108 protein-coding genes, 2 tRNA genes and 2 pseudogenes (1 of these 112 running past the window's edge) are annotated in these 115,343 nt (G+C 54.2%); 73 read left to right on the top strand and 39 right to left on the bottom strand.

The features are described 5' to 3' along the window. The 3 genes in view from WG891_RS02230 to WG891_RS02220 are tightly spaced (at most 1 nt apart) and all read left to right on the top strand, a layout consistent with a single transcriptional unit that may run on beyond the window. Positions 1-758 carry the 3' portion of a PFL_4669 family integrating conjugative element protein gene (locus WG891_RS02230; protein ID WP_337261498.1) on the top strand. It extends 19 nt beyond the left edge of the window, so 758 of the gene's 777 nt are visible here — the last part of the coding sequence; its start codon lies beyond the left edge, outside the window; the stop codon is at positions 756-758. Then, positions 755-1,273 (top strand): DUF3158 family protein, encoded by a 519-nt coding sequence (locus WG891_RS02225; protein ID WP_337261499.1) that lies wholly within the window; start codon positions 755-757, stop codon positions 1,271-1,273. The genes WG891_RS02230 and WG891_RS02225 overlap by 4 nt, the downstream gene beginning before the upstream one ends. A gap of 1 nt (position 1,274) precedes the next feature. Next, positions 1,275-1,676: a single-stranded DNA-binding protein gene (locus tag WG891_RS02220; protein ID WP_337261500.1), complete on the top strand. Its 402-nt coding sequence runs from the start codon at positions 1,275-1,277 to the stop codon at positions 1,674-1,676. Positions 1,677-1,839: 163 nt separating this feature from the next. Here the strand turns inward: WG891_RS02220 and WG891_RS02215 are convergent, their stop codons facing one another. Together WG891_RS02215 and WG891_RS02210 are read right to left on the bottom strand one after the other, a co-directional pair. Then, complete coding sequence (locus tag WG891_RS02215; RefSeq protein WP_337261501.1) at positions 1,840-2,031, bottom strand: DeoR family transcriptional regulator; 192 nt, start codon at positions 2,029-2,031, stop codon at positions 1,840-1,842. After that, the gene (locus WG891_RS02210; protein ID WP_337261502.1) at positions 2,028-2,963 is read right to left on the bottom strand and encodes a Fic family protein; all 936 of its coding nucleotides are present in this window, start codon (positions 2,961-2,963) and stop codon (positions 2,028-2,030) included. Before WG891_RS02210 ends, WG891_RS02215 begins: the two co-directional genes overlap by 4 nt. A gap of 210 nt (positions 2,964-3,173) precedes the next feature. Here WG891_RS02210 and WG891_RS02205 point away from each other — a divergent pair, with 210 nt between their 5' ends. Further along, a complete protein-coding gene (locus WG891_RS02205) occupies positions 3,174-4,202 on the top strand; it encodes an IS110 family transposase (protein ID WP_337261503.1) in 1,029 nt (342 codons plus the stop codon). 937 nt (positions 4,203-5,139) lie between these two features. Beyond that, positions 5,140-7,131, top strand: a complete 1,992-nt coding sequence (locus WG891_RS02200) for a DNA topoisomerase III (RefSeq protein WP_337261504.1) — start codon at positions 5,140-5,142, stop codon at positions 7,129-7,131. 625 nt (positions 7,132-7,756) lie between these two features. Here WG891_RS02200 and WG891_RS02195 read toward each other — a convergent pair. Then, positions 7,757-8,311: a hypothetical protein gene (locus WG891_RS02195; protein ID WP_337261505.1), complete on the bottom strand. Its 555-nt coding sequence runs from the start codon at positions 8,309-8,311 to the stop codon at positions 7,757-7,759. Between the two features lie 529 nt (positions 8,312-8,840). Between WG891_RS02195 and WG891_RS02190 the strand changes: the two genes are divergently transcribed. The 16 genes from WG891_RS02190 to WG891_RS02120 all read left to right on the top strand — a co-directional run bounded on the left by WG891_RS02190 (position 8,841) and on the right by WG891_RS02120 (position 19,811). Further along, positions 8,841-9,242, top strand: a complete 402-nt coding sequence (locus WG891_RS02190) for a hypothetical protein (RefSeq protein WP_037404598.1) — start codon at positions 8,841-8,843, stop codon at positions 9,240-9,242. 79 nt (positions 9,243-9,321) lie between these two features. Continuing rightward, positions 9,322-9,828 (top strand): hypothetical protein, encoded by a 507-nt coding sequence (locus WG891_RS02185; RefSeq protein ID WP_337261506.1) that lies wholly within the window; start codon positions 9,322-9,324, stop codon positions 9,826-9,828. A gap of 12 nt (positions 9,829-9,840) precedes the next feature. Beyond that, the gene (locus WG891_RS26990; protein WP_443006023.1) at positions 9,841-10,014 is read left to right on the top strand and encodes a DUF5983 family protein; all 174 of its coding nucleotides are present in this window, start codon (positions 9,841-9,843) and stop codon (positions 10,012-10,014) included. Positions 10,015-10,169: 155 nt separating this feature from the next. After that, entirely contained in the window at positions 10,170-10,448 is a 279-nt protein-coding gene (locus WG891_RS02180; RefSeq protein WP_337261507.1) for a type II toxin-antitoxin system RelE/ParE family toxin, read from the top strand. 11 nt (positions 10,449-10,459) lie between these two features. Next, on the top strand, positions 10,460-10,744 hold the full coding sequence (locus WG891_RS02175) for a HigA family addiction module antitoxin (protein ID WP_337261508.1): 285 nt from the start codon (positions 10,460-10,462) through the stop codon (positions 10,742-10,744). A 211-nt stretch (positions 10,745-10,955) separates the two neighbouring features. Then, a complete protein-coding gene (locus WG891_RS02170) occupies positions 10,956-11,447 on the top strand; it encodes a DUF3085 domain-containing protein (protein WP_337261509.1) in 492 nt (163 codons plus the stop codon). A 227-nt stretch (positions 11,448-11,674) separates the two neighbouring features. Then, positions 11,675-12,475: a GTPase gene (locus tag WG891_RS02165; RefSeq protein ID WP_337261510.1), complete on the top strand. Its 801-nt coding sequence runs from the start codon at positions 11,675-11,677 to the stop codon at positions 12,473-12,475. A gap of 107 nt (positions 12,476-12,582) precedes the next feature. Then, a complete protein-coding gene (locus WG891_RS02160; protein ID WP_337261511.1) occupies positions 12,583-12,795 on the top strand; it encodes a hypothetical protein in 213 nt (70 codons plus the stop codon). 32 nt (positions 12,796-12,827) lie between these two features. Then, positions 12,828-13,181, top strand: coding sequence for a DUF3085 domain-containing protein (locus WG891_RS02155; protein WP_337261512.1), 354 nt, complete (start codon positions 12,828-12,830; stop codon positions 13,179-13,181). A gap of 370 nt (positions 13,182-13,551) precedes the next feature. After that, on the top strand, positions 13,552-14,016 hold the full coding sequence (locus tag WG891_RS02150; protein ID WP_337261513.1) for an STY4534 family ICE replication protein: 465 nt from the start codon (positions 13,552-13,554) through the stop codon (positions 14,014-14,016). A gap of 62 nt (positions 14,017-14,078) precedes the next feature. Further along, positions 14,079-14,669, top strand: a complete 591-nt coding sequence (locus WG891_RS02145) for a DUF3275 family protein (RefSeq protein WP_337261514.1) — start codon at positions 14,079-14,081, stop codon at positions 14,667-14,669. 77 nt (positions 14,670-14,746) lie between these two features. Further along, positions 14,747-15,112, top strand: a complete 366-nt coding sequence (locus WG891_RS02140; protein ID WP_337261515.1) for a hypothetical protein — start codon at positions 14,747-14,749, stop codon at positions 15,110-15,112. Positions 15,113-15,192: 80 nt separating this feature from the next. Further along, the gene (locus tag WG891_RS02135) at positions 15,193-15,843 is read left to right on the top strand and encodes a hypothetical protein (RefSeq protein WP_337261516.1); all 651 of its coding nucleotides are present in this window, start codon (positions 15,193-15,195) and stop codon (positions 15,841-15,843) included. Positions 15,844-15,916: 73 nt separating this feature from the next. After that, positions 15,917-17,026 carry a DUF6094 domain-containing protein gene (locus WG891_RS02130; RefSeq protein ID WP_337261517.1) on the top strand — a complete coding sequence of 370 codons (1,110 nt, stop codon included), beginning with the start codon at positions 15,917-15,919 and terminating at the stop codon, positions 17,024-17,026. A 146-nt stretch (positions 17,027-17,172) separates the two neighbouring features. Further along, the gene (locus tag WG891_RS02125) at positions 17,173-17,415 is read left to right on the top strand and encodes a plasmid related protein (protein WP_443006016.1); all 243 of its coding nucleotides are present in this window, start codon (positions 17,173-17,175) and stop codon (positions 17,413-17,415) included. An 86-nt stretch (positions 17,416-17,501) separates the two neighbouring features. Beyond that, positions 17,502-19,811, top strand: a complete 2,310-nt coding sequence (locus tag WG891_RS02120; protein WP_443006015.1) for a DEAD/DEAH box helicase family protein — start codon at positions 17,502-17,504, stop codon at positions 19,809-19,811. A gap of 337 nt (positions 19,812-20,148) precedes the next feature. Here the strand turns inward: WG891_RS02120 and WG891_RS02115 are convergent, their stop codons facing one another. Further along, on the bottom strand, positions 20,149-21,192 hold the full coding sequence (locus WG891_RS02115; protein WP_337261519.1) for a hypothetical protein: 1,044 nt from the start codon (positions 21,190-21,192) through the stop codon (positions 20,149-20,151). Between the two features lie 504 nt (positions 21,193-21,696). Between WG891_RS02115 and pilL2 the strand changes: the two genes are divergently transcribed. From pilL2 to WG891_RS02080, 7 genes are read left to right on the top strand one after another with little or no spacing between them, the layout of a single operon-like run. Then, on the top strand, positions 21,697-22,209 hold the full coding sequence (gene pilL2, locus WG891_RS02110; RefSeq protein WP_337261520.1) for a PFGI-1 class ICE element type IV pilus protein PilL2: 513 nt from the start codon (positions 21,697-21,699) through the stop codon (positions 22,207-22,209). After that, entirely contained in the window at positions 22,206-22,841 is a 636-nt protein-coding gene (locus WG891_RS02105) for a hypothetical protein (protein WP_337261521.1), read from the top strand. Before pilL2 ends, WG891_RS02105 begins: the two co-directional genes overlap by 4 nt. A 17-nt stretch (positions 22,842-22,858) precedes the next feature. After that, entirely contained in the window at positions 22,859-23,599 is a 741-nt protein-coding gene (locus WG891_RS02100; protein WP_337261522.1) for a TIGR03759 family integrating conjugative element protein, read from the top strand. A 7-nt stretch (positions 23,600-23,606) separates the two neighbouring features. Beyond that, entirely contained in the window at positions 23,607-24,155 is a 549-nt protein-coding gene (locus tag WG891_RS02095) for a transglycosylase SLT domain-containing protein (RefSeq protein WP_337261523.1), read from the top strand. Between the two features lie 6 nt (positions 24,156-24,161). After that, positions 24,162-24,692, top strand: coding sequence for an integrating conjugative element protein (locus WG891_RS02090; RefSeq protein ID WP_337261524.1), 531 nt, complete (start codon positions 24,162-24,164; stop codon positions 24,690-24,692). Positions 24,693-24,698: 6 nt separating this feature from the next. Next, a complete protein-coding gene (traD, locus tag WG891_RS02085; RefSeq protein ID WP_337261525.1) occupies positions 24,699-26,852 on the top strand; it encodes a type IV conjugative transfer system coupling protein TraD in 2,154 nt (717 codons plus the stop codon). Then, positions 26,849-27,604 carry a TIGR03747 family integrating conjugative element membrane protein gene (locus WG891_RS02080; protein ID WP_337261526.1) on the top strand — a complete coding sequence of 252 codons (756 nt, stop codon included), beginning with the start codon at positions 26,849-26,851 and terminating at the stop codon, positions 27,602-27,604. Before traD ends, WG891_RS02080 begins: the two co-directional genes overlap by 4 nt. A gap of 16 nt (positions 27,605-27,620) precedes the next feature. Here WG891_RS02080 and WG891_RS02075 read toward each other — a convergent pair whose 3' ends face one another. After that, positions 27,621-28,736 carry a hypothetical protein gene (locus WG891_RS02075; protein WP_337261527.1) on the bottom strand — a complete coding sequence of 372 codons (1,116 nt, stop codon included), beginning with the start codon at positions 28,734-28,736 and terminating at the stop codon, positions 27,621-27,623. Positions 28,737-28,979: 243 nt separating this feature from the next. On the opposite strand from WG891_RS02075, the gene WG891_RS02070 reads away from it, so the two are divergent. The 13 genes from WG891_RS02070 to WG891_RS02010 all read left to right on the top strand — a co-directional run bounded on the left by WG891_RS02070 (position 28,980) and on the right by WG891_RS02010 (position 39,680). Further along, entirely contained in the window at positions 28,980-29,318 is a 339-nt protein-coding gene (locus WG891_RS02070; RefSeq protein WP_337261528.1) for an integrative conjugative element protein, RAQPRD family, read from the top strand. Next, on the top strand, positions 29,315-29,548 hold the full coding sequence (locus tag WG891_RS02065; protein WP_337261529.1) for a TIGR03758 family integrating conjugative element protein: 234 nt from the start codon (positions 29,315-29,317) through the stop codon (positions 29,546-29,548). Before WG891_RS02070 ends, WG891_RS02065 begins: the two co-directional genes overlap by 4 nt. A 14-nt stretch (positions 29,549-29,562) precedes the next feature. Next, a complete protein-coding gene (locus WG891_RS02060) occupies positions 29,563-29,907 on the top strand; it encodes a TIGR03745 family integrating conjugative element membrane protein (RefSeq protein ID WP_337261530.1) in 345 nt (114 codons plus the stop codon). Further along, the gene (locus WG891_RS02055; RefSeq protein WP_337261531.1) at positions 29,907-30,308 is read left to right on the top strand and encodes a TIGR03750 family conjugal transfer protein; all 402 of its coding nucleotides are present in this window, start codon (positions 29,907-29,909) and stop codon (positions 30,306-30,308) included. The genes WG891_RS02060 and WG891_RS02055 overlap by 1 nt, the downstream gene beginning before the upstream one ends. Beyond that, entirely contained in the window at positions 30,305-30,964 is a 660-nt protein-coding gene (locus WG891_RS02050) for a PFL_4703 family integrating conjugative element protein (protein ID WP_337261532.1), read from the top strand. Before WG891_RS02055 ends, WG891_RS02050 begins: the two co-directional genes overlap by 4 nt. Next, positions 30,961-31,830 carry a TIGR03749 family integrating conjugative element protein gene (locus tag WG891_RS02045; RefSeq protein WP_337261533.1) on the top strand — a complete coding sequence of 290 codons (870 nt, stop codon included), beginning with the start codon at positions 30,961-30,963 and terminating at the stop codon, positions 31,828-31,830. The genes WG891_RS02050 and WG891_RS02045 overlap by 4 nt, the downstream gene beginning before the upstream one ends. Next, positions 31,820-33,253 carry a TIGR03752 family integrating conjugative element protein gene (locus WG891_RS02040; protein WP_337261534.1) on the top strand — a complete coding sequence of 478 codons (1,434 nt, stop codon included), beginning with the start codon at positions 31,820-31,822 and terminating at the stop codon, positions 33,251-33,253. The genes WG891_RS02045 and WG891_RS02040 overlap by 11 nt, the downstream gene beginning before the upstream one ends. Next, the gene (locus WG891_RS02035) at positions 33,234-33,668 is read left to right on the top strand and encodes a TIGR03751 family conjugal transfer lipoprotein (protein ID WP_337261535.1); all 435 of its coding nucleotides are present in this window, start codon (positions 33,234-33,236) and stop codon (positions 33,666-33,668) included. Before WG891_RS02040 ends, WG891_RS02035 begins: the two co-directional genes overlap by 20 nt. After that, on the top strand, positions 33,668-36,568 hold the full coding sequence (locus WG891_RS02030) for a conjugative transfer ATPase (protein ID WP_337261536.1): 2,901 nt from the start codon (positions 33,668-33,670) through the stop codon (positions 36,566-36,568). Before WG891_RS02035 ends, WG891_RS02030 begins: the two co-directional genes overlap by 1 nt. After that, on the top strand, positions 36,565-37,392 hold the full coding sequence (locus WG891_RS02025) for a hypothetical protein (RefSeq protein ID WP_337261537.1): 828 nt from the start codon (positions 36,565-36,567) through the stop codon (positions 37,390-37,392). The genes WG891_RS02030 and WG891_RS02025 overlap by 4 nt, the downstream gene beginning before the upstream one ends. Before the next feature lie 205 nt (positions 37,393-37,597). Then, complete coding sequence (locus WG891_RS02020; protein WP_337261538.1) at positions 37,598-38,149, top strand: hypothetical protein; 552 nt, start codon at positions 37,598-37,600, stop codon at positions 38,147-38,149. Between the two features lie 79 nt (positions 38,150-38,228). Beyond that, the gene (locus tag WG891_RS02015; protein WP_337261539.1) at positions 38,229-38,750 is read left to right on the top strand and encodes a JAB domain-containing protein; all 522 of its coding nucleotides are present in this window, start codon (positions 38,229-38,231) and stop codon (positions 38,748-38,750) included. A gap of 384 nt (positions 38,751-39,134) precedes the next feature. Beyond that, positions 39,135-39,680, top strand: coding sequence for a 3'-5' exonuclease (locus WG891_RS02010; protein ID WP_337261540.1), 546 nt, complete (start codon positions 39,135-39,137; stop codon positions 39,678-39,680). Positions 39,681-39,699: 19 nt separating this feature from the next. Here the strand turns inward: WG891_RS02010 and WG891_RS02005 are convergent, their stop codons facing one another. From WG891_RS02005 to WG891_RS01990, 4 genes are read right to left on the bottom strand one after another with little or no spacing between them, the layout of a single operon-like run. Further along, the gene (locus WG891_RS02005; RefSeq protein ID WP_337261541.1) at positions 39,700-40,188 is read right to left on the bottom strand and encodes a Mov34/MPN/PAD-1 family protein; all 489 of its coding nucleotides are present in this window, start codon (positions 40,186-40,188) and stop codon (positions 39,700-39,702) included. Next, a complete protein-coding gene (locus tag WG891_RS02000) occupies positions 40,185-41,960 on the bottom strand; it encodes a ThiF family adenylyltransferase (protein WP_337261542.1) in 1,776 nt (591 codons plus the stop codon). The genes WG891_RS02005 and WG891_RS02000 overlap by 4 nt, the downstream gene beginning before the upstream one ends. Further along, on the bottom strand, positions 41,953-43,197 hold the full coding sequence (locus tag WG891_RS01995) for a nucleotidyltransferase domain-containing protein (RefSeq protein ID WP_337261600.1): 1,245 nt from the start codon (positions 43,195-43,197) through the stop codon (positions 41,953-41,955). Before WG891_RS01995 ends, WG891_RS02000 begins: the two co-directional genes overlap by 8 nt. 8 nt (positions 43,198-43,205) lie before the next feature. Continuing rightward, on the bottom strand, positions 43,206-44,378 hold the full coding sequence (locus tag WG891_RS01990; protein WP_337261543.1) for an SAVED domain-containing protein: 1,173 nt from the start codon (positions 44,376-44,378) through the stop codon (positions 43,206-43,208). Positions 44,379-44,710: 332 nt separating this feature from the next. Between WG891_RS01990 and WG891_RS01985 the strand changes: the two genes are divergently transcribed. The 5 genes from WG891_RS01985 to WG891_RS01965 are packed head-to-tail and all read left to right on the top strand — an operon-like array spanning position 44,711 to position 49,316. Beyond that, positions 44,711-45,127, top strand: a complete 417-nt coding sequence (locus WG891_RS01985; protein WP_337261544.1) for a TIGR03757 family integrating conjugative element protein — start codon at positions 44,711-44,713, stop codon at positions 45,125-45,127. After that, positions 45,124-46,059: a TIGR03756 family integrating conjugative element protein gene (locus tag WG891_RS01980; RefSeq protein WP_337261545.1), complete on the top strand. Its 936-nt coding sequence runs from the start codon at positions 45,124-45,126 to the stop codon at positions 46,057-46,059. Before WG891_RS01985 ends, WG891_RS01980 begins: the two co-directional genes overlap by 4 nt. A gap of 11 nt (positions 46,060-46,070) precedes the next feature. Then, the gene (locus WG891_RS01975) at positions 46,071-47,441 is read left to right on the top strand and encodes an integrating conjugative element protein (protein ID WP_337261546.1); all 1,371 of its coding nucleotides are present in this window, start codon (positions 46,071-46,073) and stop codon (positions 47,439-47,441) included. Next, on the top strand, positions 47,438-47,773 hold the full coding sequence (locus WG891_RS01970; protein WP_337261547.1) for a hypothetical protein: 336 nt from the start codon (positions 47,438-47,440) through the stop codon (positions 47,771-47,773). Before WG891_RS01975 ends, WG891_RS01970 begins: the two co-directional genes overlap by 4 nt. 4 nt (positions 47,774-47,777) lie before the next feature. Beyond that, on the top strand, positions 47,778-49,316 hold the full coding sequence (locus WG891_RS01965; RefSeq protein WP_337261548.1) for a conjugal transfer protein TraG N-terminal domain-containing protein: 1,539 nt from the start codon (positions 47,778-47,780) through the stop codon (positions 49,314-49,316). Positions 49,317-49,332: 16 nt separating this feature from the next. On the opposite strand, the gene WG891_RS01960 is transcribed toward WG891_RS01965, so the two are convergent. After that, a complete protein-coding gene (locus tag WG891_RS01960) occupies positions 49,333-49,725 on the bottom strand; it encodes a DUF3742 family protein (RefSeq protein WP_337261549.1) in 393 nt (130 codons plus the stop codon). A 184-nt stretch (positions 49,726-49,909) separates the two neighbouring features. Here WG891_RS01960 and WG891_RS01955 point away from each other — a divergent pair, with 184 nt between their 5' ends. After that, entirely contained in the window at positions 49,910-50,398 is a 489-nt protein-coding gene (locus tag WG891_RS01955; protein WP_337261550.1) for a ProQ/FinO family protein, read from the top strand. A gap of 86 nt (positions 50,399-50,484) precedes the next feature. Here WG891_RS01955 and WG891_RS01950 read toward each other — a convergent pair whose 3' ends face one another. Beyond that, the gene (locus tag WG891_RS01950; protein WP_337261551.1) at positions 50,485-50,826 is read right to left on the bottom strand and encodes a hypothetical protein; all 342 of its coding nucleotides are present in this window, start codon (positions 50,824-50,826) and stop codon (positions 50,485-50,487) included. Positions 50,827-50,962: 136 nt separating this feature from the next. Between WG891_RS01950 and mobH the strand changes: the two genes are divergently transcribed. The 6 genes and pseudogenes from mobH to WG891_RS01920 form a co-directional block, all read left to right on the top strand. Next, positions 50,963-52,723 carry a MobH family relaxase gene (mobH, locus tag WG891_RS01945; protein ID WP_337261552.1) on the top strand — a complete coding sequence of 587 codons (1,761 nt, stop codon included), beginning with the start codon at positions 50,963-50,965 and terminating at the stop codon, positions 52,721-52,723. A 357-nt stretch (positions 52,724-53,080) separates the two neighbouring features. Beyond that, positions 53,081-53,953 carry a glycosyltransferase family 32 protein gene (locus WG891_RS01940; protein WP_337261553.1) on the top strand — a complete coding sequence of 291 codons (873 nt, stop codon included), beginning with the start codon at positions 53,081-53,083 and terminating at the stop codon, positions 53,951-53,953. A gap of 74 nt (positions 53,954-54,027) precedes the next feature. Beyond that, positions 54,028-56,205: a family 16 glycosylhydrolase gene (locus WG891_RS01935; RefSeq protein ID WP_337261554.1), complete on the top strand. Its 2,178-nt coding sequence runs from the start codon at positions 54,028-54,030 to the stop codon at positions 56,203-56,205. Further along, the gene (locus WG891_RS01930) at positions 56,174-57,778 is read left to right on the top strand and encodes a carbamoyltransferase C-terminal domain-containing protein (protein WP_337261555.1); all 1,605 of its coding nucleotides are present in this window, start codon (positions 56,174-56,176) and stop codon (positions 57,776-57,778) included. The genes WG891_RS01935 and WG891_RS01930 overlap by 32 nt, the downstream gene beginning before the upstream one ends. A 351-nt stretch (positions 57,779-58,129) precedes the next feature. Beyond that, positions 58,130-58,439: pseudogene (locus WG891_RS01925) on the top strand (DDE-type integrase/transposase/recombinase); the annotation flags it as partial. Further along, positions 58,439-58,663: pseudogene (locus WG891_RS01920) on the top strand (SDR family oxidoreductase); the annotation flags it as partial. The pseudogenes WG891_RS01925 and WG891_RS01920, both read left to right, overlap by 1 nt. Before the next feature lie 114 nt (positions 58,664-58,777). On the opposite strand, the gene WG891_RS01915 reads toward WG891_RS01920, so the two are convergent. The 4 genes from WG891_RS01915 to orn form a co-directional block, all read right to left on the bottom strand. Then, the gene (locus WG891_RS01915; protein WP_337261556.1) at positions 58,778-58,948 is read right to left on the bottom strand and encodes a hypothetical protein; all 171 of its coding nucleotides are present in this window, start codon (positions 58,946-58,948) and stop codon (positions 58,778-58,780) included. A 267-nt stretch (positions 58,949-59,215) separates the two neighbouring features. Beyond that, on the bottom strand, positions 59,216-61,003 hold the full coding sequence (locus WG891_RS01910; protein WP_337261557.1) for a tyrosine-type recombinase/integrase: 1,788 nt from the start codon (positions 61,001-61,003) through the stop codon (positions 59,216-59,218). 226 nt (positions 61,004-61,229) lie between these two features. Beyond that, positions 61,230-61,305 (bottom strand) — tRNA-Gly (locus tag WG891_RS01905). A gap of 181 nt (positions 61,306-61,486) precedes the next feature. Further along, positions 61,487-62,032, bottom strand: coding sequence for an oligoribonuclease (gene orn, locus WG891_RS01900; RefSeq protein WP_337261558.1), 546 nt, complete (start codon positions 62,030-62,032; stop codon positions 61,487-61,489). A gap of 150 nt (positions 62,033-62,182) precedes the next feature. Between orn and rsgA the strand changes: the two genes are divergently transcribed. From rsgA to mscM, 3 genes are all read left to right on the top strand, one after another. Then, the gene (gene rsgA / locus WG891_RS01895) at positions 62,183-63,232 is read left to right on the top strand and encodes a small ribosomal subunit biogenesis GTPase RsgA (RefSeq protein ID WP_076943069.1); all 1,050 of its coding nucleotides are present in this window, start codon (positions 62,183-62,185) and stop codon (positions 63,230-63,232) included. A gap of 86 nt (positions 63,233-63,318) precedes the next feature. Further along, the gene (asd, locus tag WG891_RS01890; protein WP_337261559.1) at positions 63,319-64,206 is read left to right on the top strand and encodes an archaetidylserine decarboxylase; all 888 of its coding nucleotides are present in this window, start codon (positions 63,319-63,321) and stop codon (positions 64,204-64,206) included. 19 nt (positions 64,207-64,225) lie between these two features. Continuing rightward, entirely contained in the window at positions 64,226-67,579 is a 3,354-nt protein-coding gene (mscM, locus tag WG891_RS01885) for a miniconductance mechanosensitive channel MscM (protein ID WP_337261560.1), read from the top strand. Between the two features lie 50 nt (positions 67,580-67,629). On the opposite strand, the gene epmA is transcribed toward mscM, so the two are convergent. Next, positions 67,630-68,607: an elongation factor P--(R)-beta-lysine ligase gene (gene epmA / locus WG891_RS01880; RefSeq protein ID WP_337261561.1), complete on the bottom strand. Its 978-nt coding sequence runs from the start codon at positions 68,605-68,607 to the stop codon at positions 67,630-67,632. Positions 68,608-69,012: 405 nt separating this feature from the next. On the opposite strand from epmA, the gene frdA reads away from it, so the two are divergent. The 5 genes from frdA (at position 69,013) to blc (ending at position 72,937) form a co-directional block, all read left to right on the top strand. Next, the gene (gene frdA, locus WG891_RS01875) at positions 69,013-70,809 is read left to right on the top strand and encodes a fumarate reductase (quinol) flavoprotein subunit (protein WP_337261562.1); all 1,797 of its coding nucleotides are present in this window, start codon (positions 69,013-69,015) and stop codon (positions 70,807-70,809) included. Then, positions 70,802-71,536 carry a succinate dehydrogenase/fumarate reductase iron-sulfur subunit gene (locus tag WG891_RS01870; RefSeq protein ID WP_337261563.1) on the top strand — a complete coding sequence of 245 codons (735 nt, stop codon included), beginning with the start codon at positions 70,802-70,804 and terminating at the stop codon, positions 71,534-71,536. The genes frdA and WG891_RS01870 overlap by 8 nt, the downstream gene beginning before the upstream one ends. Before the next feature lie 16 nt (positions 71,537-71,552). Further along, on the top strand, positions 71,553-71,945 hold the full coding sequence (gene frdC, locus WG891_RS01865) for a fumarate reductase subunit FrdC (RefSeq protein WP_076943075.1): 393 nt from the start codon (positions 71,553-71,555) through the stop codon (positions 71,943-71,945). A 12-nt stretch (positions 71,946-71,957) separates the two neighbouring features. Beyond that, positions 71,958-72,317 carry a fumarate reductase subunit FrdD gene (gene frdD / locus WG891_RS01860; RefSeq protein WP_076943076.1) on the top strand — a complete coding sequence of 120 codons (360 nt, stop codon included), beginning with the start codon at positions 71,958-71,960 and terminating at the stop codon, positions 72,315-72,317. A gap of 86 nt (positions 72,318-72,403) precedes the next feature. Beyond that, positions 72,404-72,937 carry an outer membrane lipoprotein Blc gene (gene blc / locus WG891_RS01855; RefSeq protein WP_337261564.1) on the top strand — a complete coding sequence of 178 codons (534 nt, stop codon included), beginning with the start codon at positions 72,404-72,406 and terminating at the stop codon, positions 72,935-72,937. On the opposite strand, the gene sugE is transcribed toward blc, so the two are convergent. Further along, entirely contained in the window at positions 72,931-73,248 is a 318-nt protein-coding gene (gene sugE / locus WG891_RS01850) for a quaternary ammonium compound efflux SMR transporter SugE (RefSeq protein ID WP_076943078.1), read from the bottom strand. The genes blc and sugE overlap by 7 nt on opposite strands. Before the next feature lie 200 nt (positions 73,249-73,448). After that, positions 73,449-74,015: an elongation factor P gene (gene efp / locus WG891_RS01845; RefSeq protein ID WP_076943079.1), complete on the bottom strand. Its 567-nt coding sequence runs from the start codon at positions 74,013-74,015 to the stop codon at positions 73,449-73,451. 41 nt (positions 74,016-74,056) lie between these two features. Between efp and epmB the strand changes: the two genes are divergently transcribed. After that, positions 74,057-75,085: an EF-P beta-lysylation protein EpmB gene (gene epmB, locus WG891_RS01840; RefSeq protein WP_337261565.1), complete on the top strand. Its 1,029-nt coding sequence runs from the start codon at positions 74,057-74,059 to the stop codon at positions 75,083-75,085. Positions 75,086-75,141: 56 nt separating this feature from the next. Here epmB and WG891_RS01835 read toward each other — a convergent pair whose 3' ends face one another. The 5 genes from WG891_RS01835 to WG891_RS01815 form a co-directional block, all read right to left on the bottom strand. Then, positions 75,142-75,486: a DUF4156 domain-containing protein gene (locus tag WG891_RS01835; RefSeq protein ID WP_337261566.1), complete on the bottom strand. Its 345-nt coding sequence runs from the start codon at positions 75,484-75,486 to the stop codon at positions 75,142-75,144. A 242-nt stretch (positions 75,487-75,728) separates the two neighbouring features. Then, on the bottom strand, positions 75,729-77,360 hold the full coding sequence (locus tag WG891_RS01830) for a methyl-accepting chemotaxis protein (protein ID WP_337261567.1): 1,632 nt from the start codon (positions 77,358-77,360) through the stop codon (positions 75,729-75,731). Between the two features lie 207 nt (positions 77,361-77,567). Then, positions 77,568-79,211 (bottom strand): chaperonin GroEL, encoded by a 1,644-nt coding sequence (gene groL, locus WG891_RS01825; protein WP_337261568.1) that lies wholly within the window; start codon positions 79,209-79,211, stop codon positions 77,568-77,570. A gap of 44 nt (positions 79,212-79,255) precedes the next feature. Next, the gene (locus WG891_RS01820) at positions 79,256-79,552 is read right to left on the bottom strand and encodes a co-chaperone GroES (RefSeq protein WP_076943083.1); all 297 of its coding nucleotides are present in this window, start codon (positions 79,550-79,552) and stop codon (positions 79,256-79,258) included. A 198-nt stretch (positions 79,553-79,750) separates the two neighbouring features. Beyond that, complete coding sequence (locus WG891_RS01815) at positions 79,751-80,242, bottom strand: FxsA family protein (protein ID WP_337261569.1); 492 nt, start codon at positions 80,240-80,242, stop codon at positions 79,751-79,753. A gap of 348 nt (positions 80,243-80,590) precedes the next feature. On the opposite strand from WG891_RS01815, the gene aspA reads away from it, so the two are divergent. The 11 genes from aspA (at position 80,591) to WG891_RS01760 (ending at position 92,175) form a co-directional block, all read left to right on the top strand. Then, positions 80,591-82,027, top strand: a complete 1,437-nt coding sequence (aspA, locus tag WG891_RS01810) for an aspartate ammonia-lyase (protein WP_337261570.1) — start codon at positions 80,591-80,593, stop codon at positions 82,025-82,027. A 249-nt stretch (positions 82,028-82,276) separates the two neighbouring features. Next, on the top strand, positions 82,277-83,578 hold the full coding sequence (locus WG891_RS01805) for an anaerobic C4-dicarboxylate transporter (protein WP_337261571.1): 1,302 nt from the start codon (positions 82,277-82,279) through the stop codon (positions 83,576-83,578). 126 nt (positions 83,579-83,704) lie between these two features. Then, entirely contained in the window at positions 83,705-84,028 is a 324-nt protein-coding gene (gene cutA, locus WG891_RS01800; RefSeq protein ID WP_076943087.1) for a divalent cation tolerance protein CutA, read from the top strand. Continuing rightward, complete coding sequence (locus tag WG891_RS01795) at positions 84,004-85,713, top strand: protein-disulfide reductase DsbD (RefSeq protein ID WP_337261572.1); 1,710 nt, start codon at positions 84,004-84,006, stop codon at positions 85,711-85,713. Before cutA ends, WG891_RS01795 begins: the two co-directional genes overlap by 25 nt. A gap of 60 nt (positions 85,714-85,773) precedes the next feature. Next, complete coding sequence (locus WG891_RS01790; RefSeq protein ID WP_337261573.1) at positions 85,774-86,349, top strand: transcriptional regulator; 576 nt, start codon at positions 85,774-85,776, stop codon at positions 86,347-86,349. Positions 86,350-86,491: 142 nt separating this feature from the next. Then, positions 86,492-86,567, top strand: a tRNA-Phe gene (locus tag WG891_RS01785). A 129-nt stretch (positions 86,568-86,696) separates the two neighbouring features. Further along, positions 86,697-88,316, top strand: a complete 1,620-nt coding sequence (locus WG891_RS01780) for a site-specific integrase (protein ID WP_337261574.1) — start codon at positions 86,697-86,699, stop codon at positions 88,314-88,316. Continuing rightward, positions 88,316-89,212, top strand: coding sequence for a hypothetical protein (locus WG891_RS01775; RefSeq protein ID WP_337261575.1), 897 nt, complete (start codon positions 88,316-88,318; stop codon positions 89,210-89,212). Before WG891_RS01780 ends, WG891_RS01775 begins: the two co-directional genes overlap by 1 nt. Before the next feature lie 335 nt (positions 89,213-89,547). Then, positions 89,548-90,003, top strand: a complete 456-nt coding sequence (gene radC / locus WG891_RS01770) for a RadC family protein (RefSeq protein WP_337261576.1) — start codon at positions 89,548-89,550, stop codon at positions 90,001-90,003. 289 nt (positions 90,004-90,292) lie between these two features. After that, positions 90,293-90,856: a recombinase family protein gene (locus WG891_RS01765; RefSeq protein ID WP_337261577.1), complete on the top strand. Its 564-nt coding sequence runs from the start codon at positions 90,293-90,295 to the stop codon at positions 90,854-90,856. Positions 90,857-90,891: 35 nt separating this feature from the next. Continuing rightward, entirely contained in the window at positions 90,892-92,175 is a 1,284-nt protein-coding gene (locus WG891_RS01760) for a lysozyme inhibitor LprI family protein (RefSeq protein WP_337261578.1), read from the top strand. A 386-nt stretch (positions 92,176-92,561) separates the two neighbouring features. On the opposite strand, the gene tssE is transcribed toward WG891_RS01760, so the two are convergent. The 16 genes from tssE to tssC all read right to left on the bottom strand — a co-directional run. Then, complete coding sequence (gene tssE, locus WG891_RS01755; RefSeq protein WP_076941466.1) at positions 92,562-92,996, bottom strand: type VI secretion system baseplate subunit TssE; 435 nt, start codon at positions 92,994-92,996, stop codon at positions 92,562-92,564. A gap of 3 nt (positions 92,997-92,999) precedes the next feature. After that, positions 93,000-93,530, bottom strand: a complete 531-nt coding sequence (gene tssJ / locus WG891_RS01750) for a type VI secretion system lipoprotein TssJ (protein ID WP_337261579.1) — start codon at positions 93,528-93,530, stop codon at positions 93,000-93,002. Beyond that, entirely contained in the window at positions 93,511-94,605 is a 1,095-nt protein-coding gene (tssG, locus tag WG891_RS01745; RefSeq protein ID WP_337261580.1) for a type VI secretion system baseplate subunit TssG, read from the bottom strand. Before tssG ends, tssJ begins: the two co-directional genes overlap by 20 nt. Next, positions 94,569-96,332 (bottom strand): type VI secretion system baseplate subunit TssF, encoded by a 1,764-nt coding sequence (tssF, locus tag WG891_RS01740; RefSeq protein ID WP_337261581.1) that lies wholly within the window; start codon positions 96,330-96,332, stop codon positions 94,569-94,571. The genes tssG and tssF overlap by 37 nt, the downstream gene beginning before the upstream one ends. A gap of 94 nt (positions 96,333-96,426) precedes the next feature. Beyond that, positions 96,427-99,825, bottom strand: coding sequence for an ImcF-related family protein (locus tag WG891_RS01735; protein ID WP_443006012.1), 3,399 nt, complete (start codon positions 99,823-99,825; stop codon positions 96,427-96,429). 1 nt (position 99,826) lies between these two features. After that, the gene (locus WG891_RS01730; protein ID WP_337261583.1) at positions 99,827-101,047 is read right to left on the bottom strand and encodes a hypothetical protein; all 1,221 of its coding nucleotides are present in this window, start codon (positions 101,045-101,047) and stop codon (positions 99,827-99,829) included. Between the two features lie 4 nt (positions 101,048-101,051). Continuing rightward, positions 101,052-101,309 (bottom strand): PAAR domain-containing protein, encoded by a 258-nt coding sequence (locus WG891_RS01725; protein WP_337261584.1) that lies wholly within the window; start codon positions 101,307-101,309, stop codon positions 101,052-101,054. 145 nt (positions 101,310-101,454) lie between these two features. Beyond that, entirely contained in the window at positions 101,455-102,255 is an 801-nt protein-coding gene (locus WG891_RS01720) for a hypothetical protein (RefSeq protein WP_337261585.1), read from the bottom strand. An 11-nt stretch (positions 102,256-102,266) separates the two neighbouring features. Then, on the bottom strand, positions 102,267-104,384 hold the full coding sequence (locus tag WG891_RS01715; protein WP_337261586.1) for a LysM peptidoglycan-binding domain-containing M23 family metallopeptidase: 2,118 nt from the start codon (positions 104,382-104,384) through the stop codon (positions 102,267-102,269). Positions 104,385-104,386: 2 nt separating this feature from the next. Further along, the gene (locus WG891_RS01710) at positions 104,387-107,032 is read right to left on the bottom strand and encodes a type VI secretion system Vgr family protein (protein ID WP_337261587.1); all 2,646 of its coding nucleotides are present in this window, start codon (positions 107,030-107,032) and stop codon (positions 104,387-104,389) included. Beyond that, the gene (tssH, locus tag WG891_RS01705) at positions 107,004-109,658 is read right to left on the bottom strand and encodes a type VI secretion system ATPase TssH (protein WP_337274573.1); all 2,655 of its coding nucleotides are present in this window, start codon (positions 109,656-109,658) and stop codon (positions 107,004-107,006) included. The genes WG891_RS01710 and tssH overlap by 29 nt, the downstream gene beginning before the upstream one ends. A 354-nt stretch (positions 109,659-110,012) precedes the next feature. Then, complete coding sequence (locus WG891_RS01700) at positions 110,013-110,504, bottom strand: Hcp family type VI secretion system effector (protein WP_337265056.1); 492 nt, start codon at positions 110,502-110,504, stop codon at positions 110,013-110,015. Positions 110,505-110,516: 12 nt separating this feature from the next. Continuing rightward, positions 110,517-112,208 carry an OmpA family protein gene (locus tag WG891_RS01695; protein WP_337265055.1) on the bottom strand — a complete coding sequence of 564 codons (1,692 nt, stop codon included), beginning with the start codon at positions 112,206-112,208 and terminating at the stop codon, positions 110,517-110,519. Between the two features lie 10 nt (positions 112,209-112,218). After that, a complete protein-coding gene (gene tssL, locus WG891_RS01690) occupies positions 112,219-112,863 on the bottom strand; it encodes a type VI secretion system protein TssL, short form (protein ID WP_337265054.1) in 645 nt (214 codons plus the stop codon). Continuing rightward, positions 112,860-114,197, bottom strand: coding sequence for a type VI secretion system baseplate subunit TssK (gene tssK / locus WG891_RS01685; protein WP_337265053.1), 1,338 nt, complete (start codon positions 114,195-114,197; stop codon positions 112,860-112,862). The genes tssL and tssK overlap by 4 nt, the downstream gene beginning before the upstream one ends. 83 nt (positions 114,198-114,280) lie before the next feature. Further along, a partial coding sequence (gene tssC / locus WG891_RS01680) for a type VI secretion system contractile sheath large subunit (RefSeq protein ID WP_337265052.1) occupies positions 114,281-115,343 on the bottom strand: 1,063 nt, incomplete at its 5' end.

Here is a 115,343-nt window from a genome sequence, read left to right as displayed (position 1 = left end):
TCAACCTCGGTGCGCTGCGCAGCGCCATGTCACTGACCCTGCACACGCATCATGCCTCCCGCATCTGGCATGGTCGTGCCGCCGCCGAAGGACGTCCCGGCATCATTGGCCTCAATGGCTTTTTAACCCTGATGAACCGCATGAAACGCGGTGCCGAACAGGATGACCCTTATTCAGACTGGTGGATGCTGCGCATCGAGGAAAAGCTGGCGGATACCAAAGTTTGTCTGCTGGCATTACGCGAACAGGTAGACCAGATCCTGACCGATGTGCCTCCGGCCCTGAGCCTTGGCGAAAACCTCAACGTCCAGCCCATCAAACTGCCTCTGTTCGTCAATGCCCAGCTTGGCTTTATGGCTGTCTATCTGCTGGCCGACTATGACGATCTGGCAAGGCGTCTGATCCTGGCGCATCACACCGCGCTGATTGACCGCAGCACGCTGGAACGCTGGCTCTATGAGGGCGCACATGCCCTGCGCAGTCTGTTCTCTTTGGCGCAGCAGTACCGTTTTTCCGGGACAACCCGGGAGGATTTTGCCGCCAATAACGCCGCCGCCCGTGCAGCGGTGGATAAATTTGGCATGCTGCCGCAGGAGGTGCTGGAGGGCACCCTCCGCTCCCGTTTCTCCCCTGCGCCAGTCAGGCGAAGCGAGGGGCGCGATGCGGCAACCGACACCGCTGCAGCATCCTCCGAGACGGTGGATACAACAGCGCCAGGCGAAGCGGCTGATACATTCGATGAGGATATTCCTCAGTGAGCGGCCCCTTCCACCACATCCGCTTCATTCCGCTGGAACAGACTGACTTCCAGCGGCTGGAACAGGCAGCCTACCTAAAAGGCCTTTTAAAACCTTTTAAAGGTAAGGGGGGATTGGAACACTGGGCCAACGAATGCAGCACGCTGCGAGACGACCTGATCCAGTTATCCACGCACAGGATACTGGCGCAGGCCCGGCGCTACCCGTTCAATCTGCTCAGTATTCAACTGGCCCAACAGAGCACTGGCGCAGGGACAACCTTTCTGCGCTGGCGCAATCTGGACCGCTCCCGCATGGGGGTTGAACTGTGGGAAACGCTGATACGTGAGGCCTCTCCCCGCATGCCCCCCAGCGTGCTGAATGATCTGTACACCATGGAGTTGCAGCGCATCGTCATCAACATGCAGATCAGTCTGACCCACACTCTGGCCCGTCAGGCCGCTGACTGCGCCAGCAAGATGGCTCAGGCCGAAACCATTTACCAACAGTGCGTCAATCGACGCCAGGAGTCCTGATATGAGTACGTATTTTGTCGGTGAAGGCAATATTGGCTCTGCGCCAGAGGTGCGCGAGTTTGCCAAAGGCAACGAAGAACCCCGCCTGTTACTGAAATTAAACGTGTATTTTGATAATCCGGTTCCCACCAAAGAGGGCTTTGATGATCGCGGGGGATTCTGGGCTCCCGTACAGCTCTGGCACCGTGATGCCCAGCACTGGAGCACCCTCTACCAGCGCGGAATGCGTGTCATGGTTGAGGGGCGCACGGTGCGGGAAGAATGGGAAGACAAGGAGGGTCATCCCCAGGTGACATTTGCCATTGAAGCACGCCGGATTGGCATTCTGCCGTACCGCCTTGAGCGGATTACGCTCAATCCTAAATCTCCAGCACCTGAATCAGCGCCCCCTGCAGAAAGCTGAGTCCCCTGCCTGCTCGCGGCGGTTGCCGTCAGACCGCCGCCACCCTCTTTGATAAACGCTCAATAACACTTACTCGGGAAATTATCCCCCGGGGATAACACCGCTGTGTTCCATCAGGCTCCAGATGTCTGCCAATCCAGAGGGCGTCACCTGACGTATTTTTCTATTGCGGCACTTCGTTCAACACATAGCAGGTACTGCGCCCACCCGCATCGGCTTTGCGCAACACGCCATGATTGAGCAGTTCATTGATATCGCGCAGCGCAGTGTCCTGGGAGCATTTGGCAATCGCTGCCCATTTGCTGGTCGTGAGTTTGCCATCAAAGCCGTCCAGTAACCGGTTCAGCAGTTTCACCTGCCTTGCGTTAAGCGGTGTTGTTCCCCAATGCTGCCAGAACCGGGCCTTGGCAAGTACGGTATTGAGCGAAATCGCGCCTGATCGATGGCACGATGCAGTGCCCCCAAAAACCAGAGCAGCCACTCGGTCACGTCCATCGATCCTTTCTGTGTGCGCTCCAGAATCGCGTAGTAGGCTTTACGCTCACGCTGGATCTGTGCCGACAGGCTGTAGAAGCGCTGAGGGCTGCCATCGGCACGGGCCAACAGCAAATCACCGATGGCACGCGCAATACGTCCATTGCCATCATCGAACGGATGTAGGGTCACAAACCACAAATGACCAAGACCGGCTTTAAGCAGGAGGGGCTCATCTGTCTGCCGGTTAACCCACTCTAAAAACCGGGAGGTTTCCGCCTCCAGATGCTCTGCAGGAGGGGCTTCGTAATGCACCCGCTGACGCCCTATCGGACCCGAGACAACCTGCATCGGGCCACTGGCATCGTCACGCCAGTTTCCCACCCTGATTTTTGACAGTCCGGAATACCCTGTTGGAAATAACGCTGCGTGCCAGCCAAACAGCCGTTCCTGCGTAACAGGCGCGGTCGCATTGGTGGTCGCATCCAGGATCATATCGACGACACCTTCAGCATGGCGATCTACCGGAGCCAGGGCACCAATATCGACCCCCAGGCGTCGAGCGATACTCGAACGCACCGATTCGACATTCAGTGCCTCCCCTTCGATTTCGCTGGTTTTGACGACATCTTCCGTCAGCGCGGCCAGACTGGCCTGATCACGTAACGCCATTCCCACATCCGCCAATCGCCCCAGTAACATGCCCTGGGCACGACTGACCTCCGCCATCGGATTTGCCAATGCCGTCAAGTCAAAATGCCATGTCGGCCATTCACTGGCCTGCCATATATAAACATAATCACCGCTATTCATGCGGAGATTATGGACGTAATTCGCCGCACAGGCAAATTAATCACCGCATAATTTGCGGCGATAATCACCTGAATTCTCCGCACACGAGATAACAACATGGCAGTGCATCGCCAAATTATCCCCAATGGAATGGACGCCTCCACCCACAGTGGCACCGCTATGCCAAAGTGGAGGTATTGATCAACCACTCGCAGCAGGAGAGCGTCCACCATGAAGATCACAACTGTTGGTATCGATCTGGCAAAGAACGTATTTCAGCTCCATGGCATCAATGAACACGGCAAGGCCGTGCTGAAGAAACAGTACAGACGTGCCCAGATGCTACCCTTCTTCATCAACTTACCCCCGTGCCTGATCGGGATGGAGGCATGCGCCAGCGCACATCACTGGGCGCGCAAACTGCAGGCGATGGGTCACACGGTACGCCTGATGGCACCACAGTTCGTCAAACCTTATGTCAAGAGCAATAAAAACGATGCGGCAGATGCTGAAGCCATCTGCGAAGCTGTGACACGGCCAAACATGCGGTTTGTGCCTATCAAGACGATCGAACAGCAATCTGTCCTGGCAGTGCACCGTGCCCGTCAGGGCTTTGTGAAAGCGCGTACGGCACAGGCCAATCAGATCCGGGGACTGCTCGGCGAGTTTGGACTCATTATCCCGCAGGGCATCACCAGCATCGCCAAACGTGTCCCCGCACTGCTCGAAGAGGCCGCCGGTGAGCTGACCGGCCCCTTCCGGCAACTCATACAGCGACTGCTGGCGCATCTGAAAGAACTCGACAAACAGGTGGATGAGCTGGAAAAACAAATCAGACTCTGGCATCGAACCAGTGAGACCAGCAGCAAACTTGAGCAGATCCCCGGAATCGGCCCGATTACAGCCAGTGCGCTGGTCGCGACAATTGGGGATGCAAAAAGCTTCGACAATGGACGGCAGGTTGCCGCCTGGCTGGGACTGGTTCCCCGGCAGCATTCCAGTGGCGGTAAAAACGTCCTGCTGGGAATCAGCAAACGGGGTGATTCATACCTGAGGACAATGCTGATCCATGGCGCACGGGCGGTGATCTTCAGAGCGAAACAGGCGGCAGACAAGAACAGCTGGCTCTACAAACTGCTGCAGCGACGCAACCCTAACGTGGCAGCAATCGCACTGGCCAACAAGAATGCACGGATCGTCTGGGCACTGCTGACCCATGACAGAACCTTCCAGTCTGACTATATGCCTGCGCGTATATAACCAGGCAAATCAGAGTAAATTAAACTCACAAAATATAACCGGAGAATTGTTCCTATCCTACCGATTGCTCAGGCAGTCATGAAATGATGGCAAAACAGGTCAGACCGTGGTTGGCAAAGCCCGTTATCCCCCCGGCACACAAAGTGCGCATCCCCTATTGAGGCGCCAACCAGCACAATCCATTAGGGACAGCAGCAACGGCTGCACGTAAAGTCCGGATGTACGGGTGCAATCTTTACCTTTATGCCGTCAAGAATTGAATGCTTGGCAAACTGGAGGCGTCCATGTACCGGGGGATAATACCGCCCGATTCCACCCCGTTCCGAATGATCGCGAGACAGAGCGGTATTTCGGTGCTGTTCATCCGCCAGCATTTGAACGGCATCTACCCAACGCCAAAATCTGGCAACAGGTGATTCGTCCACCCGCTTTTTGGCCCCATTTCACCAAATTATCCCCCGGGGGATAGTACCGCCCGATTCCATCCCGTTCCGAATGATCGCGAGACAGGACGGTATTTCGGTGCTGTTCATCCGTCAGCATTTGAATGGCATCTACCCAACGCCAAAATCTGGTAACAGGTGGTTCGTCCACCCGCTTTTTGGCCCCATTTCGCCAAATTATCCCCCGGGGGATAGTACCGCCCGATTCCACCCCGTTCCGAATGACCGCGAGACAGAGCGGTATTTCGGTGCTGTTCGTCTGCCATTCTTGCAGCACGTTGATGAGCGGCTGTCCCAACCGTCAGACGCTCACCCTGTAGCAAACCGTCTCCCTCTCCCGTCCCTGCACCCAATTATCTCACCGGTCAGCGTAACGTTCTGCCACTACCCCGACCAAAGCCGGAGTGCCGCAGATCCCGTTTTATTGCTGTTTCTGTCTGACTGTATCGCCATGCTCATGGGGAACGATAACTTTATGCAGCAAGGAAATACTCATGCGTGTCTATTTATGCGAAAAACCCTCCCAGGGGAAGGATATCGCCCGGGTGCTGGGGGCCCGTCAATCCGGCGAAGGCTGCTACAGTGGCCCCGGTATCGTAGTCACCTGGTGCATCGGTCACCTGCTGGAAGCCGCACAGCCGGAAGCCTACGGGGAGCAGTACAAACGCTGGTCGCTGGAACAGTTGCCGATCCTGCCCAACCCCTGGCGGGTGGAAATCAAACCGAGTACGGAACGGCAGTTTCGCGCGGTTAAAAAATGGGTCAATGCAGCGACCGAATTAATCATTGCAACAGACGCGGATCGTGAAGGTGAAATGATTGCGCGGGAAATCCTTGATCTGTGCAATTACCGGGGGCCGATTCAACGCCTGTGGCTGTCGGCGCTGAACGATGCCTCCATTCGCAAGGCACTGGGTCAGTTGAAGCCCTCTGCCGAAACCCTGCCGCTCTACTATTCCGCGCTGGCACGCTCCCGAGCAGACTGGCTGATCGGCATGAATCTCAGCCGGTTATTTACCCTGCTGGGGCGACAGGCCGGGTACGATGGCGTCCTGTCGGTGGGACGGGTGCAGACCCCAACGCTGCGGCTGGTCGTGGATCGTGACCGTGAGATCGCCCGGTTTGTTTCTGTGCCCTACTGGAAAATCGAACTTTCCCTGACCCAGTCCGGACACACTTTCGCGGCGCACTGGCTTTCGCCCAAAGCGGCAGCCGATGAGGCTGGTCGCTGCATTCAGGCGTCTGTCGCACAACATGCATTGCAACAGATGCAGGCGGCACGCGAAGCCCAGGTCGCCGCTGTTGAAACCGAGCGTATCCGGGAAGCCGCACCGCTGCCGTTTGACCTGGGAACCTTGCAGGAAGTGTGCTCGCGCAAATTTGGCTTGGATGTACAGGAAACGCTCGATATTGCCCAGGCATTGTATGAGACGCACAAAGCGACAACCTATCCTCGTTCCGACTGCGGCTACCTGCCGGAGAGCATGCTCGCCGAAGTCCCTGCGGTACTTGATGCGCTGCAGGAAACCGACCGCAGTTTGCGGCCCATACTGAAAACGCTGGATCGCTCACAGCGCTCCCGTGCCTGGAATGACGGCAAAGTCACCGCCCACCACGGTATTATCCCAACCCTGGAACCTGCCAATCTGTGGGCCATGAACGAGAAGGAACTGGCAGTCTACCGACTGATCCGCTCGCACTATCTGGCTCAGTTTCTGCCGCACCATGAGTACGACAGAACGGTCGCGCACTTGACCTGCGCCGGTCAGACGCTGGAAGCGGTAGGCAAGCAGATTGTCACCCCCGGCTGGCACACGGTGATTGACGAAGAAAACGGGGATGACACCGCACGCAGCCAGGTCCTGCCAACGCTGGCAGTCGGTGGGCGCTGTGGCATTGCCCAGGCCGAATTAAAGGCGCTCAAAACACTGCCCCCGAAGCCTTACACCCAGGGGGATTTGATCAAGGCCATGAAAAACGTGGCGAAAATGGTGGCAGACCCGCAGTTGCAACAGAAGCTAAAGGAGACCACCGGGATTGGCACCGAGGCCACCCGCGCCGGTATTATCGGCAGCCTGCTCAAACGCGGCTATCTGCAGAAAAAAGGCCGGGCCATCCGGGCCTCAGATGCGGCCTGCACGCTGATTGATGCCGTACCGGCGGCGATTGCTGATCCCGGCACCACGGCACTCTGGGAGCAGGCGCTCGACATGATCGAAAGCGGCCAGATGACACTCGACACGTTTATCCAGAAGCAGTCCGCCTGGATCAGTCAGTTGGTGCAGCAGTATGGGGGCACCCGTCTGGCCGTCACACTGCCCGAATCCCCCGCCTGCCCCCGCTGCGCGTCACCCATGCGTCAGCGTTCAGGCAAAAAAGGGCCATTCTGGTCCTGCACCCGTTACCCGGAATGTGAAGGCACACTGCCGCTCAAACCGGCCAAAAAACCACGTTCGGCTCCCCGCAAACGCCGGGCCGGTGCGTGATCTTCTGCACTTTCCCCCCTGCTTGCGCAACGGCGTCAGCAGGGTTTCCCCAGCACACCGGTCTTCGTCTTATCGTGTGCGCATTTCGCCACTTGGGCGGAATGAGAAGACACTCTCCTGACACACTTTAGTGCGCTTTTTTGCAGTGCGCTGCGCTTGCAGGATCTCCTGATGGTCTGCGTTATCGGTCCATCAGCAGATCCTGCGGATCAGCAGTATTCCGTACCGGTGCCCGCCGGTGAAAAAACGGGTTCCTTTTGTGTGCGGATGTGCGCCATAAGCTACCGGCCCCAGCCACGATACGGGCCGGGTGAGACATAACCTGCCAGTGAGGGGTTTAACGCACGAGCCAATCACTGCAGCCGTCCATGGTGGTATTCGTTTTCCGGGCCGGGGGTGACAACACCTTCGGCACCCTGTTCGCCTGCTTTTCAACTTGGCGTTCTAACACTCATGGAATATTAGTCTGAACATACACACATTTGAAGATGTGGGATAACGAACCTACCACTTGTCATCCCACATTGAAATTAAGCGAAAAGACGAGTTTCAGCACTTCTTCGTCTAACACGCTCGCACAGATAAACGAAGAATAATGCTTTTATGGTGCAACTCATTACTCAGCCTAATAACCCTCTTGTGCCGCCCAGTCACGATCCTGATCAGACTCACCATTGATGATTTCCAGGCCATCCTCAGCAAATTCCCACTTGTTATTACGCCGAACCAGCCTAACGATGGTATCCAGATAGAAAGCAGACCCTGCATAAACGCGATCGGGATGTTGATCACCAAGATACGTCAGAGACACTTTCAACGTTAGCATCCCCGTAGATTCGTCGTACTCATGTTCAGTAATCTCTTCATCACCGTCCATTGAGAAATTATCAGCATTAGTATCTGCAATTGCACCAGAGAGTTGTTCCTCAAGCGCCTGATCAAGCTCAACATAGATATTGTCTTCGTAAAGCGCTTCACTCAGGTCAGACACACCAAGGGCTGCGACCATCAAGCGATTTTCTAACGGATCTTTCTTCGCCACTACCGAGAGCTCATGGAAGTGAGAAAAACCAGCCTGCTTGGCTATCCGTTCCTGAGCTTCAGACAACATTATACCGTGAGCTCGCTTAAGCTCTTTAGCGTTGGATTTGAGGATTTCATAACAGGAAAATTTTGACATGACTTGTTCTCCAAACAAATGACGCTTTGGATACTGATAGCCTGTTAACCATGTAACCGTGCAGCGTCGAGAGTTGGCGTGCCAGTGTCAAATGTATAGAGATAAGAATGGGCTATTGCTTCGCGAAACAGGCGCCAGGCGACCATCACCGCCTACCGCCATAGTAGATCCGCAACCAAAACAGGTCAAGCATCTGTCATCGCAGATAGTCGTACCGTATCTCGCCTGGCTGGGCAAACGCCTGCTGGAGGCGCTCGGTGAAACCGGAGAGCAGACAGCACCTTTTTATGCACGACAGGAACCCCGCTGCACGCCATGCTGATCCCCGTATGCCGCTGATGTTATCAGCATCATGCCCTGGCAGTCCGAGGCTTCAAGACTGTTGCGCGGTTTGACTGCGCCGCCTCTCCCGTTCGCTCCGCACCGCTTTTGCGAACACGCGCCTTTCTGGCACGGGTGCTGATGTCTCTCTTCTTTCATTCCCCCTGGCGGTTTCCCGCCGGATCTCATTGTTCCCAGGAGTTTTTCCATGAACGCTTCATTGTCCGTAGACCAGGCTCTGCCTGGATTTACGCAGGATCTACTGCATGTTGAGCACGCTCCCGCGCTCTTTCTGTCTGCCTGGAAACGGGCGGTATCACTGGTAGGCCGGGAACTGTTCGGATGGGGGCATACCCCTGTCAGTCTTGAACAGATTGACAGCAAAACCGAACTGCGTCCCAACCTCTTTCGCATTCATGACGCCCTGCCTGATCTCGCTCCCAGTGAGCAGGTGTTTCTAGCCGCGCTCGTCAGCTTTTATGACGTTGAGGAAGGGCAAACGTTATGCAAACGGGCGGGGGTGGAAGGTCTGGCGGATCTGAGTCGTCTGGATCTGCCCTATCGCCGGATCCTTGCCGACCTGCTGCTCCACGACACCGGCTGGGCCTAACGCTCCGTCATCCCTGCACGCCGCCTGCACTGAAAAGCGGCGTGCCTCACTCCCCCACACTTTTAACAGGAAATATCCCATGTCCAAGCCTCTTTCTGCTGACACCCCTTTTACACGCGGCTATCAGCATCTGCAGATCAACCGTCTGCTGCTGGTCCTGCCGATAGACGGGTCTTCCCCGCGCTATCTGCCGCTTCATCCTTCCCAGCACCAACTGCATGACCTTCAAATCCGGCTGTATCGCTGTGTCTTTAATGATGAGTTTGCACTCATTACCGAGGGCCAAAGCGTGGATGAAGCACTGCGCGCACGCTGCCCTCATACGGGGAGCGCAGGCACGGTGATACAACCGGTGCATGTCGGTGACACCTACTCGCAGGAAGACGCCAATACCGTGGTTCATCGTCTGCACTTTGAAACAGGGTTTTATAGCCGGTGCTGGGAAATCAGTTCGGCACACCTTTCTTCCACCGCCAGGCTGTATCTGGAATCCCAGGCCACCACCGAATCCACGGGTGAATTGCTGTTCGACTGTTTTGAAATGCCGCACCACTGCCTGGGGGTCAAGCTGATTGGCACCCCCTAGACAGCGGGGTATCTGGAACGTGTTCACGGCAGCAGTACCGAAGCACTGCACCAGCTACACCGTGACAGCGGCATGCCCGGCTCGTTGCTGCAACTGCTGCATCAGGCCGCTCTGGCAGACACCCGCCTACTGATCTTCGATCCGGATGCACCGGTTCTGCAGGGGTTGCCCGTCTTTGATGACTGATCTTTCTTCACCCATGAGCCTCGTTTCTGAGGCTCTTTTTCATCCATCCTGATAAGGAAACCCAACGATGACTACTCAACAACGTGTGCGGGAGGCCTGAATATGGTGATCCTCACGCTTGAGAAGTGTAAGGACATACCTTACACTTTATCATCATGATCCGGAGTTTCCGGCACAAGGGGCTGCGTATGCTGCACCGTTATGGCGACACCTCCGGTGTGCGTCCTGACCATGTGGCTCGCCTGCGTCGTGTGCTGGCCTCTCTCGATGTCGCTACCCACCCTGCTGACATGGACAGACCCGGCAACCGGCTGCATCCCCTTAAGGGAACGTTTGACGGTTTTTGGGCAGTCAGTATCTCGGGTAACTGGCGCGTTATTTTTCGTTTCACTGGCTCAGATGTCGAACTGGTCGATTATCTGGATTATCACTAGGAGGTTTCACCATGCCTATGCACAACCCTCCTCACCCGGGAGAAGCCTTGCGCGAAGACGTGATGCCAGCACTCGGTATCAGCGTCACCGCACTGGCAAAACATCTGGGTTATTCACGCGGCCAGCTATCAACCGTGCTGAATGGTCATGCGGCCATTTCTGCTGATCTCGCCCACCGGCTGGAGTTAGCCGGTCTGGGTACGGCGCGTCAGTACCTGGCCGAGCAGGCTGCTTACGATCTGTGGCAGGCTGAACACCGGCCACACCCACCGATTGCGCGGCTGCGCTTCGCCTGACAGCTTTCCCCACATCATCTTCTGCCTCGCTTCACGCGGGGCTTTTTATTTCTTCCCCCTCCCGTCAGTGGTCGGTCACTTGCAGCATCCGTGACGCAGTTCATCGAAAAACTGCCGTCACCACCGCTGTTTTTTTCCAGTTTCCTGTCTAACGTTTCGTGGGTCATTTTTATCCCATGAGGGATCAAAACGGCTCGCCAAGGAGTGTCTTATGCCCCCTTTCTATCACGGTGATCTTCCCCGCCAGGCCTGGATTTCTTCCGGTTTTCTACCCGAACCTTCGTCCGTAAAAGCGAAGGAACAACACCCTTTTTATCCCCATGGAGATTCGATCATGCTGCGATTTACCGCCGCCGATCTGATCCCGGTACTGTCTGAAGCACGGGCCAATCAATGCGCCGTGCTGCTCGTCAAGGATCAGAGTCTTTACCTGATGTCCGCAGTGGGTGAGTATTTTGAAAGTGGCCGCCGCCGCCATGTTGCCTACGCCGCCGGTTGTCAGGATGAACAGGATATCCAGGCAGAATGGGTAATGAGCCGGGCGGGACTCAGTGAAGGCGACTTCACCGAAGTCCTCGATGCCGATTACCCGGTGTTTGACCGCGTGCTGGAGACCGGCTGCGATCTCGATCTGCTGGTCATGCCTGATGCACTGCATTTTTTCACGGCCCTGTCGCCGCAAGCCCCGAACCGCAAGAAATAAGGTGCGCTTCAAAAACGGATTTTTGCGGTACTTCATCGCTGCCTGCTGCCATGCTTCAGCCATGTTCCACTGCTGTGTCAGTGACATGCCCAGCTGATCAAGGCCTTCAAGATCAGGGCGCGCAAGCGCTGGTTCAGAGCGGCGTCTGTTACGCCATTTTTCATTACCCATCAGGGATCTCTTTCCCGGATGGGGCAGAGATCCCTCATCATCTCAAGAGGTGTCTCATGGACCGTAATTTACTCAAATCCCAGCTACCCACGCTGTTAAGTCCCCATATTCCCAAAAATGTTCGGCGCTACACAGGCTTATTTTTTGATGGCACGTTTCCGAGAGGAGTATTTGGACATTATGTCGACCCGCAACCCTTTGAAGGCAAAATCGTGGTGAAAACGGAAGACGCATTAATCATCAAGGTCAAACCTTCCTTTTTTAATATTGTCGACCGGCAACTGGCCACTAACGATTTTCCCGAAGGTATACGGGTAAAAGTCACCCCGTATGCACGTCGCCGTTTCGATGGTCTGCGTGCAGATACCCCTGAAGAAAGAATTGAACAGTACTCAGATGGGACGCAATTTCTCATTAAAACCCATGTCCTGGGCTCGGCCCCCGCCCCCTTGCCCGTTCCCAAGCCACGTTGTCCTGAGCTTGCCGCAATGATCGAATGTATCGAGACGATGCCCGCACCTGATGGTGCTCGTCATATATCGCATTTGCTCGTTGATGCAGGCGCACGGGATTTTTCCTGCGTTGATCCGGATCCAGTGGATATCTTCAAAACGCCCCCCGCGCTGCGTTTCTCCGTCACCACAGAGAAATTTATCGGTGAGGTGGTCGTGCTCTACAACCGTGGTCCTGATCTCTATGCCGTCGAACTATATCAGGCTGGCGAGCAGGTCGAGGTTGTCGATGAGGTCTATTTCGACATGCTGGGTGAGACGCTCGAACGCCTGATTGACGATGGTAAATGGCGTCGGATCCAGGTTGAAGCCCTGTTAAAAACTGGTCTGCGTCAATCAGCCTGAGTGCTTTCAGTGTTCCTCTCCATCGGGAGGGACACTGTTTTTCCTCTTCCAACCGTTCAATCCGCCCAGTCGGTGCGGATTCCCCCTTTTGTTTTAAGGAATAGCTCATGACCCAGACTGTTTCTTCCGGCCCACTGGCCCGGGAATATGTCGGTATCTCACTGCCGCTGGAAATTCTGCGCAGTGCCGCAGGCTACTACATCGGAACATCAGATGCAGAAGGCCCGGTCTCCCGTGAATCCCTTGAGTATTTCGAGGATGCCGCAGCTGCCCAGCGGGCGCTCGACACCGGGTGCTGGACCCAGCGCAGGTATCCGTAACGTTTCTGAAATCACTTTTCAAAGGAAATGTAATGTCATTACTGTTCAAAAGCGGTGACCTGAAACCGGTTATCGAAGAAGCCCTCGCCAATCAATGCCAACTTATCCTGGTGAAAGACCAGGGCGTCTATTGGCTCTCCCAAAAGGGCGAACGCCTCCCCAGCGGTCGCCAGAAGCACATCGCCTATGCGGTCGGCTGCAACCCCGATGTTGATCCCTTCGACAACTGGTGGGAAGTAGCTGGAGCCGAATTTGGGGGAGATGATTTTGGCGAATGGTTTGATTCAACAGACGCTTTATTCAAACGCATCCTCCACGATGGATGGGATCTGGAAGTATCCGCCACATCAACAGAGATTACGCTCAGCGCAGTCAAAATCTCTTAACCCTCGCCCCGAAGCACTGGACAACCGTCCCGCTTCGGGGTTTTTCATGGTCGTCGGAAATGCGGAACCGCGCAGTTATCAATTTTCCCTCGCTGTTTTCCCCCTCGCCGCACTACGCTTACCTCATGTTCTGCTGATGTACTCAGCAACATGCCCAGGTAGTCCAGGTCTTTGAGACTACGTGCGGTGTCAGCCGCATGACCTGCCCGTTCGCCCAGCATCCTTTTGCGAACATCCATCAGCCTTTCCCGGTGGTGGCGATGCCTGTCTTTTTATTCCGGATTTTATTATCCATTCACCCACGCGGGGTTGCACTCTCCCGCCAGGGTCAGGGTGTTTCTCCGCCTTTATGCTTATCTGGAGATTCATCATGACGACCGCTTACTTCAACCTCAATACCACCGGTTTGGGTTATCTGAACGATATTCGTACCGTCACCCCAAAGAAAGGTGACCCCTTTCAGGCCTGCCGTATTGCTGCGCTAAACGGCCCGACAGACAACCCGGAGTATTGCTATTTCGATGTCCGCGTTTATGGCAGTGAGGCACAACACCTGATCAACCGCTGCCAGGATGCGGTTACCAATAAACACAAGGTGCTTATCGGTTTCCGTCTGGGCGATTTGTGGTCAGATATTTTTACCTACACACGCGGCAAACGTGAAGGCCAACAGGCGGTGAGCCTCAAAGCCCGTCTGCTGTTTATCCACTGGATCAAGATTGACGGCAAGCTGGTCTATCGGGCTGAGCCTAAAACATCACCGGAGAACGCCAGCCCTGTGGCAAATGAACACGTCACAGTACACGAGGCGTTTCCGGCTGAAGCAACTGCCTGATCCCCCGTCACTCAAGGCCCCGCTGTTTGGGGCCTTTTCTTTTTCGATGGAGAGCACTTCCCATGATCACGATCCCCGGCCAGTTGGCCATCCGTACCATTCATGGCAGAAATGGCCCCTTTAATGTAGGCCGTCTGGCAACCAGCATCGGTGAGTTTGTCATCAAGAATGCCGAGCTGGATCAGTACGACGAAGGAAAGTATGACGGTGAATTTATCATCACGGAAATACGCCCTTCCACTTACAACACCAGTGGCCGGATGGTCATTGAAATCCGCGCCCATCTGGGGGGCATGACCTTATCGTCGACAGAGCAGTTGAGCGAAAACGAAGCCTCACAGTTCAGTCCCCAGGAGGTCGATCCACTGGATGAGGAGCCGTCAGCACCCGCGATGCCTCCCCAGCCTACGGATTTACCGGTTGTCTCAACAGATCCGCTGATCGACACGACACCGTTTGGCGTACCTGATGCCTCACCAGGTGGTGAAGGCGATGAAACGCTGTTTGGTGCCCTGTGGCCGCTAACTGCTGTCGTCAAGCTCGACACCACCGTTGATCGTCGTTGCCTGCGGGCTCAAGGTCAGCGGCTGAGAGCACTCGGCTATACCTTCGATGAAATCGCCCAGGAATGGCGTCTTGCCGTTACCGCCTGAGTGATCTTTTAACTCTTTTCTCACCCACCGGGGCTGACTCCCCACTGGGGACAGCCCGTTATAGAAGGAGTATTCCAATGGGCTGGTATTTTTCCCGACAATCCCGCCGTGAGCTGATCGCTGAACTGACGAAACGCAGTGAATCAGAGCAATACCGGCGTGAAACCCTCACCTACGCCATCCGGGGCAACGTGCTCTGGTCTGTTATCCAACTCACCCCCAAAGATCCGACAGGGGACATCCATACCTTTATCGGTTGTGACCTGCTGCAAGGATCGAAAGGGGAATGGGGATATAAACCAATGAGTGAGTCGGTCCATCCTTATTATTACAGTTGTCCCAAACGTTATCTGACGATGGCTCCGGTGCAATGCCCGGAGTGGCGCGAAAAGGTACTGGCACACCATGCCCGTCGCCGTTTCGCCTCATCCGTGCCGCGCTGAAAGACATTCCTGTTCAACCCTTGAGGGGCACACCCGGCCCCGCAAGGCTGGCCTGCCCCTTTTTCACTGAGGATTCTGGCATGCCAACCTTATCTCATGCGTTATACCCGATTGACGAATGTCCAGAGCTGATGGCGGACGCCTGCGTCTGCGATAGCAACGGCACGCTGATCTTTCTGTCTCTGTGGGGACGTGATACTGCAATTCAGACCTTTCTCGCACGACTCACACTGGAGCGCGACGAACAGGGGCTAAATCAGTTTCATCTGCTGACGGAAAAAGCTTCCGTTCCGGTGGTTGTTGGCAATGTGGAGCGGCTGGAGAAGTGCAGCACCCGCCAGTACCGGCGCACGCTGTTTGGCTCTCTGGTCAATCTGTGGCTCTTTGACAAGCGTTGTGCGAAGCCCGACAAGGCCAATGCAAAAGCGCTTGCTCTGCTGCATAAAACAACCCCCAGTCATACGGATCGTTTATGGGCGCTGGTCAGGGAAACCTGTCCGTTGCCCCTGCTTGATCACTGGCGCGATGTACTGATGCCGCTGCTGCTGTCGCAGTCGATGCTGACCCGCCTGCCACTGGCACTCGGGGCGCTCGATGGCTATGAGCTGCGGCTCGATGTCCCCGTGCTCACGCAACTTCTGGGCGACATGATCCGCCAGCGCATCCTCACCGTCTCGCCAGACACCGCTGTCCGCCAGCACACCTCCCCAGGGCTGCGTCGCGTGGCATAACGTTTTATTCCTTGGGCGCACCCACTGCGCCCGTCACTTTTTTTAGACCACTTTTCAGGAGAAGGAGCAGGTTATGGCACTGATGTTTCCCCGCCTTGCACGCAATTTTTTGAAGCAGGGCTATTATCCCAGCGATGAACCCACGCTGGAACGGGTTCTGTCTGCACTGGCCCCCGCATCGGGGCCCATGTGCATTATCGACCCTTGTGCCGGTGAAGGTGTCGCAATTGCCGAAGCCGCGCATGCCCTCGGGCGTGATGCGGTGACAGCCTACGCCGTCGAGTATGACGCCGAACGCGCTGAACATGCCCGAACGCTGGTTGATCACTGCATTCAGGGTGACCTGATGGATACCATCATCGCACGTCAGGCCTTTGGTCTGCTGTGGTTGAATCCACCGTATGGGGATTTGAGCCGGGATGCCAACGGCAATATCGGCTACCCGGGCGAAGGCCGCGCACGATTGGAAAAGCTCTTTTATCAACGCTGCCTGCCGCTGCTGCAGTACAACGGTATTCTGGTCTTTATTCTGCCTTCCTACGTGCTAGACAAGGAAATGGTCGGCTGGCTCACCCGCCACTTTGCCGATTTACGCCCTTATCAGGCGGTGGAGCGACAGTTTCAGCAGGTGGTGATTTTTGGACGACGCATTCGCCAGCGGGAAATGGTGTCTGAACAGATAAAAACGGTACGCCAGCAGCTACTGCAGATTGGTGCCGGTGATATCGACGCAGAACCTCTCCCCGAGGTGTGGCCGTTTGATCCTTACATTGTCCCAACCAGTCAGGCTGCACCGGAGCATTTTTACCGTGTGACGCTGGAGCCTGCGCAGTTTGCGGCTGAGGTAGCGCGTCTGCAGGGTCTCTGGCCTGCGCTGGATACCCATCTGGGGGCAGCGCAGTCGTCATTGCGCCCACCAGTACGTGCCTTGTCATCCTGGCATCTGGCGCTTGCGCTCGCTGCCGGTGCCATCTCGGGGGTGGTCACCTCACCCGGCGGTAAAACGCTGGTATTGAAAGGTGACACCCATAAAGAGAAGCAGTTATCCACGCAATACACCGAGGAAAGCGACGGCTCCATTTTGGAAACCCGCATTCTCACCGACAAGTTTGTCCCGGTCATCCGTGCCTGGGACATGACGGTCGACTCCCCCACCTGGGGGGAGATCATCACCATACGCTGACATACTGGCGTTTTCTTTTTTACCCATCGGGGCCATTTCACCCCGACGGGTGCAGTGGCCCCTCTTTTTTGACTCAAGAGGACATCACCATGGTATCGATACTCAACCGTTTACCTGCACCCTTATTTAATTCCGGGATACACACCATGAGCTGCGGTATCGCAGAAAAGGTACAACTGGGCATACTTAATCCAATGCCGTATCTCAGCCGCCACCTTGCCGGTGACTGGGGTGATATTTGTGAAGATGACCGCAAGCAGAATGCGCTGGCGCTCAAACACAATAATCGCCTGTTATCGGTGTATCGGGTGACCCCGTTTCTGACGATCTGGATCATCACGGAAAGCGACCGCAGCGTCACCACGGTGCTGCTGCCAGACGAATACTGATCACTTCTTTTTTTTCTTCCCGCAACAGGGGCAATTCATCGCCCCTGCCGGGACGGTGATGCCCCTTTTTCAATTGGAGCCTCACCATGTCATACGAAAACGTCATTGATCATCCTGTTGTTGCCCCGGCCATGGCTGATGTCCTGCCTCTGACCGGTTTTTCACCCGACGCTGAGCCGACCGAAACCGTGTCACCGCTCACCATCAGCCTGCAGGATTTTGTCGAAGAGTTTGGCGACGAACTGCTGGATTCACTCAACCGTTCCAACCCGCCGGTCTATACCGGTCAGGCACGGACAAACCGTCAGCAAATCCTCTCCAGGCTCAAACGTACCCTGTTTGATGCACAGGCCGAGGTCGTCCATGCGGTGGCCGAACTCCTGGTCAATCGCAACGAACGGGCGGCTATCGTCAACGGGGAAATGGGAACGGGCAAGACGACCATCGGTATTGCAGTGGCTGCAGTATTACATGCCGAAGGTTACCGTCGAACACTTGTGCTTTCTCCGCCCCATCTGGTCTACAAGTGGCGGCGCGAAATCCTCGAAACGGTACAGGGTGCCAAAGTCTGGGTGCTCAATGGCCCGGACACACTGGTGAAACTCATCAAACTGCGTGAGCAGTTGGGCCTTCCGGCACAGGGGCAGGAGTTTTTTATCCTGGGTCGGGTGCGCATGCGTATGGGCTTTCACTGGCGACCGGCTTTTGCTACCCGCCGTTTTTTACGCGCTCACCTTGCCACCTGTCCGCAGTGTGGGCAGATCATCACCGATATGGACGGCGAGCCGATCCCCATCCCGACATTACTGGCGGAGGAACATCGTCGCCAGTGCAGCGGTTGCGGGGAGGCGCTCTGGACACTGATGCGCCCGAAAGGGGCCTCCGCCCAGGAGCAGTCGCAGTCTGTTCTCAAAGCCTTGAAGCGTATTCCAACGATTGGTGATGTCACGGCCAAACGGTTGCTGCAGAAGTTCGGGGAGTCGTTTCTGGCCTCGGTTCTTGGTGACAATCTGTATGAGTTCATCAATCTGATGGATAGCAAGGGTGAGCTGGTGTTTTCTGACCGGCAGGCGCACAGGATGGAGCGTGCGCTCGCCAATATGGAGTTCGGTTTTGGTGAAGGCGGCTATCAACCCTCTGAATACATCAAGAGGTTTTTACCGCAAAACACCTTCGATCTCCTGGTGGTTGACGAGTCGCACGAATACAAAAACGGCGGCTCAGCTCAAGGTCAGGCCATGGGGGTACTGGCAGCAAAAGCACGCAAGACGCTATTGCTGACCGGCACTCTGATGGGGGGCTATGCGAGCGATCTCTTCTATCTTTTGTTCCGTTCCTTACCGGGACGAATGATTGAAGATGGTTATCGTCCTGCACAAAACGGCAGTCTTTCCTCCGCGTCGATGGCGTTTATGCGCGATCACGGGGTGCTGAAAGAGATCTATTCCGAGAGCAAGGGGGAGGCGCATAAAACCGCTAAGGGAACCAAAGTTTCGGTGCGCACCGTCAAGGCACCAGGGTTTGGCCCCAAGGGGATTATGCGCTGCCTGCTGCCTTATACGGTGTTTCTCAAGCTGAAAGACATCGGTGGCAACGTGTTGCCGCCGTATGATGAGGAATTCCGTAATGTGGCAATGGCCCCAGAGCAGGAACAGTACTACCAGCAGTTGTCCCGCACGCTGACGCAGGAACTGAAACAGGCGCTGGCACGGCGGGATACCACGCTGTTAGGGGTGGTGCTCAATGTGCTGCTGGCCTGGCCGGATTGCTGTTTCCGGGCGGAGAACGTGGTTCATCCCCGCACCCGCTCTACGCTGGCGTTTATCCCCTCAGTGTTTGCTGATACGGATACCACGCCAAAAGAGCAGGAGCTGATCGACATCTGCAAGGCAGAAAAAGCCGCAGGCCGTAAGGTGTTGGCCTACAGCATTTACTCCGGGACGCGGGACACCACGTCACGCCTGAAAGTGCAGTTGGAGCGTACCGGCTTCAAGGTGGCAGTGTTACGCGCAAGCGTGGATACCTCCCGCCGGGAAGACTGGATTGCCGAGCAACTGGATCGGGGCATTGATGTGCTGATCACCAATCCGGAACTGGTTAAAACCGGCCTGGATCTGCTGGAGTTCCCCACGATTGTCTTTATGCAGTCGGGTTATAACTGTTACACGCTGCAACAGGCTTCCCGCCGTTCCTGGCGGATTGGTCAAAAACAGCCGGTCAGGGTGATTTATCTGGGGTATGCCGGGACATCACAGATTCAATGCCTGGAGCTGATGGCAAAGAAGATCATGGTGTCGCAAAGCACCTCGGGTGAAGTGCCGGAATCCGGGCTGGATGTGCTCAATCAGGACGGTGATTCGATTGAGGTCGCACTCGCACGGCAACTGGTGAGTTGAGTGTCCCTCTGATTATTCCGTTCCCCCCGGCAGTTCGCTGCGGGGGGATTTTTTATACCGCACCGAGTTTTTGGAGAGTTTTAATTCTGGGAGCTCAGGCTGCCAATTCCTTAGATGCAGCGCGGTGCGTCGTTCACGTCGCCGACGGCAGTCAAGGAAGCGCTGAGGCTAGTGGACGTGCGCATGCTGGATCACACCATCGTCGCAGGTACCGCACAGACACCAAATCGTTTGCCGAACGCGGCCCGATATTAATAAAGAGAGGCGACAGCCCAGACTGACGACGTTTCGCTTTAAACGAGGCACGCAGACACATGCCTCCCGTCAATGTTGCCGACTATTTAGCTACCTTTTGAAAAATAAACCCTTCCTGTTTTTTTTCAATATAGATTTGAAGGTACTTCGAGATCAACTTCCTCGTTTGATCTAGCGGCAAGCTTTCCACATCTCCCTCCATTGTGTGGAAGAATTTATCTCTAATTTCTTTAATTCTCTTGAACTCTGTTATGTCATCATCGGCACCTGCATTATCATAGTGGCTTGACAAGGCGGCAAACTTATCTGTTAATCGATATTTGTCATTCATTACGGTACGCATTCGATCTGAAAAATCCTTATGCGTCGCAGAACCATTGATGTTTATTGTGATGTTTGACTGCAACTCCTTGAATTGCTTTGCAACAAATATCTCAAGGGCTGTCCATGCGGCAATAAAGGCGTGAAGATGGCCGCTCTTGTATGGCGTAAGAGATTCTGAATACATACCAATTATTCTGTTTATCTCTTTGTCGCTATAGAGGATAGAAGCCAATCTTCCTGCAGCGAACACCTCATTCATATCCAAATTTGCCATTAAACCCCCATCAAAGACAGTAACTGGATGAAGTTTGCTGATTATCTTGGATTGATTGTCGGTAACGTAGTATTGCTCAACAATCAAATCATAATTCTTTGAGAGAAGACCCCCTCTGGCAAATGTCATCGCAGCTGAAGCGGATTTAAAAGCATATTCTGCATTTGCTTTAAGAGGGGCTCTGACGTAGGCCGGCAACTCTGAGCCTTCTTCGTGATAAGTGCTTACAACATCAAGAGGCAAGCATGCTTCGACGTGAATCACAGCATGATGTAAAGCTTGATGGATCAGGCTGTTTCGGCGGCATTCAATTTTCTCTCTCGCCTTGTCATCACGGCTCTCAATGCCTTCCTTGTCGAGAGGGGAAATAACTCTCTCAATAAGGTTTTCATAAGCCTTTGCTCCGATAAGTCGAACCACAACATTATCGCATTCTAGCAATATTGAATTCAGATCCGGATTCGGGTCGAAAATACCTTTTGCTGCATAAATGCAACAATAATGATATGTTGCGGTGTTTTTTTTCATAATCTTCCTATGAGATTAGCATAAATATTTATCTCTCTAGTCTATCAAAGAATAATGACAATTATTATGTAACAAACTAGCGGGTTCGCTGTTCACTCACCCCTGATGAGACTAGCATTCGCCAGCCTTCCACATCCCTGATGCCTAGGCCCGGCTTCTCCGATCCAGGCGTTTGCGTACGGTCTGCACATCAAGTCGGCTTTTGCCATGTCTGGCCATCTCTCCTGACCGTCGCGGGCGACGAACTCAGGATAGACGATGGCAACAGAGCCAACAGGACCTCCTATGTGACTCCTAACCCACGTGGCTACAGCCCTGCGGTGCGGATCAGAGCTACCCCCTGTCTTGTTTAAGCTTTCAGTCTTTTGGCGATTTTCGTTAGAGGATTGACGCCAGCCCTTTTTTATACCGCAATAAATCCGCATTCAGCGGATTCCTATTGTTTGCTGAATAAGCGCTTTTTTACTGTCAAGGTAAGCCCTGAACACATTCGGGAGCCTTACCATGACAATTCGTTTTCACCCCCATTTCATGCTGTGCCTGACGCTGCTGTTAAGCGCCTGTCAGACACCGGCACCGGTTAAAACACCACCGCCCCTGGCTACATCTGCGATCAGTACGCCCGAGTCTGTACCTGCCGTGCGCTATAGCCGCTACACCCTGGTGGAGCTTATTCCCACCGGGATCCAGCGTGACCTGCAGCAGCAGATCATTGAGGTGAGCATTCCTGTCCTGCCTGGTAACCCCACCGCCACGGTGGGCGATGCGCTGCGCTACGTGCTGCGCGATTCCGGCTATCAGTTGTGCCAGGGCAGTGACGCCATCACGCTGTTCGACACACTCCCGCTGCCTGCCCCACACCGCAAACTCGGCCCCCTGACCTTGCGCGATACGCTGCAGACGCTGGCGGGTCCCGCCTGGCAGCTCCAGGTGGATGATGCCGCACGTCAGGTCTGCTTTGTACCTGCCGCCAGTGTGTTGCCTGATACCGCAACGGTTCCCGGGAGGATCGCATGAAAACCTCTGCCCTCCCGCAAATACTCGCGCTTCTCTGGCTGCTCGCGCTCAGTGTTTTTGCCGTGGTACAGGAAAGTCGTCTGTCAGACCTGACACCAGAGGGGGACAACAGCCTGCAAACAACGCAGATTGCGGTGCTGGAAACCCGGTTAAATGAACTGAGCAGCCAGCTTGCCAGTCAGCCTGAATCACTCACCCAGGCCAACTGGCACACCATCGAACAGACATGGCAACAGCGCCTGGATGCCCTTGAGCAGCGCCTGCCTGCCACTGACACTGACTCGGCCTCTGCCACAGCAGAGGCGCTTTCCCGGTTAAGCGAGCGTCTGGATCAGTTTGACGCGCGTCTGGAAACCCTTCGGTCCCCTCCGGTGCCCCCTCCCACACCGCCCAGCCGAAGCCCCAGACCGATCAAACCCCAGACGCTCGCCCCTCCTTTTACCCTGCTCGGGGTTGAGCTGCGCGGGGGCGAGCAGCGGCTCTCGATTGCCCCCTCCGGCAGCGCAACACTGGCTCAGGTGCGCCTGCTGCGCCTCGGTGACCGCGAGGGCGACTGGGTACTCATCGCGCTCGACAGCCGCCACGCCACCTTCCGGGTGGGTAACCAGCAGCGTCAGTTCCCTTTGCCGTAAGTTGAGGGCATACCATCATGACAAAAGTGCTTTTTTGCACCCCCACCCTGGTGGGGGTTTACCTGACAGGCCTGTTTCTGACCGGGCAGGCCGTTGCACAGAACACGGCTCCCGCCACTTCCCAGCCTGCAACGATCCAGCACAGCCAACTGCGGGATTCCGCCGTTGATAAGACGGACACGATGGCGCGTGAATGGGGGCTCAAAGCCGACGAATATGCACGTTATCAGACGCTGATGCAGGGGCCGCTGGGAGTGCATTCCCCCGGACTGGATCCGCTCACCGCACTCGGGATTGAAGCCAAAACCGATGCAGAACGGCGGCGTTATGCCGAGCTGCAGGTCGAGGCCGAAGGTCGGCGCGTTGCCAAACTGCTGGCCTATCAACAGGCGTATGACGACGCCTGGAAACGGCTTCATCCGACACTGCTGCCGATGGCGCTCACAGGCAGTCAATCCATCCAGTCACCGATAACCTCACCCGCAGAAAACGGTCGTCTGACGGTGTTTGTCAAAGCGGTCTGTCCGCCCTGCGTGCAGAAGGTCAAAGCCCTGCAGCGCCAGGGGGCACGTTTTGATGTGTATATGATTGACAGCCAGCAGGACGATGGCCGCATCCGCCAGTGGGCGGCACAGGCCGGGATCGACCCGGCACGGGTACGCAACCGCACCATCACGCTTAATCATGACAGCGGCCAGTGGCAGGCACTCGGTAAAGCCGTCACGGCACTCCCCGTAGTGTTGCCGGAATCGCCTTGAGGTGTCCATGCTCCGGCTGTGTCTCATCACGCTGATGCTGGCCGCACGCACGCTGCAGGCCAATGAATTACCGCCACCGGCCTACCAGTTTGCGGCACGTGAAGCCAATATTCCGTCAATCGTGCTCTATGCAGTGGCATTGCAGGAAAGCGGGATGAAACTGCAGGGGCGCATGCGTCCCTGGCCGTGGACACTGAATGTCGGCGGCACCGCTGAACGCTACCCCAATCGGGCATCCGCCTGTACCGGCTTGTTACGGGCCTTGCGGCGTGTGCCTGCCACCCGGATTGATGTCGGCCTCGGGCAGATCAATATCGGTTACCACGGCGAACGCATTCAGCGCCCCTGCGACCTGCTGGATCCGTATCGCAATCTGACCCTTGCCGCCACGCTGCTGCGCGAGCATCACACCCCCGGTGAAGACTGGCTGCTCGCGGTAGGGCGTTATCACCGTCCGGCAGGGGGAGAACCCGCGCTGCGTTACCGGCGCAGCGTCAAACAGCACCTTAACCGCATCCAGCCGGATGCCTCCACCCTCGCATTCCATCAGGAGTAATGGATCATGAAACAGGCTTTGTTCTGCCGCCACCTTATTGGGGGGCTGGCGCTGCTGCTCTCAACTACCCTTCACGCCGAACCCCGTCCGCCAACCCTGACCGTCGTCGCCGATCTCGGTGGCAGCGATGCCACCCCGTATTATGCGGCGCTGGAGGTGGATGAGGTATCAGCCCCTGGGCTTACGCCATCCCGAACGACACCCTACAGCGAAGCCGATATGATGCCGGTACGCTCCCCATCACTGACCCCGGGAATCGTCGAGGGGCGGGAGATTCAGGCACCCGGGCTGGCCCCGCTCTTTCTGCTGGGAGACGATCCCCGCTCGATTGCCTGGCTCAAGGCGCAGCGTCCCCGGCTGGCGTCACTTGAGGCCGTGGGTCTGGTGGTGCAAGTGGATAATCCGGCCACCCTTGCCAGACTGCGCCAGCTTGCGCCGGAACTTTCCCTGTTGCCGGTCTCCGGCGATGATCTGGCCCAACGGCTGGGGCTGCGCCACTATCCTGTGCTGGTCACCGCCACCCGAGTGGAGCAGTGAATCACGATGACACAGCGCCATGCCATCGAGGTTCTGCTGCGCCCTGCCGTTGAACTCTACACCGTGCTGGTTTGCCTCGGTGCAGCACTGCTCTGCCTGTTTGCCCCCTGGTCGCTGGCGCTTAGCCCCCGGCTGGGCTGGGGGGCGGCCAGTGGCTTTTTGCTGTTTGCCGGGGTGCGCCTGCGTGAAGCCTGGGCCATTCTGCGCTACCGGCGTAATATCCGCCGCCTGCCGCGTTATGTGATGACCAGCCGGGATGTGCCGGTCAGTCAGCAGCGGCTTTTTCTGGGACGCGGCTTTCGCTGGGATCAGCGTCACACCCATCGGCTGATGCAGACCTACCGCCCGGAGTTTCGGCGTTATGTTGAACCCACCTCCCTTTATCGTCAGGTGCGCGACTGGGAAGCACGGCTGGAGTTTGCCCCTTTTCCGTTTCCGGCCCTGGTGAAGTTGAGCCGCTGGGATTCGGCATTTAATCCGGTGCGACCCCTGCCCCCGGTTGGGGGGCTGCCCCGTCTGCACGGGATTGAACCGCATGAGCAGGATGTCACCCTGCCGCTCGGGGAGCGGGTCGGGCATACGCTGGTGCTCGGCACCACGCGGGTGGGTAAAACACGGCTCGCCGAGCTTTTTATCACTCAGGATATCCGCCGCAAAACCCGGGGGGAATTCGAAGTGGTGATTGTGCTGGATCCGAAAGGGGATGCCGATCTCCTGAAACGGATGTATGTAGAAGCCAAACGCGCCGGACGGGAAAACGCTTTTTATGTGTTTCATCTGGGCTGGCCGGATATTTCAGCGCGGTATAACGCCGTGGGCCGATTTGGGCGGATTTCTGAGGTTGCCACCCGGGTTGCAGGCCAATTGTCGAATGAAGGTAACTCTGCCGCATTCAAGGAATTTGCGTGGCGGTTTGTCAATATCATCGCGAGAGCCCTGGTCGAACTGGGACAGCGCCCGGATTACCTGCTGATCCAGCGCCATGTGGTCAATATCGACGCACTCTTTATTGAATACGCCCAGCATCTCTTTGCCAAAGTGGAACCCAAAGCCTGGGAAGCGATCGTGCAGTTGGAGGGGCGACTCAACGACAAGAATATCCCGCGTCATATGGTCGGGCGGGAAAAGCGCGTTGTCGCCATCGAGCAGTACCTGAGTCAGGCACCGATTTACGATGTGGTGCTCGACGGATTACGTTCTGCGGTCCGCTATGACCGCACCTATTTTGACAAGATTGTGGCATCCCTGCTGCCACTGCTGGAAAAGCTCACCACCGGCAAGATTGCGCAACTGCTGGCCCCCAACTATTCGGATTTGAACGACCCGCGCCCCATCTTTGACTGGATGCAGGTGATCCGCCAGCGTGCGATTGTGTATGTGGGACTGGATGCGCTTTCCGATGCAGAAGTCGCCGCCGCCGTGGGGAACTCGATGTTCAGCGATCTGGTGTCCGTTGCCGGGCATATCTACAAGTTCGGTATTGATGACGGTCTGCCCAGCACGGCACGGGAAGAAAAACTGCCGATCAACCTTCACGCCGACGAATTTAATGAGCTCATGGGCGACGAATTTATTCCCCTGATCAACAAGGGAGGCGGTGCCGGTCTGCAGGTAACCGCCTACACCCAAACGTTAAGCGATATTGAAGCCCGAATTGGTAATCGCGCCAAAGCCGGTCAGGTGATTGGCAACTTCAATAACCTGGTGATGCTGCGTGTGCGGGAAACCACCACTGCAGAACTCCTGACCCGTCAGTTACCGAAGGTAGAGGTCTACAGCACCGCTCTGGTCAGTGGTGCCACCGACAGTTCAGATGTTGAAGGTAATACTGCTTTTACCAGCAACACCCAGGACAGGATCAGCACCAGCAGCGTGCCGATGATTGAACCGGCGCACGTGGTGGCGCTCCCCAAGGGACAGGCATTTGCACTGCTCGAAGGCGGCAATCTCTGGAAAATCCGTATGCCGTTACCCGCTCCCGACCCGGATGAGGTAATGCCCAAAGACATGCAGGCACTCGCCGGGTATATGCGTCAGCAGTATGTGGAACGTGAAGCCTGGTGGGACACTACGCCATCGCATGGGGAAGAGGAGGCGGGATTACCGCCCGACCTGCTCGACGATATCAGCGAAATAGCATCTGGGGTGACTGAGGCATGACGACCTCCTCTTCTTCGGCTCCCGTCCAGCGTCCGCAAATACGCAAGCCTGGCCTCATCAGCCGTCTCATCATGCTGCCGTTTCATCTTTTTGGCCTGTTATGCGGGGCACTGGTGCTGTGTATTGCATTGGAATGCCTCGGTATCCATTTTTTATGGCCGGAACAGGGCTGGCAGCACGCCCAGCGAATGCTGGGGTTTGAGCTGGAGCAGCTTTCCACCGATTTTACCCAGAGCATGGTTGTGCAGGAGCCCGGGCGCAGCGCCAGACAACTGGTCGAATGGGTGCATGGCACGCTGATAGAACAGAGCGGGTTACAAAACTGGGTGGCTCAGGCTTCCGGCAAGGCACGCGCAGGCAGTCTCAGCCAGACACGGGATTTCAGGTATTACGTGGGGGTGGTGTATGTGCATCTGGAGACCTATCTGAGCGCTGCAGCCTACATGGTGCTGGTGTTTCTGGTGCGAACAGTGGTGCTGTGTTTAAGCCTGCCGCTCTTTGCGATGGCCGCGTTTGTCGGGCTGGTGGATGGGCTGGTGCGGCGTGATGTGCGCCGCTTTGGTGCAGGGCGTGAATCCGGGTTTATCTATCACCGCGCCAGGGCCAGTCTGATCCCACTTATCGTGCTGCCCTGGATGCTCTATCTGGTGCTGCCGTTCAGTCTCAATCCGTTGTGTGTGCTGCTGCCCTGCGCAGGACTGTTGAGTGTCGCAGTGAATATTACAGCGGGAAGTTTTAAGAAATACCTTTAGTCCCGCATAATAAACTTTACTGTCCGCATTTATTCTCTTTTATACCTGCCACTTGGGAACGAGGCAAAAAGTAAATATTCTTACTATTTTCATTCACCAATCGGACCATATACTGCCCATCTTCAAATGCAATAATTTTAAGCGGGTTACTTTGAGATGGCGCTGATAAATTTTTAAGTGCATCAATAACATTTTTTGCATCAGGTGACCAGGAGAGAACAACACACTTTTTCCCACTTGATGCGATTGCCTGTAACACACGCCCTGTTAAAAAACTACTTGCCTCTGGTATCAAGGCCACAACCATCATGATAAAAACACCAATCAGCCCAGAGATCGTGACAGGCCGATGACTTGATTTAATCGTTACCACAACATGTGCGCAAAGTATTTGAAAAAAAGCCAAACCAAACAGCGAAACAAGCATTAATAATAGTGATGTCAAACTTACACCACCATTAATTTTTATCACCAGATACGTAATCACAATCACAGACGTAAATTGAACCACCCCCAGCATTAAAGTACCCACTCTAAAATCCGAGGAAACCTCCTTTAATTTTGACTTAAAATCCAACTCTTTTTTATAAAAAAATAACAAAGGCAATACACAACCCACTGCAGATAAAATTAAAGCCAGTAAAATAATAACAGACTGAAATATATGACTACCTGAAACCCAACCTTCAATTAAATATAAAGCGAGAATAAATAGTGCGCAAATTATTATGCCAGCATACCAAAGCCCTAATGTTTTAAACCGATCCTCAGCCCCCTCCACTCCTTTTTTACTTTTAATCCAGGAATCGAATAACCTGTCACCTGAAGAATTTATGGGGGTCAGTAAAATCAATGTAGGAACTAATGGAAGCAAAGTAAATATCACAATTAAAAATACCATCATAACTATTACTACAGGTAGGTACCCTGCTAAAACTGAAGGGGATGTAATATTGAGAGGCACCTGCTCAACCTGAATGTAGTGGTACAAATAAAGCACAGCGATAAAGATAATCCCCCCGCCTAAAGGCCACGCTCGCTTATGCATCCACTCCAGTATCTGACTGACCTCCGCTAACCAAACCCATACAGAGGATTTTTCTTTTTCGGACTCTGGCACAATATTACTCATACAGGTTACGACTCCTTTTTGTCATCAGAAAAATCACGAGTGGTACATTTAAAACAATTAACATTGTTTTAATGGCCTATTGGCCGCTATGGCTGTCCTATCCTGCCATCACAACAACAATTTTCAAAGCCGCCAAAATCCCCCCTCAATAAAACCGGATAGCCCGCTGTTCCTATTGATTGCAGCATTTCAGCGCTAATCCTCGCAGCATGAAGCCATTTCCCGCTACCCCGGAATGGTGCCATGACTGCAAATACCCTTTCCCCTGTTTTATCGAGGTGCACAGCAGGCGCGCTCGCCCTGCTGACCGGCCTGCTGCTCTCTGTCAGCGTGCACGCCGAACCCGAGCAGGCACAGCTCACCCTCATCCTGCGCCAGCTCGACATGCTGGAGCGCCAGGCGCAATCCAGTGCCCAGTCCTCAACCGAGGCAACCGGGCGCTACCACTTTGACTACCCCCGCCTGCAGGCGGATATCGGGCGTATCCGCACCGGTATCCACGATTACCTGACCCCGCAACGCGCCCAGCCGCGTGACCCGGTGCTGCTCTCCGGGGATTACCAGCGGGAGGCCAAACCATGAATGCCGCCCAGCAGGCTGCGTTTCAGGCCAATGGCGGTTTCAGTGCCGAGAGTGTCTCGACACTGGTTCTGAGCTTTCTCTTTGCTGTTCTGCTGCTCTGGGGCCTGTGGGCGATCCGCACCGCCTATGTCGGCTGGACAGAAAACCGGATTAACCAGCGTCAGTTTCTTGGGGTGATCGTGCGCTTCCTCGCGATCTACCTGGGACTGAGCTTTTTTCTGTTGTCGTAACCCGAGGTTTTACCATGAAATCTAACCGTCTTTCCCTTGTTACCCTACTGCTCTCCAGCACCTTTCTGCCTGCCTCCGCCTTCGCTGCCGGGTTGCCTAAAATCGATGACCCTACCCGAGGATCGGGGAGCGGCATTCTGCAAACACTGCAGAACTATGGCTACGACATCGTGATGCTGGTAGCGCTGCTGGTGGTGGCCTCGATGTTTGTCGGCGTCTGCTATCACGCCTACATCCGCTACTCCGAAATCCATACCGGTAAAGCGACGTGGGGGCAGTTTGGCCTTTCTGTTGCGGTAGGGGCAATGCTGCTGGTGATCGGGATCTGGTTGCTCACGCAAGCAACAGGAGTGCTGTAATGAGCCTTCACTCCAACCTCCAGCCGGACGGGACCGTGGCGTTTTTACCCCATCGTCTTAACCGTCAGCCGGTGGTGGTACGCGGCCTGACCGCCGATGAACTGTGGATCTGCACCGGGCTGTCAGCATTTCTGGGATTTCTGGCCGGTATCCCGCTGGCCTGGCTGCTCGGCAGCATCGCGATGATCCCCACGTCGATTGTCGGGATGATCGCCACCGGGGTGTTTATCGGCGGCGGTTTTTTGCGACGCCAGAAGCGTGGCCGCCCGGACACCTGGCTCTACCGTCAGTTGCAGTGGTGGCTGGCCCAGCATGCCCCGGCATTGGCGGTGTATGTCGGGGGCCGGTTTCTGCTGACCCGTTCCGGGGCGTGGAGCACACGCCGGGGAGGGGCGGCATGAGCCGGATCAAGAATGAAATCGGTCATCTGCAGGCTCATGTCCGCACGCTGCGGCTGGGCGCTGCCGGACTCTTTCTGCTGGCACTGGTGCTCGGGTTTGGCTGGTGGCATGCGCCGCGTAATCTCACCATCCACGTCCCGCCCGACCTGCGTTCCGGCAGTACCCGCCCCTGGTGGGAGGTGCCGCCGGAATCCGTCTATACCTTTGGCTTTTATACCTGGCAACAGCTTAACCGCTGGCCGGTGGATGGTGACATCGACTACCCGCGCAATATCCAGTCACTGGGCGCGTATCTGACCCCGGCCTGCCAGAGTTTTCTGCAGCGCGATTATGAGCAGCGCCGCAACAGTGGTGAGCTGCGCCAGCGGGTACGAGGGATTTATGAGATACCCGGGCGCGGTTATGGCGATGACCCCACCACTCGCGTGAGCGTGGTCTCTGACCGTGACTGGATCGTCACGCTGGATATTGCCGCTGATGAGTATTACGGCGCAGAGCAGGTCAAGCGTGCGCTGGTGCGTTACGCCCTCAAGGTAGTACGGCTCGATATCGACCCGGAACGCAATCCGTTCGGGCTGGCACTCGACTGCTACAGCCGTGCCCCCGAGCGGATCACCCCGCCTTCACCTTCATCTTCGTCCGGGAGCGCCTCATGAAACGGATCCTGATGCTGTTACCCTTTTTCTGTTTATCTCATGCTGCCCATGCGCTCGAAATCCTGCACTGGGAGCGGTTGCCGCTCGCGGTGCCGCTGCAGGTCGGCCAGGAGCGGGTGATTTTTATTGAGCGCAATATCCGGGTCGGTGTCCCTGCGGCGCTGGGTTCGCGTTTGCGTGTCCAAAGCGCCGGTGGAGCGCTGTATCTGCGTGCCGCTGAACCGATTGAACCCACCCGCCTGCAATTGCAGGATGCGGATGATGGCACATTAATCCTGCTTGATATCGCTACGCTGCCGGTGAAAGAGAACGCTCCGGCACTGGAGCCGGTGCGGATTGTCGAAAATACCCAACCCAAGTTTTACGGTGGAGAAGCACCAGCGGAAGAGGGTTCATCCGAAGAAGAGGACGCGACACCGCCTCCCCGCCGGGAAACCCCCATTCCGGTTGTACTGACCCGTTACGCCGCTCAAAGTCTGTATGCGCCATTGCGCACTGTCGAAGCGCTACCAGGGATCCGCACGGTGCGGGTGAGCAAGGGTTTGGCCCTCGACACCCTGTTACCCACCCTGCCCGTGGAAGCCAACGCGCTGATTGCCTGGCGTCTGGAGGATTATCACGTCACGGCGGTGCGTCTGACCAACCGCTCACGCACGCCGCAGGTACTCGATCCTCGCGCCCTGCAGGGGGATTTTGTGGCGGCGACCTTCCAGCATCCTGACCTCGGTCCCCAGGGTACGGCAGCGGACACCACGGTGGTGTATCTGGTGACCCGCCACCAGGGGCTGGAGGGAACACTGTTACCGCGTATCAGCCCGGTCGATGCTGCACGGAATCTGCCAGCGGGAGGTCATCATGAAAAGTAATGGCCTCCTGAAATGGCTGATGATCCCGCTGGTCATTCTGCTGATTTTTGTCGGTATCAAACTCTTTTCCGGCAAAGGTGGCAATCAGGGCACGGGCGACAGCGGTCCGCACCTCACCGCCGAAGAAATGAAAGCCCTCGGCATTGAAGGCGACACCCCGCGTGACACGGTGGCAACGCTGGTGGGTCAGGTCAAACAGTTGCGCACCGAACTGCAAGGGGCGCTCGGTGACAACAAGGCGCAAAAAGCAGAAAACGACCGGCTGCGTCAGCGTGAAGGTGCGATTGAATCGCGCATCCAGAGTGCGCTCGATGGAGAACGCCAACGGCTGCAACAGGACCGGGAAAGTATCGCCACAGAAAAACAGCAGGCGCAGGGCTTATTGCAGGAGCTGCAACGCCGTATTGACCATCTGGAGCAACCGGGTGGCACCGATCTGCCGGTGGGGCTGGGGCTTGAAGCGGGTGATGGCAAAAACCTTGAAGGGTCGAATACCAGCGGCCTGCGCTGGGTTGAACCGGAAGACGCACGCCCCGCTGATACCCGCAGTGGTTCTTCCACCGGTCTGCGTTTCCCGACCCGTTTCGGCCCGGCGCAAACGGCGCTGGAGCAGCCCGGCGAACAGGTTCGCCACAACGATGTGCAGAAAAAGAACCGCCTCAAACCGGTTTATACCGTGCCTGCCAACGCAACGCTGATGGGCTCGATTGCGATGACGGCGCTCATTGGCCGAGTGCCGATTGATGGGACGGTGAATGACCCGTATCCGTTCAAGGTGCTGGTCGGCCCGGACAACCTCACGGCGAATGGGATTGACCTCCCGGATGTCGCCGGGGCGGTGATCAGCGGGTCAGCCTCCGGTGACTGGACGCTCTCCTGCGTGCGCGGTCAGATCCGCAGCATCACGTTTGTTTTTAATGACGGCACCGTGCGTACCCTGCCGAGCACCACCCGCAACAGCGGTGAAGAGGAAAGCACGGCACGCAACAGCGACAGTGCCTACGGCGAGGGACTCGGCTGGATAAGCGATCCCCACGGTATCCCTTGCGTCAGTGGTGAGCGCCGCAGTAATGCCCAGCAGTATCTGGGCTCTCAGGCACTGATTACTGCTGCCGGAGCCGGGGCGGCATCCCTCATCAAGTCCGACAACGGCAATGTGGCGATGGTGAGCCAAAGCGACGGTTCCATCGGCACGGTCGGCATTTCCGGCAACGAAGCGATGGGTCGCATTCTCGCTTCCGGTGTGCAGGAGATGTCACAGTGGGTCAACAAACTCTACGGGCAGGCCTTTGCTGCTGTGTATGTCGCCCCGGGTGCCAACGTCGCCGTCCATATCGAACACCCTTTAACCATCGACTACGACCCCAAAGGGCGGCGCGTCGATCACCGTCGTGGAGACCATCATGCGCTTGAACTGGATTAACCCAATCATCACGCTCGGCGTCCTGGTGGTGCTCGCCGGGTGTGCGACCAGCAAGGATGAACTGCTGCCGCACAACGGCAACACCATGCTGGATGTCTGGGATCAGGGCAGTGGCGGCAGCCCCCGTGGCGGTCAATCAGCACGCCAGCTCCTTGATACCCGCCAGAGCCTGCGCCGTCAGCTGACCGAAGTGGATCACCAGGCAGTGCTGGCGGTAAATACGGCTTATACCCGCACGGCACAGAACGAAATCACCCGCCAGTTTCAGCGTCTGCCGAATCCGGATCTGGTGATGTATGTGTTTCCGCATCTGGCAGGTACGGATCCGGTGCCCGTACCCGGTTACAGCACCGTCTTCCCGCTTTACCAGCGCGTGCAGTATGCGATGCCGGGCGAACGCACGGAGGCGTACTGATGAAACTCTTCTCCCGTCTGCGGCCTGGACAATCAGCCGATGTCGCCTCTCTGCCGGATGAGACGCATGACGCCTGGACACAGCATGTTGCAGATCTCACTGAACAGGGTATTCCGGCCCCCGGTGCTGCCGTCAAACCGGGGCGGCGTCCGGCCACGCTCGCTGATGAAGCCGCACTCTATGACGTGGCCCCTTCCTTTGTCGATATGCTGCCCTGGGCAGAATACCTGCCGGAGTCCCGCGCCATGCTGCTGGATGATGGGGTGTCGGTGGCGGCTTTTTTTGAGCTGACGCCGGTCGGCACCGAAGGACGTGAAAAAGCCTGGTTACAGCAGGCGCGTGACGCACTGGAAAACGCCCTGCAGGATGCGTTTGATGAACTGGAGGAGCACCCCTGGGTGGTGCAGTTGTATGCACAGGATGAAACCCGCTGGGATCATTATCTGGACACCCTGAAACACTACCTGCAGCCGCGTGCCCAGGGTGCCGCTTTCAGTGAATTCTACCTGCGTTTCTTTGCTCACCATTTGCAGGCGATCTCCAAGCCGGGGGGACTGTTTGAAGATACCAAGGTGACCCGCCTGCCGTGGCGTGGTCAGTTGCGACGGGTGCGGATGGTGGTCTATCGCCGTGCACCAGCCAACGCCACCCGGCGCGGACAGTCACCGGAACAGGCACTGACCGTGATCAGCGACCGGCTGCTGGGTGGCCTTGCCAATGCCGGGATCCGGGCGAAGCGCATGGAAGCCGCTGCCATTCATGCGTGGCTCCTGACCTGGTTCAACCCGCGCCCGGACTGGCTGGGGCCGACCGTCAGTGACCGTGACCGCTTCTATGCCTTGACCCGGTATCCCGAGACAGTGGAAGCGAATGAGATTGAGCTTGCCAGTGGCACCGACTTTGCCCAGCGCCTCTTTTTCAGGGAGCCGCGTTCCGATGCAACCAGTGGCCTGTGGTACTTCGACGGCATGCCGCACCGGGTCATTGTAATGGACCGGCTGCGCACCCCGCCCAGCACCGGGCACCTGACCGGCGAAACGACGAAAGGCGGCGACGCCATCAATGCCCTCTTCGACCAGATGCCGGAAGACACGTTGTTATGTCTGACGCTGGTCATTACCCCGCAGGATACGCTGGAAACCCACCTGAACCACCTGGCGAAAAAATCGGTCGGGGAAACGCTGGCGTCCGAACAGACCCGGCAGGATGTGCAGCAGGCACGCACCCTGATTGGCAGCGCCCATAAGCTCTACCGGGGTAGCGTGGCGTTTTACCTGCGCGGCCAGACGGTTGAGGAACTGGATGCACGCGGCCTGCAACTGGCCAACGTGATGCTCAACGCTGGCTTGCAGCCCGTGCGAGAAGAAGATGAAGTCGCTCCGCTCAACAGCTATCTGCGCTGGCTCCCCTGCGTGTATGACCCGGCGAAAGACAAACGCCAGTGGTACACCCAGTTGATGTTCGCCCAGCATGCCGCCAACCTCGCCCCCACCTGGGGGCGCAGTCAGGGCACCGGGCACCCGGGGATCACCTTCTTTAATCGCGGCGGGGGCACCATCACCTTTGATCCGTTAAACCGCCTGGACCGGCAGATGAACGCCCATCTCTTTCTGTTCGGGCCTACCGGTTCGGGTAAGTCGGCAACGCTGAACAATATCCTCAACCAGGTCACCGCCATTTATCGCCCACGCCTCTTTGTGGTGGAGGCCGGTAACTCGTTTGGCCTCTTTGGTGATTTTGCGCAGCGTCTGGGGCTTACCGTACATCGGGTCAAACTCTCCCCCGGCTCCGGGGTGAGTCTCGCGCCGTTTGCTGACGCGTGGCGTCTGGTGGATACCCCGGCACAGGTACAGACACTGGATGCAGATGCACTGGATGATGACCAGGTTGCCGCAGCCGATGCGCAGGAAGCCGATGAACAGCGCGATGTGCTGGGCGAGCTGGAAATCACGGCACGTCTGATGATCACCGGTGGTGAAGAGAAGGAAGAAGCGCGGATGACCCGCGCCGACCGCAGCCTGATCCGCCAGTGCATTCTGGATGCCGCGCAGCAGTGTGTGGCCGAGAAGCGTACCGTACTGACCCAGGACGTACGGGATGCACTGCGTACCCGGGGGCACGACAGCAGCCTGCCGGAGAGCCGCCGCACCCGGCTTTTAGAAATGGCCGATGCGATGGATATGTTCTGCCAGGGGACTGACGGCGAGATGTTTAACCGTGCAGGCACTCCGTGGCCGGAAACCGATATCACCATTGTCGATCTCGCCACGTATGCGCGGGAGGGCTACAACGCCCAGCTTTCCATTGCCTACATATCTCTCATCAACACGGTGAATAACATCGCCGAGCGCGACCAGTTTTTAGGTCGCCCGATCATCAATGTGACGGATGAAGGGCACATCGTCACCAAAAACCCGCTGCTCTCCCCTTATATCGTCAAGATCACCAAGATGTGGCGCAAATTGGGGGCATGGTTCTGGCTCGCCACCCAAAACCTTGACGACTTCCCCAAAGCCGCCGAACCGATGCTCAACATGATCGAGTGGTGGATTTGCTTGTCGATGCCCCCTGATGAAGTCGAAAAAATTGCCCGTTTCCGTGAATTGAACGACGCGCAGAAAGCGCTGATGCTCTCGGCACGCAAGGAGGCGGGGAAATTCACGGAAGGGATCATTCTGTCAAAGTCGATGGAGGTGCTGTTTCGCGCCGTTCCGCCGAGCTTGTATTTGGCGATGGCGATGACCGAGCCCGAAGAAAAAGCCGAACGTTTTCAGTTGATGCAGCAGTTTGGCATCAGTGAGCTCGATGCCGCTTTCAAGGTGGCGGAAAAGATTGACCGGGCACGCGGCATTGAACCGCTCTGCCTTGATCAGGTATTTGAGCAGGTGGGGCAGCCATGAGCGTTTTCTCCAGAAACAACGTGGCCCGGTTAAATGTGCTCTCCAACGGTGGCGGCACCCAAAGCTGTGCGCTCATCTGCCTGATTGCCCAGGGGGTGCTCCCCAGACCGGATCTGGTGGTGATGGCCGACACCGAGCGCGAATCCTCCAACGTGATTGCCTACCAGCAGCAGTACATTCAGCCGCTGTGTGACGCCATCGGGCTGGAATATCACCTGATCCGCAAGTCTGACTATACCGATGCGGATCTGATGCATGAAGCCTCCGGCAAGTTTCTTCCCGGGTACTACACCGAATGGGAAGGCCGCCGCCCGGACGGCAACGTCGCCGGAAAACACCCCGGCTACTGTTCCTCACGCTGGAAAAAAGAGGTGGTCGAGCGTTTCCTGAACCGCAAATACGGCGAACTGGCCCTCACCCGGCGCGGGGTCAATCTGTGGCTGGGGATGTCATTTGATGAACCGCGCAGGATCAAGGTCACGATGGGGAAATGGCAGCGGCTCTATCCGCTCTTTGAGCTGCGCGTTACCCGGGAAGAGGCGATCAAAATTGTGGAAAAGCACGGCCTGCCGACCCCACCCCGTTCCGCCTGCTGGATGTGCCCCAACCGCTCGGCAGATGAGTGGCTCAGGATGAAAGCCGAGGTGCCGGAGGATTTTGCGAAAGCCTGCACCCACGAAAACGTGCTGCAGCAGACCCACCCGCATTTATGGCTGACCCGCCAGGGGATCCCGCTGGCCGAAGCAGTGCTGAATATGGCAGCAGCCGCTGGAGATCAGCCCGATCTGACGCAGTTCTGTGATAGCGGGATGTGCTTTGTATAAACCGAATGCCTGCTGACGTTGTCAGCGACATGCCCAGGTAGTCAGGGTCTTCAAGACTACGTGCGGTTCCCGCCGCATGACCTGCCCCGTTCGCTTCGCACCCGCTACGCGAACATTCATCCGTTTTTATGGATGAAGGGTGCTTCTGCATTTTCCTCTACCTCTACCCGTATTTCTTTTCCATCGTCATCACAGGAGTCTGCTCATGCATGAAATCCATGTCTTTAATGGCATTCACTTTGTCAAAAATCCCTATCGGCAAGGCAGCTATATCCGGGAGGATATTTTTGCCAGACAGTTCATCATCCAGTGTCATGCACGGATCTGTTGTGAAGAGGATGATCCTCGTTATGGCTTGTTCTGGCTTGATACCGTACTCACTCTGGGTGAATGCGCACTGATTGAGCAGGCCATCCTGCTCACCCAGGCGCGGATCCGCACGCTGGAAGCGCCGGAAGACACCTTTGGTGTCGAGGCAATCAGTGTTGCCATCATGGATCGCACCTGCCGGACAATCTTAACCGGCAAGGTACGTTCAAGAAAAATCCAGTGGCATCCGCCTGCGCAAACCCGGCAGGAGGAGAAAGCGATCTTGAGCAAAATCGATCTTCTCAAATCCCAGCGTTCGGAAGAACTGCGTGCAGACAATTATGATTCCATGCGGCATCTGAGCGAACAGATCAGTCATCTCCAGGGAACACTGATTCACGAGACCTGGAAAACTCATGCCATTGCAGCCCTCGCGGCAACGCAATAACCATCTTAACGTTATTTCCCTCTGGAGGGCTTCATCCCTTCAGGGGCATGGAGCCTCCTGCAACATAAGGAGCCACCCTATGTTCTCTTTAGCCCTGCTGTACAAATTTTCCCCGTCGTTCCGATTACCTGCCTTCATTAGCGCAAACCGTCGCCAATATGAAGACTGGATCGTCCGCTATGCCGTCACACTGCTTGAAAAACGTCTGTTCCAGCATCGGGGGCCAAAGATTCGTTGCCCGAATACGGCCAGCGACTACCTGCGCCTGCAGTTGCTGCAGGAGGAGCGGGAAGTGTTTGCGGTGATTTTTCTCGATAACCAGAAACGGGTAGTGGCGTTTGAGCGGCTCTTTTACGGCACCCTCAACGCGACCGCTGTCTATCCACGGGTCATCCTGGAGCGTGCGCTTGCCCACAAATGCGCGTCAGTCATTATTTCGCATAATCACCCCTCGGGTGAAACCGCCCCCAGCGACGCGGACACGCGACTGACTGATAAGGTCAGAACCGCACTGAAACTGGTCGATATCGCTGTGGATGATCACATTATCGTCGGCCAGGGGACACCGTTTTCGTTTGCGCAAAATGGTCTGCTATGGTGAAACCCTGCGCGGCTTTTTCGACACCTCCGTTCCAGCCTTGTGCTGGGGCGGAGGTTTTCGTAACAAGATTCTGACGACCGCTTCAATTTTTCTGGGGGCTGTCACGTTACCGTCAGCCACGCAGGGTTACCTGTCTTCTGCTGCTCCCCCGTCAAACCACAAGAAAACAGGGTGATTTGGGCTCAAGCTTGCTCGAATATATCTGGTGTCACACTGACGGGTAAAAAGTGAAATGGCAATGTTATTTTTTAATTATTTGATTTTTTTTGGTTTTATATGCTTATACTAGTCCCAATCGTTTTTCTCTTTGATCTATTAATAGTCAAAAATATTCGACTAAACATAATGATACATATCAAAAAACGTTAACAATAAGGATACGATATGACTAGTGATGAGCTTTATATTTCTGTGGACATAGAAACCTCCGGCCCAATACCTGCCGAATTTAGTATGCTTTCGATAGGGGCTTGCTTAGTTTATCAACCAGAAACATCTATCTACCTTGAGCTGAAACCAATCAGTTCAAAATATGATCCAGAGGCTCTTGCTGTTTCTGGTCTTCACCTTGAAAAGCTAGAGCAGGAAGGTCTTACTCCGCAGGAGGCAATGCGTACATTTGAGGAATGGGTAATATCATCCTGTGCACCTGGACAAAAGGCTATTTTCGTGGGACTGAATACACCGTTCGATTGGTCATTTATCAATTACTACTTTCATAACTATTTGGGCAACAACCCATTCGGATTCACTGCGATTGATATGAAAGCCTATTTCATGGGTACTTTGGGATGCAGTTGGAAGGAAACAAAATCTTCTCATATGGCCGCCAAACTTGAACCACAGAGAAAACCGAATCACAATGCCTTGGATGATGCACGATTTCAGGCGGAACTATTCGCAAAGATGCTGGCTTATAAAAAAAGCTGAGCACAATCTATACCTCACTTTACAACTTATTTATTCTCGTTGCCTCGATATGTTTACCTTCCCTGAAGGACCAAACTCTTATTCCTTCAGGTTTAGAAGATTTACCAACTATAACTGCTATTGGATAAGGCAACTCCTCAGCATATCGAGCAGCAAACCTGGAGAAACTATTTATATCCGCAGGTGATATATCGGGGACAATTTGCGGATGAGTATGCCAATAGCCGACCAAACGCAATCCTTCAGCATTGGCGCTCTCTATTTCCCTGCGGCAACGCTCTGCATTCAAATCAAGCCACGACCACCCGGCATGATCGGTGCTATGGGGAAGCGTAGCAAGAGCCAATAACAGACCAGCCTGATTTGCCGGATCAACGAACAATTGACCCCCTCTCTCGGGGCTCACCCCTTGCTGCCGATGACTATCCAATACGTCCGCAACACTCTGAGAGACCAATAACTCAGAATGTAATGTTGGCCATCTCCAATGCCAGGCAATACCTGTCATGTCACTTTTTCCCTCTGTTCAGGCCATCTACGTTCCAATACTGTTTGCTGTACCCCGTCAGGAAGCTGCGGCCCGCAGTATTTTCCACCCAAAGTCGCTACATCCTGAGGTCTATAGATACTCGTAAACCACGAAGTATCCTGCAATTGGCCGGTAAGGGCACTCAAAGCAGCCTGTGACACCATGGACGCCACGTTTGCCATTCCCAGCGAACCGCCAGGAATAAAACTCTCACCACAGGCAGGAAGTGAAATGGCACCTCCATCCGGCCATTCAGTGTATTTATGATAAAAATCACCATTATCGCTAAATAAATATCTGGCATCATATTTTCCAGCCGGAGCAATCAGTGCATGCCCTACTTGCGTATGGGGCTCACTCCACGCCTGCAATATCCCCCAAGGAGCACCATCAACTTTGGCTTTCCACAAAGCGACTTCTGATTCCCAGTCCGCAGTAGTAACAATAACCAAGTCTGCGTTATTAAATATTTCTGGCCTCAAGAGCATGATCATCTCAGAGAAATGCTTATACGCAGTCACTTCGACTGTCGGTAAGTCTCTGATAATTTTTTCCTTTAGAGCAACAGCTTTTGATTTTCCCAAATCGTCAGCGCCCAACGTATGCCTTCCAAGGTTCTCAGACACAAGGATGTCCGGGTCAATAAATGTCATGCACCCAACGCCAGATCTTGCCAATTGCAAAGCAACAGCACTTCCCAGTGAGCCTACACCAACAAAAACAACGCGTGAGCTTTCAAGCCGTTGAGCCGTACCACTTAAATCTCGGGATAAAATAGCTGCCCTATCAAGAATATTTAACGTGGATGAGCGGATAAGTGCCGGAACATTAAACGCCACTTTAGCTGGATTCCGACGTGAAGAGCGAAGACCAAATTTCGTACCACGATTTGGCTGTATGCCTCTAGCATGAACATTAAAGCAGTAATTCGATACACCCTCAACACCAGGAAGCTCTATGACAACCCATCGGTCAACCAACGATCCTTTCTCATTAAACCAAAGGGCAAAGGACGCAGCATCGCCATCTGTAAGATGTTCCATTAGCCAAGCCATGAGGCTCTCTGCCTCCGGAACGCGTATGTCTGGATAAGTTTGCAGCTTCACGTAGAAGGCCGGACATTCCAAAGCTCGTAGTCTGGAAGCTCTTCCAACTACACGTTCAAAATATCTCTTAATCCTTGACTCATCAGCCGCGAGCCAAACAGTTTCTTGGCCTGATGGCAATGCATTGCGCGGGTCGCTTAGCGCAAAGAGCCTAGACGCATCTTTAGGTCGTTCCAACAGGACAATATTCCGTAAAGACTGGCCTGATTGTCTCGACCAATATGTTGTGATCTCACGCTGAAACTCAGCATCTCGCCTAGCATCATCTGATCCCGCGCGGGACAAATCAATAATCCTACCCAAGCGGGAGAAACTATCTTCAACCATGGTTTCGGGAGAACCAGTAATTGGCTTCTCCCGAAACCCATGGAGACAAAGCCCATTCTCCATCGCGTGAGGCCAGACAAGCCATGGGGAAGGCTCAACCAGAAGCTCTAACTGCCTTTGCGGGAAGTTGGATGGAAAAACGATACGCAAACGCCTTTCTTCTCCCATATAGTCGACTGGCAGGGGAAATGTAAAGCTCGCAGCTTCATCTGCACGCGTAGCTATCGGCCGCAGCAATGCTGAAGCTGCATCTTCACCAAGAATCCCCCGCAGCGCCGCGATACCACGCTGCAGAGGAGTATCAAAATGCTCAGCCAAGACGCTCAACTGGTTTTACACTCGCTTGGGATGAATTGTTGCCAGCTACGCCCTCAAAAAACGCCATTGCTACTGAATTCCGAGTAGTTCCTTCTGGTCGACCAGGCATCGTCCAATTGGCCGGAATTGCTGTGTTAACATCAGAGACAAATGTTGGGCTAATACCAAAGTTGTCCCTTACTGCTTCAGAAAAAGACTCCGTGGAAGGATAATCTTCAAGTCCCAAGGAAATTGCACTACATGCACTCATATGCCAATCCATAAAGGCTTCCTGGTAATGACGTCCCTCATTTGGTCTATTCCACTTCTCCGCAAAATTTTCTCCCTTATCTGCCGGATTGCAAACCTTATATTCGCCATTGTGAAATTCAATATGTTCTGTCATTTTGCTGACAATCTTGATGATTGCATCTAGCGGACGAAGTGGTTGCAATTTTGACTCTTCAACTACATCAAGATATGCATGCGTAGCCAATGTCGTGATGACAGCAGAGATAGGACGATGTTCTTCATTATCAGTGCGAATAGCCCATTCATCACGATGCCGTTTGAGCAGCTTAATAGCTGCTCTTAGTGGGTCTTGTTCAATGTACGTCTGGTAATCAGGAAGCGGGTCTTGTGTGGCTGCATCAAAAGTAGCGTGGCTTTTACTGAATTGAACATAACTTTCCAGCGCAACTATCTTTGAAGAGGCGGTATCAAGCCAATTTGAATAAGGAATTGGGCTGCTGGCTTTCCATCCAGTCTCTCGATCTGGGACCTCCAGCATACCTTCACCTTTTTCTTCATTATTTCCATTGATTGCACGGGCTGGGGTAACATCGATATGAAAACTAGGATTCTCATCAGCATATTCGATCCGAATTCCACGGCGCAGTGGTTTGATATCCTCTTGCACACGACTGCCTTCCCTAAAACGCGTCTCAATAGCCTCCAAGACATCCTTTGCGCTTGCATCATTTGCATGAGGTAACCATACAATAGCATCTGCATCAACCGTATCAAGCCCATCTGGTGCGCCAGGCACTGGTTTGATCGTTGTCTTAAGCCGCATTGAACCCTGAGGAAAAATATGAGCCTCGGCAAGAATAGGATTATCAGAAGCAGAGAGAATTTTTTCTAGTTGAGAATAACGACCATCAATTTTCTCGTATTGAGCCTCTGAAAGTGAAATCTCTTGTGCCGCGCGGAACAGAAAGTATTCCCAACTTCCCCGCTTGGTTTGTTCGTTTTTCATATTCATGGTTACGCTTCCTTGGAAGTTGGGCCCAAATACAGTTCGGGCTGAAACTGGTTATTATTTTCTTTATTACGGTCAAAGAATACATACGGATGCTGGTGTTGTGTCGTAAGCAAAGCGCCAAACTCGATTGCCAGGGCTGCCGGAATCGCAGGAAACACATGAATTTCACCCGGAGTCTGAGCTTCAAGCTGGCTGAGATGAACCTGAAGAGCGTCACGAAAAGCATGGATCACTCGGCGGTTTTTGACCATGTTGTAGCCGGGTTCAGGAATGGTTAGCTCCGCAACACGTGCCCCCGGTAAAACCCCGATGACATCACGAAATGGAATTTTCGCAGAAATAGACAGCACCAGAGCCAGTGGGCCGTCGCCATCTGGAGCAGGTGTAAAAAGATATTCCGGGGGGGATGCGGATTGATCTGGCCATTTCAAACCATATTCGCGATTAGATGAAAAAAGTAGGCGTTTGGAGCGATCACCGATCGCTTGCCCCAAGAGCACCAACGCGGGAATATCAGCAACCCCGACAACCGCTAATGCCGGTGCATCCACATACATCCCTCCTCTTCTCCTTAATTGATTTTCCAGCTTGTGCTGGACATCATCTTTTATAGACTGCCAGTACAACTCATCCCTACCACGAGGCCCGGGTGGTTGGAAAATAATCTTGATCGGGTGATCGAATGCTGTAAGTCCTTCAGAAGACATTGCGGTCAAAAGATCACGTTCAGAAATATCGTTTGTCGTAGCAAAATGCTGGCTTTGCACGATCACTGCAACAGCTCGCCCACCATCTGGCGCTGAGGCAGCCAACCGAATACGCTCCTGGTAGGCCTGATGCAAACCACTCAAGTCATTTTCAGGGTAACCCTCCGCATCACGATCTATCTTGTCATGGCAATTAGGGCAAAGAAGCATGAGATTATTACAGTCATTCGTCAATGCTTCTGCCTGTCCATCACTATGCTCCTCTCGTGCGCGCGGCCCCTTTGGACTAGCAGGCAGAACGTGGGCGACTTCTCCCCAGTTCATAGGAGTACCGACCCGGTAATCGTAAGTGAGATCTAGGCCACAAAGTTCACAGTGTCCAGCAGAACGAATCCAGACTATTCGCTTTACTTCTTGCGATGTATTGAAGCGTCCATTGCTCGATTTAGATTTTTGTTGATCTTTCAAGTCTCCCCCTACAGTCACACTCAAGTATGTCTTATATATATGACTATGAATTTATATTTCAAGAGGAGATGAGTAAAATTTATACTTTATTCCGTCTATTACAGAATGACTTAGACTGATACAGCGCAACCTCATGCGCACAAGTTAACCGAGATAGCGAACGTTCTGAAAACAGAATGGTTACGATTGTAAGGATAAATCGTGATGCTGACATGAATTCCCGCCCCCTATCCGATGAAACCGGAATGCCCCAAAACCGGTTTGTTTGTCGCGCTCGACCTGCTCTTTGAGGTCAACTACCTGCTGAACTTCACACACTCGGCAGGTACGACATGCACACTTCCCCTGTTACTTTTATCCGCCCGGCACATCTCTGCTGGCTGGCGCTTTTGTTTTCCCTTCCTGCTTGCGCCGAAACCTGGGTCATTACTGACCGGCAGCACCCGGTCACCGGAGCCTATGACCGCCTGATAGAACTGGATGCGCCTGAGCGTCTCGAAACCACCCTTACAAAAGATTTACCCGCTGATCCTGAGCGTGCCGCCCGGCTGCTGCAGGCGCGTCTGCAACCCGGCACTTCATTGCAAAAAGAGCTCGTTTCGGCCTATCAGGGCACCACCGATGCCTGGCAGCGGGGTATCCGTAAAATCCCTGCCGTAGTAGTGGACCAGCGCTATGTGGTGTATGGCGAAGCCGATGTTACCAAGGCTCAGGCACGTATCGCCGCTTACCGGAGACAGCACCCATGAAACGCGCTTTTTCCTGGCGTCGGGTATGCGCTGCCCTGTTGCTGTTGGGCTATATGAGTTCTGCGCTGGCACTCAACACCGCCACTATCCTGTCTTCACTGGCTTCGCTCGACTGCCTCGCCTACCGGGTGATCGGCATCTGTTACTGGCTGCAGTGCAACGCCAAAGGATGCCGGATCCGCACCTCAGTCAAAGTTCGCCACTATGTACCGGATGCCGTGGTGTCGAGCTATGCCAACACCGGAGAAAACCCCTGGACGGAAGTGAGACTTCTGAGTACTGCCAACCCCTCTGCTTTGTCTGGGGGAAATAACACCACCAACCAGTCCAATGAAAACAGCATTGCCACGTTCCGCAACGCGGATGTGATCGGCCATCCGGGCAGCACCGTTTTTATGAGTTTTGCCCGGCAGTTCGGTTACGTCTGCCCGGGGGCAGGACTTCCACTGATGCCCTATCTGTTAAGTACCTTCGACACACTCGCCTGGCGCTACACCCTGCCGGAAGCGCTGTATCCCGAATCATTGATACCGGGAATGCGTGAGGTCGGCACACGCAGTGCCGCCAATCTCTGGGGCAATGTCTATCCCCGTGGCGGCTTTTTGCATCAGGTGGATGGCTACAAAGCCAGTGCGGTAGTGGCTCAGCGAGCAGGCGATATCGTCACCCGCAAGGGGCAACCGCACGTCTATCAACCGCTGCTGGTCAGTTCTGGAGCCGGTTACTGGCCTGCCGGGGCGCTGATTGAAAGTGAGCCCAAATCCGGCAAGTGGCAGGAGCTCACGCCCAAGCTCTCCAACAGTTGCGCCACTTTCCCTCATGACCAGGCCCGTCAGCAGGCTGAACGCGAAGATTACGCCTGGGCGCTGTGGCGTCCTTACAGTTGCTGCCAGCGCAAGGGCCAGACCTTTCTCGGCAGCGTGGATTTTTAAGGAGTGATGCAATGAATCGGTTTCATTATCTGTTACTGGGCACCCTGCTGTTCTGCGGGTCGGCCTCGGCGGAACTGACGCTGGATAAGACCGGGGTCAGTGCCAGCGGCAGCGTGATTGGCGATGATGTGCTCTACAGCATCGGCGGTGGCCGGGCGGTGTCGATGGGCAGTGCGGGTCAGATGCAAAGCCTGACGGTTGGCGCTGGCTGGAACAGCAATCTGATCTGCGGGGACATGGACATCAATACCACCCTTAAAAACCAGTTAAACGGCATAACCAACGGGTTTCAGTCGATCATGGGCAACGTGATCCAGAGTGCCACCAGTGCCGTAGCCTCCCTGCCAGCACTGATTATCCAGCGTGCTGACCCAGCGCTGTATAACCTGCTGACCAACGGCATTTTGCAAGCACGCCTTGATTTCGACCGCTCGAAACTCACCTGCCGATCGATGGCAGAAAAGATGGCGGACATGGCCGGGGGGCAGCTTGGATGGGGGCAGTTGGCAGAGGGCATGGCGCTGAAGCAGGCGGTGTCACAATCAGGGCTCGATGCGGTGTCGGCGATTGAGAAGAGTGAAAGCCGCAAGGGCAATGACGGGGTGCCGTGGGTTGGAGGCAATAACGCCGGGGGTGCCGGGCAGAATGCGATCAAGGTGGTCAATGATGTCACCCGCGCCGGATATAACCTCTTGAATGGCCGGGGTGTCAGTGATACCTCCCCGATTGACAGCAGCACCTGCGGTAACCGCCTCTCCTGCCAGACCTGGTCATCCCCTCAGGCGGCGTCTGCCTGGGCGACGCGGGTACTGGGTGAGCGTGAACAGCGCACCTGTGAAAACTGCACTAAAACCCAGACCACCCCCGGTATGGGCCTGACCCCGCTGATCCAGGAAGAGTTCGAAGCCAAACTGAAAGCCCTGCAGGAGCTGGTGTCCGGCAGCAAACCCACCACGCTTGCCAACCTGGAAGCAGCAGGCAGCACGTCGCTTCCTATTACTCGGGGGGTGATTGAAGCCCTGCGTGATGAACCCGACCAGGATGTGCTGGGGAAACGCCTGGCTTCTGAGGCAGCGCTATCGAGCGTGCTGGAAAAAGCCCTGCTGTTGCAGCGCACGCTCCTGACCGGCATGAAAGAGCCCAATATCGCCGCCAATGAGCTGGCCCTGCAGGCCGTCGGGCAGGAGAACACCGCGCTGGAGCAGGAAATCAACAACCTTAAAACCGAACTGTCGCTACGGCGTGAATTGGCCGGAAACGCCGCAATGGCGATTGTTCAACGCCACAGTCTGCGTGCGGCAGGCTCAGCCGGAATTTATCAGGGAGATACCCGTAACCGGCTGGAGCAGATCCAGAAACCCGATACAGGTAAGAAACCATGAGGCACCTCACTGCATTATGGCAACGGCGCTGGGTGCGTCACCTGAGCTGGACAGGCCTGATCCTCGTGGGGGCCGTGCTTATCAATCTGCTCGGTATACGCTGGCTGGGGGATATCCCCCGCTGGCAAACCTGGCTGCAGGATCACCGGCTGGGCTTTTTCCTCTGGCGCTGCGTGCTGTATGGCGCAACCGGGTACGGCTGGCTCTGGATGCGCCAGCGTCTTTACCAGCGGGAACCCTCTCTCATCATCCGCGCCCGGCTGCGCCGGGCCGAAGTGGCGGCGCTGCTGACGGTGGTGCTGCTCGAAAGCAGCGTATTTTTGCAGGGGTAACACCATGACGCTTTATACCACCGATTATCTGGAGTATTACCTGTCGCTGGTCGGCTGGGTGATCCATAACGGCCTCTGGCAGGTGCTGGTCGCCAGCGGCGTCTTTGCGCTGCCCTTTCTCGCCATCATTCTGCAGGAGTGGCTGAAAGCGCGAGCCGAAGGCGCGGACGAAGGGAACAAGGGGGTGCTCTCCTCCATGCGCATTGAAAACCGCGTGTGGGTCGCCATTGTGGTGATCCTTTTTGCCGGGGTGCCCTATATCCCCGTGGATATGAGTACCATTAAATTTGACGATGCCCGTTCAAAGCAGTGCCAGGTTCAGGTGCCGATGCCTGCCGACACGAACTGGTCGAATGCCTTCACGACGTTGAACAATCAAAGTGCCATGGTGCCGGTATGGTGGTTCTTCATGCACGCGCTTTCCAAAGCGATTACTGGTGCTGCGGTGGCCTCGATCCCATGTGGCACCGATTTGCGTCAGATGCGAATGGATATCGACAGTACCCGCATTGCCGATCCGGTGCTGGCACAGGAGGTCGCCGATTTCACCCGTGACTGTTACGCCCCGTCTCGCGCCAAACTCTTTATGGGTCGGCCAGATCTCACGGAAAGCGAGATGAATGATGTCACCTGGATTGGTTCAGGGTATTTCATGAACACGGCGGGTTTTTACGATACCTACCATTCCCGCACCCCGCGCCCACAGTGGGCCTATGATGCGACACGGGATGCCGGGCTGACACAGGTGCCCAGTGGCGGCGGCTATCCCACCTGTACGCAGTGGTGGTCAGATGGCAGCCAAGGGTTACGTTCCCGTCTGCTGGAGCAGGTGAGTCCCGAACTGCTCGACCGCTTTGGTAAATGGGCCGGATTTTTGTCGAAAAATGAAGTGGATGATGCCATCATCCGGGCAATCGCCTCCCCTCGCCAGCAGGAAATGAACCAAGGGCAGACCTATACCGATTATGGCGGCCAGATTGGCTGGACACTCCCCAATGGCACCACCCGGGTGGCCGCTGATGTAGGTATCGCTGTGGGGGCGGTGGGATTTTTTCCGGCGATGGATGCGGTACGTCAGGCGCTGCCGATGGTGCTCTCGTTTCTGAAAATGGCGCTGGTGATCTGTATTCCGCTGGTTTTACTGTTTGGCACCTATGACCTGAAAACGGTGGTGACGATCAGCAGCGTGGAGTTTGCACTCTTCTTCGTGGATTTCTGGTTCCAACTGGCGCGCTGGATCGACAGCACCATTCTGGATGCGCTCTTTGGCTGGGATTCTCCTCATACCAACTTCAACCCATTTATTGGGCTCAATAACGCTTATGCGGATGTTCTGCTGAACTTTGTGATGGCGATGATGTTTATTGTTCTACCGGTATTTTGGGTAACTGCACTGGGTTGGGCGGGTGTTCGAGCTGGCAATATTTTAGGTGGGTTAAACGCTGCTACATCTGATGCAAAAGCCTCCGCTGCCACAGGGGCGGGGAAGATGATCAATGGCGCAAAAGATGTGGTCACAGGTTTCAAGGAAGGAATGAAATAGAGTAACCGAGTCGATATCAGGGTTCTTCAGGCCCCTTTATATCGACTCGCAAACCGCTTTTATCATACCAGCCGAAACCATCATAACCATCTCGGAGTTCTTCTTGTGGGTTACATTCTTCAACAGCCTTGATGAGACCATCAAAATCCGGCTCATTATTTTCCAGCAACCATATCATCATTACAGCCAATACAACCAGTACCACCAACCAGGGCGCAAGATAGTACAAGATGCCCACGGCCATCAGTTTCACACCCCACGGTATCACCGCCGCCAGCCAGGCCGGAACCCCTTTACGATGCATCCAGCTTACCGCAGCGCGTTCTTTCTGCTTAAGCGATCGCCAGTAGCTCCCCAAGCGGCGGCCAGCACGTTCTGCGCGGGTTGTTTTTGAACCAGTGCTTTTCATGGTCAGCCTCCTTTTCGAGTAGCACTATTCCTTTTTGTGGTCTGCCTGTTATTGAACGAGTCACCCCATCCGGGTTTCTTTGCAATCTGTATATAATTCACTCAACCATCCCACAATAACGCCCTCGGACAGCCGTGTCCATCCATAAAAGTGTTACTACTGATTATTTTGAAGCGAATGGACTATGAGTTTTGAACAACTTGCCGAACTCAGGCAACAACTGATTAAACAGAAAGCTGCAAAACAGCAAACCAGCACGAAACCGCAGCACAAGAGTAGGCCTGTCAATCCTTTGCTTGAATCAATCAGGCGATTACAACAGCAATTCCCACTGGCATTTCCAAAGACCCCTTTACCCAAGCGTCCTTTAAAACTGGGGATCATCGAAGATATCGCACTACAGCTCGACACACTGGGGCTAACCAGGAAACAACTGGAAGAGGCACTCGCCACCTGGTGTCGCGGAAAACGCTATTGGGATTGCATGGTGGAAAATACTGCGCGTGTTGATCTGCAAGGGGCTGATTCAGGCCTGGTGACTGCCGACCAGGCGACACATGCACAACAGCGACAAGCCTTCCGTCAATCACGGGCACAAGCGCGCACTGATCAGGACAAACAGTCTGTGATACAAAACAAACTACACATTGCCCCTTCAACTCAATCTGAATAACGGCTTAAAAAGAGAAAAGGGAGAATGGAAGGGATAACAAGGGGAAAGGCCTTACCCGAAAAGGCAAAAGGCGCAGCGTTTCGCTCTTACTCTGAATAGCATTCCTGAACGGTGGGCACAAACTCCCCGATTATCGCGAGGTAAGCCCGGGCGCGTCGGTCCATTTCATTGATGCTCGCCAGGTCTTCGGCGTTAAAAGCGTACTGGTTGAGCCGAATGATGCACCGATCCTGGATCGACCTGTTCTGCAGGACAGGCAATACCCACTCACCGTCCAGTGTCCAGCGAATGACCTGATAACGCTCGTTATCGGTATAGCAGCGATAGTTCAGCGTACAGACGATCCGCTGACCTTCGGCAGTCACCATCGACTGTTCCAGGTTTCCGGCTTCCTTGACGCTGTAGGTGGCACCCGTGTGGTAGCGCATAGGTGAGTCATATTGATTTAATCACACGCAATGATAGCGCGACTTTAAACGCTATTACTGGAAACCTATTTATCCTTTCGTTTGCTACTGCCTCAGCGTATTGATGTACGCATTCTCTCCACAGACAGGCACCACCATGCTTTCATTGTTTCGTCGTCACCAGGCCCCCTCCCCAAAAATGACCAAACCGCTACCGCGCGATATGCTGGTTCCTCTGCCTGCTGACCGGCTGCTCTCCACACCCCGGCGGCAGAAGCTGCTGGCACATATCTGGCAACGGACAGCGGTTTCCCGTTCCCAGTTTGCCGATCTCTATCTCGCCCCCATCGAACGCTATGCCGCTCTGGTTCAGCAATTTCCGGCCTCTGAAGCTCACCACCACGCCTACCCTGGCGGGATGCTGGATCACGGGCTGGAAATCATCGCCTATGCGCTGAAGCTGCGCCAATCTCATCTATTACCGTCCGGCACATCATCGGAGGTACAGGCCGCGCAGTCGGAAGCCTGGTCTGCCGGTGTAGCCTACGCTTCCCTGCTGCACGATATCGGCAAGATTGCCGTGGATTTGGACGTTGAACTGGCGGATGGTGCATGCTGGCATCCCTGGCACGGGCCACTGCAACAGCCGTACCGTTTTCGCTATCGAGAAGGCCGGGAATACCGTCTGCACGGCGCTGCAACAGGGCTGCTCTATATGCAGGTGCTGGATAGCAGGATCCTCGACTGGCTGAGTCAGTTTCCTGATCTGTGGCCGTCACTGCTGTACGTCCTGGCCGGGCAGTATGAGCATGCCGGAACCTTTGGCGAGCTAGTGATCAAAGCAGACCAGGCATCGGTCGCTCAGGCGCTGGGCGGGGACCCGGCACGCGCTCTGGCGGCACCCCGCCATGCACTGCAACGCAAGCTGCTTGATGGCCTGCGCTTTTTGCTCAGGGCTGAGTTTAAGCTGAATCAACCGCAGGCCTCGGATGGATGGCTGACGCAAGATGCGTTATGGCTGGTCAGTAAGACGGTTTCCGACAAGCTACGCGCCCATTTGCTGGCTCAGGGGATCAGCGGTATTCCTGAGAGCAATACCGCACTCTTTAACGTGTTGCAGGAGCATGGGATTGCACAGGCGACCCCCGAGGGGAAAGCGATCTGGATGGCAAACGTCACCAGCGACAGCGGCTGGTCGCACCGTTTCACGTTTCTCCGGTTGGCTCCCGCATTGATTTGGGAGAGTGGGGAACGCCCTACGGCGTTTTTAGGGTCGGTATCGGTTGAACAGGCGGAAAGCGAATCAGAGAGCCAGGATGCACTGACACCAACACCCCTTGCTCCAGCATCGGTTTCTCATACTGCTGTTTCAGTCAATGAAGTCTCCAGCGACCCACTTAACGACCTGCTCGCCATACTGCCGTTACCGGAGGCACCCAAGATGGCTGAATCGGGTTTCGTCGAACCGGCCTCAACGTTATCGAGTCCTGCTATCGAACCGGTTCTCGCTACACCGGACGGTGTTTCGGAAGCTCCTTTTATGCGCTGGCTGCGTGCAGGTATTCAGTCGCGCAGGCTGATTGTGAATGATGCCCATGCGCTGGTTCATACGGTGGCGGATACGTTTTATCTGGTGACACCGGGGCTGTTTCAGCGTTATGCGCAGGAACATCTCAGGGTGGGGAGTTGGCAGCAGGCACAGAAAGAGTTTGAGCTGTTGCATCTGCACCGTAAGCAGCCCAACGGGATGAATATCTGGACCTGCCAGGTAACCGGCCCAAGGAAGTCTCGCCTGCTGTATGGTTATTTGCTGAAAAACCCAGCCTCCATCGTGGATGAGATACTGCCTAATAACCCTTACCTCAGCATCATTACGCCATCTCAAAAGGAAGCCTTACTACAGGAAAAACCAGAATAATAACGGCTGACACATACTCAAATAATCAGTGTATATGTATATTAATATATGTTATATGTCATAAAAATTCTTATTTGGCAATATGACAAATAGGCGAAGTTTAGTCACGTATTCAATGAGTGTATTGCTACATAGTCTGGCATGTACAGAAGGGTGTTTGAAACCAGTCTGAATGCATGAAGAGAACATAGAGCATGAGTGCTATTTTTATTGCGGAGCAACACAGTGAATACTTGACCCGATTTTGCTATCTATTGAACCCTAAGCTGTTCCTACATATGAACAGCTACTGACATAAAAACTAGCTAAACAGGTGTCCGTAATTATTTGACCACTGCACAAAAAGGAAAATAGCAAATGAGTGATGCAGGAGTGAATCAAGCTGCCGAGTACGATCCGCTGGGACCTGCGGAGCGTGAACGCTCTGATTTTGTGCGTGACATGGTACAGCGATGTGAAGCATCTTCGCTCGGCTCGGCGACGTGGTCCACCCCCACGCCAAAGCGCATTGTGCAGTTCTGGGATGATCTGCAGCGATTACCTGAAGACGTCAAAGCTTGCATGAATTCTTGGAAGCAACTGGAACGGAGTGGGTTCGAGTTAGAGGTGTTCGACAAGAGTTCCGCGAGTGCTTTCATTCGAAGCCGCTTAGGGAGTCGCTATGAGGACGCTTTTAATAGATGCTACCACCCTTCAATGATGTCGGACTACTTTCGTTACTCGTACGTGTTCGTGGAGGGGGGGTTCTACATCGATGCCGATGATGTCTACCATGGCACACCTATTGACCAACTTTTCGTCAATGGACAACTGAAGCTTCAACCGTTTTGCTACGACATTGCAACATCTCAAATGGTGGATCCGTCCATATTTACCAAGCCTGGAGCCAATCAGCCTGGGTGGATATTCTATTTCAATACCACCCCACTGATCGCGTCACCCCGTCATCCTATTGTTGAAAGAGCGTTGTTGAACGCCACCTTGTCTCTAGAAGCGGACAGAGCGAGCGGCTTGCCTGAAGTCCAGGCTACGACGGGACCTGGAAACCTTACAAGGTCGGTATTCGAAGTGATTAGAGAGGGGTGTTCTCCTAACGCAATGATGGTCGCACACGATTGGGAACTCATATCCACAAGCCAGTGGCCACTTAGCTACCGCAACGACTCGAGGAACTGGAGGCTGTCCAATCAGCAAGCGTATCGTACCCCCTCGCTTTCGGACGCGCTATGAATCCGGCACGTACATATCTGCCTGTCCTTCGTCTGGCATTTCGTTTAGGACACGGCATTCGCAGAATCCTTCCTATGCAAACGTCAAAAGCATTCGGAGCTCAACAAAATTTGAAAGATCGGGCGATTGAAAAAATCTACGTGATCAATCTCGACCGTGAACCTGGTCGATGGTCTCGCATAAAGAAGGAGCTTAGACGTATACGGGATGGATTCGGCAATGATCTTCTTAGTCTCACGGAACGGCACACTGCTGTCGACGCGAGATGTTTTTTGCAGGACCCACCCAAAGATTCAGAGGTAGATCCCTACTACACATTGGCAGATCAACTATTTGTGGAACCTCAACCTCGGACACTGCCGACGCGTTATGAACTTGAAGCACCGATTCGAATGAGTAGGGCCGAAGTCGCTGTTGCCAGATCACATATTGAGGTATGGAGACGAGTTGCGCAGGGGACGCAAGGACATGCTCTTATCCTAGAGGATGACGTATGGTTTCATCCCAGTTTCGCCCGCCATCTTGACCAGGCTTGGACGGACTTTAAGGCCGATAATAGAGAGCACGAAGGCTTCGACGTTCTCTACGTTTCATACATGGAGGCGACGCATGGTGCTCCAAAATCGTTCGTGTCGAGCCATATGTTCAAGCCGGTGCGCGGACTGTGGTACTTATCTGGATACATTCTCTCCAAAAAAGGCGCAGAGAAACTTCTTCGTTTGCTGCCTTGTCGCGGCCCGGTTGATCTTTGGATAAATCATCAGTTCCGCACTTTAGACGTATATGCAACCAAGCGTAGCATTGTCCGCCAAAGGACAGACGCAACCTCAACCAACTCGTACTCAATTCTTCCAGCCCTCTCTACTATCGGCGCGATCAACAGTGAGGGTGCGGCACTGTTCAACGCTCGTCCGACTCAGTTTCCTGTTTTTGCATTTGGCCCGGCCAATTCGGGCCAATCATCCCTTGCAATGGCGTTGTCGATGCTCGGATACCGATGTTGCAGCGATCTGGAGGAACTACCGTTCCAGGAGTTGAAATGGCTTCGTGAGGGCAGTGTTGACCGGGTGTTCAATGCGTACGTAAACATAGGGGGGCTCGATTCAATGATCGGGGATCTTCGACGTAGCTATCCCCAAGCCAAGTTCATCGTAACGACGCTGCCAAACGACGCGACTAGGCAAACCACTCGGGGCATTCTAGCCCACCTTGAAGGCGCGGACGTCATCATGCTTGAACGTGGCGACATGAATGCTTGGCGGATCCTCTGTGAACATCTCAGGTGTGCGCCACCTTTGTGCTCGTTCCCAAAGTTGGATGACTTGGGGCAACGGCGTATCGTCAAAGCGCACGGACAGCCTGCCCTCCTCCATAAAAGCGCGATAGTTGAGCGGGATCGGTCCCCATGGGTTATTGAGTCAGATCACCGTGCTTGGTCAGGTATTCGGGTCTTACCGCAGGCGCTTGAGAAAGAGGACAACTGGGTCGATGCCTACGATGACTCTGGGAGGCTCGACTTGTTGCGGTGGTCTGCACGGACAGACACATTCACCGGAAATTTGGCGTTGTTCCGTCCTCTGAACATTGAGTTCGACGGTGTTGAAGGTGCGACGATTCACGTGCGACCAGAAAAGCTGGGCGTTCGACAATACAGTGCAGGCGCCCTGACCAGCCGTGCCGACTACCTTTTTGGGAGGTTCGAATCAGCCTTCCAGGCGTCCAGTGTGCCAGGGGTGATCACTGGGTTCTTTCTTCACCGTAACTCACCACATCAGGAGATTGACATCGAGATTGCCGGCAACATGCCGAGTCGCCTAATTGTCAATGTCTTCTACAATCCTGGTGACGAAGGCACGCAGTTCAACTACGGCTACCGAGGTGCTCCAAGTTACATCGAACTGGGCTTCGACGCTTCGAAGGGCATGCATCGGTATGCCATCGAATGGACCCCATGGGAGATCCGATGGTTAGTTGATGACCTACTGGTCCATCGACGTGTACTTTGGGATCCAACCCCGATTCCCCATTTGCCTATGAAACTACATTTCAACACTTGGCCCTCACGATCCTCTCAGCTTGCAGGGCGGCTTAGCTCCCGCCGACTTCCGACTGTAACCAACGTTCAATCGATTCGCGTGCTTGCGTACGGCCCATCGGTACACGAGCAGCAGGTAGGGTTCTCCACGCTTCGGACGGACCAGTTACCAAAGGAGATTCAAGATGAAAATACTCTCTTACAACCCGGGCCATGACGGCGCATTTGCGTATGTCGAGGACGGCCGCTTGGTATTCTCCATTGAGGCCGAAAAAAGTTCGAAGTACCGACATTCATTGCTATCAGTCCCCGATGTATTCGACGCACTTGCCGAACTTCATGATGTTCCCGACGTGCTGTGCAAAGGGGGATGGTGGCCAGGCGATTCTCCGCGCGGAGGGGAGACGGTGGCTGAATACCACGGTAGCGATCATGACCGAGTAATTGTCAGCAAGAAACGCTTGTTGGGAAAGACCATCGACTTCTTCTCATCATCCCATGAGCGCTCGCACCTTCTCTGCGCGTTTGGAATGTCTAACCTACCGAAAGGTACCCCATGCTACGTGTTGCTTTGGGAAGGTATCATTGGGGCGTTCTACGAAATCAATGCGGAACTGAATATAACGAAGATAGCTGATGTGATGCCAGAGCCTGGCCATCGCTACGCCATGCTCTACGCGTTAGCAGATCCTACGTTCGATAAAAGTACCGCAGAATTCTCCCGGTTATCTGATGCTGGAAAACTGATGGCGCTCGCTTCGTTCTCGAAAAGGAACCAGCCATCGAGCGAAGAAGAGGCAATCATGTCCTTCCTGTTGCAGGATTGTGAACACCTTAAGCCTCGTGATTGTCAAGCCTTGAAAGAGCTTCGGCACTACAACGTGGGATTGGAAGATCCAGAATTCCGCAACTTTGCAGGCATCTTCAGCAACCGTCTGTTTGACCGTTTTCATCAGTTTGCCAAGGAGAATCTGAAACGTGGCATGCCGTTGTTGATAGCGGGTGGGTGTGGGCTTAACTGCGACTGGAACACTAAGTGGAAGGATTCTGGATTGTTCAGCGATGTGTTCGTCCCTCCAGTCGCTAACGATTCAGGTTCAGCGATTGGCACAGCCATCGACGCGCAGTTCCATTTCACCGGCGACCCAAAGATAGCGTGGGATGTGTACTCTGGGCTGCACTTCCTGTTTGACAAAGCTGTCGATACTGCCCAGTTCGACGAATGGGAACCGAACATAACCACCGTTGCCGCAATGTTGGCTGGAGATTTGATCTTGGGATGGGTAAGTGGCCAATACGAAATCGGGCCGCGTGCTCTTGGTAATCGCTCCATCTTGGCGGCACCTTTTAGAGCCAGCACCAGAGAACGTTTGAACATCATCAAACAGCGGGAGCAGTTTCGTCCGATTGCTCCCGTCTGCTTGGAGGAGGATGCTGAAAGATGGTTTGGATGTAGTCAGCCTAGCCCATTCATGCTTTACACCTATCGGGTCTCCACCGATATGCTAGCAGCGGTAACCCATGTGAACCGGACTGCACGTATTCAAACGGTGTCTGCGCTGAGCAACCTTTCTTTATTCGAGTTACTGACTGCATTCAAGGCATTAACGGGCTACGGGGTGTTGTGCAATACATCTCTAAATTTCAAGAGCAAGGGCTTCATTAACACGATGTCTGATCTTTCTGCTTACACGTTGCAACATCAACTTGACGGGTTCGTAGTCGAGGGACGGATCTACATGCTGAAATCATCGGTGGGTTATCAGAACTATTTGCGCAGCCATAATTGAACGCCGATTCCTTTGGCTGGCACTTAACACCCTTGAATTAAGTCACGGGACAGTGGTACTGGGAAAAACACCACTGTCCAACTCAGCCTGCTTATTAGAAATCTGCCAGCACCAAAATAGAGACGGAATTTGCATATTGCAACGAAAACACCCTGAACTACCCGTATTACCACCATTCTGGATGTCAACCACGCTAACTCAGTTTGTATGAATCGCAACAAAAAACAGCAACAACTGACATCATCCAAGCGTGGAAACGAGCTTGCTGCCTAAATGCCCGGCTCAAGCGCCAACTGGTAAAACAAGAGGATGAGGGAAAAGTCCGACTACGCATTGTCTCTTACTCTATTTCATACAGGTGAAGGCTGGCTTTACCTAGCGTTGGTCATTGATCTGTGGTCGCGAACTGTCATCGGCTGGTCGATGATATCGCGTATGACAACACAACTGGCAAGCGATGCGCTGCAGATGGCATTGTGGCCGCGTAAACACCTTGAAAATATCATTGTTCATACTGACTGAGGCCACCAGTACTGTTCAGCAGTTTAGCAAGTATTGTTGAAACGCTATAATATGCTTGGCAGTATGAGCGCAAAATGCTGTTTGTTACGACAATGCCTGTGCGGAAAGCTTTTTCCACTCATTCAAAGTGGAATGTATGTTTTTACACCTCTTGCTTACGACGAGCTTAACAGTGCCGAACGTGGCGAGTTTTACCGAAATATGCTCGCCAAATCTCCCGCTGGTCGCGGAGGTACGCCAGATGAAATAGGCGCGCTGGCTGAATTTCTTTTCGGCCCCAATAGCACCTATATTAGCGGAAGTGATTTTCTGATTGATGGGGGGGCGACCACATCTTATAAGTACGGTGACTTAAAACCTTAATTACGCGTAGATAGGCAATATATGGATAATATTTTCCAAGAACGCGTTTTGCAATAAAAGACAGGGGGAATACCTCTCCCCCTATCTAAACCAGAGCAATACGTTACCGTCGGTCTAGTCGTCCGGGACCAACAGCACCAATGCCGAGAGTTTTTCTACCAGAATAAACAGCAAAGACTCCCTGACTTGCGCCTGTTCAATACGCACCATGCTGTAAGCCAGTGCGAAACACTGCTCTGCAAGTTCATCAAGCTCCAGAGGCGTGTTGTCAATCAGTCTCTGCATGGGATATCCCCTCCCCTAAAAAGCCATCGTGTGACCGGAGAAGCAGGATTTTCTGTGTCGGGAAATGTTAATTCCACCCAGGATTGGGTATGCTGGTAGACAGCCATAGCGTTAGTCCTCTGTAACGTTGTGGTCAGAGGCCCGGCAGTGTTCCTAGCACTGTCGGGTCTCGCACTTCAAGCGTGCTGCTTTTGCCGCTTGCCGGATCACTCTAAGCCAAGTTTTTGGCGGTGACAAGCGGCTGGGTGTACATTTTTCACACAACACTCAACCATTGCTCACCGATCTCAATGACATATTGTTGCTGCGTAAAAGCGTACAGAGCGCATCGACAATCTGTTGCCGGTTACGCAACGTCACAATATCAATCGCTCGCTTGCCGGTACTCTCATGAGGCGCTATCAGTGCATGATAAATCTGCCAGGGGTCGATATCTTTCACCTGTTCCAGTACCGCCCAGACGAGAGATTGTCTAACAGGGTCCAGTTGCCAGTCCGGCAGGCGCTGCCCCCGATTCCCCATGCTGATGGCCAGCAGTCTCCCCGCCTTGATATCCCGATTAATCTGGTCACGCGATTTACCCACCAGTTTGGCGAACGTCGGCAGTGGCAGATTATGTGGCGCTTCGTAGATGGCAAGACGCTCGGCATACTCCCGCTGAATGTCGGTCATCATCGGTTGCGGACGTTCTTTGTTGCGGGTGATCACCGTCAGTACGCTTTTCACCGGGGGTAACGGAGCAGGTTTCTGCAGTTCGGGTTCAGTCGCCGGGAGGGAGGCTGTTACGGGTTCAGTGGGAACGCTCAGTACTGCCTGCACCGACGTCGTCTCCTGAAAACCGTGCTCTGCCCACTGGTCCAGACGGTCGGCCCAGCTTTGCATCATGTCCCGCCGCTGTTCGATATATTCGGCGTGATTATAGGCGGCACTCACCTTGTCTTTATCGCTGTGGGACAACTGCGCTTCTATCCAGGGTTTGGGGTAGCCAAGTTCATTGAGTGCGGTAGAGATCGTGCCACGGATACCGTGTCCGGTCAGGAGATCAACATACCCCATGCGGCGCAACGCGCCATTGAGGGTATTTTCGCTGATGGTTTTATTCAGATCGCTCCGATGCGCCAGCAGGTAACGCTGGGCGGGGTGCATTTCATCCAGGAGGTATTTCACGATCTCCATCGCCTGCCGGGAGAGTGGGACGATATATGGGGCGATATTCTCGCCCGTGAGCTGCTGAAGCTGTTTGACGTTTTCAGGGGGGACAAACCACAAGCGCTGCTCCAGATCAAACTGATCGGGTGTGGCATGGCGTAATTCGCCGGTTCTGACGCCAGTCAGTAACAGCAGGGTCAGGCCGAGTTTAGTCTGAGTCGCCCCACCATAGGCATGCAATGTCTTGATCAGCTCCGGTAATTCCTGCATCCGTAGCCAGGGATTATGTTTGACCGGTTTCTTAGGGACAGCAACGATATCAAGATCAGTCGCCGGGTTCACCAGCAGGCCGGTTTCGATCATCGCATAACGGAAAAGCTGGTTCAGCCAGGTTCGACATTTTTCTGCGGTGGTCAGTGCGCCACGGCGCTCTATTTTACGCAGAATTTCCAGAATATCGGCACGGGTAATGTCGAAGATGGACAGTGTGCCAAGCCAGGGCAGGATATCTTTGTTGAAGATGCGTTCAATTTGGGACAGCGTACTCTGCCGCCCTTTTTTGAGCGTCAGGGCACGAAAGGCACTCCAGTTCAAATAAACATTGTTAAAGGTGTGCGCGGCTTTTTCATTATTTGACTGGCGATCTTTCCGGCGCTGGATACGTGGGTCGATGCCTTTGGCAACCAGTGAACGAGCATCATCACGGAACTGACGGGCTTCTTTGAGGCTGATTTCAGGGTAGGTGCCAAAGGAGATACGGCATCGAACACCCAGCCAGGTAAAACGAAAATGCCAGTTCTTATAACCTTCAGGTGCAACATGCAGCGACAGACCATCGGTATCGCTTAAGGTGTAGGATTTTTTGTTGGGTTTAGCTTTGCGGACAGCGGTATCGGATAAAGGCACGGTATTGACCTCCCATCGTTAATGACAGGGGGAGGTTACGTTTCTTCTCCAGGGGCTCCCAGTATAAAACCGCACTACCTGCGTTCCGCTTTTATGTACCGAAATATGTACCTCAAAGTCGTGGCTTGAGGCGGTTTTTATTGGAACTGGGTAACACATCCAACAGTGAATTAACCAGCACAATCAATAAGTTGTGGTGCTTGATGGTTTACTGTGGAAGAAAACTTGGAGCGGGAAACGAGACTCGAACTCGCGACCCCGACCTTGGCAAGGTCGTGCTCTACCAACTGAGCTATTCCCGCCCGGCGTATCGATGGCTGAACTGAACTAAATTCTTCATCGGTACGGGGTGCGCATTATACGAGAAATCCTTTTCGCCGCAAGCCCCTGGAAGCAAAAAAACGGGAATTTTGTTTGATTGCTGTTTTAAACGTCAAAGTGGCGAATTAAGCGCCAGCAAGGTGTTCAGAGGAGCTGTCCGCACTATAGCTGAATAAAATGCTCGCGGTAATACGCCAATTCCGCCACCGATTCACGGATATCGTCTAACGCCTGATGGGTTCCCTGCTTCTTGAAACCGGGTAGAATTTCCGGCTTCCAACGACGCGCCAGCTCTTTTAACGTGCTGACGTCCAGATAACGGTAATGGAAGTAAGCTTCCAACAGCGGCATATAGCGGAACAGGAAACGGCGATCCTGGCCCACGCTGTTGCCACAGATTGGCGACTTGCCCGCAGGCACCCACTCCTGCAAAAACGCAATGGTGGCCAGCTCAGCGGCACGTTCGTCGAACTGGCTGGTCTTGACCCGTGCCACCAACCCGCTGCCGGTATGGGTCCGCACGTTCCAATCATCCATCAGAGCCAGTTGCTCATCAGACTGATGCACGGCGATCACCGGCCCCTCGGCAAGGATATTCAGATTGGCATCGGTCACCAACGTCGCGATCTCAATAATCCGGTCGCGCTCAGGATCCAGCCCGGTCATCTCCAGATCGATCCAAATCAGGTTATTTTCGTTTCCTGTCATGATATTTCCTGCTTAAAAGCCGAAAGATAAACCACACGCCGGCAAACCCACAGCCAATGGCGGCTAACAACGGTTATTTAATATAAAATAGTGTGTATCATAGCCTTTTTGCTCGTCCTGGGCGATAAAAGCCAATTCAAGTGAGGCACAGTGAGTAAGAACAAACTGTCCAAAGGTCAACAACGCCGCGTGCAGGCGAACCATCAGCGCCGTCTTAAGCGCACTGACAATAAACCAGAGTTGGACGATTCCCAACTGGGCGAACCGCAAGACGGCATCGTTATCAGCCGCTTCGGTATGCATGCCGACGTTGAAGCAGCGGACGGCACCCTGCATCGCTGCAACATCCGCCGCACCCTGCGCTCGCTGGTGACAGGCGATCGCGTAGTATGGCGCCCTGGCGTAGGTGCTCATGAAGGGGTCAAAGGTATCGTTGAAGCGGTACACGAGCGGACTTCGGTGCTGAACCGCCCGGATTTCTACGACGGTGTGAAACCGATCGCCGCCAATATCGATCAGATCGTGATCGTATCGGCGATCTTACCTGAACTTTCACTCAATATGATCGATCGCTACCTGGTGGCCTGTGAAACGCTGGAAGTCGAGCCGTTAATCGTACTCAATAAGATCGATCTGCTGGACGCCGAAGCGCGCAAACGGGTCGACGGCATGATGGATATCTACCGGCGCGTTGGCTATCGCGTGCTGGAAGTCTCCAGCCAGACCCGCGAGGGAATGGCTGCCTTTGAGCAGGCACTGGCAGACCGTATCAGCATCTTTGCCGGGCAGTCCGGCGTAGGTAAATCCAGCCTGCTGAACGCGCTGTTACCCGCAACGGAAAAGCAAATTCTGGTAAATGAGGTTTCCGATGTCTCTGGCCTCGGGCAACATACCACCACCGCGGCACGGTTGTATCACTTCCAGCATGGTGGCGATGTTATCGATTCCCCTGGAGTGCGTGAATTTGGCCTGTGGCACCTTGAGCCGGAACAAATCACCCGTGCCTATGTCGAATTTCGTGACTACCTGGGCGGTTGCAAGTTCCGTGATTGCCGCCACGATACCGACCCTGGCTGCGCCATTCGCGCCGCGGTGGAGAGTGGTGCCATAGCGAGAGAACGTTTCGACAACTACCACCGCATTCTGGAAAGCATGGCGCAGGTAAAAACCCGCAAAAACTTCCCGGAAGCGGAAAGTTAAGCCCAAATATACCCATGGATTTCAGGTTGCAGCCCAAGGTGCTGCCGCTTGAAAGAGCCAGGAAATCCCTATTCAAGAGGTTAAACGTGCTGGATAGCATCAAAATTAAACTACAGTATTGGCTGCCAAAATTGGCACTGACCCGTCTCGCGGGTTGGGGTGCCGAGAAACAGGCCGGTTGGTTGACTCAACTGGTGGTTAAGGCGTTCGCCCGCTATTACCGCGTGAATATGCAGGAAGCACAGAATCCGGATCTGGCCTCTTATGCCACCTTCAACGAATTTTTCGTGCGCCCGCTGCGTGAAGGTGCCCGCCCGATCGTCGCCGAACCGCAGGTGCTGGCTTTACCCGCCGATGGTGCCATCAGCCAGCTCGGCCCGATCCAGGACGACCTGATTTTCCAGGCCAAAGGCCATCATTACAGCCTGGAAGCGCTGCTGGCAGGCAATTACCTGCTGGCAGAACAATTCCGCAACGGCCTGTTTGCCACCACCTATCTGGCACCTAGCGACTATCATCGCGTTCATATGCCGTGCGATGGCGTATTGCGCGAAATGATCTACGTTCCCGGCGATCTGTTCTCGGTTAACCCGCTCACTGCCGCCAACGTGCCAAACCTGTTTGCCCGTAATGAACGCGTGATTTGCCTGTTTGATACTGCTATAGGCCCGATGGTGCAGATCCTGGTCGGTGCCACCATTGTTGGCAGCATCGAAACCGTCTGGGCTGGCACCGTCACGCCACCGCGCGAAGGCATTATCAAGCGCTGGACCTACCCGGCCGCAGGTCATGAAAGCGCCATTGCGCTGGCAAAAGGCGAGGAAATGGGGCGTTTCAAACTCGGTTCCACGGTGATCAACCTGTTCACACCGGGCAGCGTGCAATTTGCTCCACAGTTGCACAATGGCACCGTGACCCGTATGGGTGCGGCCTTTGCTGAAATTGCCGCCGCGTCAGACGCTGCCGCACCGTAAATGTGAAGGAATTGACGCTGTGCGCCTGATTATCTCGTTATTGCTCAGTTTATTACTGATTCAACCGGCTCTGGCCGCCCCCATTCCCAACGAATCACAGCTCCGGCAGGAGCTGAAACAGGCTGAGAGCAACAAAAACGCCCCCAATCAGGCGGAAACGGTCGAGGCGCTGCAAAGCGCCCTGAACTGGCTGGCTGAGCGCAAGCAATCAAAGAACAATTCAGAACAGTATCAAAGGGTTATTGACGACTTTCCGAAAATGACCCAGGAACTGCGCCGTCAGTTGACCATTGAGGAAAGCAAAGTTCTGCCGAATGGCGACAATCTGTCAGCCAGCGAACTGGAACAACTGATTCTGCAAACCAGCAGCCAACTGCTGGAACAGGCGCGCCTGCTGCAACAGGAGCAGGATCGTTCGCGCGAAATCAGTGATTCTCTCAGCCAGTTACCCCAACAGCAGACCGAGGCCCGGCGGGCGCTGACAGAAATACAGCGCCGCCTGCAGGCACAAGGCAATAACCAGAACTCGCCATTGGCGCTGGCACAGCTGGCGTTGCTGCAGGCCGAAGCGGCGGCACGCAAGGCCAGGGTGGATGAGCTGGAACTGGCACAGCTTTCGGCCAACAACCGTCAGGAACTGGCGCGTATGCGCGCCGAAGTCTACAAAACACGCCACGAAAAGACGGATACCCAGCTACAGGCGCTGCGCAACAATCTGAACAGCCAACGTCAGCGCGAAGCCGAACGGGCGTTGGAAAAAACCGAGCAGTTGGCAGAGCAGAACGGCGATCTCCCCAAAAGTATCAACCAGCAACTGCAGATCAACCGCGAGCTTTCTACCGCCCTGAACCAGCAGGCGCAGCAGATGGATCTGATCTCCTCTCAGCAGCGTCTGGCAGCCGCACAAACGTTGCAAGTGCGTCAGGCACTCAGCACCATTATCGAGCAGGCTCAATGGCTGGGCACCTCTTCCGCACTGGGGGAAACCTTACGGGCACAGGTTGCTGCGCTGCCAGAAATGCCAAAACCGCAGCAACTGGACAGCGCCATGGCCGAGTTACGCGTGCAGCGCCTGCGTTTTGAAAGCCAACTGGAAAAGCTGCCGCAACAGGCTAAAGAGCTTAAGCAGGACGATGGCTCCCCGCTGACCAGCGCCCAGCAGCGCATTGTCGATGCGCAGATACGCACCCAGCGCGAGTTGCTCAACTCGCTGCTTTCGGGCTGCGATACCCAAATCCTTGAACTCACCAAGCTGAAAGTCGCCAATACTCAGCTGGTCGATGCGCTGAACGAAATCCGCGATGCCGCCCACCGTTATCTGTTCTGGGTACCAGACGTCAGCCCGGTCACGCTGTCTTATCCGCTGGCCGTTGCACATGATCTGACCCGTCTGCTGTCGCTAGACACGCTGACGCAGCTCAGCGGGGCCTCGATGATGATGGTCACCAGCAAGGAAACCCTGATACCGATCTTCGGCGCGCTGCTGCTGGTGATTTTCAGCATCAGCTCACGCAAGCACTACCATGCGTTTCTGGCACGCGCCAGCAGCCGGGTTGGCAAGGTGACACAAGATGAGTTTTCTCTGACGCTGCGCACCGTATTCTGGTCGATCCTGGTGGCATTACCCTTACCGGTTCTGTGGGCCGCGTTAGGCTTCGGCCTGCAAAACGCCTGGCCTTATCCGGTGGCCGTGGCGATCGGCGACGGCGTTACCGCCACGCTGCCAGTGCTGTGGATCTGCATGATCAGCGCCGCCTTCGCCCATCCGCAAGGGCTGTTTATCGTGCATTTCCGCTGGCCGGCGCAGCAGGTTTACCGCGCCATGCGCTATTACAAGATGTCGATCTGGCTGATCGTGCCATTGATTATGGCGCTGATCACCTTCGATAACCTGAACGAACGCGAATTTTCCAATACCCTTGGCCGCCTGTGTTTCATCCTGCTGTGCCTGGCGCTGAGCCTGGTGACCAACAGCCTGAAACGCGCCGGGATCCCGCTGTATCTGGACAAAAACGGCTCAGGCGAGAACCTGGTTAACACCGCGCTCTGGGGCCTGCTGCTTTCGGCGCCGCTGGTTGCCGCGCTGGCTTCTACCGTCGGTTATCTGACAACCTCGCAGAAACTGCTGGCCAGGCTGGAAACGTCGGTGGCTATCTGGTTCCTGTTGTTGGTGGTGTATCACATTATCCGCCGCTGGATGCTGATTCAGCGGCGGCGCATTGCCTTCGATCGCGCCAAACAGCGCCGGGCGGATATTCTGGCCCAACGCGCCAAGGGCGAAGACGAAACATCGCACACTCCCAACAGCAATGAGGGATCGATGGAGGTGGATGATACCGAGATCGATCTTGATGTGATCAGCGCGCAGTCGCTGCGCTTGGTCCGTTCGATCCTGACGATGATCGCGCTGGTTTCGGTGATCTTCCTGTGGTCCGAGATCCATTCCGCGTTCGGTTTCTTGGAAAACATTACGCTGTGGGATGTCACGTCAACGGTCAACGGGGTCGATACCGCCCAGCCGATCACCATGGGCGCACTGCTGATCGCCATTCTGGTGCTGATCGTGACCATGCAACTGGTGCGCAACCTACCGGCGTTGCTGGAGCTGGCGGTATTGCAGCACCTGGATCTGACGCCGGGCACCGGCTATGCCATCACCACCATTACCAAGTATCTGTTGTTGCTGTTTGGGGCGATCCTCAGCTTCTCGTGGATCGGCATTGAATGGTCAAAACTGCAGTGGGTAGTGACCGCACTCAGCGTGGGTTTGGGCTTCGGGATGCAGGAGATTTTCTCCAACTTTATCTCTGGCCTGATCATTCTGTTTGAGAAGCCGATCCGCATTGGCGATACCGTGACGATCCGCAACCTCACCGGCAGCGTTACCAAGATCAACACCCGCGCCACCACCATTTCGGACTGGGATCGCAAAGAGATCATCGTGCCTAACAAGGCATTTATTACCGAGCAATTTATCAACTGGTCGTTGTCAGACACCCTGACCCGTGTGGTGCTCACCGTACCGGCACCGGCAGAGGCCAACAGCGAAGAAGTGACCCAGATCCTGACCAACGCGGCCGAACGCTGCGCACTGGTGTTGGATACTCCGGCACCGGAAGTGTATCTGGTCGATCTGCAGCAAGGTATTCAGATCTTCGAGCTGCGAATTTACGCCGCCGAAATGGGCCACCGCATGCCGCTGCGCCATGAGATCCACCAGTTGATTCTGGCCGGTTACCGCGAGCATGGCATTACGCTGCCGTACCCACCGTTCCAGGTGCGAACCGAAACGCTGTCGCGCCTGAGCAATAACAGCCGCACACCGCCTTCCACCGCAGCACCAAATCATCGCCGCGAATCAGGTGGGTTATAAATGCAAAAGGGTTTGGCCAGTGCCAAACCCTTTTTTGTCTTGCGTAACGCTTAAGCCCGATCGACCGGGAAGGCGATCACTTCACTCAGGCGCTCTGCTCCCAACGCCAGCATCACCAGACGATCGACCCCCAGCGCCACCCCGGCACACTCGGGCATGCCGTGCTGCAGCGCATCCAGCAGGTTATTGTCAATCGGCTGCTGCGGCAGCCCGCGCGCCGCGCGCTTACGGTTATCTTGCTCAAAACGCTGGCGCTGTTCATTGCCGTCGGTCAATTCCCGGAAGCCGTTCGCCAGTTCAATGCCTTTAAAGTAAACCTCAAAGCGCTCTGCTACGCGGTGATCTTCCGTACTGATTTCAGCCAATGCCGCCTGCGACGCCGGGAAATGATACACAAACGCAGGCCTGTCGCGGCCAATGTGCGGTTCAACGCCGACGGTAAACAGCAGTTGCAACAGCGTGTCGCGATCTTCTTCAGTATCGGCAATATTGCTCAGATCGAGCTTGGCCGCTGCTTCACGCAATTGCGGTTTTTCTGCAGAGAGTGGGTCGATATCCAAATGGCGCAAAAATGCCTGCTGGTAGGACAGGGTCTCGGCGCTATCGCAATCCAGCACCTGCTGCAATAGATCGTCCACCTCATTCATCAGGCGATACATGTCGTAATGCAGTCGGTACCATTCCAGCATGGTAAATTCAGGATTGTGATACCGCCCGGCCTCTTCATTACGGAAACTGCGTCCCAACTGATAAATGGGGCCGCTACCGGCCGCCAGCAAGCGCTTCATGTGATATTCCGGGCTGGTCATCATGTATAGCGTCAGGCCATCTGCCGCCCCAGGCCCGACGAAGCGCGTCTGAAACGGAAACAGGTGAATATCGGTAACCGTCGCCTGGCTCATTGCAGGCGTTTCCACCTCCAATACGCCACGATCGGCAAAGAAACGCCGGATCTCAGCCAAGATCGCCGCGCGTTTCAACAAATTGGCGATGGGTGCACTCGGTTGCCAGCTTGCCGTTTCGCTCATGATAATTACTCCGAAATCAAACAGGGGATGCAGTCTACTCGTATCCTGCTATGCAAACAAATTCTTCACCACCGGACTTCCTCTTTTAAAATCATAAAAAACATAGTCACCATATAAACCACCGCGAATACGGTGAATTAGAGTTAAAGGGCTGCCAACCCCTTATTTTTACAGGAATGCCTCTCGCCCAGCAGTTAAAAGGCAAAACAATCGATCACATCAAATTTCTACTACTTAACTTTAGGTATAGTGATATCCCTACATTTGCCGGGAGTTATCTATCCTTAATGTTCAGCAATGTTCAGCCAAACGGCATGCTAAACAAACGATCACCCAAGAGCTTTATAAATATTAAGTATAGATATTTTCATTTTGTCGTTTTAACAAGACTACTGGAGGAATGCAGTGCAAACCTTTAACGCCGACCTCGCCATTATTGGCGCTGGGGGTGCCGGTTTACGGGCAGCTATCGCTGCTGCGGAAGCCAATCCCCAACTCAAAATCGCGCTGATATCTAAAGTTTACCCGATGCGCAGCCATACGGTAGCCGCCGAAGGGGGCTCCGCCGCTGTCACCCAAGCTCACGACAGCTATGACTATCACTTCCAGGACACCGTTGCCGGGGGCGACTGGTTGTGCGAGCAGGACGTGGTCGATCACTTCGTTCACAGTTGCCCGCGTGAAATGACCCAGCTTGAGCAGTGGGGTTGCCCGTGGAGCCGCAAACCGGACGGTTCGGTCAACGTGCGTCGTTTCGGCGGCATGAAGATCGAACGCACCTGGTTTGCCGCCGATAAAACCGGCTTCCATATGCTGCACACTCTGTTCCAAACCTCGCTGAAGTATCCGCAAATTCAACGTTTTGACGAGCACTTCGTGTTGGATATCCTGGTGGACGACGGCCAGGCTCGCGGTCTGATCGCCATGAACATGATGGAAGGCACCCGCGTGCAGATCCGCGCTAACGCGGTGATCATGGCAACCGGCGGGGCTGGCCGCGTTTACCGTTATAACACCAACGGCGGCATTGTCACCGGCGATGGTATGGGCATGGCGTTCCACCACGGTGTGCCGCTGCGCGATATGGAGTTTGTGCAGTATCACCCTACCGGTCTGCCGGGCTCTGGCATCCTGATGACCGAAGGCTGCCGCGGTGAAGGCGGTATTCTGGTCAATAAAGACGGGTACCGTTATCTGCAGGATTACGGCATGGGCCCGGAAACCCCGCTTGGCGAACCGAAGAACAAATATATGGAGCTGGGCCCGCGTGACAAAGTGTCCCAGGCTTTCTGGCACGAATGGCGTGCTGGCCGTACGGTTCCCACGCCGCGTGGTGACGTGGTGTATCTGGATCTGCGCCATCTGGGCGAGAAAAAACTGCTGGAACGCCTGCCGTTCATCTGCGAACTGGCAAAAGCCTATGTGGGCGTTGACCCGGTTAAAGATCCGATCCCGGTACGCCCAACCGCGCACTACACCATGGGCGGGATCGAGACCGATCAGAACTGCGAAACCCGCATTAAAGGGCTGTTCGCGGTAGGGGAATGTTCCTCCGTTGGCCTGCACGGTGCAAACCGCCTGGGCTCTAACTCGCTGGCAGAACTGGTGGTCTTTGGCCGCGTAGCCGGTGAACACGCCGCACGCCGTGCGCTGGAAAGTGGCCCGGCCAACGGCAGCGCGCTCGACGCGCAGGGGCGTGACGTGGAAACCCGTCTCAGCAACCTGATGAAGCAGGAAGGCAACGAGAACTGGGCGAAGATCCGCGACGAAATGGGCCTGTCGATGGAAGAAGGCTGCGGTATCTACCGCACGCCGGAACTGATGCAGAAAACCATCGATAAGCTGGCAGAGCTGAAAGAGCGCTTCAAGCGCGTCAAAATCACCGATACCACCAACGTGTTCAACACCGATCTGCTCTATACCATTGAACTGGGTTACGGGTTGGACGTTGCTGAATGTATGGCGCACTCCGCCTTCAACCGTAAAGAATCGCGCGGGGCGCACCAACGCTTAGACGAAGGCTGCACCGAGCGTGACGATGTGAACTTCCTGAAACATACGCTGGCGTTCCACAACCCGCAGGGGGCGCCTCGCCTGGAGTATAGCGACGTGAAAATCACCAAGCTGCCACCGGCCAAACGTGTTTACGGCGCCGAAGCCGATGCACAGGAGAAAAAGGATAAGGAGCAGGCGAATGGCTGAGATGAAAAACCTGAAAATCGAAGTGATGCGCTACAACCCGGAACGCGACGCCGAGCCGCATTTCGAGACTTACAGCGTGCCTTACGATGAGCAGACTTCGCTGCTGGATGCCCTGGGTTATATCAAAGATAACCTGGCACCCGATCTGTCCTACCGCTGGTCATGCCGTATGGCCATTTGCGGTTCATGCGGCATGATGGTCAACAGCGTGCCGAAGCTGGCCTGTAAAACCTTCCTGCGCGAATACACCGCCGGTATGAAGGTTGAAGCGCTGGGCAACTTCCCGATCGAACGCGATCTGGTGGTCGATATGACCCACTTTATCGAAAGCCTGGAAGCGATTAAGCCTTACATCATCGGCAACAATCGTAAACCGGAAGACGGCCCGAACGTGCAGACCCCGGCACAGATGGCGAAATACCATCAGTTCTCCGGCTGCATCAACTGTGGCCTGTGCTATGCCGCTTGCCCACAGTTCGGCCTAAACCCGGAATTTATCGGCCCGGCGGCGATCACGCTGGCACACCGTTACAACCTGGATAACCGCGATCACGGCAAGAAAGAACGCATGCCGCAGCTCAACGGCCAGAACGGTGTCTGGACCTGTACGTTTGTTGGCTACTGCTCTGAAGTCTGCCCGAAACACGTCGACCCGGCCGCTGCGATCCAGCAGGGCAAGGTAGAAAGTGCCAAAGACTTCATGATCGCAATGCTGAAACCGCAATAAGGGAGAGGAGACAGCAATGACAACACAACGTAAACCCTATGTGCGTACCATGACACCCACCTGGTGGCAGAAGCTCGGTTTTTACCGTTTCTACATGCTGCGTGAAGGTACATCGGTGCCTGCAACCTGGTTCAGCATCGTACTGATCTACGGCGTTTTTGCGCTGAAAGGCGGCCCTGAAAGCTGGGCCGGTTTTGTCGGCTTCCTGCAAAACCCGCTGGTGCTGCTGATTAATATCATCACCCTGCTGGCCGCGGTGCTGCACACCAAAACCTGGTTCGATCTGGCGCCTAAAGCCGCCAATATCGTGGTAAACAGCGAAAAAATGGGGCCAGAGCCGATCGTTAAGGCACTGTGGGCCGTGACGATTGCCGTCACGGTGATCATTCTCGCCGTCGCCTTAATCTAACCCGGAGGAAACATGATAAATCAAGCACCTAAACGCTCTGATGAGCCGGTTTTCTGGGGATTATTTGGTGCCGGTGGCATGTGGGGGGCGATCGTTGCTCCCGCTATCGTGCTGCTGGTCGGTATTATGCTGCCCCTTGGCCTGTTCCCCGGTGACGCATTAGGCTATGAGCGCGTACTGGCATTCTGCCAAAGCTGGATCGGCCGTCTGTTCCTGCTGTTGATGATCATTCTGCCGCTGTGGTGCGGGCTACACCGTATCCACCATGCCATGCATGACCTGAAAATCCATGTGCCTGCTGGCAAATGGGTGTTCTATGGCCTGGCAGCGATCCTGAGCGTCGTGGCACTGATCGGCGTTGTCACCTTGTAAATCCCCCGGCGGCCAGCCTCCGTTGGCCGCCATCCTCGCCCTATGGTATACATCGTTTATCTTCTACTGATAAACAGGTATTACCTATGCGTTTTTGGTCAAAACTTGGCGTGATGTTATCTGCCGTAATTTCCGTTGCTTGCAGCGTGACCCCACCGAAAGACATCAAGATAGTGGACAACTTCGACAGCCAACGCTACCTCGGTACCTGGTATGAAATCGCCAGGCTGGATCACCGCTTTGAACGTGGCCTGGAGCAGGTAACGGCCAATTACAGCCCGCGCGCAGACGGCGGCCTGAAAGTGGTTAACCGCGGATTTAATGCACAGAAACAGCAGTGGCAGGAGAGCGAAGGGAAAGCCTATTTTATCGGCTCGCCGCAGGTTGCCTCGTTGAAGGTGTCGTTTTTCGGCCCGTTCTATGGTGGCTATAACGTGATCGATCTGGATCCTGAATACCGCTACGCGCTGGTTGCCGGCCCGAACCGCGACTATCTGTGGATCCTGTCACGCACGCCAACGATCGACGCCGCCACACGCGACAGGTTAGTGCAAGTGGCCAAAGGCTATGGTTTTGATACCACAGCCCTGGTGTGGGTGAAACAGCCAACCGCTCAGTGACTGCTGAATTTCAGCCCTAAAATACCGGCGACGATCAAACATAAGCTGAGAATGCGCATGATATTGGTCGATTCGCCGAGTAGCACCATGCCCATTACCGCTGCCCCAACCGCACCGATCCCGGTCCACACCGCATAAGCGGTGCCAGCGGGCAGCGTTTTCATCGCATTAGCCAGCAAGATCATACTGACCACCATGGCAGCAACCGTAATGATGCTCGGAGTCAGACGGGTAAAACCATGGGTATATTTCAGGCCAATCGCCCACACGACCTCAAGCAGGCCAGCAAAAATCAAAATGATCCACGCCATGAACAGGCTCCAGAACTGATGGGGTCGTCCCCGGGCAACAAGATGCGCAGGTGGGTCGTCCCGCCTGGCTGGGTGAAGATAGAGATAATAACTAACGTTGCGCCGAAAGGCGACAATCGCTCTATAGGGCTGAAGGGTAAACCGGTAAAAAAGAAGAAAATCAGAGGAGCCACGCAAACCGTGGCTCCTCTAAACAGAAATTATTTTACGCGCGAAACGTATTCGCCAGAGCGGGTGTCAACTTTGATCACTTCGCCGATCTGCACGAACAATGGCACTTTCACTACTGCGCCGGTGCTCAGGGTCGCTGGCTTGCCGCCGGTACCTGCGGTATCACCTTTCAGACCTGGATCGGTGTCAGTCACCTCTGCTTCGATGAAATTTGGCGGCTGCACGGCGATCGGGCGGCCATCCCACAGGGTAACGATACATTCCGCATTATCCTGCAGCCATTTTGCTACGTCGGACACGGTTTTCTCTTCAACCTGATGCTGTTCAAACGTCTCAGGGTGCATGAAGTGGAAGAACTCACCGTCGTTGTACAGATAGTTCATGTTAGTATCTACAACGTCTGCGCCTTCACAGGAATCCGTAGATTTAAAGGTCTTCTCAACGCGAGTACCGGTCAGCAGACGACGCATTTTCACGCGTGCGAAAGCCTGGCCTTTGCCCGGTTTTACGAACTCACTGGCTTCGACAGCGTAAGGTTCGCCCTCGAACATGATTTTAAGACCCGGACGGAAATCGTTGCTAGAATAAGTCGCCATAATGGCCCTCTGAATATTTAAATTGGTAGCTTAGCCAAAAAATGGCACACATTGTAACCCAAAACGCGGCGGATAGAGAAGATTGGTTGCATCAACTCGCCGATGTTATTACCGATCCCGATGAACTACTGCATCTTTTATCACTGAATACCCACCCGGAACTGCCGCAGGGGAGCGATGCACGCCGTTTGTTTGCCCTGCGCGTGCCGCGCGCCTTTGCCGCGCGCATGCGGCCCGGCGATGCCAATGACCCACTGTTGCGCCAAGTGCTGACCGCCCGCGAAGAGTTTATCACGGCCCCCGGCTTCACCACCGATCCGCTGGATGAACAGCGCAGCGTGGTGCCGGGCCTGTTGCATAAATACCGCAACCGCGCCCTGCTGCTGGTGAAAGGCGGCTGTGCGGTTAATTGCCGCTACTGTTTCCGCCGCCATTTCCCGTATCAGGATAACCAGGGGAACAAGGCAAACTGGCGTCTGGCGCTGGAGTACATCCGCCAGCACCCAGAGCTGGATGAAATCATTTTCTCCGGTGGCGATCCACTGATGGCCAAAGATCACGAACTGGACTGGCTGATCGGGGAACTGGAAAACATCCCGCACCTGAAACGCCTGCGGATTCATACGCGCTTGCCGGTGGTGATCCCTGCCCGTATTACCGCTGAGCTCTGCCAACGGCTGTCGGCATCGCGCCTGCAGGTGCTGATGGTGACGCATATCAACCATGCCAACGAAATCGATCAGGAGCTGCGTGAAAGTATGGCACAGCTTCGCAGCGCAGGCGTTACCCTGCTGAATCAGAGCGTACTGCTGCGCGGCATCAATGACTGTGTCGACACGCTGGCCGCTCTGAGTAACGCGCTATTTGATGCCGGGATCCTGCCCTACTACCTGCACGTGTTGGACCGAGTCCAGGGCGCTGCCCACTTTATGGTTAGCGATGATGAAGCGCGCGTGATTATGAAGGGCCTGTTGAGCAAGGTTTCTGGCTATCTGGTGCCACGCCTGACGCGTGAAGTGGGCGGTGAGCCCAGCAAAACCCCGTTGGATCTGCGCCTAACGCAAGAGTGATCGCTTAGAGGAATGCCTCGGCATTCCTCTCGATTATGCACGACGCCGAGTGCGCATTATGGACACTTATACACCTGGCCGACCATTTTGCTGTCGAGCGGCGCAAGACTTGAGAGCAGGTTCTGGCTTGGGCTGCTCGCCCCATAAATCACGTTACCCCCCATGGCCGCAGCTTTGTTGCGCAGATCGTTGGCGGCACCGCGCATTGAGCTGCCTTCACCGCCGGTACCCGACAGCCAGTTACTTTGCGAACCGGTCACTTCGCCCATCAACTGGCATTCTGCAGCCGGTTTGGTGTCGGTGAATTGGACTTGCTGACCTGCGGCGGTCAGTTCATTGGAGCTGCTGCAACCTGCCAGCAGCAATGCCGCTGATAGACCCAGTAAGGCTTTAATCCGCATCTTGTTCCCCATATGATGTTGAGAATTAAGCAAAAGCTGATCAGTAAGGCTAAGTATACCCGACGGTGGGTATCGTTTTTAAGCATCCGTTGCCACTGATACCTGTTAAGCACCCTAAGCAACAACCGATAAGCCCTCAGTTTACACGCTAAATCAGCCCGGTCTGCAAAAATATCATCCCATACAGTGCGGCAGCGCTCGCAAAATCAAAACTCACATTAAACCGCAGGCCTCAGACAACCTCACACCCAATCGGCCTCCAACGTCCCTTTAGGTTCAGTTGCCCGTACTGGAGTGACCTGCAAGTGGTTCCCCAACAGTTGGAACACCGATACCGCCTGCGCCAGCACCACCGCCTGCTCTTCCACATTGGCCGCCGTCGTCGCCACCTGCTCCACCAGCGCCGCATTCTGCTGCGTCACCTGGTCCATCTGGGTGATGGCTACGCCAACCTGCATCACCCCTTTACTCTGTTCTTCAGAAGCACAGGTGATGTTTTCCATAATGGCTGTGACCTTATCCACCGAGCTGACAATATCCGCCATGGTATGGCCTGCTTTTTCCACCAGTTGCACGCCTTCTGCAACATCATTGGCAACCCCCGTCACCAAAGTGCTGATCTCCTTCGCCGACAAGGCACAGCGCTGTGCCAGATTGCGCACCTCCCCCGCCACCACGGCAAAGCCACGCCCCTGTTCACCGGCGCGTGCTGCTTCTACTGCGGCATTCAACGCCAGAATATTGGTCTGGAAGGCAATGCTGTCGATAACGTTGATGATATCGCCCACTTTCTGTGCGCTATTGCTGATCACGTGCATTTTGCTGACCACACTGCCCATGATTTCGCCCCCGTCACGGGCAACGTTGGCCGTCTGGTTAATCATGCTGGAAGCCTGATTAGCGTTATCCGCGTTCTGCTGCACCGTGGCTGTGATCTGTTCCATGCTGGCGGCGGTTTCAGTCAAAGCACTGGCCTGTTCCTCGGTGCGGCTGGAAAGATCGGTATTCCCCGCAGCGATCTCCTGCGTCCCCAGATTGATGGATTCGACACCATCACGCACCTGTTGGACGGTTTCTGTCAGCTCATGCTGCATTTTTTGCAAGCTGGCAAACAGTTGCCCGATTTCATTGGTATTTTTTACTTCAATCACCTCGCGCAGATCGCCACCGCCGATCTTCTGCAGATGTTCAGAGACCTGCCGGAGTGGCTGCACCAGGCGGCTACGGAAGCTGCGATGTACCCACAGGAACAGCCCGGCAATCGCCACCAGCGTGCCGGCCAATAAGCGGACAAACAACTGCTGGCTCTGCTGCGCACTGCTAAGCGCGGCCCGGTGATTCGCCTGAGTAGCCGCCATGTAGTCGGCGAACTGGCTGTCCAGATTTTGCCGCGCCTGACGTTTCTCGGCGCTTAACTGGTGTAAGGAACCGAGTAACCCGGCCACCGGTGTGGTTTCCAGCAGCGCGATTTCACGCTTTAACATGGTTTGCTGCCCCAGATAGGCTTTCTTCATCGCTTCACCCAGCTCAGGGTTAGCCAGGGTCAACCCAGGAATGGTCCAGAACAGATCAAAAGCACGATCGGCGGTGCTCAGCTCGTTACGCACCTCGGTCAGCCCCTGCTTCATATCAACCTGCTCAGCATTCACCATCAGTTCGAATGCCAGATTGTCGACCAGCGTCTGCGTCTGCAACAGTGCCTTCCAACTGCGGTTGAGGGCGGCCTCTTCTTCTGACAGCGTCCCCATCGTGCGGATATCCTGGCCATTCTGGTTGATAAAGTAGAAAGCGATGGTACTGGTTCCCATCGGCATCAACCCCAATAACACCAGGATCAGCATCAACCAAGTGGCTATTTTCATATTTTTCAGCATGCATCCTCTCCATTAACATCGATCGCAAAAAGAAACCGTCCTTTCATCGGTATGGTTAATATCGGTCTGGCTGAGCAAGTGTTTATGCCGAACAGAAAATAAACTCATCCTGATTAGCTAAATGAGAGGAATTGGGGATGTAGAGGGATAAAAAAACCCCGGCCATCTCTGGCCGGGGTTTTCAGCACACAAAAGTGTGGGGGAGGATTACATCATGCCGCCCATGCCACCCATGCCGCCCATACCTGCAGCGCCCATGTCAGCTTTATCTTCTTTCGGCAGATCGGTCACCATGCACTCGGTGGTGATCATCAGGCCAGCCACAGATGCCGCGTACTGCAGAGCAGAGCGGGTTACTTTGGTTGGATCCAGAATACCCATCGCGATCATGTCGCCGTATTCTTCGGTGTAGGCGTTGTAGCCGTAGCTGCCTTCGCCCGCTTTCACGTTGTTGGCGATTACAGAAGCTTCTTCACCGGCGTTGATCACGATCTGGCGCAGTGGAGACTCCATGGCACGCAGAGCCACTTTGATCCCCACGTTCTGGTCTTCGTTGTCGCCTTTCAGGTTAGCGATTTTACCCGCTACGCGGATCAGCGCTACGCCACCACCGGCAACCACGCCTTCTTCAACCGCAGCACGGGTCGCGTGCAGGGCATCTTCAACGCGGGCTTTCTTCTCTTTCATTTCAACTTCAGTGGCTGCGCCAACTTTGATAACGGCAACGCCGCCAGCCAGTTTAGCAACACGCTCCTGCAGTTTTTCACGATCGTAGTCAGAGGTCGCTTCTTCGATCTGCTGACGGATCTGAGTCACGCGGCCCTGAATGGTCTTCTCGTCACCCACGCCATCGATGATGATGGTGGTGTCTTTGTTGATCACAACGCGTTTTGCCTGGCCCAGATCTTCCAGGGTGGCTTTTTCCAGCTCCAGACCGATTTCTTCAGAGATCACGGTACCGGCAGTCAGGGTAGCGATATCCTGCAGCATGGCTTTACGACGATCGCCGAAGCCAGGTGCCTTAACCGCCGCCACTTTCACGATGCCACGCATGGTGTTGACCACCAGAGTTGCCAGCGCTTCGCCTTCAACGTCTTCAGCGATGATCAGCAGTGGTTTACCGGCTTTAGCAACGGCTTCCAGCACGGGCAGCATTTCACGGATGTTGGAAACTTTTTTGTCAGCCAGCAGGATGAACGGGCTTTCCAGTTCGATAGAACCGGTTTCTGGCTTGTTGATGAAGTAAGGAGACAGGTAGCCACGGTCAAACTGCATACCTTCAACCACGTCCAGCTCGTCTTGCAGGCCAGTGCCTTCTTCAACGGTGATTACGCCTTCTTTGCCCACTTTTTCCATGGCTTCTGCAATCAGTTTACCCACGGTGTCGTCGGAGTTTGCAGAGATGGTGCCTACCTGAGCAATGGCTTTGGAATCAGAGCAAGGTACGGACAGTTTTTTCAGTTCTTCAACCGCAGCGATAACGGCTTTATCGATACCGCGCTTCAGATCCATCGGGTTCATGCCGGCAGCGACGGCTTTCAGGCCTTCGGTGATGATGGATTGAGCCAGTACGGTGGCAGTGGTGGTGCCGTCGCCCGCAGCGTCGTTCGCTTTAGAGGCAACTTCTTTCACCATTTGTGCGCCCATGTTCTCGAATTTGTCTTCCAGTTCGATTTCACGAGCAACAGATACGCCATCTTTAGTGATGGAAGGCGCGCCGAAGGATTTATCCAGCACTACGTTGCGGCCTTTCGGGCCCAGGGTCACTTTTACTGCATCAGCAAGAATATTCACACCGCGGAGCATCTTCACGCGAGCATCATTGCCAAATTTTACGTCTTTAGCTGCCATTGGTATTTCCCTTCAACTCGTTCAGTTCAGAAAGATATAAAGCGTTATTTCGCTTCCACAATTGCCAGAATGTCGCTTTCGGACATGATCAACACTTCTTCATTGTCGATCTTCTCTGCTTTCACGCCGTAACCGTCGTTGAAAATTACGATATCACCTACTTTCACATCCAGCGGCTGAATGCTGCCACTTTCCAGAACACGTCCTTTACCTACTGCTACAACTTCACCACGAGTGGATTTACCCGCTGCAGAGCCAGTCAGAACGATGCCGCCAGCAGATTTTGATTCAACTTCTTTGCGCTTGACGATAACGCGGTCATGCAATGGACGAATACTCATTGAACGCTCTCCTGTAAGAAGGTCTCTATCAGATTTAGGGTTGTTCACCGGTTATCATACCGGCCTCGTGGGATTTGAAATGGGGGCGTTCCATCCCTCTTCAAGGGGCAAGATCAAAAAAATTTTTGTTTTGATGGAGGAGATTGCTGGTGCTGCTAGCAAAAACGCGGCCAAGATGGCCGCGCTTAGGGAATTCACTCAGCGATCGTGAGGTTTGTCGCGATCGTCCGGTTGGTGATCCAGCGTCCGGCGCTCGTCATCTTTACGCTGGAATTCACCGTCAAAGGTGTTGCCATTGGCAGCACCTCCGCCCTGGTTCCACCTTGCGGAACGATAGACAGAAAGATGCGGCATCAGCTTCAACGTCAGGGATTTCTGCACCGGCGGCAGCAACAGCAGCAAGCCGAGGAAATCGGTGAAGAACCCCGGCACCAGCAGCAAAAATCCGGCCAGCACCAGAGAAACGCTTTTCACCATCTCTGCCGCCGGGCTTTCACCCGCTGCCAGCTTTTGCTGCATCTGAATGAAAGTTTTCATTCCCTGATTACGCACCAGAGAAACCCCTACGCAAGAGGTAAACACCACCAGCAGCAGCGTGACGGCCACGCCAAGCACGGAAGCCACTTTGATAAATAACGATATCTCTATGTAGGCAAACAGAAATATCAACAGTAACGGTAACAAGCGCACCGGGTTCTCCTATCAGTAGAGTCGGCATACCCACCCGGTGGTGCATACGCGCAATCATGGAGCCTGCAACAGGCTAACCCTTCTAGAATGGGGCCTGCCGCGCGTTATTTCAACCAGCCAGATTTTTTTTACTAAAGTTATTAAGCGTGAAACAGATCACAGAATGCAAAAGCTCTGGTTTTCTGAAACACCAGATAGTGATCTGCGTTCATTCATTTATTACCAAGCAGCATATGATCTGGGTAGCAACAATCGATGCGGTCAATACTTCCGCACTTGAAGCTCTCGGCAACATAATTTCGTTATCAAGCAAATAATTAATTCGGCAGCAACATAGAGAAGGTTCTCATGTCAAACAACATTCGTATCGAAGAAGACCTGTTAGGAACACGTGAAGTCCCCGCAGAAGCCTACTATGGTGTTCATACTCTGCGTGCGATTGAAAACTTCTACATCAGTAACAGTAAAATCAGCGACGTTCCTGAGTTTGTACGCGGCATGGTAATGGTAAAAAAAGCCGCGGCAATGGCCAATAAAGAGCTGAAAACCATTCCACGCAAAATCGCCGATACCATCATCCAGGCCTGTGATGAAGTGCTGGACAAAGGCAAATGCATGGACCAATTCCCGGTGGATGTGTTTCAGGGCGGTGCTGGCACCTCGCTGAACATGAACACCAACGAAGTGCTGGCGAATATCGGCCTGGAGTTGATGGGCCACCAGAAGGGTGAATATCAATACCTGAACCCGAACGATCACCTCAACAAATGCCAATCCACCAACGATGCCTACCCTACCGGCTTCCGTATTGCGGTATACGCATCCAATCAGAAACTGATCGACGCCATCAACCAACTGCGTGAAGGCTTTGACCGCAAATCTAAAGAGTTCGAAACCATCCTGAAAATGGGCCGTACCCAGTTGCAGGACGCGGTGCCAATGACCTTGGGCCAGGAATTCCGTGCGTTCAGCGTGCTGTTGAATGAAGAAACCCGCAACCTGCACCGCACTGCGGAATTGCTGCTGGAAGTCAACCTGGGTGCTACGGCGATCGGTACTGCGCTGAACACCCCGGAAGGCTACCAGCAACTGGCCGTGCAGAAACTGGCGGAAGTCAGTAACCTGCCGGTGGTTCCTGCCGAAGACCTGATCGAAGCCACCTCCGACTGCGGTGCTTACGTGATGGTGCACAGCGCGCTGAAACGCCTGGCAGTGAAGCTTTCCAAGATCTGTAACGACCTGCGCCTGCTGTCTTCCGGCCCACGCGCTGGCCTGAATGAAATCAACCTGCCAGAACTGCAGGCCGGTTCCTCTATCATGCCAGCCAAAGTGAACCCGGTGATCCCAGAAGTGGTGAATCAGGTTTGCTTTAAGGTGATCGGTAACGATACTTGCGTTACCATGGCGGCCGAAGCGGGCCAGTTGCAGTTGAACGTGATGGAACCGGTGATCGGCCAGGCCATGTTTGAGTCAATCCACATCCTGACCAACGCCTGTTACAACCTGCTGGAAAAATGCATTAACGGTATTACCGCGAATAAAGAAGTGTGTGAGCACTACGTGTTCAACTCTATCGGTATCGTGACCTATCTGAACCCATTCATTGGCCACCATAACGGTGACATTGTCGGCAAGATTTGTGCTGAAACCGGTAAGAGCGTGCGTGAAGTGGTGCTGGAGCGCGGGCTACTGACCGAAGCTGAGCTGGATGATATTTTCTCTGTGCAGAACCTGATGCACCCAGCCTATAAAGCGAAACGTTATACAGATGAAAATGAACAATAATAGATACATCCGGTAGCCTGAAAGGCACGCTAATCCTTTGGATAGCGTGCCTTTTTTCTTTCCGGCTTCCACAAATTATTAACTTTCTGTTTTCATATACCCAAAGTATTTGGTGTTGCAGGTAGGCGGCAACTGAATGAATCCCCAGGAGCTTACATAAGTAAGTGACTGGGGTGAGAGAAGGCAGCCAACACCCCTGCGACTTCAAATACGAAGGGAATAAATTCTTCACTTTAAGGGGTAAACACTATGTTAGTCGTGGAGTTAGTGATCGTTCTGCTGGCCATCTTCCTGGGAGCCAGGCTAGGCGGCATCGGCATCGGCTTTGCAGGGGGCCTTGGGGTGCTGGTGCTGGCGATGATTGGCGTCAAACCAGGCAGCATTCCTTTCGACGTTATTTCAATCATCATGGCGGTGATCGCCGCTATCGCCGCCATGCAGGTGGCTGGCGGGATGGATTATCTGGTGCAGCAAACCGAAAAACTGCTGCGCAAGAACCCAAAATACATCACCATTCTGGCACCGATCGTCACCTATTTTCTGACCATCTTTGCCGGCACCGGTAATATCTCCCTCTCCGCACTGCCGGTGATTGCCGAAGTGGCCAAAGAGCAGGGCATCAAGCCTTGCCGCCCACTGTCTACCGCCGTGGTTTCCGCGCAGATCGCCATTACCGCCTCGCCTATCTCCGCCGCAGTGGTTTACATGTCTTCGGTGATGGAAGGCCACGGCGTGAGCTATCTGCACATGTTGATGGTGGTCATTCCTTCCACCTTCCTCGCGGTGCTGCTGATGTCACTGCTGGTTACCTGGCTGTTTGACTCCAAGCTGTCTGACGATCCGGTCTATCAAAAACGCTTCGAAGAAGGCCTAATCACCCTGCGCGGTGACCAGGTTATGGAGATCAAACCACGGGCCAAAATGTCGGTACTGCTGTTCCTGGCGGGCGTACTGTGCGTGGTGGCTTATGCCATCATCAACAGCCCAAGCATGGGCCTGGTGGCAACACCGCTGATGAACACCACTAACGCCATTCTGATCATCATGCTGAGCGTGGCCACCCTGACCACCATTCTGTGCCGCGTCGACACCGATCTGGTGCTGAATTCCAGCACCTTCAAAGCCGGGATGAGCGCCTGTATCTGTATTCTGGGCGTCGCCTGGCTGGGTGATACCTTCGTGCAGGCCAACCTCGACTGGATCAAAGAGACTGCGGGTACCGTCATCCAGTCACACCCTTGGCTGCTGGCAGTGATCTTCTTCTTCTGCTCTGCGCTGCTGTACTCTCAGGCGGCAACCGCCAAGGCGCTGATGCCAATGGCGCTGGCGCTGAACGTCACGCCGCTGACCGCCATCGCCTCCTTCGCTGCCGTTTCCGGCCTGTTTATTCTGCCAACCTACCCAACGCTGGTGGCTGCAGTACAGATGGACGATACCGGCACTACGCGCATCGGGCGCTTTGTGTTTAACCATCCGTTCTTCATTCCCGGCACCCTAGGCGTGGTGTTCGCGGTGGTGTTCGGCTTCCTGATTGGCAGCGTTATTCTGTAATCCTCAGGCGGGGCTGCGGCCCCGCTTCTCCCCACTCATTTCCCCGTTGGTGATAAACTCGCCTTCTAGCCAGGCTGGCTTCAGGGTATAGTGCCCTGTTGATAATCTGGTTGAGAGGGGCTGAAGATGTCCGATTGCGAAGCTATCGTCATACTCTGTACCACACCCGATGAAGCGACCGCGCAAGACCTGGCGGCACGCGTGCTGGGGGAGAAACTGGCGGCCTGTGCCACGCTGCTGCCCGGCGCATCCTCGCTATACTACTGGGAAGGGAAACTGGAACAGGAATATGAGGTACAGATGCTGTTCAAAAGCGATCGTCAGCATCAGCAAGCCTTGCTCGCCTACCTGAAACAACATCACCCGTATCAAACGCCCGAGTTGTTGGTGTTGCCGGTGATGGCTGGAGATAAAGATTACCTGTCATGGATCAACGCCTCATTAAGCTGATATTGCTGCTCTGCAGCCTGTTTTTCCTGCCGCAACCAGTTCAGGCCTCGCTGTTCGGCCAAAGCGGCGGTAACCCGTTCGTGCCTGTCGATCAGGCGTTCACCTTCGATTTTAAACAGCAAGACGACCAGTTGACCCTGAACTGGCAGATCCGGCCAGGTTATTACCTGTATCGCCAGCAAATCAAACTGGTTCCGCAACAGGCAACGCTCGGCCAGTTTGAGCTGCCTGCCGGGTTGGCGCACAAAGACGAGTTCTTTGGCGAGACGGCGATTTTCAAGCAGCAACTGACGCTGAATATCCCACTGCTGCAGGCAGACGCCAGCGGGAGCCTGAGCGTGACGTATCAAGGCTGTGCCGCTGCCGGTTTCTGTTACCCGCCAGAAACCCGCGTGATCCCACTCAGCGCCGTGGCTGCGGCCACGCAAGCCGCCACTCCGGCCGAAACGGTGCCAGCCAGCCTGCCGTTCTCACCGTTGTGGGCCTTGCTGCTGGGGATCGGCATTGCTTTCACCCCTTGCGTATTGCCGATGTATCCGCTGATTTCAGGCATCATTCTCGGCCGTGAACGGCCACATCGCAGCGGGCGGATCCTGGTGCTGGCGGTGGTGTATGTGCAGGGAATGGCGCTCACCTATACCTTGCTTGGCCTGGTGGTGGCCGCCGCCGGGCTGCAGTTCCAGGCCGCGCTGCAACACCCTTACGTGCTGATCGGGCTGTCGTTACTGTTTGTTGCCCTGGCTTTCTCCATGTTCGGCTGCTATTCCCTGCAACTGCCCTCCTCGCTGCAAACGCGGCTGGCAAACTGGAGCAACACCCAGCAAGGCGGATCGCTGGCAGGCGTGTTCGCGATGGGCGCATTGGCCGGGCTGATCTGTTCCCCCTGCACCACCGCCCCGCTCAGCGCGATCCTGCTGTACATCGCCCAAAGCGGCAATATGTGGGCCGGTGGCGGCACGCTATATCTTTATGCTTTGGGCATGGGCCTGCCGTTGGTGCTCGTCACGCTGTTCGGTAACCGTCTATTGCCACGCAGCGGCCCCTGGATGCAATACGTCAAAGAGGCCTTTGGCTTTGTGATCCTGGCCCTGCCGGTGTTCCTGCTTGAACGGGTGGTGGGTGATGTTTGGGGGCTACGCCTGTGGAGCCTGCTCGGCGTCGCGTTCTTTGGCTGGGCGTTCGTGCTGAGCCTGAAGTCGTCCCGCGGTTGGGCACGCATCATGCAGCTAGTGTTACTGGTTGTGCTGGTGATCGCCGCTCGTCCATTGCAGGACTGGGCATTTGGCAGTTCCACCGCCGCGCAGCAGGCCGATCGGCCACACCAGATCTTCACCCGTATCAATAATGTTGAGCAACTTAACCTGGCGCTGCGGCAAGCACAGGGAAAACCCGTTATGCTGGATCTGTATGCAGACTGGTGCGTTGCCTGCAAAGAGTTTGAAAAATACACCTTCAACGATCCCACGGTGCAATCGCAATTGGCCAGCATGGTGCTGTTACAGGCCGACGTGACCGCCAATAATGCCGAGCAGGTGGCGTTACTCAAACATTTACAGGTTCTGGGCCTGCCCACCATCCTGTTTTTTAGCCAGACAGGTGAGGAGCTACCGGCTGCCCGCGTGACCGGTTTTATGAATGCATCGGCGTTCAGCGCACACTTGCGGCAGATCGTGAGCCAACCGTAATTGCTGTCGCGCAGACGACGGATATATTCAGGTTAAGAACATTTTTGGGAGGGAGCATAGATGCAACGTGAACAGGTTCTCGATACCGCGCTGGAGCTGTTGGAAAAGCAAGGCCTGGCGACCACCACCTTGGAAATGCTGACAGAGAAGTTAGGTGTACAACTCAGCGATATGAAACCGTTCTGGCCGGATCGTGAAGCGCTGCTGTATGACTGCCTGCGTTATCACAGCCAACAGATAGATACCTGGCGCCGCCAGTTGCTGCTTGATGAAACACGCAGCCCACAGCAAAAGCTGTTGGCGCGCTATGACGTGCTGGCCGAGCATGTACGCAATGAACGCTACCCGGGCTGTTTGTTTATTGCTGCCTGCAGTTTCTTTCCGGCCCCTGACCACCCGATTCACCAATTGGCAGAACAACAGAAACAGACCTCGCTGGATTTCACCCGCGACCTGCTGCGCGAAATGGAAACGGACGACGCTGATGCCGTGGCACAGCAGATGGAGCTGGTGCAGGAAGGCTGTTTAAGCAAGCTGCTGATAAAAAGGCAGTTACAGGATGTCTCCGTTGCCAAGCGGTTAGCAGAAGATATTTTGAAAATTGCTCAGTGCCGCAAGTATGGCGCACTGAGTTAAGGCAGTGGCATGCGCCTGTTTTGATCGCAGAGGCTGAATTCCACACGTTTTGACTGAAAAGCCAGCAATTAACGCTGTTTTCGTATTTTTTGCCACAAAGCCGTTGACGCCGCACGGCCAATACGGTTTAATGCGCCCCGTTGCCCGGATAGCTCAGTCGGTAGAGCAGGGGATTGAAAATCCCCGTGTCCTTGGTTCGATTCCGAGTCCGGGCACCATCATTTCGAACCCTCGCTTATGCGGGGGTTTTTGCTTTATAGCTCAATAACTTGTTGGTTTATCAGTGATTATCCCTTTTCTCCCGCTACCGGCCCCGCTTCCCGGTGGTACAGAATGGTGGTACATTCATGAGCACTATGATACAGCCAACCAAGAACAAACACGGAGTGTACATCCTCCGTATGGCGGTTCCGTCTGAGCTACGAATAACACTCGGTAAGAGTGAGATTAAGCGTTCCCTCAAAACCAAAGAGCTTGCAGCAGCCAAAATCAATGCACCCGCTGTAATGGCTGAAATGCAGGCGATACTTCAGCAAGCCCGTAGAACCATTCTGGCAGAGCAATCCATTACTAGTGATGATATCGAATTAGTTGCATCGGTCTGGTCAACTAAAATCCTCCCACAGGCCGACCTAATCGAAGAACGTTATCTGTATCTCTACCCTTACGGCCTTGACCTAAACCCAGAAAGTACACAAATCAAGCGTTATCTTAACGAACGTGAACAGCACTCCAAGCAATGGCAAGACAAGTGGAATCTGGACCTCATGCAACTTGTTCAAAGAGAGATAGCTGAAGCCCTTGAGTGGACCCCGATTGAACTTACCCATGGATGGCGTAACGAACTGGCATGGCGGCTTGCTGATAGGCGTAATCAGGCTGCCGAAATGCTCATACTGAATATTTTACCTAAATATTCGACTACTGTTAAGCAACCAGTACAGCCTTCCAGTATCACTTTTTCCGATCTTTTCATTAAATATCAAGATCATGTTCGTTATGCAGAGCCAGCACGAGCAGAGAAACGCATTACCGAATACTCGACAGCAGCCAGTCGTTTCATTGAGTTCATCGGAGCCAAACCGATAGACACCATTACCGTAAAAGATATGGCTGACTTTCGTATTTTGATGGAACAACAGCCCTTTCGCCCGAGTAAAGATATAAAACAGCGTCCCCTTACAGAGCAGGCAAAAGTTGAAGGGAAGAAAATTAGCCCGGAGAGGGTTCGAAACCTGCTGATGGCACTGTCAGCAATATTCACCATCGCAGTCGAAAATCAGTGGATTACCAGTAATCCCGTTCGTGAGTTACCAAAGCGTAAAAGGCAGCGAACAAACAGTGATGATAAACCTTTTACCAAGTCGGAAATCAGCCAGATATTTAGTACCCCTCTCTTCCAAGGGGAAGCATCACCGCATGGCGCGATGGCCTACTGGATACCAATAATTCTCTACTACACCGGTGCCCGTGTTGAAGAGATCGCCCAGCTTTATAAAAAAAATATCGTGATAGAAAATGGCTTGCACTGCCTAAAAATTCAGATGAAAGATGACCAATCAGTTAAAAATGGTCTGTCCCGCTTAGTTCCACTATGCGATCATTTAATCGAACTAGGCTTTCTGGATTATGCCAACAGCCGCGAGCACCAGCTTTTTACCGAAGAAAAGAACCCCGCTGGAAAATACTCTTACAACTTCCTCCGCTGGTTTGGTCATTACATCCGTAAACACGGTGTAACACGCAAAGAAATTAGTCCTACACACAGCTTCAGACATACCTTCGCCAGCTACTGCCGTGATAATGGCACCAGAGAAGATATGCAGAACAGCATTCTAGGGCATTCCCTGACAAGCGTCAGCCGCAGTTATGGAATCTACAGCGTTGAGAGCAAGAAAACCGAGATCGAGAAAATCCCACGGTTAGACCTGCAACGGCTAGACATCTGGACTCGGAGGGCTAACTGATGGCTAGGGATCAACTCAATCTTGAACACGCCTTTAGAGATGGAAAGATCAGCATCCGCTGGCTATATGGGTGTATACCGGGAAGGACCCACCGCCCTCAACAATGGTTCGACAGGTTGCTGAAACAGGCACAAAGTGCTCCTGAAGAAGTGAAAACGCTGTGTAGGCCCAAGTTTTTTGAGAGTATGAGGGCATTCGACGGGAAACTAACACCAGCCGAAGCACTAACACTACTGACATTCAATGCTAATCACGCAAGATATACACAATTAATCAATGAGATAGAGAGAGTCACTGGCGTTAAGCTACCGATAGAGCCACACAAATCAAAGTTTGAGGCAATATTTGGTTTACGACTTGAAGAACTGCTTCAGGAACTCTATAGCACTAGTGGGTATGAATTGCGTGAACAGAAAAAGATAGGACCATACTATGTTGATTTTTATGTGGAAATACATATTGATGGGACACCTAAGTATGTCATTGAGTTTGATGAAGAGGCTCACGACAAGAAAAAGCATTATTTGGCTAATGACCCGATCAGAAACCGATGGTTTAGAGATAAACGCCCCGATATCACCTTCATTCGGGTGAAGCACGCAGAGTCTGAAACATGGTTAGATACTGTTAGCCGGACTGGAGCATTTATCAGCATGGAGAAATTCTACGCCCATTGCATTCTGTCCGCCGCTGAGTGTCCAAAGAACCAAAAGCTGAGGATTACCAGCCAGTCAGCCCAAGCTGCTTATGACATAGAACAAAACCCATACGCTTTTCTTCTGAACGACCCTAAACATAGGCTTAAGGAGCTAAGGAACATATTGAAACGACTTAACGTTCCCTATGATGGAGTGCGAGTGATAAACCTGAGTAAAGCCACTCTCAGGCGGCGATAACGTCTCCGCGTTGGCTGGGGGAACTGGCGTAGGCCCGTTTTCCCTATTACTTAGCGACTTTTAGCCAATCCCAACGTTTCTACACAAATAATATCTGGAACAACACCCTTATATATAGAGCGGGGGGGTATACATACTATACTACCCCCTTTCCTTACTCTTCATAGTAACTTATAGGTAATAACCATGATGGCTTCAACCAAATTGACGATCAGCAAGCCTTCGAAAAATTGCACGCTGCTGCCAGTATTCCATCATGGAAAAATAGCGCCATCTCAATAAAAATAAAGCCCACAGGTATAAGAATCGTGCATACAACCCATAGGAGCATTGCAATGTACGATTCAATCAGACTCAAAGAAGAGAAAATTATCCAAAAAGCACAGGAAATTGTAGCTAACAGGCTCTATCGTCCTGAAAAACTATCAACTCTGCAAGCTGTCCGTGAGTATCTATCTCTAAAGCTGGCATTACGAGAACAAGAGACATTCGCCGCTGTGTTTCTTGATAGCCAGTTGCAGGTTATCAGCTACGAAGAACTGTTCCACGGCACCATCAACGAAACCAGTGTGTACCCCCGAGAGATAGCCAAAGCGGCCCTGAAGCATAACGCTGCAAAGGTCATTCTGAGCCACAACCACCCCTCAGGCGTTCCTGAACCATCACTGGCAGACAGGAACGTCACAGAACGCTCTGTAAAGGCTCTGGAGCTGCTCGACATCCAAGTGCTAGACCACCTCGTCATCGGCGGGAACTCGTCTGTATCGTTCGCTGAGAGAGGCTGGCTATGATCTGGGGTATCATCCTCGAAGCACTGCTGGCGGCTCTAACCGCTTTTGCCACCGTCATAGTGCAGGCAATGGTAGCTCGTTACTCACCACAGGCGGATTATTAAGCCACTTCATCGACCGCCACCAGCGGTATTCTCACCAGATTGCCCCCTACCATCAAGCGTGCCCTAAACGACTGCCAGAACAACCACGGTCGAATGCCTATCTTACCCCTGCCACAGGGTCGATTAAGTATTTCGGCAGGCTTCTGCAGCCTAGCACGCCCTATTGGTAGGGGTAAGGAAAACATATGGCCATTGTTGGATATGCCCGTGTATCAACTACCGGGCAAAGCCTTGATGCTCAACTGGTAGCACTCAAGGACTGTGACAAGATTTTTCAGGAAAAGATCAGCGGGGCCAAGGATTGCCGCTCAGAACTTCAGGCATTGCTGGAGTTCGTTCGTGAAGGCGACACGGTTCAAGTCACCAAATTAGACCGCTTAGCTCGTAATACCCGCCATCTTCTGGAAATATCGGAATACTTGCAGCAAAAAGATGTAACCCTGCAAATCCTGAATATTGGGATAGACACAGGAACCGCAACCGGCAAGCTCATGCTCACCATGATTGGTGCCATAGCGACGTTCGAACGTGAATTAATGCTGGAACGGCAGGCTGAAGGTATTGCATTAGCCAAACTCAAGGGGAAATACAAGGGCCGAAAGGCAACAGCACAGGAGAAATCACAGGAGGTTATTCAATTATTGGAGCAAGGATTAACTAAACCACAAATATCCCGCCAGCTTGGTATCGGGATAACAAGTATTTACCGTATTGTTAGATATAAAAACGCAGAGATTAACAAATACTGAGGTTGGCGACCATTGCCATCCATGAGGAAATTAATATGCTATCAAGGACACATTTAGCTTTACTACTTCTCCTAAGCTTTAATATAAATGCAGCGAGTTTTGATTGCTCCAGAGCCGCTTATGACATAGAAAGACTTATTTGCTCCACTCCGGCAACTCAAAAAGCGGATAGTGATCTCGACAAGGTTTATAAAAATGCCCTCAAGCTCAAAGGCGATGAAATCAAACAGAATCAAAGGGAATGGATAAAACAAAGGAATGAAATACGTAATGCCAAGGAGTTATTAGATAGTTATAATAGTCGCATTGACTACCTAAACAAAATCATACAAGGTATTCCTGCTGATCCTATGGCACAATCAACACCAACGTCAAAAATGAAAAAAAGGAATGAATTCATTGAATTATACAATCAGTTCATGGATGACCCAGAAGACACCATCGATAATTGTGTAGTCGATGGATGCAAAGTAACAATAAATAGAATATCGGATTTCATGAAACATTATCATGATAAATATTATGAGTCATCCCCTGACTATTTTGAAAAGCTTGAAATTAAGAAAGGAGAGTTATCCAAGCGAATAGAAAATCTGATATCAATAAAGAATGACCAAGATAGAATCAAGTCAATAAGAGTTAAATGCCGCAATAAAATCAATGAGTTAATAAAAGAAGATGAAAGCACAGTATTATTCTGCTCACAAGATCTATTAGATAACTTTGAAGAAGGCAAGGCTATAGAACTCTACCAATCATATTCAAAAAACAGGAAGCCATCTGATACCTTCCAAAGTAAGTTTACTGATTACTATAACAATATGATTAAATTTTCTTTAAAGCGATTGGACTACGCTATTAGTGAGGATGACAAAAAACTGTCTGCAATCAAAAATTTCTTCCCACAAAAAAGAGAGTTCTACATTACGGATAAGACTAAAGATGGTTATCAGGGAGTTATGTTTAACAATGAGACCGCAAGGAGTTCTTGCTTCTTATTAACCGGTTATCCATTCAATATTGAAAAGAAAGGAAGATATTCAATTAGGGCATACATCCTACAAGAAACTATAGAGTATATAAATAGACAGGGTGATATTGAAAAGTGCAACCTATCAGTATTTTCCCCAAATACACCAGAGTATGATGAGGACTTCAAAAAGACTGATATTTATAAGGAGTATGAAGACATACAAAAAGTTATATCATCAAAAAGCGACATTTATAGTAAAGCAAGCACTGCTATAAACGAGAGGTCTCTAGATAAATCCCGGACTGCATACCAGGAGATACAAAAATGGATTCAGACAGAAAAGTAGCAACGTTGATTCTATCTGTTGCTGATAGTACAAAACAGTGGTACATTCCGTTCTTGAAGCGACCATACAACTGATTAACTATCAGCAAGTTATCGAAAGTGGTACCGTGTCCTTGGTTCGATTCCGAGTCCGGGCACCACTCATTTATAAACGGACGCCCACGGGCGTCCGTTTTGCGTTGTGTATCCCGTTGATTCCTCTAACCGCTATCCTCCGAACTCAACCCGCTGTTACCCATATCAAACCCTGTCGTAAGTTCATGTGGTTCGGTAATTGCTATAGTGTTTATCGAGGCGAAAGTGCGACGAAAACCAGACTGGAAGTGAAGTCATAGCAGCTTTCCCCGCAGTTTATCAGTGTGCCATATTAAAGTACTGAGAGGACGTTCAGACATAGTTCTGCTGTTTCAGATGGCGGACCAGGATTTTACCTTCTGGCGTAAAGGTGGTGCCGAATGACACCCGCCCTACCCCTTTCAGTTCGGCTTCCAGCGCATACTCCAGTTCCCCTGGCATCCTCTGCGGCAGCAGCGCAATACTGACACCCGCAATACGCGGCTCATATTTCATCAGCACGTGCTGCAAGGTCGCCATCAGGCTATGGGCCGAACCGGGCATCCCTTGCAGGATTTCACTCATGTCCGGCAACCCATAATCCGGCAGGTGGGCCAATTGGCCCGCCCGGCTGTTGAGGATGCGTTGCAAATTATCCAGCACCGACAAAATGCGTTGGTCATCCTCGTTAACCTGCTGCAATGGCAATCCACCGCTAAAGTTCTGCGTCAATATCTCATACAGCGAGGGGGTTTTGGGATGAGGCATACGTCAGTCCTTTTTAACCGGTTGCAACACCAGGCGGTTATTATTCAGCTCAATCTTGCGCGGTTTATCCGGGTCAAGCTCATCACGCTTCATCACCACACGCCAGGTGTTCTGTTCAATCTCCGGGGCCAGGAACAACGCCACTACCGCCACATACTGTGCCTCTTTTTCCATTGGCATCTCCAGCGAGTAAGCCCCTTCCGGTGGCAGGCGTATGTCACGCGTAGCCAACAGGTCGGCCTTGATTTCCTGACTGTCGGCGGCCGACAACGCACGGTAATCCGCCGTATCAAACGCCTTGCGGTCTTTGAGCTGATAGACACGCACCACGGTAGAAAGCGGCACACCGTTCGGGTTGTTATTACTGGCGCTGCGTGCCGTAAAATCCAGGTATAACGTGTTGACCTGCTTGTAGAAAATCGCTTTGGTGGCTGACACCGTGCCATCGGTCACGGACTGTGTCAGGCCACATCCTGCCAACATGCCGCTCAGGGCAATCAGCGGCAGGAAAAGTTTAAAACGAGTAATTGCCATTGGCAGCCTCTCGATGTTGTGGATTAGCGGTTAAACCTTGATAACGGCCCAGGCTGACGGTCACCGTCTGCGGGGTGCGCGCGGAAGCCGCCAGCGGAATGCCGGGCAGCACGGCAGTGCGCCCCAGTTGCACCGTGCCCGCCTCAGGGGAACTGCGCAACTGCGCGACGGGCAACAGGTGCCGCGGTAACGTCAGTTGCAGCCGGGCATGGCAACGCGCGCCCAGATACACGTGCAGCAGAGTAAGCAGGTCGCTGTGCAGTTGCCCCCCCGGTAACCAGCCTTGCGCTTCCTGCGGATCTTCGGTGGTCAACGTCAGCAACACCTGGCTGTTGACGTCCACGCTCTGGCTGCCCAATACCGGGCGCCGTTGCAGGCTGACCGGGTGCTGGCTGCTGAGCGTCACTGGGCTGGCCAGGTTAATCGTCAACTTGTCGTGCGGCGTCACTTTGGCCTGGGTGCGCGGGGCCAACAGGCTGACCAGCGTCATAATGCCTTCGGCGGTACGGGTCGGCAAACGCAGCGTGCCGAGCAGCGCCAGAAAGCGCGACGCTGGGGCACCAATCTGCTTTTCCGTGCCTGGAATACCCAGGCCCACCAGCCCCAGCAGATACTGCGAGGTCTCATCCGTTCCCCCCGGCTGAAAGGTGGCCGGGTAGGAGTATTTACGCCAGATGCGGTAAAACTGAGTGGTCAGGCGGTGGTTGAAGATGTCCAGAAAGTCGGTAACCGCCTCGGTTCCTTCACGCTGCTGAGCAATATCATCGATATAGCGCGTCGGTAACGGCGATTCCACGCCGTAGAGCCCGAGAAAGGTAGTACGCACCGTAGGCGGCCGCTCCGGGTGTTCGCTGTCGGTTTCCAGCGCCTTCAGTTCGCTGACCGGGAACCCCATCCCCGGATTGGGCCGAAAACGCACCGCCTCATGCAGCAGATGATGATTGCGGCCCAGGCCCGGCGAACCGGGCGTCGCCTGCTCGACCAACTGACAGAAGCGATAGAAATTGATTTTAGAGATATGAGGCGCCAGTTGCGCTATCAGCCGGGGATGCGCTGGCTGTGATTTTCGTTCCATCGTAAGCATTTTCCACTGGGCTGAAGAATAAGGGTCAACTGATTAAACAGGTGAATATCGGCGTACAGGGCAAAGAAGCGGTTAAGCATTTCGCCAAACAGATTGATATCCCCTTCACCGCTGAAGCCGTCGCTGTTGAGCGTCACCTCAATATCCGTACCACGCAGTAAAAAGCCCTGTTCAAAGCGCTGTATCAGATGCTGTTTCACCTCCACAATCGCTTCCAGCTTGCGGCGGGTCATCTCGTTATCCAGCCAGTCATACAACGCAAGCGTACCGCGCAGCACTTCGGCACTGGCCATCATGCTGAGGAAGTTCGACCCCAGGTGGCTCATCACTCGCCAGTGAAAGCGGTCTTCGGCTGGCGGATAGCATGGCAACGTCGGCGGACACAGGTTCTGCACGCGCAGCGGGATTTGCAGCGACTGCTCGCAACGGTTGATCAGCGTGCTGCGCAGCGCCTTGCGCGGCAATTGGCCGTTGGTGCCGGTAATTTGCAACGAGACAGTTTCACGCTCAAACAGCCTGTCCTCTTCCCAAGAGTGACCGCCTAAAATCAGCCAGGTGTCATGCAGCCCGGACGGCCCACGTTTCACCCGCGTGTGGTAATAACGCTCGGGGGCGGTGTGCCGCAGCATGCCCCCACGATGGCGGAAGCTGGTGAAGGGCACATACTGGGTTTCTTCAAGGCGCTGTAATCCACTGACCCCGTCCACCGAATAAATCTCGGTGTAACCATCCTGCAAGCGGCGTGGGCGCAGCAGATATTCGCTCTCCAGTCCGCTGATAATCAACGGATCGGCTTCGATGGTAAACAGGTTAATCACCGGCACACAGTGCAGACGCAGGTTACTGGCCGACACCGGCAGTTCGTGGTTCCACAACGTCCCTAACACCACCTCCAGCTCAAACCAGCTGGCGCGCGGCGGCAACACCATGTTCTCCAGCCCGTGCAGATGCACAAACATGAACTTTTCGCGGAAGGTGAAATACTCCAGCAACAGTTGGTAACCGCTGAAGGCGCTGTCGCCTTTCGGCCACAGGCGATCCTCATCAGCAAAGCCGCCGGGGGAAAAATACCCGTTCAACGGCTGGCGATCTGCCGCCCCCGGCACCCGCAGGTAGAGTGCGGCCTGCTGTTTGGTCAGAGCCAGGTGCAACGCGGCACTGACCGGTGCATCAGCATTGAGATACAGGCTCAGGCGGCTCAGATCCATCTGCCCCACATCCACCAGTTCGCTGACGCGAAAACGCAGCCGCAGCACCGAACGGCCATCCAGTTCGGTGGCCATCTGCGCCGTTTCAAGCGCAATCGGGTTCAGGCGCATCTCTTGCGTAGTGCGATAGCGGCAGACGGTATTTTTCGGGCCCACCGGCTGGGAGAGCACCTCAAACCCCTGCGGCACCTTTTCCTGCATCTTCATCTGGCTGACGTCTGGGGCCAGTTCAACCACCGACAGCGACGGGATGGTGCGCAGATAGTGCGGCCACAACAGGCTGACCAATCCTTCGGTAAACTCTGGCAGGTCATCATCCAGCTTTTCACGCAGCCGCCCCATCGAGAAGGCAAACCCTTCAAACAGGCGCTCTACGTAGGGATCGATATCCCCCACCCGATCCAGGCTGAGTTGGGCGGCACGATCTGGGTGCGCATCGGCAAACTCGCGGGCCGCCTCTTTTAAATAGCGCATTTCGGCTTCGAAATAGCGTAGGGTTAAATCTTCCATGTCGGGTACTCGTTTGACGTAAGAGAAGAAACAAACAGACTCGCGAACCAATCAGCGATGCCTTGCTGCGCCAGTTGCCTTGCTGACCAAAAACTCATTGCTCCGCCTCGGCCGATGGTCGAGTCAGGAATATCTGCTCCGGTAACACAAAGCCTTTGAGTTTCAGCAATGCCAGCGGGCCTTCGTCCAGTTCGGTGCGCAAGGTGTAGTTGAGCGGCAGGCCATCCTGCGCGGTCCAACGCAGGCTGAAGCTGCTGCGCACGCCGGGGTTCGGTGCAACCTTGGCCAAATCCAGTAACCGTATCAGCCCCCAGGCCCCCGGCAGGTCGGCATACAGTCGAGTTCCAGCCTTGGTGCTCACCCAGCTTAGCGTCGCGCCCGGTGCGGAGGTGTCTGCTGGCCAATTGAAGCGTTTCCAGTTCGGCATCTGGTTGAAGTAAGACAGTTTTTGATCGTCGATGATCAGGTCGGTCTGCATCACTTCTCCCGCGGTTTCTGGCCGCAGTTCAAAGTGCATCCCCGCTTCCCCATCGGTGAATACCACATCCGCCAGGTGGCTCAGGGTGTTGACCGCCTCAAGGAACGCCGGATTAAAGCTCAGCCCTTGGGCGTTGATGCTGTCCGGCACCCAGCGGCTGCCTTCTTTATGCAATACCCCTGCCAAACGGCTTTCCAGGAAGCGCTGAATGCGCCCGCTGTCTGCCCGCAGGTATTGTGACAACAGCGGCAGCGACGCATCGCTGGCGACGTTCTTGAACGGATAACGGCCCCCAAACGCGCTGTTCCAATCATCCACAATCGCCCCTTTCCATTGGCTGTTCAGGCTCTCGGCGGTCGGCATCAGCACCTGCTGCCACGACTGATCCATCGGCTGGACAAACAGCGCCTGGGCAAAGCTGCTCCACTCCTGCCCCAGGCTGGCGGCTACCAGGCTGCCATAGTCGCGGGTATCGGTCAGATCGATGGATTTGCCCTGGAACACCGTCTGTGCCAGCGACTGGGTCATGCCCTGTGGATCGGTGGCGTTGGTCACCTGCTGTAGCTTAAGGCGCACACGCGTCACCCGGGTAAGGAAGGTTTGCAGGCTGAGGTTGGTATTGCCCTGCCCGCCCGCCTTGCCATCCATCAGCGCCAGCAATGGCCCAAAGGTGCTGTCCATCGGGCTTTTAACACCATTATCCTGCTCTATCGCCGGCTGTTCCTGACCGTTTAACAGCGTCTTGGCTGATTTGACTAACGAATCAGACAGCGCCACGCCGGTCTGGCCGGTTTTACCCTCATAAGCCAGGGTATTCATCAGGGCAATCAGCGGCGACTGGCGCACATCGGCCATCAACGTCAACTGATCAATGGAGTCCGACAGGCTGCTGGCGGGTTTCCACTCAATACTGTTGAGAAACTCCAGCCAGCTACCGGCAAAGTCGGTGAAATAACGCTCGGTCAAACGTGCCTTTAACGCCTCTGGCGAGAGGTCAGAAGACGGGGTGTGCTGGCTGTCGCTCAACACCCAGTCAATCTCTTCCCGGCGCTGATTCACCACCTTGTCGATTGCCACCGAGACATCGTTCTCCCACGCCTTGCGGCTGAAGACGCCGGGCACCACCATCTCGGTGGAGAACAGCAGTTCAGCGTCCGTGTCGCCCACCATCTGGGCCAGATTGATATCACCCCGGGTTTTTGCCACCTGCTGCAACATTTTCTGATACAGCGTGGCTTCGGCATTGCGCACCCCCAATTGCTTGAGCAGTATCTGGCGGACATCACGCACCAAGTTATCATCGGCGGTGATTTTCCACTCAGGATGTGCGGGCAGATTCTGGGCATAGAACCCCAGCAGCGACGGTGCCACGGCTTGCCACAACCCTTGCGGCACCCCTTCACGTGTTGGCCAATGCGCTTGCAGGATTTTGCTCAACAGTGCCGGGTCCGCCTTGTCTGGCCGCGCCATCATCAGATAGGCCTTGAGCTGTTCGTAGGCCACTTTCGCCTGCTGCGCACGCTGCGGGCTATCGGGTTGCAGGGCAATCAGCCCCATCAGTTTGCCATGCAGCACCTCGGCCACTGCATCACGAATCAACAGGTTGTTGTTGCGTTCATACCACGGCCACAACGATTGCAGCAGCACCGCATTCTGGTTCAGCCCAAGACGGGCATACCACGGCGCACCACGGGCCTCGCGGTATTGCAGCATCGCCACCGTCTGTTGCAGGGCTTGTTGGTTCCGCAACCGTTCGGCCAACGGGGCTTTCACGTCGCTGGCCAAACGAGCCTGTTCGGCACTTTCGCTAATCAGGGTACGGTTGGTCATATAGGACACTACCATGCCCGCGCCCCAGGCCAGCATCAGCACAGCCAGGCACCAGCGCACGGTTTTCAGCCAGGCAAAACCCACGCGTTTAGGCAACAACGCGGCAGGCAGTTGCTTAACCGACTCGAGCACCGACTGCCAGCTATTATCGGCCCCCCAACTGTGCGGTGCCGTGCGCCCACTGCCGCTCAGCGGCAGGCTGAACATCACCCCGGCCACCGGCAACGGCCGGTAAGGGTTCATAAAGACCGCCAACCCGGTTTGCAGCCGCTCAATCCCGCCTTGCAGCAGCGTGTCTGCCAACCGCAGCAGGAAGTCATGACGCGGGTCTTTCAGCACCTGTTGGGTGCCCTGTTCAATCAACTGTGGTGGCAACGAGGCAAGACTCGCCGCCAACTCTTCCGGCTGACAGCGTGGAGGCAGCAGACAGCCCACCGGTTGAGTCACGCGTGCGCTCTGATCCCAGCCGCTGTGCTGCAGTGACCAGACGTACAACGGCACCTGCCAACCCAGCAGTTCGTAGCGCTTCACCAAAGAGCGCGCAATGTTGTCCAGCGCGTCGCCGTCCAGCACACTGGTGAGCGGCGCTGACGCCCCGGCACTCCCTACCGGCGGTGGACTGTAGCCATCGGTGACCCACACCAGGCCATCTAGCGGGCGGCGGCGCAAGGCACGCAGGGATTTGAGGGTTGCACGGTCGGGTTCCCCCGCTGCGGCTCCGCCCCACAGCAAGACCGTGCCTTCCCCTTCCAACCACTGCTGGCTGACCAGCTTAGGGGCGATGGCATCGACCTGCATGGGTTCCCCCATCAGCATCAGGATGCGCACCTTGCGGCGCCAGAAGAAGCCGTAGCGGGCGCGGAGTGCTTGTCGTAACTCACTGACCCTGGCTCTATTAGCAACCTGATGCTTTAGTAATGCTTTTTGATCAACCACATTTTTTTGATCATCATCTATTTTACGAAAGAATCGCAGTCTAGAACCTACCGCAATTAATGAACGTCGGCTAGCAAGCGCCAAAGAAAGAAAAAAAGAAAGTGAAAAAATGGCGCAGCCAACCAGCAACTTGTCTTTCGGAGAGGTCCATCCAAAGTCTCCCCCCCAAAAATAAAAAAGCAAAAACAGGAAAGCTGTAAAGATAATAATAAAAAAAACAGCAGAAAATTTAATGATAAATTTTTTCATTTCATAGCCCACCCTTATTATTGGCAGCTAAAGTGAAAAAATAGGACACTAATGAATCATGACTTTTATTTACAAACAAGTAACATCCTGGCTCAAGAAATTCTTTCACATACTTAACCTGTAAAATTTCGGTTACCGGATCACATAAACATAGGTAATCTGCAGTATCAATATAGTTAAATGACATCAATGCCGCCTCGGACATGAGCTCAGATGTCTTTAGTACAATATCGTTTTTTTCTTTTTCACTCAAACCAGAATACAAAACACCTGACAACTGATTATTAGAAGATACATCACCCCAAATAAGTGACTTATCTATTCCATCCCACCCAATTTCTGGTCTGTAGAGAGAGTCAAAAGGTGAACTTTCAATTTCAACCCCCTCGCTCTTTTTTCCGAACAACAAAGAAATCGACTCAGATTGGTTATCAACACTGTCATTGATTAGATTATCACCATGTAAACGAACAGCAATGAGAATAAAATATTCACTTTGGATATCATCCAACCATGAATCTAATGACTCGGACATACCCTCCCTAAACGAAATACTTGAAAATGGGAAGGCAGTATTAAAGCGCTCATCCCACAGCTTTTCCAACTGTATCTTCAGGCTATCAGGAAATACAGATATAATCGTTAACGCTACCCCTTGCGGCAACAGAGTGATGTGTGTATAGATATCCTCTAGCAACTCAGGCATTACTTTATTAAAAAGAGACTGCATCCTTTCTTCATACTGCTCTTTATCATTAATATTTTTCACAAAGGAAGAAAAAGCAAGATAACGTGACATATGTGTGAACTTAGGTGTATATCTTACTGGTAAGAGAGAATGATTCATTACATCAACTATGTTCCCATCAACGTCAGGAAGTTTAACTTTTATATCAATAACGTCAAGGTGAACCCTTCCTTTTTGCAACAACGCCTGATAATAATCAGTACGTGTTCTATTCCAGTATGCGCCCTCCAGATTACTGCCATTCCACAGCAATAACCTGAAAGAAAAAATGCCCCCCCAAAGTAACAAGGGGATTAACAATAATTCCGACCAAAAAACATAAGGGTTCTTGGACAGATATTGTGAAAAGAAGCCCAAAAAAATGCATGCATAAACTATGGTTATCAATAGTAGGATACAACCCCATAGCCGTAAGGACGGTGTTTTAGTCGTTATTTTTACCTCAGGGGGTATATCGAGAATGTTTACTGGCATGTCCTTATTCCTTGAATACGCGCGAACCGGAGGAGATAAGCGTCGCGCCACAAGCACAATGATGTCCCTCTAATGCAACAGGAAGTCCATTATCGCAATGATTTTCGTCACCTTCAATAATGCTATTTATACCATGCTTTGGACAAGAAACTCTATCTGATCTGCGAGCCACCGCTCTGCCATCAATGGAGACTTGAGCTGAGCCGGTTAATACCACACCACCATGAGATGTTTTATCTCCGACACAAATGGTTTTTTTCATATTTTAATGCCCATAAGAAAAAATAAAACCCCGAATTACAGGAAGAGAGAAATGCTGTGGTAAATAACGATTTGATCACTAACATGTATATTTCAAGTTGCAGCGCATTATAATTACTGCAACTCGACAGATACAAACAGCTCAATTATTTATTAATAGTAACCTTGGGTAATTTTTTTAGTAAAGTTGGAGGAGCCACATCTAAGTCTTCCTTATTCCCAGTTTCAGGATCGACTGAAATCACTTGTTCCTCTCCTATAACCTTAAATGCTGTTTTATATTCTGAACTCGTATTGATATAGTACCCATTTAACTTATTAATAGATTGACCATAATCAAGCGGTAGTAAACCACCATCAAGTACAGAGTAAGGGAAATTATCAATCACCATCACGTTATCATAGGTTTTATCATAAAGTAAAATATCAATTTTACCTTCATGACGTGATGATTTAGGCTGAAAAGTGTTGAATATACAACCGGAAAAGAAAAGTAAATAATCTTTAGAGTCCTTTAAAATATAATTTTCTCTCGATGTACAGCGTGGAGGTGATTTAATATCGTACTCATCTGACAGCAAAAATTGAGATATATGATTACTTCGTTTTATCCTGATAACTTGCTGACGTGGCAATTTCTCTCCAATTGGATGGTTTTCTAATTCCGCTGGTTTCTCCACCAGCTTTCCTAGAAACAAACCCAGCCACAAATCCTCTTTTTTATTCACCAGCCAATATTGATTTTTGAATATCCTTTTCTCCCTTTTACTATCAGGCAAGCTATTCTGCTTGTTTTTATAAACAATAAAGTCATCATGCTGATCCTGATCAAAAGCTTGTTGCATTTGATCAGCATCATTATTGACTGAGGCAACTGCCAATGTGTAATCCGCTCTTGTCATCAATAACAAAAAAAACGCAATAAAAAACCAACTTGTCTTATTCATAAATAAATTCCTTAAGGATAATTAAACCCATCAATAAAACCAGCAGGGTCAATGCGGTCAGCTAACCCCGCTCCTGGTGGATTCTTGGCTCTGACTTCAAAATGTAGATGTCCTCCGAGAGCAATGGTTGTCATACCACCAGCATTACCTGTAGTGCCTGTTTTACCAATAACATCTCCACTTTTAACCGCACTATGGCGAGATAAGTTAGCACTTACGGCTGACAAATGGGCATAAAAAAAATAAATTTCCCTCGGATGAAACTCTCCTGTCAATGAATAATAATGCGTTTTTTTCGATGATGGTAAATCATCTACCTGAACAACAATACATAATTGTTTACCATATTTCCCACCTTCACGTACATCTTTTATAAATGCTACTCTGCCATCAGCAACCGCATAGATCGGTGTCTCACTGTCTGCGGCAATATCAACTCCTTGGTGATTTTTGGGATGTCCGTTACTATCGGTCCTACGATTACGTCCAAAACTAGCACCAAAGGCACCTCGAGCCAAACGATGGGTGCGAATGCGGCAGATTGCCAACGGGTTATGCCATTGTCCTGCTGATGCGGCATTAGTACTGGTAGTTGAATTGTTACCAGAGCTCTGACTGGTACTTGAACGGTTATCGGTACCGGAACCAGCTGAAGCCGTATTATTTTGTGTAGCGCCTCTGTTGGCAGGTTGTACAGTGCGTGGTGGAACATCAATATTACGATTAAAGGCTGGGTTAAGCTTCTTAATGATTCCCTTAGTTAAAGGATTTTCCCCTTTGGGTAAAACTCTGAAGTGCTCAGCCACGACGCAAGTATCAATAAACTCAGCTAACCATGCTACATAGGTAGTCCTATCATTACTATCTATAGACTGATATCTCGGAAGGTCACGAGCCGCTATATTTGTTGCAGCTCTGTCACCAAGAACAGCATCGTCAAATGGGTCATATCTTGTCCCCTGTCCATCCATAATAATGTCATAAGCTCCTCTAACACCTTCGTGGTGAACTAGATAAGCCAACTTTACCAATTCATCGGGGGTTAACGATGCCGCTGCTGGGAATATATTGCCAATCGCATCAACTCCTTTCCTATCATATAAACCAACCATATCAATGCTGTATTCAGCGTTAGTACGCAACGCTAACACTTGGTTTGTAATTAGTTCCTTCCGCTCATTACTGTCAATGTAGTAAATATTTCTATTTTCATACGCTATTTGTCGATCTGGATATTGGGTGTTCAAGCGCTGATAAACTTTGGACGCTGGGTTGCCACTCCCCTCTAGCCAAGCCGACTTCTTAAATTGCCCCAGACCGACCGCGCCAGAACCGGTACTGTTTCTTGCATTCGATCGCCAACTGGACTCAGCATTAATCAATGCTGCCAGACCTTCTGGCTGGAAATCATATTTCCTCGCAGCTTCAATAATATAATCGCGGTATTGTTCCGCCTGTGGAGGCAAACGCAATCCTCCACTAACATTACCGATATTACTGACACTGGTGGGTATTCCCCCTTCAGTGCGGGTAGTCTGATTGATCGGTTGTGTCTGACTCGCTTGAGGTATATTTGCCGCTGCTCTTGGGGGAGCAGTAGATGTAGTTGAAGGACTACTATTTCTTTTAGCTTTCTCTTTTTCCTGCTGTTTAGTGGATTGTTGAGTACCTGTTTTCACTAGGGTATTTCCCTTAACCACCATCTCTCTTGAGTTTATTCTCAGGGTTTTATTACCTAATGGTGCTTTAGGATGATTGGCAATAACTATATACTGTTTTCTATCCAGGTGCTGCAACTCGACCTTGATACCTTTGGTACTGTCTTCTATCAAGATCCCTGCCACGGAGCCACTGCCGTCAGTAATATAATCGTGGGTTTTACCATCAAAAGTCAGTTTGAGCCTAGCATCTTTGAGTGGCCGCCACCTGAGGTCGCAAATATTTAAATTAAGCTGTGTATCATACGTTTTTTCCTTTGAAGGTATCACTAACACCTGTTCAGGATGAATAATATGTTGTTTTGCTTTGGTGTTGAGCCCGTTAACTCTGGTAAGATCGTTAATATCAATACCAAAACGACGGCTGATCTTCCATAAACTGTCGCCCGCTTGAACAGTATATTGCTCCATAATTATTCCTCCTCCAAAGTATTGAACTCGTCATCATATTGCGGGCCATGTTCATCATCAAACGATTCCTCATCAGTTTCTTCATCAGACACCTCGTCATCATCAGTAAAGAGACTGGTCCAAGCATCATCACCAATAATCGCATGAAAACGCTTATTATCCTCCAGTTCAAAAACACCCGTTTCACCATCATCAAATCTAGATGACCAGAGGTTTTCTTTATTATCGCTGTCAAATAATTTGACCTTCATGGCTGCCGGTGCCACATTACCCAATGCATCTAATAACATAAACTTGATTGCATGAGGGCCACTGCTTGGCAATTCTGGTAATGTCGACTCTAAAGATGCTGGTCCGCTGTATAACAGTTTGCTTTGCTTCATCGTGATATCACCAGGGCAACCTAATTCAATATTGCCACCAGAAAGTCGAATGTAAGCCCCACCAGCACAGTTCAGCGTCAGCGTTTTTGCTGCTGTAAGAGTGATATTCTCAGAAGTACTGGTTAGTGAAATATTATGCTTTGCAACAGTATCAATATTCCCTGACTGTGCCTGAGAAATAAGATCGCCTTTTGCTGCAATAGTCTCGACGCCCTCACTTTCTGTAAAGAGGGATATTTTTTTAGCCGCAGCTAGAGAGATATTTTGCATCGAACCCAACTCGGTGCTTTGACCCGACGTCATATAGATATTGTCACTCGCAGCCATTTGAAGATGGCCACCGCTCGCGACTGCAACCCCTTCTGGAGCACTGGCAAGTAACACTGCTTGTTTAAGTTCAAGCAGTTTTTCTTCCATTAATTTCTGTTGCTGCTCGTAATGTAAGACCTGAGCTTTTGCTAGCTGTGCCGATTGAGAAAGTGACTCCATCCGGCTGAGCGCTTGAGATAGCAATGCCTGCATAGCTGCCATCTCCAGCACCGGCCCTTCGGCCTCTTGCTGCCTATCCGCGCTGATAAACACCCCGTCACCGCCGCGGATCGCCAGATGCGCATCGGTGCGCAGTTCTGCTCCTTTACCTCGCAGGTTGCGACCGGCGTCAACAATATGCCCCAGATTCAGCTGGGATTTACCGCTGTGGTCCGTGCTGAGCTTGACGTGCTCCTCACCGCGCCGGTCTTCCATCCGCAGTTTGTTGTTCGCCGGTGTGCGGATCACGTTACGCGTGTTGTTACGTTCGGTCACGTGGTCCGGATGGCGCGAGTCGTGCATCGCATGCGCAATATACGGCCTGTCCGGGTCCCCTTCATGGAACGCAATCGCCACCTCTGCGCCCTGGATCAACGGGAAGTGGATCCCGTAGGTATCGCCCCCGTAGGGTTTGGCCAGCCGTACCGGCATGCTTTCGTAACCCTGGCGTTTCTCGTCCCGATCGGAATCGAATCTTACCCAGTACAGGCCGTCTTTATCCAGGTGCGCGTACAGGTCGTTGTCAATCGGGCTGGTGACCCGCGCCATCAGCGTGCCGGTCACCACCGGGCGCGGCTTCAGCGGTGGACGATAACAGAGGGTTTCGCTGTACGGAATGGCGGTGAAAATCACCTGCAAGGCGTTTGAGCGGCTGGCACTGAAACGCACCGCGGTGATCACCATCTCTTCGCGGAAGGCGTCCGGCAGTGGGCTGGTCGCGCTCAGGGTCAGCACCTGGCCGGGGGCCAGCGTCACGTCGGTGCTGTACCCGCGCAGGCGGGTCTGCGCCGTCAACATCCGTTCATGATCCAGCCGCGCCCAGAAGTTGGCAGTCTCGGGATCCGGGGTGATTTTGTCACCCTGGCTCAGGTGGCGTGGCTGATAATGGTAGACCTCGCCGTAGGTGACCTTTTCGCCCTCGCCGCGGGTCATGTCCGCCGGGGCCGACAGCAGCGGGTTGTGCGCCTCGCGGTAGTTATAATCCTTCACCAATACCGACTGCTCTACCACCTTATGGCGCACGCTCAGGCCCCAGACGCTGTCGGCAGCGTTGTCGTTCATCCCCGACGGGTTGCGCAGCGGCAGGGTTTTGCCGAACTGGTAAAAGCTCTGCCGATCGCCAAAGCGCAATATCTCGGTCTGGGTATCCGGGTGCAGTGCGAAGGTGTAAAAAATCCCCACCTCCGCCAGCAACCGTTCGATAAAGGCTTTGTCGCTCTCGTTGACTTGGTTCACCTGCGCGCGGCGTGGGTAGCTGCTTTTCAGCTGGAACTCGAACTCCCAGCCCTTCAGGTTGTGCTCGCGCAGGATTTGCTCAACGATTTCCGGGATCGACTGATTGAGGAAAAAGCGGTAGCTGCGGGTTTGGTTGTCCAGCAGCGCAAAGAAGGGTTCGAGAGTGATTTGGTACAGCGCCTCGTCCAGCGAGCCGGACAGACGGCGAAAATCCGTCACCACGCCGTGCACCACTTTTTGCACCGTTGGCGGAGTCACCACCCCGAACACGGTGTCGCCCAGCGTCTGCATCTGGAAGGTGGTACCCCGGCGCAGCATCTGCTGCAGCGAGATATCCTGGTTGCGGCTGGTGAAGCGAATTTGATAGCGGTAGGTCGCGCTGAACTGCTCGCGCGCCGTGAAGGACTCCACATCCAGCGGGGCATCGCAGCCCTGTACCGCCAGGCGGTAACGGTTCAGGCCGGACATGACGTTATTGATGGTGGTCGTGAGCGTGCTCATCTTGGTGTTCCTCGTCCGTGAAAATCAGGGTGATACCGTCGACGTCGTTGTAACCCAACGTGAGACCGTGAGCCGGTTGTGCTGCCGCCTGCCGTTGCAGCAGTTGGCTGCTCAGTGCAGGCAAGACCTGTTGATTGAGCAGGCTGTCGATATGGCGTGCACCGCTGTCCGGTTGCAGGCAGGCGGCAACCAGGGCGTCGGTCAGGCTGTCTTCCATCACACAACGCAGGCCGTAATGCTGCTGCAACCGTTGGGCCAGCTGCGCCAGTTTGATGGCGACGATGCGTTTGAGCGCCACCGCGCCCAGCGGGCGGTAAATCAGGGTCTGGAAACGCGCCAGCAGCGCGGGCTGGAAATGGTCACGCAACAGCGGGCGCAGCCGTTCATGTAATTCGCTCTCTGGTGCCTCGGGGTACTGGTTCAGGTATGACATCAACGCATCGCTGCCAAGGTTCGAGGTCATCACGATCACGGTGTTGCGATAATCAATCTCCCGCCCTTCGCCGTCACGCATAAAACCGCGGTCAAACACCTGATAGAACAGGTTGAGCACGTCGCGGTGGGCCTTTTCCACCTCGTCCAGCAGCACCACGCTGTACGGGCGCTGGCGCACCGCTTCGGTCAGGATGCCGCCCTGGCCGTAACCCACATAGCCTGGTGGTGAACCTTTGAGCTGGCTAACGGTATGCGCTTCCTGGTATTCGGACAGGTTGATGGTGATCAGCGACGCCTCACCGCCAAACAGCGTGTCCGCCAGGGCCAGCGCGGTTTCGGTCTTGCCCACGCCACTCGGGCCGACCAGCAGGAACACACCCTGCGGGCCGTTGTCTGGCGTCAGCCCGGCGCGGGCGGCACGCAGCCGCTGTGCCAGCTCACCCAGCGCCGCCTCCTGCCCGATCACCCGTTTCGCCAATTGGCGTTCGAGCTGCAATAATTCGCTCTGTTCGTCTTTCAGCAGGCTGCCCAGCGGCACGCCGGTCCAGTCGGCAATCACCGTCGCCACCGCCCGGGCATCCACGTCCAGCCACAACAGCGGGTTGCAGCGCTGGATATCGTGCAACTGCGCCCGCAGTGCGTCACACTCCTCACGGCGGCTGCCGTCCTGGCGTGCGGTGAGCAGTTGTTCGGTTAACGCACGCTCTGCCTCGTATTGCACCGCCAGCCGGACCTCATGCTGCTGCAGTGCCCGCAGCCGGTCACTGATGTCCGCCAGGCGGGCCGGGTCAACCGCCGGGTCCAGCACCTTGTCACGCTCAATCGCCTGTTGCTCGAGGGTCAGCGCCGCCAGTTCCGCTCTGAGATGCACCATTTGCTGCGGTTCACTGTCCAGCCCCATGCGCACCCGGGCGCTGGCGGTATCCAGCAGATCGACGGCTTTGTCCGGCAACTGCCTGCCGGTCAGATAACGGCGCGAGAGCGTCACGGCCGCCTTTACCGCCGAATCGCGAATATGCACCCCGTGGTAGGCCGCATAGCGCGCCTTCAGGCCGCGCAGCATCCGGCAGGCGTTTACATCATCCGGCTCTTCCACTTTAACCAGTTGGAAGCGCCGCTCCAGCGCCGCATCACGCTCAAAATACTGCTTGTACTCCGACCAGGTGGTGGCCGCGATGGTGCGCAGTTCACCGCGCGCCAGCGCCGGTTTCAGCAGGTTGGCCGCATCGGCACCGCCCGCCTGATTGCCCGCACCAATCAGGGTGTGGGCTTCGTCGATAAACAGCAGTATCGGCGTCGGTGATTGTTGCACCGCCGCAATCACGTTCTTTAGCCGTTGTTCGAACTCGCCGCGCACGCCGGCTCCCGCCTGCAACAGACCTAAATCGAGGGTGCGTATCGTGATGTTGTTCAAACTGGCCGGGACGTCACCCTCGACCAGGCACAGCGCCAGCCCTTCCACCAGGGCGGTCTTCCCCACACCGGGTTCGCCGACCAGGATCGGGTTGTTCTTGCGGCGGCGGGAGAGAATGTCCACCATCTGGCGGATTTCATTGTCACGGCCCAACACCGGATCAATCTGGCCGCTGCGCGCTTTGGCCGTTAAATCCTGGGTAAATTTATCCAGTTCAGCCTGCAAAGCCTGATTCGGTTCGGCGATGGACGACGTGGCCTGCACCGGCGCATCAACCGGCCATTCCAGGCGTGGGGGTTTGGCCGGACGTTCGTCCGATTGCGCATCCAGCAGCGGCAGCAGATGGGCCAGTTGCGTGGCACTGAGGCTGAGCAACGGCCAGGCGGCAGTCTGGGTGACGAGAGAGGGGGTTGCGGCCAGGGCCATCAGCACATGTAACGAGCGCACTGCGTCCGTATTGACCTGGGCCGAGGCTTCCAGCCAGGCCTGCTGTATCAACTGCTCCAGCGGGGCCGACAGTTGCGGTTTGCCCTGGAGCTGATGCGGTAAACGTTCAAGGTGTGCCAGCAACCCGTGCCACAGGGCGTCCTGATCCCAGTCATAGCGCCGGGCGATCATCGAGATATCGCCGTCCCCCTGCTCCAACAATTTGAGCAGCCAGTGCTCCACGGTGATCTCCGCGTGGCCGCGTGTCTGGCACAAAGTGGCCGCTGCCGCCAATGCCTGGGCGCAGTAAGGATTTAACCGATGTAATAAACGTGCTGAATGATTGCTCATGCCCTCTTCCCTGTTCTCTTTTCCTGCCCGTCATGATGCCGTGCAGGCACGCTACCGCCCATAACCGTTAACCGAGGCCCATAAGGTCATTGGATATCCTGTGAATGTGCTTGGCTGAATATCCCCGTCGTCTTTCACATTGCAGGGGTGTTAGCTGCCTTTACTCAGCCAAAAACACAACAAGTAACCCGCCAGGATTAATCAGTTCCCTCTCTTGGGATTAGAGTGAGGGGCGATCACCGACCTAAATCCCCTCACCCCGACCCTCTCCCACAGGGAGAGGGGGCATTACATTTAGCCTCTACCGCATAATGCTTTTTTTGCTTAACGGAACAGCATTAACAAGCAGACGGATTAAGCGGTAGTACGTTCGTTCCAGGCATCGGAATGAATGATGTTGCCGTCTTTGTAGGTCCAGGTGATTTTTTCGTAACGCAGTTCAATCTCTTCCAGGTGGTTGTGCTTCTCTTTACCCGGGTCCTTGATGTCGTGCATCTTCGGCGCTACTTTCACCACTTTGACGTTCTCCAGCGTGGTGTTGAAATACTCCACTTCCTGACCGGCGTCATCGATGCGGTACCACTTGAACTCGGCCTTTTTCAGGGTCTGGCCGGTGGTTACCGCCTTGTACAGGTACGGGCTGGCCGCATCGATTTCCTTGGTAAACAGGAACGGCGTATGAATACGGGTCCCCGTCAGTTTACCGGTGTTGTTGTCGGTCGGGATGTACAGGCTGTGGTCCTGTGCCACCACTTCGATGCTGCCCTGGCGGCTTTGCACATCCACCGACCCTTTGATGTCTGCACCACCGTCGTCTTTCAGCCACAGATAGACTGGAATTGCCATGTAAAGCTCCTTTTATTGACGTAATAAGGTCACGTGTTCCGGTGACCCGGTTATCGAACCTGGCTCCGGGCAGGCCGAAGCCGCCGGGACCAGAGTGATTTCAACGCGGCGATTGGCCGCTCGCCCGGCAGCCGTTTCATTGCTGGCCACCGGTTGAGTCGCCCCAAAGCCCTGCACGGCAAAACAGCTTGCAGGCACTGCGCTGTTTTGTATTATCCAGTCACGCACCGCCTCGGCCCGATGGAGAGACAGCGCCTGGTTGCTTTGTATGTTACCCATGGCGTCGGTATGACCACTCACCACAATCAGCCGTCCTGGCTGGGCATGAAGGGTCGCCAACGCGTTGCTCAACACCGGGATAGCGCTCGGTTTAAGCTGAAATCGACCGGTATCAAACAGCGACAGGCTGTCGAGCCGCACGCTTTGCGACGCAGCCGCCGTCACGTCTGACGAGGGTGCCTGCAAGGATGCAACGGGCGCCCAGTCACCGATAGCACGCTGTACTGCCGCATACAGCGGTTCCCCCGAGTACAACCCCAGCCCCAACGACAGTGGAACGCCTTGGCGTTGATAGCGGGCCAGTTGTCTTTCATCCTCACGCAAACGCTGTTGCGCCCGCAGTTTAGGCTCTGGTGGCGTTCCGTCCAAAAGGCGATACTGCACCAGATCCTGACCAATACGGCTTGTCAGGCGCTGGTTATTGACAAAACTTGCCAACAACGCCGCCGCAATAAACAGCGCCAATGAAGCACCGCCCCACCACCCGATGCGTTGCGCTGGCGTCAATCCGCCCCGCTTCGGCAACAGCGGCAATACGAGGTCAGGAAACGGCAGTGCCAATGCGGGCAATGCCGACAATGGTGCCGTGAGCGTGGTGCCACGCTGCAAAACGCGCTGCCACAGGTTATCGCCACCATCGCGCATTGCGGTCATCCTCACCGCCAACCACTGCGGGCGTAAAGGCGGCAGTGCCGTCTGCGCCGTCGTCAGTTCATCCACCACCACCGCATTCAACCAGCGCAGTGCGTCGTCCAGCCACAGGGCCTGCGACAGTCGCCCTTCGGCGGCCAGGCGCTCTGTACCTGCCTGCCTCGCCTCGACAAAAGGCGCGGCAGCGGCGTGACCACGCCAGTCCGTCATCCCCTCACCCGCATCAACAAACCAGCCTTCATCGGCTACCGGCGCAGCAAAATAGCCACACAGCCAGAACGGTGTATCAGAGCTCAAGGCTCGGCACTGACTGATGGCACTGCGCCAATGGTGCAGTTGCCCGCGCAAGGCGGCTTCGTCCTGATGCTGTTCAGGCACCACACTCAGCATCGGTGACAGATGCGGTAACACCTCCGGACGATGGGCGGCGAGCCACTGCACGGTGTGTTGCAGGCTGTCCGGCGTCGGCGTGGCCAGATAAGCGCCCTGTACCGTGGCACGAAAGGTTTCCCCGCGGGCAAACAAACGTGCGGTATCGCCACACACCAATACCAGCGCTCCCGTTAGCTTGGTTGGCAAATTTATCGCCGGGGCAGAGGTGGCCAGGGGCGGTTCACGGCGGATCATCCACCCGCAAGCCAGTGCGACAGTCAGCAACACCGCCGCGGTCAATCCCCATCGGGAAGCCGTTGCCAGCGGCAGGAACACCCAGAGCAACAGCAATACCAGCAACCCCGCCCAGCACCACAGCAAGCACCGTGAAACGGTTGTCATTAGAACATCCTCACGACAGCATCTGCTGCACCCACTGTTGCAGGCTCAGGTGCAATCCCCACCACAACCCTGCCAGCGCCACAACGGCCAGCAGTGCACGCCACCACAGGGAACGGGCACCGTGCCGATACCTGCGGCCACGGGGTTTGGTCACCATCGGTGTCGGCTGCGGCAAGGTAAACGGTGGCACCAGCCGCTCAAGCATCGCCAGAATAGCCTCTCTGTCCGGCGCATCCTCATCCCGGTACTGGCCACTGAACCCCAGCAGCAGTACCCGATGAAAACAGGTCAACACTGCCACGTTCGGTGCCGGTTGACGCAGAACGCCGCGAATACGCTCCCACAGCAGTTCGCCTGCCCCCAACGTATTGAAGTAGCGGGTTTGCAACGGTGAGTTCAGCCATTCACGGTAACCAGCGTCCTGTACTTTACGGCTCATCACCGCACCATCCAGCAAGGCGCATTGCGCATACAGGATATGGTCAATATCAGCAGCACTGAGCCCCGCCGCAGTCAGCGCGGCACGGGCCTCATCCACCTGTGCACAGGCAGTGCGGTACAGCCCTCGGCCATCCTCGGCTTGCCAGCCGTTACGCAATTGGCAGACCGTACGCCAGGTGTCATGTAACACCCCATCTATTGCTATCGTGGTCATGAACGCAGCACCGCAAACAGTTCAAGTTGCACATCACCCAAGGTTCCCGGCACGTAAAACGCGCAGGCCCCGGCCGCCAGCATGGCACGGGCCGCATCGTTATCGAGCGTCAGGGCAAAGTACTGATTCTCAAGGCGCAGCGGAATAGCCGCCGGTACGTGGCTCAACGCCACCAGAGGCACACCGCTGATCGCCACGTTGACGATATCGGCCACCTCGTCCGGACTGCCCGCTTTACACAACAGCGGAAACTGGGTTTGCAACTGATGGGCAGGCACGGAAGAGCGCACCGACAGATAGAAGTCAGCCTCTTCACGCAGGCGGGCATCGTGCAGTGCCCCTTTCCAGAACCCGCCTTCACGGGTGAGATCGATGGTCAGCACCCGTGACGGCAGGCTGGCTTCCAGCAGCAGGCTCAACAGCGCAAACAACGGGAGAAAAACGTTACCCGGCGCGCGATGATCGTAGGCCGGAATGGCATCGATATCGTGCTCCAGCGAAAACGTCATCAGGCTGCCCGCCAGGCGGGCCAGTTCACGGTAGATCAGCTCCGGGTGTTGTTCTGGGTGGGCCAGCAGGTCATTGAGCACCGGCTCATGGCTGTTGAGCGCATTGAGCAGCCAGAACAGCGACACATCCGCCACGGCAAAATCGGCCATACGCTGATTGCTTTCACGGCGCATGCCCATCAGTCGACGGCGCTTGGCACCGAGTTGCAAGGCCAGTTGTGTCAGTTGTTCAATCAGTAACGGACTGGCGGAAAACGCCAGCAGCGGTGGCACAAACTGGCTGTCCAGACGCCATTGCCCCTGGCTATCGCGCACCAGCCGTGCCAGCGGCAGCGTCAGGTATTCGCCGTTCTCTTCATGGTCAAAGCGTAGGGTCAGGGCATGACGCAGCACCGCCATTTCCGTGCGTGCCTCACCCAACATATCCTGTACGTTGGCCCACTCCTGCCGGTAACGCAGCGGGCGTTCACTGTGCCCAGTGGCATCCACATTGCTGCCCCCGGCACTCAATAATGGCAAGGCCAGCACCACGGTGGCAGACTCGCGCCCCGCCAGCGCGCCCAGCGAGCAGGCCGGTGGCAAAGTGTCGGCAACCTGGCTATCAATCAGGGTGCCATCCGGCAGGCGAACCACCAGATGTTCCAGGTTGAGGCGCTCAACGTTCAGCGCCTGCTCATCAAACTCGCAGACCAGCACGCCCCAAGGGTGCACCACTGGAATACGCGCCACACGATCGGTACTGAACGCTTCCCACTGTGCCTGCTGCTGAAACTGTTGCGGGGCCAGAAAAGCCCCTTCACTCCATAGCGGACGGTAAATCTTCATCAACATTCCTTGCATACGACTCGGTGCATCATCCACGGCGTTGCTGCTCAATGGGCGACAACACCGGGACAAAGAGGTGACTGTCAGGCCTTCGCTTTCGGCATCTGCGACACCAGGGACAGGCCCACATCCAGCCCTTCAACCTGGAAGTGTGGCACCGCGTACAGCTTGACGCGGAAGAAGCCCGGGTTGTCTTCAATGTCTTCCACCGTCACCTTCGCATCACGCAACGGGTGAGAGGCCTGCAGGTCATCACCCGGATCGGTCATCTCGGTCACCAGGCTGCGCACCCAGGTGTTCAGCTCCAGCTCCAGCAGGCGGCGATCTTTGGTGGTGCCGATGTTCTCGCGCTGAATAAGCTTCAGGTGGTGAGCAATACGCGACAGCAGGAAGATGTACGGCAGGCGTGAGTTGATGCGGCTGTTGGCCGTCGCATCTGCGGTGTCATACAGCGCCGGTTTCTGCGCCGAGTTGGCAGAGAAGAAGCAGGCATAGTCGCGGTTTTTGTAGTACGACAGCGGAATGAAACCGAGGTTGGCGAATTCAAACTCACGCGTTTCCGGGATCATCACCTCAGACGGGATCTTCACCTGATTACCGGTGCCCAGATCGTACAGGTGGATTGGCAGATCGGTCACTGCGCCACCGGCCTGCGGGCCGCGGATCTGTACGCACCAGCCATTGTCGATAAAGCTTTTCACCATGTTGGCGGCAAAGGCGAACGATGCATTGGTCCACAGGTATTTATCGTGGTCCGGGCCGGTAACCTCTTCCACATAGTTGAAGCTGCGTACTGGCACAGTATCCGGGCCATACGGCAGGCGGCCCAGCACGCGCGGCATCGTCAGGCCGATATAGCGCGCATCGTCGGTGTCACGGAAGGATTTCCACTTGATGTATTCGGCGCGATCGAAGTAGTTACCAATATCTTTGATGGCTGCCACTTCTTCCATGGAATTCTTGAGGAAGAACGCCGGACCAACGGCACCGATAAACGGCATATGGGCGGCAGCGGCCACTTTGGAGAGGTTGCGCAGCAATGCCACGTCTTGCGGGCTGGCATCGAACTCGTAGTTGGAAATCACCGCCCCAATCGGCTCACCGCCGGGGGTGTCGTATTCCGCAATATAGGTATGGCGGTACAGG

This window comes from Serratia sp. MMO-28, from assembly GCF_037199905.1.
GTDB classification, from domain to species: domain Bacteria; phylum Pseudomonadota; class Gammaproteobacteria; order Enterobacterales; family Enterobacteriaceae; genus Chania; species Chania oryzae.
The sequence above is the reverse complement of the archived record's forward strand: the minus strand, read 5'-3'. Positions and strand labels throughout refer to the sequence as shown.

Bases quoted from the DNA above. Each gene is read 5' to 3' on its own strand.
- WG891_RS02010 (WP_337261540.1), top strand. From the start codon at position 39,135: ATGACTAGTGATGAGCTTTATATTTCTGTGGACATAGAAACCTCCGGC.
- WG891_RS01930 (WP_337261555.1), top strand. From the start codon at position 56,174: ATGAAAATACTCTCTTACAACCCGGGCCATGACGGCGCATTTGCGTAT.
- WG891_RS01700 (WP_337265056.1), bottom strand. From the start codon at position 110,504: ATGGCAATTCCAGTCTATCTGTGGCTGAAAGACGACGGTGGTGCAGAC.
- WG891_RS01985 (WP_337261544.1), top strand. From the start codon at position 44,711: ATGCACACTTCCCCTGTTACTTTTATCCGCCCGGCACATCTCTGCTGG.
- WG891_RS02075 (WP_337261527.1), bottom strand. From the start codon at position 28,736: ATGAGTAATATTGTGCCAGAGTCCGAAAAAGAAAAATCCTCTGTATGG.
- WG891_RS02090 (WP_337261524.1), top strand. From the start codon at position 24,162: ATGAAACAGGCTTTGTTCTGCCGCCACCTTATTGGGGGGCTGGCGCTG.
- cutA (WP_076943087.1), top strand. From the start codon at position 83,705: ATGTCCGATTGCGAAGCTATCGTCATACTCTGTACCACACCCGATGAA.
- WG891_RS01935 (WP_337261554.1), top strand. From the start codon at position 54,028: ATGCAAACGTCAAAAGCATTCGGAGCTCAACAAAATTTGAAAGATCGG.
- WG891_RS02145 (WP_337261514.1), top strand. From the start codon at position 14,079: ATGATCACGATCCCCGGCCAGTTGGCCATCCGTACCATTCATGGCAGA.
- WG891_RS02020 (WP_337261538.1), top strand. From the start codon at position 37,598: ATGCATGAAATCCATGTCTTTAATGGCATTCACTTTGTCAAAAATCCC.
- tssH (WP_337274573.1), bottom strand. From the start codon at position 109,658: ATGAGCAATCATTCAGCACGTTTATTACATCGGTTAAATCCTTACTGC.
- WG891_RS01820 (WP_076943083.1), bottom strand. From the start codon at position 79,552: ATGAGTATTCGTCCATTGCATGACCGCGTTATCGTCAAGCGCAAAGAA.
- WG891_RS02015 (WP_337261539.1), top strand. From the start codon at position 38,229: ATGTTCTCTTTAGCCCTGCTGTACAAATTTTCCCCGTCGTTCCGATTA.
- WG891_RS02060 (WP_337261530.1), top strand. From the start codon at position 29,563: ATGAAATCTAACCGTCTTTCCCTTGTTACCCTACTGCTCTCCAGCACC.
- WG891_RS02205 (WP_337261503.1), top strand. From the start codon at position 3,174: ATGAAGATCACAACTGTTGGTATCGATCTGGCAAAGAACGTATTTCAG.
- radC (WP_337261576.1), top strand. From the start codon at position 89,548: ATGTACGATTCAATCAGACTCAAAGAAGAGAAAATTATCCAAAAAGCA.
- tssJ (WP_337261579.1), bottom strand. From the start codon at position 93,530: ATGGCAATTACTCGTTTTAAACTTTTCCTGCCGCTGATTGCCCTGAGC.
- traD (WP_337261525.1), top strand. From the start codon at position 24,699: ATGACACAGCGCCATGCCATCGAGGTTCTGCTGCGCCCTGCCGTTGAA.
- epmA (WP_337261561.1), bottom strand. From the start codon at position 68,607: ATGAGCGAAACGGCAAGCTGGCAACCGAGTGCACCCATCGCCAATTTG.
- WG891_RS01735 (WP_443006012.1), bottom strand. From the start codon at position 99,825: ATGAAAAAATTTATCATTAAATTTTCTGCTGTTTTTTTTATTATTATC.
- WG891_RS01915 (WP_337261556.1), bottom strand. From the start codon at position 58,948: ATGCAGAGACTGATTGACAACACGCCTCTGGAGCTTGATGAACTTGCA.
- sugE (WP_076943078.1), bottom strand. From the start codon at position 73,248: ATGGCGTGGATCATTTTGATTTTTGCTGGCCTGCTTGAGGTCGTGTGG.
- WG891_RS02070 (WP_337261528.1), top strand. From the start codon at position 28,980: ATGACTGCAAATACCCTTTCCCCTGTTTTATCGAGGTGCACAGCAGGC.
- WG891_RS01960 (WP_337261549.1), bottom strand. From the start codon at position 49,725: ATGAAAAGCACTGGTTCAAAAACAACCCGCGCAGAACGTGCTGGCCGC.
- WG891_RS02005 (WP_337261541.1), bottom strand. From the start codon at position 40,188: ATGACAGGTATTGCCTGGCATTGGAGATGGCCAACATTACATTCTGAG.
- frdD (WP_076943076.1), top strand. From the start codon at position 71,958: ATGATAAATCAAGCACCTAAACGCTCTGATGAGCCGGTTTTCTGGGGA.
- WG891_RS01695 (WP_337265055.1), bottom strand. From the start codon at position 112,208: ATGACAACCGTTTCACGGTGCTTGCTGTGGTGCTGGGCGGGGTTGCTG.
- WG891_RS01710 (WP_337261587.1), bottom strand. From the start codon at position 107,032: ATGAGCACGCTCACGACCACCATCAATAACGTCATGTCCGGCCTGAAC.
- WG891_RS02105 (WP_337261521.1), top strand. From the start codon at position 22,206: ATGAAAACCTCTGCCCTCCCGCAAATACTCGCGCTTCTCTGGCTGCTC.
- WG891_RS01975 (WP_337261546.1), top strand. From the start codon at position 46,071: ATGAATCGGTTTCATTATCTGTTACTGGGCACCCTGCTGTTCTGCGGG.
- WG891_RS01955 (WP_337261550.1), top strand. From the start codon at position 49,910: ATGAGTTTTGAACAACTTGCCGAACTCAGGCAACAACTGATTAAACAG.
- WG891_RS02045 (WP_337261533.1), top strand. From the start codon at position 30,961: ATGAAACGGATCCTGATGCTGTTACCCTTTTTCTGTTTATCTCATGCT.
- WG891_RS02175 (WP_337261508.1), top strand. From the start codon at position 10,460: ATGCCTATGCACAACCCTCCTCACCCGGGAGAAGCCTTGCGCGAAGAC.
- WG891_RS01805 (WP_337261571.1), top strand. From the start codon at position 82,277: ATGTTAGTCGTGGAGTTAGTGATCGTTCTGCTGGCCATCTTCCTGGGA.
- WG891_RS01950 (WP_337261551.1), bottom strand. From the start codon at position 50,826: ATGCGCTACCACACGGGTGCCACCTACAGCGTCAAGGAAGCCGGAAAC.
- epmB (WP_337261565.1), top strand. From the start codon at position 74,057: ATGGCACACATTGTAACCCAAAACGCGGCGGATAGAGAAGATTGGTTG.
- tssE (WP_076941466.1), bottom strand. From the start codon at position 92,996: ATGCCTCATCCCAAAACCCCCTCGCTGTATGAGATATTGACGCAGAAC.
- WG891_RS02140 (WP_337261515.1), top strand. From the start codon at position 14,747: ATGGGCTGGTATTTTTCCCGACAATCCCGCCGTGAGCTGATCGCTGAA.
- WG891_RS02180 (WP_337261507.1), top strand. From the start codon at position 10,170: ATGATCCGGAGTTTCCGGCACAAGGGGCTGCGTATGCTGCACCGTTAT.
- WG891_RS01835 (WP_337261566.1), bottom strand. From the start codon at position 75,486: ATGCGGATTAAAGCCTTACTGGGTCTATCAGCGGCATTGCTGCTGGCA.
- WG891_RS01760 (WP_337261578.1), top strand. From the start codon at position 90,892: ATGCTATCAAGGACACATTTAGCTTTACTACTTCTCCTAAGCTTTAAT.
- groL (WP_337261568.1), bottom strand. From the start codon at position 79,211: ATGGCAGCTAAAGACGTAAAATTTGGCAATGATGCTCGCGTGAAGATG.
- WG891_RS02050 (WP_337261532.1), top strand. From the start codon at position 30,305: ATGAGCCGGATCAAGAATGAAATCGGTCATCTGCAGGCTCATGTCCGC.
- pilL2 (WP_337261520.1), top strand. From the start codon at position 21,697: ATGACAATTCGTTTTCACCCCCATTTCATGCTGTGCCTGACGCTGCTG.
- WG891_RS01720 (WP_337261585.1), bottom strand. From the start codon at position 102,255: ATGAATAAGACAAGTTGGTTTTTTATTGCGTTTTTTTTGTTATTGATG.
- WG891_RS02165 (WP_337261510.1), top strand. From the start codon at position 11,675: ATGGACCGTAATTTACTCAAATCCCAGCTACCCACGCTGTTAAGTCCC.
- WG891_RS02190 (WP_037404598.1), top strand. From the start codon at position 8,841: ATGAACGCTTCATTGTCCGTAGACCAGGCTCTGCCTGGATTTACGCAG.
- WG891_RS01980 (WP_337261545.1), top strand. From the start codon at position 45,124: ATGAAACGCGCTTTTTCCTGGCGTCGGGTATGCGCTGCCCTGTTGCTG.
- WG891_RS02135 (WP_337261516.1), top strand. From the start codon at position 15,193: ATGCCAACCTTATCTCATGCGTTATACCCGATTGACGAATGTCCAGAG.
- WG891_RS02055 (WP_337261531.1), top strand. From the start codon at position 29,907: ATGAGCCTTCACTCCAACCTCCAGCCGGACGGGACCGTGGCGTTTTTA.
- WG891_RS02100 (WP_337261522.1), top strand. From the start codon at position 22,859: ATGACAAAAGTGCTTTTTTGCACCCCCACCCTGGTGGGGGTTTACCTG.
- frdC (WP_076943075.1), top strand. From the start codon at position 71,553: ATGACAACACAACGTAAACCCTATGTGCGTACCATGACACCCACCTGG.
- aspA (WP_337261570.1), top strand. From the start codon at position 80,591: ATGTCAAACAACATTCGTATCGAAGAAGACCTGTTAGGAACACGTGAA.
- WG891_RS02150 (WP_337261513.1), top strand. From the start codon at position 13,552: ATGACGACCGCTTACTTCAACCTCAATACCACCGGTTTGGGTTATCTG.
- WG891_RS02115 (WP_337261519.1), bottom strand. From the start codon at position 21,192: ATGAAAAAAAACACCGCAACATATCATTATTGTTGCATTTATGCAGCA.
- WG891_RS02080 (WP_337261526.1), top strand. From the start codon at position 26,849: ATGACGACCTCCTCTTCTTCGGCTCCCGTCCAGCGTCCGCAAATACGC.
- WG891_RS01795 (WP_337261572.1), top strand. From the start codon at position 84,004: ATGGATCAACGCCTCATTAAGCTGATATTGCTGCTCTGCAGCCTGTTT.
- WG891_RS01765 (WP_337261577.1), top strand. From the start codon at position 90,293: ATGGCCATTGTTGGATATGCCCGTGTATCAACTACCGGGCAAAGCCTT.
- WG891_RS01730 (WP_337261583.1), bottom strand. From the start codon at position 101,047: ATGCCAGTAAACATTCTCGATATACCCCCTGAGGTAAAAATAACGACT.
- WG891_RS02130 (WP_337261517.1), top strand. From the start codon at position 15,917: ATGGCACTGATGTTTCCCCGCCTTGCACGCAATTTTTTGAAGCAGGGC.
- WG891_RS01790 (WP_337261573.1), top strand. From the start codon at position 85,774: ATGCAACGTGAACAGGTTCTCGATACCGCGCTGGAGCTGTTGGAAAAG.
- WG891_RS01940 (WP_337261553.1), top strand. From the start codon at position 53,081: ATGAGTGATGCAGGAGTGAATCAAGCTGCCGAGTACGATCCGCTGGGA.
- WG891_RS01830 (WP_337261567.1), bottom strand. From the start codon at position 77,360: ATGCTGAAAAATATGAAAATAGCCACTTGGTTGATGCTGATCCTGGTG.
- WG891_RS02030 (WP_337261536.1), top strand. From the start codon at position 33,668: ATGAAACTCTTCTCCCGTCTGCGGCCTGGACAATCAGCCGATGTCGCC.
- WG891_RS01775 (WP_337261575.1), top strand. From the start codon at position 88,316: ATGGCTAGGGATCAACTCAATCTTGAACACGCCTTTAGAGATGGAAAG.
- WG891_RS01970 (WP_337261547.1), top strand. From the start codon at position 47,438: ATGAGGCACCTCACTGCATTATGGCAACGGCGCTGGGTGCGTCACCTG.
- WG891_RS02035 (WP_337261535.1), top strand. From the start codon at position 33,234: ATGCGCTTGAACTGGATTAACCCAATCATCACGCTCGGCGTCCTGGTG.
- WG891_RS01725 (WP_337261584.1), bottom strand. From the start codon at position 101,309: ATGAAAAAAACCATTTGTGTCGGAGATAAAACATCTCATGGTGGTGTG.
- orn (WP_337261558.1), bottom strand. From the start codon at position 62,032: ATGACAGGAAACGAAAATAACCTGATTTGGATCGATCTGGAGATGACC.
- tssL (WP_337265054.1), bottom strand. From the start codon at position 112,863: ATGACCACGATAGCAATAGATGGGGTGTTACATGACACCTGGCGTACG.
- tssK (WP_337265053.1), bottom strand. From the start codon at position 114,197: ATGAAGATTTACCGTCCGCTATGGAGTGAAGGGGCTTTTCTGGCCCCG.
- WG891_RS01965 (WP_337261548.1), top strand. From the start codon at position 47,778: ATGACGCTTTATACCACCGATTATCTGGAGTATTACCTGTCGCTGGTC.
- WG891_RS02025 (WP_337261537.1), top strand. From the start codon at position 36,565: ATGAGCGTTTTCTCCAGAAACAACGTGGCCCGGTTAAATGTGCTCTCC.
- WG891_RS02185 (WP_337261506.1), top strand. From the start codon at position 9,322: ATGTCCAAGCCTCTTTCTGCTGACACCCCTTTTACACGCGGCTATCAG.
- WG891_RS02155 (WP_337261512.1), top strand. From the start codon at position 12,828: ATGTCATTACTGTTCAAAAGCGGTGACCTGAAACCGGTTATCGAAGAA.
- WG891_RS01995 (WP_337261600.1), bottom strand. From the start codon at position 43,197: ATGAAAAACGAACAAACCAAGCGGGGAAGTTGGGAATACTTTCTGTTC.
- WG891_RS02220 (WP_337261500.1), top strand. From the start codon at position 1,275: ATGAGTACGTATTTTGTCGGTGAAGGCAATATTGGCTCTGCGCCAGAG.
- WG891_RS02170 (WP_337261509.1), top strand. From the start codon at position 10,956: ATGCCCCCTTTCTATCACGGTGATCTTCCCCGCCAGGCCTGGATTTCT.
- WG891_RS01780 (WP_337261574.1), top strand. From the start codon at position 86,697: ATGAGCACTATGATACAGCCAACCAAGAACAAACACGGAGTGTACATC.
- WG891_RS02195 (WP_337261505.1), bottom strand. From the start codon at position 8,311: ATGTCAAAATTTTCCTGTTATGAAATCCTCAAATCCAACGCTAAAGAG.
- WG891_RS02120 (WP_443006015.1), top strand. From the start codon at position 17,502: ATGTCATACGAAAACGTCATTGATCATCCTGTTGTTGCCCCGGCCATG.
- WG891_RS01870 (WP_337261563.1), top strand. From the start codon at position 70,802: ATGGCTGAGATGAAAAACCTGAAAATCGAAGTGATGCGCTACAACCCG.
- WG891_RS02200 (WP_337261504.1), top strand. From the start codon at position 5,140: ATGCGTGTCTATTTATGCGAAAAACCCTCCCAGGGGAAGGATATCGCC.
- efp (WP_076943079.1), bottom strand. From the start codon at position 74,015: ATGGCGACTTATTCTAGCAACGATTTCCGTCCGGGTCTTAAAATCATG.
- WG891_RS02125 (WP_443006016.1), top strand. From the start codon at position 17,173: ATGAGCTGCGGTATCGCAGAAAAGGTACAACTGGGCATACTTAATCCA.
- mobH (WP_337261552.1), top strand. From the start codon at position 50,963: ATGCTTTCATTGTTTCGTCGTCACCAGGCCCCCTCCCCAAAAATGACC.
- WG891_RS02095 (WP_337261523.1), top strand. From the start codon at position 23,607: ATGCTCCGGCTGTGTCTCATCACGCTGATGCTGGCCGCACGCACGCTG.
- WG891_RS01715 (WP_337261586.1), bottom strand. From the start codon at position 104,384: ATGGAGCAATATACTGTTCAAGCGGGCGACAGTTTATGGAAGATCAGC.
- tssG (WP_337261580.1), bottom strand. From the start codon at position 94,605: ATGGAACGAAAATCACAGCCAGCGCATCCCCGGCTGATAGCGCAACTG.
- WG891_RS02040 (WP_337261534.1), top strand. From the start codon at position 31,820: ATGAAAAGTAATGGCCTCCTGAAATGGCTGATGATCCCGCTGGTCATT.
- WG891_RS02065 (WP_337261529.1), top strand. From the start codon at position 29,315: ATGAATGCCGCCCAGCAGGCTGCGTTTCAGGCCAATGGCGGTTTCAGT.
- blc (WP_337261564.1), top strand. From the start codon at position 72,404: ATGCGTTTTTGGTCAAAACTTGGCGTGATGTTATCTGCCGTAATTTCC.
- WG891_RS02160 (WP_337261511.1), top strand. From the start codon at position 12,583: ATGACCCAGACTGTTTCTTCCGGCCCACTGGCCCGGGAATATGTCGGT.
- tssF (WP_337261581.1), bottom strand. From the start codon at position 96,332: ATGGAAGATTTAACCCTACGCTATTTCGAAGCCGAAATGCGCTATTTA.
- WG891_RS02210 (WP_337261502.1), bottom strand. From the start codon at position 2,963: ATGAATAGCGGTGATTATGTTTATATATGGCAGGCCAGTGAATGGCCG.